This window comes from Microcoleus sp. PH2017_05_CCC_O_A (assembly GCF_020738785.1).
Classification (GTDB): Bacteria; Cyanobacteriota; Cyanobacteriia; order Cyanobacteriales; family Microcoleaceae; genus Microcoleus.
This window is the reverse complement of sequence record NZ_JAEQCB010000050.1, coordinates 1-83,742: the sequence shown is the minus strand read 5'-3', so window position 1 is coordinate 83,742 and position 83,742 is coordinate 1. Positions and strand designations below refer to the sequence as shown.

The 83,742-nt window shown below is 45.1% G+C and carries 72 protein-coding genes and 2 pseudogenes; 35 read left to right on the top strand and 39 right to left on the bottom strand.

Features of this window, described 5'->3' with window-relative positions; all coding sequences use genetic code 11:
* Positions 1 to 308 precede the first annotated feature (308 nt).
* Both cysE and JGK20_RS13535 read right to left on the bottom strand, forming a co-directional pair.
* On the bottom strand, positions 309 to 1,106 hold the full coding sequence (cysE, locus tag JGK20_RS13540; RefSeq protein ID WP_293176439.1) for a serine O-acetyltransferase: 798 nt from the start codon (positions 1,104 to 1,106) through the stop codon (positions 309 to 311).
* Positions 1,107 to 1,296: 190 nt separating this feature from the next.
* A complete protein-coding gene (locus tag JGK20_RS13535) occupies positions 1,297 to 1,779 on the bottom strand; it encodes a hypothetical protein (RefSeq protein ID WP_293230791.1) in 483 nt (160 codons plus the stop codon).
* A 113-nt stretch (positions 1,780 to 1,892) separates the two neighbouring features.
* Between JGK20_RS13535 and JGK20_RS13530 the strand changes: the two genes are divergently transcribed.
* From JGK20_RS13530 to mrdA, 4 genes are all read left to right on the top strand, one after another.
* Positions 1,893 to 2,186 carry a hypothetical protein gene (locus JGK20_RS13530; RefSeq protein WP_293176435.1) on the top strand — a complete coding sequence of 98 codons (294 nt, stop codon included), beginning with the start codon at positions 1,893 to 1,895 and terminating at the stop codon, positions 2,184 to 2,186.
* A gap of 202 nt (positions 2,187 to 2,388) precedes the next feature.
* Complete coding sequence (locus tag JGK20_RS13525) at positions 2,389 to 2,973, top strand: helix-turn-helix domain-containing protein (RefSeq protein WP_293230788.1); 585 nt, start codon at positions 2,389 to 2,391, stop codon at positions 2,971 to 2,973.
* 79 nt (positions 2,974 to 3,052) lie between these two features.
* A complete protein-coding gene (locus JGK20_RS13520) occupies positions 3,053 to 3,868 on the top strand; it encodes a transposase (protein WP_293216880.1) in 816 nt (271 codons plus the stop codon).
* 171 nt (positions 3,869 to 4,039) lie between these two features.
* A complete protein-coding gene (gene mrdA / locus JGK20_RS13515) occupies positions 4,040 to 5,869 on the top strand; it encodes a penicillin-binding protein 2 (RefSeq protein ID WP_293210252.1) in 1,830 nt (609 codons plus the stop codon).
* Between the two features lie 423 nt (positions 5,870 to 6,292).
* Here the strand turns inward: mrdA and JGK20_RS13510 are convergent, their stop codons facing one another.
* From JGK20_RS13510 to JGK20_RS13485, 6 genes are all read right to left on the bottom strand, one after another.
* Positions 6,293 to 8,050, bottom strand: coding sequence for a DUF3352 domain-containing protein (locus JGK20_RS13510; RefSeq protein ID WP_293230785.1), 1,758 nt, complete (start codon positions 8,048 to 8,050; stop codon positions 6,293 to 6,295).
* A 121-nt stretch (positions 8,051 to 8,171) separates the two neighbouring features.
* Positions 8,172 to 9,185 (bottom strand): flagellar assembly protein H, encoded by a 1,014-nt coding sequence (locus JGK20_RS13505; protein ID WP_293230782.1) that lies wholly within the window; start codon positions 9,183 to 9,185, stop codon positions 8,172 to 8,174.
* 475 nt (positions 9,186 to 9,660) lie between these two features.
* The gene (locus tag JGK20_RS13500) at positions 9,661 to 10,941 is read right to left on the bottom strand and encodes a hypothetical protein (RefSeq protein ID WP_293190326.1); all 1,281 of its coding nucleotides are present in this window, start codon (positions 10,939 to 10,941) and stop codon (positions 9,661 to 9,663) included.
* A gap of 8 nt (positions 10,942 to 10,949) precedes the next feature.
* Positions 10,950 to 16,373, bottom strand: coding sequence for a S8 family serine peptidase (locus tag JGK20_RS13495; protein ID WP_293230779.1), 5,424 nt, complete (start codon positions 16,371 to 16,373; stop codon positions 10,950 to 10,952).
* A 23-nt stretch (positions 16,374 to 16,396) separates the two neighbouring features.
* On the bottom strand, positions 16,397 to 16,540 hold the full coding sequence (locus JGK20_RS13490; RefSeq protein ID WP_293230776.1) for a hypothetical protein: 144 nt from the start codon (positions 16,538 to 16,540) through the stop codon (positions 16,397 to 16,399).
* A 613-nt stretch (positions 16,541 to 17,153) separates the two neighbouring features.
* A complete protein-coding gene (locus tag JGK20_RS13485; protein WP_293176417.1) occupies positions 17,154 to 17,753 on the bottom strand; it encodes a pentapeptide repeat-containing protein in 600 nt (199 codons plus the stop codon).
* Positions 17,754 to 18,379: 626 nt separating this feature from the next.
* Here JGK20_RS13485 and purL point away from each other — a divergent pair.
* The 7 genes from purL (at position 18,380) to JGK20_RS13450 (ending at position 27,533) form a co-directional block, all read left to right on the top strand.
* Positions 18,380 to 20,962 carry a phosphoribosylformylglycinamidine synthase subunit PurL gene (gene purL / locus JGK20_RS13480; protein WP_293190316.1) on the top strand — a complete coding sequence of 861 codons (2,583 nt, stop codon included), beginning with the start codon at positions 18,380 to 18,382 and terminating at the stop codon, positions 20,960 to 20,962.
* Between the two features lie 119 nt (positions 20,963 to 21,081).
* Positions 21,082 to 21,903: a formylglycine-generating enzyme family protein gene (locus tag JGK20_RS13475; protein WP_363319617.1), complete on the top strand. Its 822-nt coding sequence runs from the start codon at positions 21,082 to 21,084 to the stop codon at positions 21,901 to 21,903.
* Positions 21,904 to 22,027: 124 nt separating this feature from the next.
* A complete protein-coding gene (locus JGK20_RS13470) occupies positions 22,028 to 22,243 on the top strand; it encodes a hypothetical protein (protein ID WP_293176412.1) in 216 nt (71 codons plus the stop codon).
* Between the two features lie 5 nt (positions 22,244 to 22,248).
* Positions 22,249 to 22,653 (top strand): hypothetical protein, encoded by a 405-nt coding sequence (locus JGK20_RS13465; protein ID WP_293176410.1) that lies wholly within the window; start codon positions 22,249 to 22,251, stop codon positions 22,651 to 22,653.
* A gap of 32 nt (positions 22,654 to 22,685) precedes the next feature.
* A complete protein-coding gene (locus JGK20_RS13460; RefSeq protein ID WP_293210239.1) occupies positions 22,686 to 23,120 on the top strand; it encodes a hypothetical protein in 435 nt (144 codons plus the stop codon).
* A gap of 805 nt (positions 23,121 to 23,925) precedes the next feature.
* Positions 23,926 to 25,392, top strand: coding sequence for an amidophosphoribosyltransferase (gene purF, locus JGK20_RS13455; RefSeq protein ID WP_293176406.1), 1,467 nt, complete (start codon positions 23,926 to 23,928; stop codon positions 25,390 to 25,392).
* 1,064 nt (positions 25,393 to 26,456) lie between these two features.
* Entirely contained in the window at positions 26,457 to 27,533 is a 1,077-nt protein-coding gene (locus JGK20_RS13450) for a DUF3474 domain-containing protein (RefSeq protein WP_293176404.1), read from the top strand.
* A gap of 139 nt (positions 27,534 to 27,672) precedes the next feature.
* On the opposite strand, the gene JGK20_RS13445 is transcribed toward JGK20_RS13450, so the two are convergent.
* Positions 27,673 to 29,037, bottom strand: coding sequence for a calcium-binding protein (locus tag JGK20_RS13445; RefSeq protein ID WP_293176402.1), 1,365 nt, complete (start codon positions 29,035 to 29,037; stop codon positions 27,673 to 27,675).
* A 470-nt stretch (positions 29,038 to 29,507) separates the two neighbouring features.
* On the opposite strand from JGK20_RS13445, the gene JGK20_RS13440 reads away from it, so the two are divergent.
* Entirely contained in the window at positions 29,508 to 33,185 is a 3,678-nt protein-coding gene (locus tag JGK20_RS13440) for an NB-ARC domain-containing protein (RefSeq protein WP_293205870.1), read from the top strand.
* Positions 33,186 to 33,190: 5 nt separating this feature from the next.
* On the opposite strand, the gene JGK20_RS13435 is transcribed toward JGK20_RS13440, so the two are convergent.
* Positions 33,191 to 34,090: a BTAD domain-containing putative transcriptional regulator gene (locus JGK20_RS13435; RefSeq protein WP_293230773.1), complete on the bottom strand. Its 900-nt coding sequence runs from the start codon at positions 34,088 to 34,090 to the stop codon at positions 33,191 to 33,193.
* A gap of 632 nt (positions 34,091 to 34,722) precedes the next feature.
* Here JGK20_RS13435 and JGK20_RS13430 point away from each other — a divergent pair.
* On the top strand, positions 34,723 to 35,370 hold the full coding sequence (locus tag JGK20_RS13430) for a calcium-binding protein (protein WP_293230770.1): 648 nt from the start codon (positions 34,723 to 34,725) through the stop codon (positions 35,368 to 35,370).
* A gap of 180 nt (positions 35,371 to 35,550) precedes the next feature.
* On the opposite strand, the gene JGK20_RS13425 is transcribed toward JGK20_RS13430, so the two are convergent.
* Both JGK20_RS13425 and JGK20_RS13420 read right to left on the bottom strand, forming a co-directional pair.
* Entirely contained in the window at positions 35,551 to 36,135 is a 585-nt protein-coding gene (locus JGK20_RS13425; protein ID WP_293230794.1) for a hypothetical protein, read from the bottom strand.
* A gap of 482 nt (positions 36,136 to 36,617) precedes the next feature.
* Positions 36,618 to 37,007 carry a DUF1830 domain-containing protein gene (locus JGK20_RS13420; RefSeq protein WP_293176394.1) on the bottom strand — a complete coding sequence of 130 codons (390 nt, stop codon included), beginning with the start codon at positions 37,005 to 37,007 and terminating at the stop codon, positions 36,618 to 36,620.
* 375 nt (positions 37,008 to 37,382) lie between these two features.
* Between JGK20_RS13420 and JGK20_RS13415 the strand changes: the two are divergent.
* From JGK20_RS13415 to JGK20_RS34520, 4 genes and pseudogenes are all read left to right on the top strand, one after another.
* Positions 37,383 to 38,736 (top strand): annotated as a pseudogene (locus JGK20_RS13415) (radical SAM protein).
* Between the two features lie 232 nt (positions 38,737 to 38,968).
* A complete protein-coding gene (locus JGK20_RS13410; protein ID WP_293230768.1) occupies positions 38,969 to 39,874 on the top strand; it encodes an Rpn family recombination-promoting nuclease/putative transposase in 906 nt (301 codons plus the stop codon).
* A 71-nt stretch (positions 39,875 to 39,945) separates the two neighbouring features.
* Entirely contained in the window at positions 39,946 to 40,350 is a 405-nt protein-coding gene (locus JGK20_RS13405) for a hypothetical protein (RefSeq protein ID WP_366038889.1), read from the top strand.
* Positions 40,319 to 40,546 (top strand): hypothetical protein, encoded by a 228-nt coding sequence (locus JGK20_RS34520; protein WP_366038887.1) that lies wholly within the window; start codon positions 40,319 to 40,321, stop codon positions 40,544 to 40,546. Before JGK20_RS13405 ends, JGK20_RS34520 begins: the two co-directional genes overlap by 32 nt.
* Positions 40,547 to 40,646: 100 nt before the next feature.
* On the opposite strand, the gene ruvX is transcribed toward JGK20_RS34520, so the two are convergent.
* The 4 genes from ruvX to ntcA form a co-directional block, all read right to left on the bottom strand.
* Entirely contained in the window at positions 40,647 to 41,039 is a 393-nt protein-coding gene (ruvX, locus tag JGK20_RS13400; RefSeq protein WP_293190310.1) for a Holliday junction resolvase RuvX, read from the bottom strand.
* Positions 41,040 to 41,477: 438 nt separating this feature from the next.
* Entirely contained in the window at positions 41,478 to 42,599 is a 1,122-nt protein-coding gene (locus JGK20_RS13395; RefSeq protein ID WP_366038885.1) for a formylglycine-generating enzyme family protein, read from the bottom strand.
* A gap of 334 nt (positions 42,600 to 42,933) precedes the next feature.
* Entirely contained in the window at positions 42,934 to 44,607 is a 1,674-nt protein-coding gene (locus tag JGK20_RS13390; protein WP_293230765.1) for a DUF3084 domain-containing protein, read from the bottom strand.
* Positions 44,608 to 44,684: 77 nt separating this feature from the next.
* Positions 44,685 to 45,350: a global nitrogen regulator NtcA gene (gene ntcA / locus JGK20_RS13385; RefSeq protein ID WP_293145473.1), complete on the bottom strand. Its 666-nt coding sequence runs from the start codon at positions 45,348 to 45,350 to the stop codon at positions 44,685 to 44,687.
* A gap of 317 nt (positions 45,351 to 45,667) precedes the next feature.
* On the opposite strand from ntcA, the gene fabI reads away from it, so the two are divergent.
* Both fabI and hisB read left to right on the top strand, forming a co-directional pair.
* Positions 45,668 to 46,444 (top strand): enoyl-ACP reductase FabI, encoded by a 777-nt coding sequence (fabI, locus tag JGK20_RS13380; protein ID WP_293130545.1) that lies wholly within the window; start codon positions 45,668 to 45,670, stop codon positions 46,442 to 46,444.
* A gap of 147 nt (positions 46,445 to 46,591) precedes the next feature.
* The gene (gene hisB / locus JGK20_RS13375) at positions 46,592 to 47,254 is read left to right on the top strand and encodes an imidazoleglycerol-phosphate dehydratase HisB (RefSeq protein WP_325314964.1); all 663 of its coding nucleotides are present in this window, start codon (positions 46,592 to 46,594) and stop codon (positions 47,252 to 47,254) included.
* A gap of 104 nt (positions 47,255 to 47,358) precedes the next feature.
* Here the strand turns inward: hisB and JGK20_RS13370 are convergent, their stop codons facing one another.
* The gene (locus tag JGK20_RS13370) at positions 47,359 to 50,568 is read right to left on the bottom strand and encodes a glycoside hydrolase family 15 protein (RefSeq protein WP_293176382.1); all 3,210 of its coding nucleotides are present in this window, start codon (positions 50,566 to 50,568) and stop codon (positions 47,359 to 47,361) included.
* Positions 50,569 to 50,679: 111 nt separating this feature from the next.
* On the opposite strand from JGK20_RS13370, the gene JGK20_RS13365 reads away from it, so the two are divergent.
* From JGK20_RS13365 to JGK20_RS13355, 3 genes are read left to right on the top strand one after another with little or no spacing between them, the layout of a single operon-like run.
* Entirely contained in the window at positions 50,680 to 50,817 is a 138-nt protein-coding gene (locus JGK20_RS13365; protein ID WP_293190302.1) for a hypothetical protein, read from the top strand.
* A gap of 15 nt (positions 50,818 to 50,832) precedes the next feature.
* Positions 50,833 to 51,063 carry a hypothetical protein gene (locus JGK20_RS13360; protein WP_293190301.1) on the top strand — a complete coding sequence of 77 codons (231 nt, stop codon included), beginning with the start codon at positions 50,833 to 50,835 and terminating at the stop codon, positions 51,061 to 51,063.
* Between the two features lie 36 nt (positions 51,064 to 51,099).
* Entirely contained in the window at positions 51,100 to 51,831 is a 732-nt protein-coding gene (locus JGK20_RS13355) for a WecB/TagA/CpsF family glycosyltransferase (RefSeq protein ID WP_293216902.1), read from the top strand.
* A gap of 236 nt (positions 51,832 to 52,067) precedes the next feature.
* Here JGK20_RS13355 and JGK20_RS13350 read toward each other — a convergent pair whose 3' ends face one another.
* The 19 genes and pseudogenes from JGK20_RS13350 to JGK20_RS13265 all read right to left on the bottom strand — a co-directional run bounded on the left by JGK20_RS13350 (position 52,068) and on the right by JGK20_RS13265 (position 66,797).
* A complete protein-coding gene (locus tag JGK20_RS13350) occupies positions 52,068 to 52,469 on the bottom strand; it encodes a GNAT family N-acetyltransferase (protein ID WP_293176534.1) in 402 nt (133 codons plus the stop codon).
* Positions 52,470 to 52,657: 188 nt separating this feature from the next.
* Entirely contained in the window at positions 52,658 to 53,740 is a 1,083-nt protein-coding gene (locus JGK20_RS13345; RefSeq protein WP_293176376.1) for a transposase, read from the bottom strand.
* Positions 53,741 to 53,860: 120 nt separating this feature from the next.
* The gene (locus JGK20_RS13340) at positions 53,861 to 54,055 is read right to left on the bottom strand and encodes a hypothetical protein (RefSeq protein WP_293224007.1); all 195 of its coding nucleotides are present in this window, start codon (positions 54,053 to 54,055) and stop codon (positions 53,861 to 53,863) included.
* Positions 54,056 to 54,206: 151 nt separating this feature from the next.
* Complete coding sequence (locus JGK20_RS13335) at positions 54,207 to 55,064, bottom strand: hypothetical protein (RefSeq protein WP_293176372.1); 858 nt, start codon at positions 55,062 to 55,064, stop codon at positions 54,207 to 54,209.
* Between the two features lie 245 nt (positions 55,065 to 55,309).
* Positions 55,310 to 55,732 (bottom strand): hypothetical protein, encoded by a 423-nt coding sequence (locus JGK20_RS13330; RefSeq protein ID WP_293176370.1) that lies wholly within the window; start codon positions 55,730 to 55,732, stop codon positions 55,310 to 55,312.
* A 108-nt stretch (positions 55,733 to 55,840) separates the two neighbouring features.
* Positions 55,841 to 56,950, bottom strand: a complete 1,110-nt coding sequence (locus JGK20_RS13325; protein WP_293176368.1) for a phosphotransferase — start codon at positions 56,948 to 56,950, stop codon at positions 55,841 to 55,843.
* A 1,114-nt stretch (positions 56,951 to 58,064) separates the two neighbouring features.
* Positions 58,065 to 58,598 carry a dihydrofolate reductase family protein gene (locus JGK20_RS13320; RefSeq protein WP_293176366.1) on the bottom strand — a complete coding sequence of 178 codons (534 nt, stop codon included), beginning with the start codon at positions 58,596 to 58,598 and terminating at the stop codon, positions 58,065 to 58,067.
* A gap of 42 nt (positions 58,599 to 58,640) precedes the next feature.
* Entirely contained in the window at positions 58,641 to 59,159 is a 519-nt protein-coding gene (locus JGK20_RS13315; protein ID WP_293230762.1) for a GNAT family N-acetyltransferase, read from the bottom strand.
* Positions 59,160 to 59,200: 41 nt separating this feature from the next.
* Positions 59,201 to 59,587, bottom strand: coding sequence for a VOC family protein (locus JGK20_RS13310; protein ID WP_293205882.1), 387 nt, complete (start codon positions 59,585 to 59,587; stop codon positions 59,201 to 59,203).
* A gap of 95 nt (positions 59,588 to 59,682) precedes the next feature.
* Positions 59,683 to 60,162, bottom strand: a complete 480-nt coding sequence (locus JGK20_RS13305; RefSeq protein WP_293176361.1) for a GNAT family N-acetyltransferase — start codon at positions 60,160 to 60,162, stop codon at positions 59,683 to 59,685.
* Positions 60,163 to 60,246: 84 nt separating this feature from the next.
* The gene (locus JGK20_RS13300) at positions 60,247 to 60,651 is read right to left on the bottom strand and encodes a VOC family protein (protein WP_293216908.1); all 405 of its coding nucleotides are present in this window, start codon (positions 60,649 to 60,651) and stop codon (positions 60,247 to 60,249) included.
* Positions 60,652 to 60,707: 56 nt separating this feature from the next.
* Entirely contained in the window at positions 60,708 to 61,190 is a 483-nt protein-coding gene (locus tag JGK20_RS13295) for a VOC family protein (RefSeq protein ID WP_293176357.1), read from the bottom strand.
* A gap of 61 nt (positions 61,191 to 61,251) precedes the next feature.
* Positions 61,252 to 61,674 carry a VOC family protein gene (locus tag JGK20_RS13290; RefSeq protein ID WP_293176355.1) on the bottom strand — a complete coding sequence of 141 codons (423 nt, stop codon included), beginning with the start codon at positions 61,672 to 61,674 and terminating at the stop codon, positions 61,252 to 61,254.
* A 70-nt stretch (positions 61,675 to 61,744) separates the two neighbouring features.
* Entirely contained in the window at positions 61,745 to 62,170 is a 426-nt protein-coding gene (locus tag JGK20_RS13285) for a YciI family protein (RefSeq protein ID WP_293176353.1), read from the bottom strand.
* Between the two features lie 326 nt (positions 62,171 to 62,496).
* Positions 62,497 to 62,781, bottom strand: a pseudogene (locus tag JGK20_RS34515) (transposase); the annotation flags it as partial.
* Positions 62,782 to 63,395: 614 nt separating this feature from the next.
* Positions 63,396 to 64,145, bottom strand: coding sequence for a CPBP family intramembrane glutamic endopeptidase (locus JGK20_RS13280; protein WP_293190297.1), 750 nt, complete (start codon positions 64,143 to 64,145; stop codon positions 63,396 to 63,398).
* Positions 64,146 to 64,346: 201 nt separating this feature from the next.
* Positions 64,347 to 65,225 carry an ABC transporter six-transmembrane domain-containing protein gene (locus JGK20_RS13275; protein ID WP_293176349.1) on the bottom strand — a complete coding sequence of 293 codons (879 nt, stop codon included), beginning with the start codon at positions 65,223 to 65,225 and terminating at the stop codon, positions 64,347 to 64,349.
* 20 nt (positions 65,226 to 65,245) lie between these two features.
* The gene (locus JGK20_RS13270) at positions 65,246 to 66,127 is read right to left on the bottom strand and encodes a sterol desaturase family protein (protein WP_293176347.1); all 882 of its coding nucleotides are present in this window, start codon (positions 66,125 to 66,127) and stop codon (positions 65,246 to 65,248) included.
* 97 nt (positions 66,128 to 66,224) lie between these two features.
* Positions 66,225 to 66,797: a TetR/AcrR family transcriptional regulator gene (locus JGK20_RS13265; protein WP_293176345.1), complete on the bottom strand. Its 573-nt coding sequence runs from the start codon at positions 66,795 to 66,797 to the stop codon at positions 66,225 to 66,227.
* A 257-nt stretch (positions 66,798 to 67,054) separates the two neighbouring features.
* Between JGK20_RS13265 and JGK20_RS13260 the strand changes: the two genes are divergently transcribed.
* Positions 67,055 to 68,305: an RNA polymerase sigma factor gene (locus JGK20_RS13260; protein ID WP_293190296.1), complete on the top strand. Its 1,251-nt coding sequence runs from the start codon at positions 67,055 to 67,057 to the stop codon at positions 68,303 to 68,305.
* 290 nt (positions 68,306 to 68,595) lie between these two features.
* Here JGK20_RS13260 and JGK20_RS13255 read toward each other — a convergent pair whose 3' ends face one another.
* The gene (locus JGK20_RS13255) at positions 68,596 to 69,033 is read right to left on the bottom strand and encodes a GFA family protein (protein WP_293192501.1); all 438 of its coding nucleotides are present in this window, start codon (positions 69,031 to 69,033) and stop codon (positions 68,596 to 68,598) included.
* Between the two features lie 179 nt (positions 69,034 to 69,212).
* Between JGK20_RS13255 and JGK20_RS13250 the strand changes: the two genes are divergently transcribed.
* A complete protein-coding gene (locus tag JGK20_RS13250; protein ID WP_293192499.1) occupies positions 69,213 to 69,347 on the top strand; it encodes a hypothetical protein in 135 nt (44 codons plus the stop codon).
* Positions 69,348 to 69,365: 18 nt separating this feature from the next.
* Positions 69,366 to 69,737: a helix-turn-helix domain-containing protein gene (locus JGK20_RS13245; RefSeq protein ID WP_293187009.1), complete on the top strand. Its 372-nt coding sequence runs from the start codon at positions 69,366 to 69,368 to the stop codon at positions 69,735 to 69,737.
* Between the two features lie 132 nt (positions 69,738 to 69,869).
* On the opposite strand, the gene JGK20_RS13240 is transcribed toward JGK20_RS13245, so the two are convergent.
* Positions 69,870 to 70,541, bottom strand: coding sequence for a VOC family protein (locus tag JGK20_RS13240; protein WP_293192497.1), 672 nt, complete (start codon positions 70,539 to 70,541; stop codon positions 69,870 to 69,872).
* A gap of 416 nt (positions 70,542 to 70,957) precedes the next feature.
* Positions 70,958 to 71,839, bottom strand: a complete 882-nt coding sequence (locus JGK20_RS13235) for an AraC family transcriptional regulator (RefSeq protein ID WP_293192495.1) — start codon at positions 71,837 to 71,839, stop codon at positions 70,958 to 70,960.
* Between the two features lie 421 nt (positions 71,840 to 72,260).
* On the opposite strand from JGK20_RS13235, the gene JGK20_RS13230 reads away from it, so the two are divergent.
* From JGK20_RS13230 to JGK20_RS13185, 10 genes are all read left to right on the top strand, one after another.
* Complete coding sequence (locus JGK20_RS13230; protein WP_293192493.1) at positions 72,261 to 72,479, top strand: hypothetical protein; 219 nt, start codon at positions 72,261 to 72,263, stop codon at positions 72,477 to 72,479.
* 121 nt (positions 72,480 to 72,600) lie between these two features.
* Complete coding sequence (gene topA, locus JGK20_RS13225; RefSeq protein WP_293230759.1) at positions 72,601 to 75,384, top strand: type I DNA topoisomerase; 2,784 nt, start codon at positions 72,601 to 72,603, stop codon at positions 75,382 to 75,384.
* Between the two features lie 276 nt (positions 75,385 to 75,660).
* Positions 75,661 to 75,909: a DUF4926 domain-containing protein gene (locus JGK20_RS13220; RefSeq protein WP_180274614.1), complete on the top strand. Its 249-nt coding sequence runs from the start codon at positions 75,661 to 75,663 to the stop codon at positions 75,907 to 75,909.
* A 102-nt stretch (positions 75,910 to 76,011) separates the two neighbouring features.
* Positions 76,012 to 76,257 carry a hypothetical protein gene (locus JGK20_RS13215; protein ID WP_293230756.1) on the top strand — a complete coding sequence of 82 codons (246 nt, stop codon included), beginning with the start codon at positions 76,012 to 76,014 and terminating at the stop codon, positions 76,255 to 76,257.
* A gap of 71 nt (positions 76,258 to 76,328) precedes the next feature.
* Complete coding sequence (locus JGK20_RS13210; protein WP_293230753.1) at positions 76,329 to 77,663, top strand: AAA family ATPase; 1,335 nt, start codon at positions 76,329 to 76,331, stop codon at positions 77,661 to 77,663.
* On the top strand, positions 77,660 to 78,340 hold the full coding sequence (locus JGK20_RS13205; RefSeq protein ID WP_293230751.1) for a Rho termination factor N-terminal domain-containing protein: 681 nt from the start codon (positions 77,660 to 77,662) through the stop codon (positions 78,338 to 78,340). The genes JGK20_RS13210 and JGK20_RS13205 overlap by 4 nt, the downstream gene beginning before the upstream one ends.
* A gap of 668 nt (positions 78,341 to 79,008) precedes the next feature.
* Positions 79,009 to 81,486 carry a phosphoketolase family protein gene (locus JGK20_RS13200; protein WP_293230748.1) on the top strand — a complete coding sequence of 826 codons (2,478 nt, stop codon included), beginning with the start codon at positions 79,009 to 79,011 and terminating at the stop codon, positions 81,484 to 81,486.
* Between the two features lie 141 nt (positions 81,487 to 81,627).
* On the top strand, positions 81,628 to 82,632 hold the full coding sequence (locus tag JGK20_RS13195; protein WP_293192477.1) for an AAA family ATPase: 1,005 nt from the start codon (positions 81,628 to 81,630) through the stop codon (positions 82,630 to 82,632).
* Entirely contained in the window at positions 82,625 to 83,314 is a 690-nt protein-coding gene (locus tag JGK20_RS13190; protein ID WP_293208194.1) for a DUF3226 domain-containing protein, read from the top strand. Before JGK20_RS13195 ends, JGK20_RS13190 begins: the two co-directional genes overlap by 8 nt.
* A 224-nt stretch (positions 83,315 to 83,538) precedes the next feature.
* Positions 83,539 to 83,742 (top strand): histidine phosphatase family protein (locus tag JGK20_RS13185; RefSeq protein ID WP_293230745.1); only part of this gene is annotated, 204 nt, incomplete at its 3' end.

The following is an 83,742-nucleotide window of genomic DNA, read 5'->3' as shown; positions in this document are numbered from 1 at the left end:
ACCCAGATAAATCGTCTGCCCAATCTTCACAAATGGTTTGTGGAAATTTTCGCTAAACCCACATAGCTATTGGATCATTCTTTTTGTGGAGGCCTCTTATTGGTTATTGGTTATTGGTTATTGGTTATTGGTTATTGGTTATTGGTTATTGGTTCCAATGCCCTGCGCGGGCATTCTTCCCTGCGCGGGCCTTCTTCCCAATGCCCTGTTTGCCCAATGCCCTGTTTGCCCAATGCCCTGTTTGCCCAATGCCCTGTTTGCCCAATTCCCAATTCCCAATTCCCAATTCCCAATTCCCAATTCAAATTTTAGATGCCGGTGCCGTCGAAAAATTCTTGAATTGCTTTATCTTTTAACTGACAAGCGGTGGCAACAGCTAATTGGTTTTTTTCAGCTACAGCTACATGACTGGTTTGATTTAAAGTTGAGAATGCTGAATGGAAATCGGAAACAGAAGTTAATGAGGCAGATGGTTGGGGAATCAAACTTTTTAGTTGCTGTTCGAGGGATTCGATACGATCGACTAAAGAGCGAATTACCGCAGCTTCGGAATCCGGCAAACTGCCGTGTTCTAGGGGATTGACGCGCACTCCCGATCGATAAACAATGCGGCCGGGAATCCCTACAACGGTACAGTCAGATGGTACGTCTCGCAGGACGACGGAACCGGCGCCGATGCGAACGTTGTTGCCAATTAGCAGGTTGCCGAGTACCTTGGCGCCGGCACCGACAACTACATTTTCACCGACGGTAGGGTGACGTTTGCCACTTTCCTTGCCTGTGCCGCCGAGGGTGACACCTTGGTAAATTAGGGCAAAATCGCCGACGATCGCTGTTTCGCCAATCACAACCCCCATACCGTGGTCGATGAAGACGCTTTTGCCGATCGTTGCCCCTGGGTGAATTTCAATGCCGGTCAAAAAGCGAGCAATGTGGGAAATTAAGCGGGGAATGAAGGGAAGACCCAGTACGTAAAGCCAGTGTGCGAGGCGGTGCAGCACTAGGGCCTGAAGACCTGGGTAACAAAACAAAACTTCCAGCCAGTTGCGAGCGGCTGGGTCGCGATCGAAAATTATACTGAAGTCAGCTCTAAGAGTCTTTAGCACTTTCGGATTTACCAATTTTGGTTAAACACGGCACTTTCGATCTTACATTTTACTTGATGGGGGAAGTTAGTGGCGGAGCGCGAGATTTGGGGAGTCGGAGATTGGGGGAGTGTCCCTGGAGCAGATTGGGGGAGATTGCGATAAAATTTGAAGATATTCGATTGTCCCCACCTCACAGCGCCACTGCACCCTATTCCTGTACTGAGATCGTATAGTTAGACTTGACTCCGGGTTCGAGAGTACCGACCCAAATTTTGTATGAGCCTGCTTGCCAGTCTGAATCTACAATGCCAGCATCTTTATTCTGACCTGTATCGTCTCCGCAGCGCACGGTGTTACCGGGGCCTTGTACGAGTAAGGTTGTGTCCTTGCCTCCGCTGTTGACTTGGATCGCGAGTTTTGAAAAGTTTTGCTGCAAGACTATGATGTGGTCGGGAGTGGGAGTGGCAAAACCCAAACATTTGTTTTTGTGGCGATCGGCGTTGGCAATGGCAGATAGAGAGTACGATCCGCCTGTGGAACCTCTCAAAGCTGCTGTTGGGGCCCCAAAACCTCGCGATAAAATTAATGTGCCGAAATTGGCTGTTTCTGCTAAAACTGGGTGGGTGGCGATCGCACAAGTCGCAGCCAAGATCGCAGCGTTTTTGAAATGAACTCGCGGATTAAACAACATGGCACTACTCCTCTGTCACAACTTAAAATCACAACTCAGAATTTACCCATCGCAGCCCCAAGAATCCGAACTAGGAGAGGAAGAACATTTTTTTTTAATTAGTTCAAAACCTCTTGGTTTCTCTTCCTTATTTTTATCAGAACAACACCTGTGCGATCGCCCTTCCTCGTGCCACTCCCAGTTCTGCCACACGCGCCACGCTCATACCCGCAATTGTACGGTGTCAAGATGATAAATTTGATACTGCTTGCCTCTGTATTGGGAATTGCTTCCCTATTCGCCGAGGTTTTGCTATTGTTACCTATGACTCTATCTGGCTGGCTCCATTTCCCGGTTTGGCTCAGCCTGACTTTGATTTTGCTGGCTATTTCTTGGTGCTTGGGCGATTAGTTTGCAGCGATCGGTGACGAGTTATTAGTTATTCAAAAGCCAATTATCAGAAAATTGGGTTGAAAACCCCGTCATTATAGGACGGCTTTAATTCAAATATAGAGCAAGGCTTCAACTTTTAAACCTTTTCAATACAAAGAAGTATGACAAACCCTTCAATCCAATAGATTTTAGTTTAAGCTTAAATCAGGTACACAACAAACAGGAGGTGACTCAATCTTGTTGACCAACTATGTTTACAAACTTCGTCCAAATCAAACCCAAGATTTAAAAATCTCAAACTGGGTGGATATGTTGAGAAGTCACTATAACTGGTGCCTGAACGACAGAATCATTCAATATAACCAACAGTTTGTTCAAGGAGACTACTCCGATCTCAGAAATCAGGTTGAAGCTTGTCCATTAACCTGCTTCGTCAGTAAAAATGGTGCAACTGGGAATCCCTGGAAAGATGGCAAGGTAGATTTTGAAGGTAAACTCAAAAATCCTCGTCGCACTGCTGGTGACATTCAAATCACATCCTTACCGAAGCTCAAAATAGCTAGACCTTGGTATAGTGGCAGTGACTCAACAGTTTTGCAACAGAACGTTAAACGTTTAGATACTGCCTACAGAAACTTTTTTGAAGGCAGAGGATTTCCTCAATTCAAAAACCGTAGTAACTTTACCTCTTTTACTTTTGTAATGGGAATAAAGATACAAGGTAACAAAATCTACTTGCCCAAAGTAGGTTGGATGCGGTTTTACGAAAGATTCGCGGACGTTGTTGGGAAGAGAGCCCTCTTGGTTTCAGTGGTTATATAACCTGTCAGTCATACCTCACCTTTTTGAGAAAGGCTATATCAAAGCTTGTGCTGTCAGGAAGCGCCAAAATGGTTGGTACGTGTCTCTGAGGATCGAAGACAAGTCTGTTCCCGATTACAAGGCTAAATCTCTCCAGGATGTGGTTAAAGTAATTGGATGCGACTTAGGGATTACCAAGCTGGTGCATCTTTCCGATGGATATCAAATTGAAAATCCCAAATTTTCAACTAATAAAAAAGTTAAACGCACCTTAAAAATTAGACAGAGACGAGTTAGTCGCCAAGTCAAAGGCAGTAAAAATCGGAAAAAAACAGCCAAAAAAGTAGGACTATTACATCAAAAAATCAGCAATCGGCGTCAAGCGTATCAATGGAAAGTCGCTCACAAAATAGTGGAGCGAAATATTGATGCAATTGCTTTAGAAGATTTACATATTTCTGGAATGCTACGTCGTTGTCGTGTAAAAATTGAGGAGAAAACTGGAAGATTTCTCAAAAATGGACAGTCCAGAAAAAAAGGTTTAAATCGCTCTATTTCTGATGCAGGCTGGGGTGAATTGATTTTGAAGATTGAGTATCTAGCTGCAAAGCAAGGAAAGGTCGTCATTAAAGTCAATCCTAAACACTCTAGCCAAGAATGTCGAAATTGTGGTCATATAGATAAGTCCAACAGAGATGGTGAAAAATTCATCTGTGTAGAATGTGGCTATCATGAACACGCTGATATTGGTGCTGCAAAAACGATTAGAGATCGAGCTTTGAAAATGGTACGCGGGGACTCTGCGAAACCTGGTACTATGTACCTAGACGCCCAAAAGGTATCACCACGCTCAAAAAGCAAATGTGGTGAGTTTGGGAACCCTAGCCATAGGGATATTAAGACCGAAATGTCTTAAGAATCCCCGTGCCTTGACTGCCGGGGAGTGTCAACAATCTTTCCGCTTCGCCCAACGGTCAATTCCCGTTAATGCAGCTTGCACCTATAGAACGGCCCCGGGTGTGATGATGTATACTGCAAAATTGACAATCAGGACTCTAAAATCTAGGATTTAACATCTACCTATAGAATGATGCAACGAGAAATTTCTGCGCTCTCTGAATTTCGCTCGAATGACAAAACTCTGCTGGAAACTCCTAAGAAACAGTCGCGTCCGATACACCGGGCGATCGTGTTAATGCTAGTAGCAACCGGTTTGCTGGGCCTGCACGCTAGCCGGCTGGTGGAATTGCAACTGGTACAAGGCAAGCAAAACCGGGAACGAGCCGAAAACAATCGCGTTCGCCTAGTACCGATGCCGGCGAATCGCGGACACATTGTCGATCGCAAAGGCAAGCTGCTAGCGGCTAACAATTTAGCTCGATCGGTCTATTTGTGGCCGAAAGAACAAACGCCCGAAGAGTGGAAAGTGACAGCACAAAAGTTGAGTCCGCTGCTAAAAATCCCGGCTAAAGAAATATTAGAGAAATTAAAAAAAGTCGATCCTCTATCCTACAGACCGGTGCGAATCAAGCAAGCTATGCCACCAGCATTGTTTGTACCGCTAGCAGAACAGGTGGGACAAATGCGGGGAGTGGAAGTGCGGCCAGAAGCAAGCCGCTACTATCCCGAAGGCAGTTTAGCTGCTCACGTTTTGGGATATATTGGCGAAGCTACCGCAGAAGACTTGAAAGCTCACCCGGAATATCCAATGGGGATGATTGTCGGTCAGATGGGCATAGAAGCAAGTTCTAACAAGGAAATTGCGGGTGTGTGGGGCGATCGGCTGATCGAAGTAAATGCCCAAAATCAAGAATTGCGACTGATGGGGGAGACACCGCCCAAACCGGGCGAGGCAGTGCAGCTAACCATAGACTTGTCCATGCAAAAAGCAGCCGAAACAGCCCTGGGGAACCGCCGGGGAGCAGTAGTGGCCCTTGATGTGAAAACCGGCGCGGTATTAGTTTTGGCCAGCCACCCGACTTTTGACCCCAATTTGTTTACGCGAAAAATCACTAAGGATGATTGGGCAACTCTTCAACAGGAAGAAAATCCATTTGTGAATCGAACCATGCAAGGCTATCCCCCCGGCAGCACGTTTAAAATTGTGACTTCCGTCGCGGGGATGGAGTCGGGCAAGTTTTCGCCGGACTCAATTATTGGTACTTCGTCTTACATTACTGTGGGGGGAATTGATTTTAACGAACACAGCGGCGGTTACGGAAACATCGGCTTTCGGGATGCCTTGGCTTTCAGCAGCAATACGTTTTTTTATCAAATCGGGATGAGTGCCGGGCCGGACGAAATTGCTAAGTGGGGACACCGCTTGGGCATTGGCAAGGATACGGATTTGAAGCTTTTGGGCCTAGGCGGTGGCGATCACGGTCAAATGCCGACCCCGGCCCAGAAGGAAAAAATCTATAAAGAACCTTGGTATGCTGGTGATACGGTAACAATGTCGATCGGTCAAGGGTTCGTGTTGGTGACTCCTTTGGAGGCGGCGGTGATGGTAGGTTCGATCGCCAATGGTGGTAATCGGGTCAAACCGCATCTTTTGACTTCTCTGACTGGCAAGCCTGAGACAAAACCAGTACCTACGGGGATGAAACCTTCGACAGTTAATGTGATTAAAGAAGGACTCGTGGCAGTAGTTACCGACGGTACGGGACAGGGGCTCAATGACGGTTCAATTCCACTAACAGCGGGCAAAACTGGGACTTCGGAGGTGATCGGACAGAAGGATCACTCGCTGTATGTGGCCTATGGGCCTGCGGACAAGCCGGAAATTGCGATCGCCGTGGTTGTGGAAAATGGCGGTTTTGGTTCTGTTGCCGCGGCCCCCATCGCCAAAGAGGTGTTTCAAGCTTATTTTGGGAAACCTAAAACACCAGTCAACCCAATAGTAGTCAATCCTGAGTAGTCATTAGTCATTAGTCATGTTTTGCGAGCTTAAGAGCTCGCGAACGTTACTCGCGAACGCTATTAGTCATTAGTCATGTTTTGCGAGCTTAAGAGCTCGCGAACGTTATCAGTCATTAGTTATGAGACAGTAAGCCCAAACACAATGTTTGTGCCAATAATTTTTAAACGTGCTATGACTCATGACTGGACTGGGAGCCTCTCACTTTTGGAAAAAGCAATTTCTTTACAGTGCGAGCGTCCCCGCTCGCGAGTGTTGGATAGATCGCGAGCGGGGACAGCACTATAAAATCAAAACTGAGATGCTCCCACTGCACTGCTGATAGATGGTCGAGGTGCGTTTACGTAAAAAACCGGGTTTTTACCACCCCTACGGATGGCATCAAACTGTCCGAATTATTGACAACTGACAACTGACAACTGACTAATTCAGCCGCATAAATACTGTAGCTTTCCGAATTCCTGCGACTTCTCCCGTACTGGTGACAGTGAGCGATCGCAAGTGGTCAAAAAGTGGTCTTGCAGAAAGTTCAATTAACCTCAACAACGGGATTTGTTTTTCCCAAATTGCTCTGCTAGAGGGCCAGTCTAAATAAAAATAGCCGTCGTTAGCTGGCGGTAGCGGTTCGATGCTGGTTTGAAAATCTTGATTTGCCACCAAAGAGCCTGTTTCGGCTGCTTTGAGTGCTGCGTCCATTGCTTCTACGGAAGTCGTGAAAATTTCGTATTTGCCGACAGTGGCTCGAACTCCTTTTGCCTCGGTTTCGATCGCACTTTTGCTCTTATTTTTTACATCGTAACTCTGGCTCGTTGTCAACTGCGTCCAAGCGGTAATTTTCTGGTTTCTGAGAGTAAAGTTGCCGATACTGTATTCTTTGCTGCGGGCAATTTCATCGAGTTTGTCGATCGCCTTTTGAGCATCAGCAGATTTCTCGGCCGCAAAAATCCAGTCGGGAGTGTTTGACGAACTCGGAACCACGGCTAAAGCGTATTCTCCTTGTACCCAGTTAAATATATCTTGGGGCAAATTGACGCCCGAATTTTGCTGAATATCTGCGATCGCGCGATCGACTAATTTTGAAGCCTCTGCGTTAGTTGACACCGCCGATGACAAATCAGTCCAAAAATTCCTTAAATCGGTGCTGGCGACCGTGAAAGGACTGGCTGAGGGTATGTACTGCAAGGCTTGCACTGGTGCGGAGAGTGTGGGAATTGCTGTTTTGTCTCCCGATGTCACCAAAGCAGTTTGGGCCAGCAATCCCCGTCGGTTGACTCCGATAGCAACTGCGAGGGAATTGGGGGAAACTTGGGGATTTTTCTCGGTTGCTGGCTGCGGGAGATTGACAAATCCTAAAGCTATTCTGCCTTGAGTTAGCTGCTGCAAAGCTTTTTGATAGTTAGGACTGTTGTTGAGATTCCGGTTTGCTGATTCTACGTTATCAATTGCATCTCGCAGCACGTTCGGACTGTTGGCAAATAAAACAAAACTACTGTTACTTCCTGAATCAGAACTACCGCCGATTGCTGCTGTTGCAAAGCTGGGAGGCAAAGTTGAATTTGGTAGAGAAAGCGAGTTGAAAGACCAAATCGAATCTTTTTTAGGGTTAGTTATTGGTGACTCTTTATAATAAATTTTGACACCTTTGTATACTTCCGACTGCACAGTTTTCTCCTTACGAGATTCTTTTTGCCAGTAGGAAGTGAGAAATTCTTGACTGCGATCGGCATTTTGGGAGGAAACGGCTAGCAAAAACCCGGTTTGTTTGCCGTTGTTGAGTTCGCGATCGTCGAAATCTGGCGTGGTGGTGGCGAAAGTAATTTCGTCACCTATCCAAGGTTGGATATCGCGACTGTAATCCAGGCCAGTATTAACGAGGAAGCTTTTTTTTATTTGCTCGAATTCAGCGTGCGATCGGCTTCTTTCTTCAGGAGAGGCAAAGATTTGTCGCAATGCTTCGAGGCGATCGGGATTTACCAGCATTGAAACTAACACAGGTGATTGTTTCGAGACAAACACAGCCGCAGCCGGAGTAGTTGTCGGCCCACCGGCGAGCAGATTGAGGGGAGTTTTGGTTGACAGCCAGTAAAAACCGCCTGCACTCAAGGCTAAGAGAGCCAAAACGCCAGCAATGAGGAAAGAAAAGAACGATCGCAACTTCATAAAACAAGGACTAATGACCACAGTCTACTATTAACTACAGTAGCGCATGACCGTAGCTATTGACACCTGCAAAATATAGAGGCGGTGTCTGTGAGAAACCGCCCCAATATTGACAGGCTATTACCCGTCAGTTTATTTTTTTCTAAGTCAATGATTGTGCCAATCTAGCCATCAGTTCTTCAATCGATAATTGAGGCAAGTCTGCCAACAGCGATGATAAATTGTCTGGGGATAAAGCCAGCAGATCGGGGATGAGATTTACCGGGATTTCTTCTAATTGTCCCGATTGAATGAAGGTTTTTTCCATAACTGTTTGTGCCAACAAAATTTGCACATTTTGGTGTTCATTTTCTCCCGCAGGCAGAGTAGATAATTGCACTAACAGCAAGGTGAACTCGGCAACAGGCAAAGCCGAAATCGGTAGAATTAATGCGACAGTTCGTGGGTCTAACTCCCCATATCTAACTTGCAAAAAACTCTCCAAAATCATCCGCTGTCCTTCTTCCCGGCCTTGTTGGAGGCCTTGTTGGAGGCCTTGTTGGAGGCCTTGTTGTTGTGCAGCTTCTAAATGTTGTTGAAAAAGAGGTGCAATCGCCATAACTAACTCCTGATCTTCATCATCCCCCTGTACCCGCCCGCGGCCCAACATCCGCAACCACATAGTCTCGGGGCTTCTCGGTAGCTGGTGAATCGCGATTAGTCCGACTCTCCAAACCTGAGTTAAAAAATAAACTCCTTTCGCCCAGCCCTCCGACTCTTCGGGAACCCGAAAACCAAAACTGTCCAGTAAAAGTTCCGAAGCAGTGGGAGTTAAAATCCACAACCTCGGCAATTGTCTTTCTTCTAAACGCTGGTCTTCTCGATTAGTCTGCCGCCCCAGTTTCGCCCTACTATTTAATAGTTTTACCACACAACTGAAGATTCCCTCAGTATTAACCGGATTGCGAAACGGCTCAATCACAGCTACAGTAGCAGCCATCTTACCCAATAAACCCAAACTCTGAACATATTCGCCCTCAAAAGAAGTGGGTTGAAACCAGACATCAATTTCTCTGACTTCAGCGGTGACATCTTTGCTGGTTTCTACTTCTCCCAGAGGCGACAATAACTCTTGAAGGTATTCTTTAGCAAACTGATCGTGGGGAAACTTAGTCATAAAGTCAATGTTTTGCACTCCCTGCTATTTTACACAAACAAATAGTCATTAATACAAACCCAACTCAAATATTAACAATATCAACGTCCTCTGAACAAAGAGTTTTACTGCCAAATATCAGTTATAAATTATATGAATATTTGCTCGCGTAACTGGGAAACCAACGTTCGACAAGAATTGCTTATCATCAAGGTCAATTAGAAATTATGGTGCCGCTACCGGAACATGAAAATCGCAACAGACCGATCGATCGCACTCAAACAGCAGGCGCAACCACAGCAGTGCGAGAATTCCGGGAATGGGTGAGGAATAGGTAATTGTCAGTCTACCAACTCTTAACGTGCGATCGCCCTCGTGCACCCAAACGACAATCAGAGAGCTCGCAGAAAATGGGTGTTTGACTGTGCGGGGGCGAGGGCGCGAGGGCGATCGGATTATAAATCAGTCACTTTTCAACATTCACCGACACGTCCAACTACTTAGATTCAGGATTCCAACGCATCCCAATAATTGCCATTCCAGTTGGCCCGCTTGTTGAAATAATTATTGTTCCATCTGAACTATTCGCAGTTACAAAATTAGTAGCAGTCCTCCAGTGATAAGGAAATATATCTTTGCGATAGACATTATCGTCCACTACAAAAGTTTTCTCAACGCGAGATCCCTTGTACCACACAGCGCGATCGAAACCGTAAACCAACGTGCGATCGCCCTCAACTGCAACTACATTTAGTCTCAGCGGAAAGGGAAATGAGTTATGTATGAATGGAATAGAAAATGGTAAATCTGGCTTTTTGTATTTAATAGAAAGCCTTCGATATCTACCATTACTAATGCAAATATCTGCCCATTTGTTATCGACATTAAGAGACACAAAAGCATCGCCTGTTGATGTAAGACCCGCATTCTCTATGGTTAAGTCAGCATTGACATTTCTAGTGCTGTAGTAACCCAATGCACCAGCAATACCCACAGTCAGAACCCGCTCCTTTGAAAAGGATAAAAGTGTTCCTTTTATAGGTTGATGCAACGCAATAGGAACAGCATACTTTTTTCCATCTGGTTCTAGACATTGTATGCGACGCACACTGTTTCCATCTAACGTGCACAGTGCAATTCCCGATCCAACTGAACTATTAAATCCTTTCCACGGGTACGGCCCACGTACCTTACCACTGGCACTTACAAACCAAGCTTCGTCAAGGCTCATCACCCAAACAGCGTCTTTTTCAACACCTACAATCTCTGTACCAGGAATTTTGACGGACTGTTTTAGCACTCCTGTGGTGTCGTAGTGAGATATTATTTGATTACGAATAGACCAAACTCCGTCACTGCGAGCACCGAGACTCCCTGGCGACTCTAGTAGCGGTATCACTTTTGCAGTCTTGCTCACAAAAATAGCAGTCGGCATTGTTTGCTCGTTACCTTTAACGACAGTGCTTGCTAGTCCTCCTGGACTTACAGAGGTTTCTATGTAAGGTCTTACTGGGTAATATTTAGGGCCTGGTATCCCTCTAACTTGCGCCGCTTCAGGAGGAGGGGGTTGCATTTCTACTGCTTCTAGCTTAATTGGATTATTCCACTCCTTTTTTGCAATAGTCCAAATTTTTAGTTGCATACAACTAATTGGTTTTGTTGATTCCTCTGGCTGCCTATGGTTTTTTAACTCCTTTGATTGCCAATATTTTTCTTGAAAAATAACTGCGGTTATAAGCAGTATAATTGCTGATACAAACAGGTAACGCTTTTTCATGATGGTTGCTAAATCTTTCCTGCTTTTATCGCTTCTGCAAGAGGAGGTCCGATCTGTACTTGTCCTGGTAAATCGCCAATATCAATAATCTGTATGCGATTCTTTTTTCCATCACCTAGATCTGGAAATTCCCACAAACTGACAACTAGCGATCCAAATAGTGAGATTGCTACATGACCAGGAAATGGTGTTCTATCTGTAAAATACACTAAATCTCCAGGCTGAGGATATTTTGTTGGGCTGGAAGCATCTTTTTTACGAGTTGGGTAGAATGGTAACTCTGGATCTCTACTGTATCCCATTGTAGTCATCTGTCGGCCTGTTGGGTAAGTTGATTCTAGAAAATTCTTGATCTGTTTACCACTAATTTGACCGCAGAGAAAAGCTGCATATAAAATCATTTCCCAGCAGTTCATTGTCGCATCAAAAGATAAAGCATTCTCCGTATTTCCATACAAAAAATGGGAAATCAAGTCATTGGGAGTGTTACTCCAGCGCTGCTCTCCTGTGAGTAAGGATGCTGCGATTGCAGTTGCTAACTCTGGTTTGCTGCTAAAACTATCTCTGATGAGTCGCATCATTTTTGGGTCTTGAGTTATTGTCCTTCGCTCGGATTGTGAAGACCTAAAAATTAAAGCAAAAATCTTGTTATAATTGGCTATCGCCCCTGCCCCTGTTGTCAATAATCTCCTGATTTTTTCCTTGAAAGAAGGTTCTCCACCACCACCAGGCCCAGCAACCCAATTATCAGGAGCATTATTAATTACCTTCTCAGATTCAAGCTCTTTAAAAGTACGACGCGGTGGTGTCCAAATATCCTGACTCGGCTTAGGAGGCTTATTTAACTCCGGTGGCACATTCTTCCCCTTCGGAGCCTTATTCAACCGCGGTGCCTCCCCAAATTTCGGTACATCATTTACCTGCGGTGTTGTTTTCTTCGGATCGAACCCTCCCCTTTTCGACTCAGATTCACTCGGCAAATACTTGCCATCTTTCCAACTAGACTTCGACCAACTCTCACTCCAATCATTCCTGCCATCATCCCAGACTGTCCCGCTACGAGTCCAACTCCAGTCACTGCGACTACTGCTATAAACAGCTCTTTTAGTCGTCGATTCAGAATCTGAGCCACTGATAGTCTCACTCCAACTGTAACCTCCCTTAAAGTAATTTTTGCTGTAACTCGAAGTCCAGCTAGAATACTTGTAAACGTCACTCACTACCCCCTTACTATCGTAACTGCTATCCCTCAACCATTTTTGGTAACTCGAACTGCCACTCTCTTCTTTTCGACCATCTTTGTAAGTTGTTACTGTCTGTGAATTACTCGTCTTTGAGGTATCGCTATTGCTAGACGAATTGGTATTGTTGCCTTCGGTACTGCTATTACTTTTACTCGCGGTTATTGTCGATTCATCGCTGTTACTTTTGGTCGTGTAAGTATCAGCTTTGTATTCAGTATCCCACTGCTGTTGATTTTCAGAATAGCTTTCACTTTCGTTTTTGGAGCTGGGTTTTCCGGCACTGTTACTGCTGGAAGAGTTTGATTTATTGATTGAATAATGGTCGCGATTGTGGTTTCTAGTATCTCCCCCATTTTTGTAACTTTCCGTGCTGTTGCCCTGAGTTACTGAGTAATTATTATCTCGATTGTTTCTCCAAGAGTTAGTGCCGTTGCTGCTGTTTGTTTCTTGGGACTGATTCTGGGTATATGTGTCTGTGTTGCTCTTATTTTTTGATTTGCCGTCATCGTAACTGCTGTTAGCATTACTGTTCCCTTCTGAGTAAGTATCGCGGGTGCTACTACCGACGGTTTTGCCGTTGGTTGTGGTGTTGTCCCAGGTGTTGTTGGTGATTGAATGGTTGTCGCTGCTGTTGTTTGTTTTGTATGAGTCGCTGCTTGTTTTGCTGTGAGAGTTGGATTGAGTGACTTCGGAATTATCGCCGCTGTAAGTGCTGTTGGAATTGTTGCCTTTGCTGCTCGAAGTCCAGTTAATTTTTCCTTTTCTTTGAGTTGTAGTGTTGTCGCCGGAAGTTCCATTACTGCTGGTGTACTGATTGTTTGTCGTTGATTTTGAACCTGAATCTTCTTGGGTTTTGGAGTTGCTCTCTCCATTGTTACCGTCATGTTTCCCATCGGATTGAGTTTGGCTGTTTAGGTAACTGTCAGAAGCACTTTTTTGAGTTTGTGAAGGACTGGTATAGTTGCGATTTGAACTCCATTTCTGTTTGGATGAGGTTTGGCTGTTTCCTGTGCCTTCGTATTTGAGTCGGTTGCTGCTTGACTGGGATTTATCTGTTCTTTCTATTGAGTAGAGGGAAAGGTTTTTGTCTGTGTAGTCCTTGGTGTTTGTGTTTGTATCTGTTTTTGTTTCATAAAAAGAGTTGCCATTACTGTTGGTATTGGTACGGCTTTTGTTCCAGTTGGAGTTTGTGTGTGAGTAGCTTCTGTTGGTTTGGGTGTTTGTGCTGGTTGTACTGCCGGATTTGCTGGTATTGCTGGTAGTGTTTGGCGCTAGTTCTGTGGTAGTGGAACTGGTGCCGACGTTGTTGTCTCCGGTTGAGGTAGTGGTGGTTTTTGGTTGGTTGGTTGTAGCGTTGGTTAATGCTGCTCTTGATGACGGTTTGGCTGTGGCTTGGTTAATGTTTTCGTCGGGACTGGTTAGGGGTTTGATTAATTGTTTGGTGGCTGCTAATACTGGGATTGCGGGGATTGTTTGGGCGGCGGTGGCTATGGCTAATTCTTGGTTTAAGATGCCGTATCCTGTTCTTTCATCCCATCCGGGTACGTCGATGTCTGTTGCTGTTTCTAGGAGGATGTTTTTGATTTGTTGGGGGTTGAATGATGGGTTGGTTTCCCACATTTGGGAGATGGTTTTTGTGATGATGGCTGCTGCTATTGATGTACCTTGTTTTGGTTGGCTTGTGGTTTCTGTTGTGCTGCCAATTGTGTCCAATGCTAGGATGTCTAAGCCCTCTCCGTAGCTGGAATATGGGCTGCGGTTGTTGTTAGAAGCTGCGCCGACTGTGATGATGTTGGGGAATTCGGTTGAGGCTTGTCCTAGAGCTGAGGATTTCGAGCCTTCATTACCTGCGGCTGCTACAATCAGGATGTTGTTATCAAAGGCGTATTTGAGTGCTGCTGTTTCTGTTTCTGTCAGTTTGTGCCGTGTGGTTTGCGTGCCGTCGGGATTGATTTGGGTTAAGTCGAAGCTGAGGTTAACTACGGCGTTTGGTTGTTTTGATGCTTTTGCTGTGTCTACAAATTCTATCAAGGATTCGTGCCAGTTGCCGGAACCTGTGGCTCTTCCCAACCAAATTGGTGTTTGGTGATTGTTTTTGTTTTTGTCACCGGCAATTATTTCTAATATTGTGTTTCCGTGTTGGTTTCCTTCGTTTGGTTGGAGTAGGGGGTTGTTGTCTTTGTCGATTAAGTCTTTTCCGAGGATGATTTGGCTGTAGTCGATGTTGGGGTTGTCGGCGGCAAAGCCGGTGTCGATGATGCCGATTAATAGTTGAGTTGGTTGGGGGGAATTGAGAGTTGTTTCTAATTCGGTAGTCGTGTCAGCAACTGGGTACTCGTTAATCTTGGTTTCGGAGTCGCTTTGACTGGTGGCGATGATATGAAGAGGATTTTCTGGCTGATTATTTGCGGATGATGCTATTTCTGGAATAACGGTTATTTTTTGGGATTCGGTTTCAAAGTTAGGGTTTGCATACTCGTCAATGGTTGTTTCTGGCTGATTGTCTGTGTTGGGAATGATATTTGCTGAGTCTGACGGCAAATAATTTTGAGTGGTGGCTGTTTGGGGAATATTAGTTAGGTTTTCCGAGTCGGTATCAAAGTTGGCAATTGTGTATTCTGACTCGGATAGTGGATGGTTGTCGGTTGATTCTGCTGTGGCTAATGTGTGGTTGAGAGTTTCAAACAGTGTGGAAATTTCCTCGTCATAAATTAGTGGGAAACTTTCATCGGCTTGGCTGGTAATTTCGGTAGTGTCTGCATTGACAAAGGTATTGGGGAGATTTAATGAGGTATTTTCAATTTCCCCGGTGAGAATGTCTGTTGCTGCTGGTATTCCTGGTAACTCGGCGGTTTCTGTTTCAGTAGAAGCTGAGGGAATGGCAGTTGTTTCTGTTTTTTCACCTGTTATTTCGTCTATTGAATGAATAACTGCGACGGCTAGTTGAGTGTTTTCTGAGATTGTTGGGACTAGATTTGGGGAAATTGTCGCGTTTTGGGTTTCTGTCGTTGAGAAATCTAGTTTTTTCTCGACAGGCTTTCTCGTAACAGTCGGGTTTTGAGTTTCTGTGGCTGGAGAATCTGGTTTTTTCTCGACAGGATTCGCCACAGCAGTAGAAACAGTAGAGTTTTTAGCTTCTATGGCTGGAGAATCTGGTTTCACTTCGGCAGGATTTATCGAAACAATCGGATTTTTAGTTTCTGTTACTGGAGAATCTGCTTTTTTCTCGATAGGATTCGTCGCGTTTTTAGTTTCTGTGGCTGGAGAATCTGGTTTCACCTCAGCAGGATTTGTCGCAGCAGTGGAAACTGTCGTGTTTTTAGTCTCTGTCGTCGCAGAATCTGCTTTTGTCTCAGCAGGCTTTGTCGCAGAATTAGGAGTTTCTGAAACTATTGCGCTTTTACTCTCTATCGCTGAGGAATCTGGTTTTACTTCGACAGGCTTTGTCGTGTTTTTAGTCTCTGTCGCTGGAGAATCTGCTTTTACTTCAGCAGGCTTTGTCGTGGAAGTGGGAATTTCTGAAACTGTCGTATTCTTCGTGTCTGTCGCTGAAACTGTCGTATTCTTCGTGTCTGTCGCGGAGGAATCTGCTTTCACCTCCGCAGGCTTTGTCGTGTTTTTAGTTTCTGTGGCTGGAGAATCTGCTTTCACCTCCGCAGGCTTTGTCGTAGAAGTGGGAATTTCTGAAACTGTCGTATTTTTGGTTTCTGCCACTTCAGTACATTTACACTTTTCAGGAGTTGTGTCTGCTGTTGTTGCGTTGCTGTCGGGAATTTCGGAAGCTGTCGCTGTTGCGTTTTTGGTTTCTACTGTTGGAGAATCTGTTTTTGCCTCGATCAGATTTTTGGTATTAGTTGAATCTTCGGAAACTGTTGCAACTTTAGTCTCGGTAGCGGAGGAATTTGGTTTTATTTCGGCAGGAGTTGTCACAGAATTGGTAATGTCCGAAACAGTCCCATTTTTAGCTTCTGCTGTGAATGTGCTGGAGTCAGTTTTGAGGTTATTGGTAGTTTCTAATTTTGTGCTGTTGCCAGTAATTGGATCTATTGTGGAGGTTGTTGTTGCGTCTTTTTTAGGTAGAGTATCGATTGTCGTTCCGGGCTTTTCAATCAGTAAAGCGTCTATTTCTGTGGTTTTTATCGGTAACTCTGTGTTGCTTTCGACTGATAATTGCCTTTCCTTTAACAATTCTGGACAGATGTTGATCGTGTCTAATTCGCTTGGCTGTATGTTTTTTTCTGGGGGGGGGAATGATAAGTGCTGGCAATGTTTCCTAACTGCGTCTTTTCTGTAATGTCAGGAATTATGGATGTGCTGGTAGTTGTGCTGGGGGTGAGCGAGTTGATTGATAACATTAGTTGCTTCCCTGATTTTTCAAATGTTAATGCGTTTCCTTGGACGTTCAAGGATAGTATTGACTTTTGTTTTTTGGAATTTATCAGCCAATGATTGAGTTTTATGCAGCGCGAATAAAAGTGCTACACTCAGCGTTAAACTGTCAGTTGCGCTCTGATGGTCGGCGCTCTGATGAAAGATGTTGATGAAAGATGTTTGTGCCGATCGCTCTTTTTTTGTTCGGCTGTTTTTGTTGCTTTGTTGAGCTTACTAATAACCGTTATAACGTGTCAATAGCTGTGTGGCATCTTTACGAAACTTTTACATATAGACGCTCTTTACATATATTGATAAAGAGCGCTGAAGCGCAACTACGTACCTATTTGTCTGATGTGAAGCGCAACTACGTACCTATTTGTCTGATGACTATGCTCTTTACATATATTGATAAAGAGCGCTGAAGCGCAACTACGTACCTATTTGTCTGATGACAATGCTTTGATGGGTCGATCGCCTTTACCTACGCTCCTACCTCAATAATTGTCCAAAACTTAGAACTGTCACAAAACTTTAAAATCTTAAAGCTAGTACGATCGCCCTAACAAGCAAAAATAATTCATTCAATTGTGCAGCTTACCACGGCAAGCCTCGCGCATCGGAAAAATCAGCATCGAGAACCGCCCCCGGATCGAATATAGCGCCAGTTAAATCAGCTTTTCTAAACGACGTTACTGACAATTTTTCGATTTCTTCAACCGCGATAAAAAAGCCGATCGCACATAACCCCAAAATAACCCCAGAAACCAAAAATAAACCAATTCCCCTCAGAGTATCCCCGCCCAAAAATGTCACAATACCGTTAGCGCCGATCGCAGCAGCAGCCCCAGCTACAGCCCCCGCCACAATTCCCGCCTCGCCCCGAGTCGCAGCAATCGCCGTCGCAGCAGTCCCAGCCACAGCCACAGCCCCCGCATCCACCCCGCCAATCAGTCCAATCAAAGCCCCAGCAGCCGTCACTATCACCGCTGTCACCCCAGCCCTAGCAATCAATTTTTTTACTCGGCGGCGGCTTTGTCCGGTTCTGACGCCCTGAAAATTTGCCCCTCTCAAAATCGCCCCGGTGAAATTGCAGCCTCGAATGTCGCAACCGCTGAAGTTCGCCCCTGATAAGTCCAGCCCTTTAAATGAACGGTTCCGCAAGTTTTGGTTGGCAAAATTGAGATTTTGAGTCATAAGGAAGAGGGAAGAAGGAAGAAGGAAGAAGGAAGAAGGAAGAGGGAAGAGGGAAGAAGGAAGAGGGTTTGAGGAATTAAGAATATCTTAACTGTCGGGTGCGACTTCTTTAGCAGAAAATAAGATATATGTCAATTATTATCCGATATTTGGTAACTTCTCAGTTTCCCTGTACGATCGATCGCGTCCTAGGAATTCATCGGAGCCGCCAAAAACTGCTACGATCTTTGAGATTAAGTTGACAACAATGCAGCCCCTTCAATTCATGCTAGAAATTAAAATCTGAATGCTGTTATCCACAAACTCTGTCATCCTAGAAATTAGCATTAACAGTCCTGGATGGACGAGTGGTCAGAAACCGGGTTTTTTACCGAAAAGATTTGGGTGCATCTGGCGCAAGACAAATATGTTTGTAGGGGCGAAGCATGACCGCAGTCAATATGGGATTATAACTAATAATTTATATGCGGTCATGCTTCGCCCTCCTCAAAAACCAGATGCACCCAAAGATTTCCTTCCAACCCTCAGATTAAATAAAAAACCCGGTTTCTTTGGTCTTGATACCTAAATCCCGATCGACAAAATCCCAAGTCGGGATGTAAAATCTACAAAACATCGCAATTATTATGCCAAACCTCCCATTTTCCCCCGAACAAATTGCCGCTGAAAGACTCAAACCCGAAGAATATGAAGAAATCGTTCAGCGTCTCGGCCGCCATCCCAATAAGGCTGAATTGGGAATGTTCGGCGTGATGTGGAGCGAACACTGCTGCTACAAAAATTCGCGGCCGCTATTAAAACAGTTTCCCACAGAGGGCGATCGCATTCTCGTCGGCCCAGGAGAAAATGCCGGCGTCGTAGACTTGGGAGATGGCTTGCAACTTGCTTTCAAAATTGAATCCCACAACCACCCGTCAGCAGTGGAACCTTTCCAAGGTGCTGCAACTGGCGTCGGTGGGATTCTCCGCGATATCTTTACAATGGGTGCTCGCCCGATCGCACTTTTGAATTCTCTACGTTTCGGCAATTTAGATGATAGCAAAACTCAGAGATTGTTCAAAGGTGTTGTATCGGGAATCAGTCACTACGGAAACTGCATCGGCGTACCCACGGTTGGCGGCGAAGTTTATTTCGATGCTGCTTATTCTGAAAACCCGCTAGTTAATGTCATGGCTTTGGGTTTAATGGAAACTCAAGAAATTGTTAAATCTGGCGCATCGGGAATCGGAAATCCTGTGCTTTATGTGGGTTCAACTACTGGCAGAGATGGCATGGGAGGCGCAAGTTTTGCTAGTGCAGAATTGACCGACAAATCAATGGATGACCGCCCAGCAGTCCAAGTAGGAGATCCGTTTCTCGAAAAATCCTTAATTGAAGCTTGTTTGGCAGCATTCAAAACTGGTGCTGTCGTCGCCGCCCAAGATATGGGCGCGGCAGGAATCACCTGTTCGACATCGGAAATGGCAGCCAAAGGTGGTGTCGGAATTGAATTTGATTTAGATAAAGTTCCGGTTCGAGAAAGCGGTATGGTTCCCTACGAATACCTGCTTTCGGAATCGCAAGAACGGATGTTGTTTGTCGCACAGAAAGGACGGGAACAGGAATTAATTGATATTTTTCATCGCTGGGGATTGCACGCCGTAGTCGCGGGGACAGTCATCGCAGAGCCGATCGTCCGAATTCTGTTTAAAGGCGAAATCGCTGCTGAAATTACCGCGACTGCTTTGGCAGATAATACGCCAATTTATCACCGCGAATTGTTAACGGAAGCGCCAGAATATGCTAGAAAAGCATGGGAATGGACGGCGGACAAGTTGCCGGAATGCACCGCAGCCGGTATCGAAGTTCAAGGTGATTTCCAAACTTGGAATCAGATTTTGCTGACTCTTTTAGATACTCCCACCATCGCTTCTAAACGCTGGGTTTATCGCCAATACGACCATCAGGTGCAAAATAATACTGTTGTTTTGCCGGGAGGCGCTGATGCTGCTGTGGTCAGATTGCGGCCTCTGGAACCATGTCAAAAAGAACCCCCCCAACCCCCCCTTGCTAAGGGGGGGCTACAAGAGGAAGAACCCGCCCTTACTAAGGCGACGCTACAAGAGGAAGCAGAAGCTATTCCCTTATTTAAGAAAGCACAAGGAAGAGAAACTGCCGAATTTTCTCCCCCCCTTGTAGGGGCGGTGCCCCCGTGCCCGCCCTCGCCAGGGGGGGTTATTCCCGGAGTTGCGGCGACGGTTGATTGCAATTCTCGCTATGTTTATCTCGACCCTTATGAAGGTGCAAAAGCCGTCGTAGCGGAAGCAGCGAGAAACTTAAGTTGTGTCGGTGCTGAACCTATTGCAGTTACGGACAATCTCAATTTTGGCAGTCCCGAAAAACCTGTAGGATATTGGCAGTTAGCATCGGCTTGTCGCGGGATTGCTGATGCTTGTCGCGAGTTGAAAACACCTGTGACTGGGGGTAATGTTTCTCTGTACAATGAAACGGTTGATTCTGATGGCAATCCTCAACCGATTTATCCAACTCCGGTAATCGGAATGGTGGGATTGATTCCAGATTTGACGAAGATTTGCGGTCAAGGTTGGCAAAAGAAGGGCGATTTAATTTATGTGTTGGGAATTGGAGCAAATAGTCAGGATGAACTGACCTTTTTTCAATCTGCTAATTCTGAATTGAAAACTGAAACTCCGAAGAAATCGGCTTTTGCTACTCTCGGAGGTTCGGAATATTTAGCGGCAGTTCACGGGATTGTAGCGGGGAAACCGCCAAGGATTAATTTTGAATTGGAAAGGAAAGTGCAATCAGTTTGTCGCGACGGTATTCGCAGCGGTTGGGTATGTTCGGCCCACGATGCTGCGGAAGGTGGAATTGCGATCGCCCTGGCGGAATCCTGCATCTCTGGTAAACTGGGTGCGGAAATCCATCTGGGCTTGAATTCGGCAAATGTTAGCCGTTGGGATGAAGTTTTGTTTGGTGAAATGGGCAACTGCATTATTGTTTCCATCGCGCCGGAAAATCAAGGAGTTTGGGAAGCTTACTTGCAAGAACATTTGGCTAAAATGTGGCAGAAAATCGGTGTAGTTGGGGGTGCTGACTCGCCTTTGCGGGTGTTGAGTGCGGATAATTTGGGGTTGATTGAGGTCGGGATGGGTGATATGGGCGATCGGTTCTATAATGCGATCGAGCGTCGAATTGGATCTGTTTGATGGCGAGCGATAAGTAGCGGTGGTTGAAAGTGCCTGGTTTCAACCACCGCTACACTGACAAAACCCGCCTGCGCGGGTTAAATTTCTACAATATCTTTTCTTCTTTAAAACCCACAATTATGAGAAATTTACAAACGTTTGATTTTGAAACAGTGACAGTTGATGTCCAGGGTAATATAACTAACCGTAAAGACAATCAAGCACAATTTATTAGCGAAGATTTAGGTGGCGGTGCAAGCTTAGAAATGATAGCAATCCCTGGAGGCAGTTTCCTGATGGGCTCCCCCACTGAGGAAGTAGGGAAAGAAAATATGGAAAATCCGCAACACAAAGTTAACATCAACACAAAGTTAACATCTCTCCTTTTTTTTATGGGCAAGTATGAAGTCACTCAAGAGCAGTGGCAAGCAGTGATGGAAAATAATCCATCTAAATTCAAAGGCGCGAAACGTCCTGTAGAAAAAGTAAGTTGGAATGATGCTGTGGAATTCTGCGAGAAACTTTCCCAAAAAACAGGCAAGACTTATCGCTTACCTTCGGAAGCCGAGTGGGAATATGCTTGTCGCGCGAGAACTAAAACACCTTTTCACTTTGGCGAAACAATTACCGCGGATTTAGTCAATTATAGTGGCTATCCCTATGGTTCTGCACAATGGGAACCTTCCCGCAAAGAAACAACGGATGTCGGGAGTTTTCCTCCGAATGCTTTTGGACTTTACGATATGCACGGGAATGTTAACGAATGGTGCAGCGATAGCGTGAATTTTAACTACAATGGCGCACCAAATGATGGAAGTTCTTGGGAAACTCACTCTGACTTGAGAGTTCTTCGTGGCGGTTCCTGGAAATGTCATGCGGTGAATTGTCGCAGTGCCTATCGCTCCGGGAATAGGGCAGGCGACGACGACAGAGGTTTTCGCGTTGCTCTTGTTTCTGGGTAGTCTCACTTGTAGGTGCGTCGCTATCAACAATCTACAAATCAAATTGACAATCTCACAGCGACGCACCCTACAAACACTGTTCACCTGCTATCATCAAGATAGACGCATCGTAGGAAAACAACCGATGACACTAACAGAATTACTCCCTACCATTAAAAAACTGTCTGCGATCGATAAACGAGAGTTAATCCGTATTCTTATGGCGGAAGAAGATATCAGTCAGAATATTTTTCCTTTGGAACCTTACAAGACTTACTACTTGCCAACTCCCTACAATACTTTTGGTGCTGGTACAGCTTTGATGCAGGCAATGAATCTGGCTAACAGCAACGAAAAGTGAGTATTATGCGATTTCAATACTCTACCAATCACCCCTCTCAAGATGAGTTTGACAGCTTACCGCGCATTCCCTTGATTCTGCACCACAATAACCAGAGAGTCGAAGTTGTTGGGTTAGTAGACAGCGGTGCAACAGTGAGTGTATTGCCTTACAAAATAGGAATTCAGCTTGGCTTAGTGTGGGATGACAGCAAAGCCATTATTCGACTGGCTGGTAACGTTGGTAATCAACCAGCGATGCCAGTATTTTTCATGGCTGAAATAGGGGAGTTTGCTCCGGTAAGATTAGTATTTGCTTGGGCAAAAAGTGATAGCGTATCATTGATTCTGGGACAGACAAATTTTTTCTTAGAATTTGACGTTCACTTTTATCGTTCTCGGCTTGAGTTTGATATTGAGCTGAAGCGTTAATTTCCACCATAATTTATTGGCACGGTAATTCTATGACTGCTACAACCGATCGCCCTTTAAAACATTTTTGCATAGAAGACCTGAAAAGTGCCGACCTCACAGGTATTTCTCTCATCCCTCAACCTTTAACCTTGCGTTTGGACTTTACTTTCGGAACCGGGATCTACGATACTGCGATCGAATTCTATCAACTCGTGCATCAGGTAATCTCTCAACCTGTCAACTCCGACTCAGAAGACTCTTGCTTCTGGGTAGGTAACGCAGAATTAAGACAACTGACAGAAGATAAGAGTCAAATTTTATCTGCTTTGTCCTATCCTTTTCAAAATCAAGAGGGTTTGGTTGAGACAGGTTCTTCAACTCTTTTCTACTTTCGGCTGGAAGGAGATATTTGTATCGAAGTAGTTTGCGGTAGTTACAAAATTTTTCAAGAATTGGAAGCGGCGGTTGAAACCGCGTCTAGATAAACAAAACCCGGAGGATGTGCGGGTTTCTCAAAAAGGTGAGGTATGACTGACAGGTTATATAACCACTGAAACCAAGAGGGCTGAAGCCCAACAACGTACCTCATCTTTCTGAGAACCGCTATAATAGCAAGTGCATGGACTTAATCCGTAGGGTGCGTCGCATCGAAAATCTGCAATTTCGATCGACAATCTCGCAGCGACGCACCACACAATAGTAAGGTGCATCGCCATCTACAATCTGCAAGTTTCATCAAGAATCTCGCAGCGACGCACCCTACCAATTAGACTGAAAAATTTATCTGCTCTGTGCTATTGACATAACTTGTCGTGTCAAAAATGATTTATATGGCCGCACAGATTCCCATGATGATATAGTATGTCAATCTCACACAAAAGTCAAGAGCGATCGCCATTAAATGCTAATATTTCAAACAGCCCGTGAAGCGTAGCTATCCCGTAGGAAATCGCCCTCGATATCTTAATCTTTGAAAAAGACCTATTTGCCCTACAAAATCTATCGATTTGCGAATCCCGAATTACTTATGCGGGTTTTCCCCCCGTTAGCGAAGCCCTCGAAGAGGATCGCCCCCCGTGAATAAACGCTACTATCAGAGATATGGGCGATCGATATTACAATCCCCTTAAACGCCCCACATCCCCAGCCAGAATGCCAAACAACTTGAAATTAATGTTCGATCCGTGGCAATATTAAGGAATTATTAAGTTATGCGACGCGATCGCAAACAAAACTTCCCGCTGAAACTTTCCCGCTAACCCACCGTTCCCATTAGGAGCCCACCCATCTATGATTCCCAACCATTCCTTCGAGGCTGACGAGCATTCTAGCAAACCAGACAAGCCCGAGGAAGCTTGCGGCGTTTTCGGTATCTACGCACCGGGTGAAGATGTCGCCAAGTTGACCTACTTCGGCTTGTATGCTTTGCAGCACCGAGGTCAGGAATCCGCCGGAATTGCTACTTTTGATGGTGAAACAGTCCACCTGCACAAGGAGATGGGACTGGTTTCCCAAGTCTTCAACGAATCGAATTTAGGTCATTTGCCCGGTAACTTAGCCGTAGGGCACACTCGCTACTCTACTACCGGCTCGTCCCGCGTGGTCAACGCTCAGCCTGTGGTTGTCGAAACTCGCTTGGGAAGTCTGGCTCTAGCACATAACGGGAATCTTGTCAATACTAAAGAATTGCGGGAAGAATTGCTGTCTCGGAAGTGCGAGTTTGTCAGCACGACGGATTCAGAGGCGATCGCAGTGGCGATCGGTTGGGAGGTAGACCAGGGCAAAGACTGGCTGGAAGCTGCGATCAGTGCCTTTGCTATGTGCCAAGGAGCCTTTAGTTTGACGATCGCCACCCCCCAAGGCGTCATGGGAGTCCGCGACCCCCACGGCGTCCGCCCGCTGGTAATTGGCACCCTCCCCACAACTCCGCAACGGTACGTTTTAGCATCGGAAACCTGCGGATTAGATATTATCGGTGCTGAATTTTTGCGGGACGTAGAACCGGGAGAATTAGTTTGGATTACAGAGGAAGGTATGGCTTCTTTCCACTGGAGTCAGCAGCAAAAACGCAAACTTTGCGTCTTTGAAATGATCTATTTTGCTCGACCAGACAGCATTATGGAAGGTGAAAATTTATATACCTACCGACTGCGGATCGGGCGGAGGTTGGCAGTCGAATCTCCGATTGATGCTGATATAGTCATCGGTGTTCCCGATTCTGGAATCCCAGCGGCGATCGGCTTTTCTCAAGCTTCCGGCATTCCTTACGCCGAAGGATTGATTAAAAATCGCTACGTCGGACGCACTTTTATTCAACCGACTCAGACAATGCGCGAGTCAGGAATCCGCATGAAACTCAACCCTCTCAAAGATGTGTTGGAAGGAAAGCGGGTCATTATTATCGACGATTCTATCGTCCGCGGCACTACCAGCCGCAAAATTGTCAAAGCCTTGCGGGATGCGGGCGCCACCGAAGTTCACATGAGAATTTCTTCGCCCCCAGTGACTCATCCTTGTTTTTACGGCATCGACACCGACAATCAAGATCAGTTGATTGCTGCTACCAAGTCCGTCGCCGAAATTGGCGTTCAAATTGGGGTGGATTCCTTGGCTTTCTTGAGCCGGGAAGGAATGCTGAGTGCGACTAACGAAGACACGAAAAGTTTTTGTTCGGCGTGTTTCACCGGCGATTATCCGATCGAGATTCCGGAAATGGTCAAACGGGCGAAGCTCTTATTAGAAAAGGCTGCAACCTAGAAAACCAAACAGCGAGAAAGCGATCGCCAGTCAGTAGATTTTAGATTTTAGATTTTAGATTTTAGATTTTAGATTCACACGGCTCGCACAGTGAATCTGATATCTAAAACTTTAGTCTAAAACTCTGCTGTATTCGCGACGATTGTTTAGCGCTTCTATCCGTTTTTGGGTAAGTAGGTGGGTGTAAATAAATCGGTTCATGTAACAGAACGTAAAGCAACCGTAACCCCTGCGTAGCCGCGTGCCTGCCCGTTGGCGAAGCCGCCCTGAAAGGGCTAGGGCTTATGCTTCGCTTCACTTCGTTTCGCTCTCTTCGGACATACTTGTGTATTTTCATACTCATCTACTTAGCTCGCTTTCCGCGATTTGTCGATTGAAAAAAATTTTCTGGTAAGTCATTGCCAGAGTGTGTGTAGAAATGTTAAATTAACTTAGCTCTAGCAACTCTGGCAGAATTTGTGAACTGTAGGGAGCGATCAGTTGGGTAGAACTCAATAGGCTTGGTTTAAGACAGATCCCCCCTAACCCCCGTTAAAAAGGGGGGACAAGAATCTTCTCAAAGTCCCCCTTCTTAAGGGGGATGCGAGGGGGATCTCCGGGCAATAAACAGTGTTAGCCCAAGCGTATTGAGGTAGAGCTTGATGTGAAACCCAAGACTCCGATTTGAGATTTCGGATTTGAGATTTGTCCTTGAATCTAAAATCGCCAATCTAAAATCGATCGGCTCAACCTACACTCTCGTTGACAATACCTGCTGGAAATGTTGTATGCTACCTGCGAACTGGAGATAGTTTCTCCAGAAAGTGCGATCTCAAATTGAAGTCGCATTTCGTACCAACAACGGACACATAGGATTTTTTCAGATAACAGGGTCGATCGCGCTAAATCTCCCCACACAAATATTCTACAAGCCAACTTGCTTGAGAATCGCGGGCGGGCGATTCATGCGGAACTAAAGAACTTTAGAAACCCTTGCAGAGTAAAAAATATGGCTCCTTGCGGGCTGAAAGTGAAAGTTAAAAGGCGGAATGCGGTTTCTCAAGTCAGCTTAAATCGGAAACTTCGTGCAATTAGATACTGTTCTCAATCAGCCGAGCAATACCAGCTCATCCTCTCGTACAAAAGAGTTACCTTTTACTCTTGGTGATGTCAAAGCAGCCATTCCAGCCCATTGTTTTGAACCCTCGGCTTGGAGATCTCTAGCTTATTTCTTTTTGGATCTTGGAATTATCGCAGGTTTATACGCGATCGCCTACAGCCTAGATTCCTGGTTATTTTATCCAATCTTCTGGTTCATGCAGGGAACCATGTTTTGGGCATTGTTTGTAGTCGGCCACGACTGCGGGCACGGTTCATTTTCTAAGAGCAAATGGCTCAACAACCTGATCGGACACCTTTCCCACGCACCCATTCTCGTACCATTCCACGGTTGGCGGATCAGCCACAGAACCCACCACGCGAATACAGGCAGCTTGGACAACGATGAAAGCTGGTATCCAGTGTCGGAGAGCAAATACAATCAAATGCCCTGGTACGAGAAGCTGGGACGCTTTTATTTGATGTTATTTGCTTATCCAATTTATCTGTTTCGGCGATCGCCCGATCGGGTAGGTTCTCACTTCATGCCCGGTAGCCCGATTTTCCGTCCATCCGAAAAAGCGGACGTATTGACGAGTTCCGCATCATTGGTATTGATGGTAGCCTTTTTGGGTGCGTTAACCTATCAATTTGGTTGGCTGTTTTTACTGAAGTTCTACCTAGTTCCCTACGTAATCTTCGTAATGTGGCTGGATTTGGTAACATTCCTGCACCACACAGAAGCCGATATTCCCTGGTATCGCGGAGATGACTGGTATTTCCTCAAAGGTGCGCTATCTACGATCGATCGCGATTACGGAATCATCAATTCCATCCATCACGACATCGGCACCCACGTCGCCCACCACATCTTCTCGACAATGCCGCACTATCACTTGAAGGAAGCCACAGAAGCCATCAAGCCACTGTTGGGCGATTATTATCGCAAATCAACCGATCCCATTTGGAAGAGCTTTATTCGCTCTTACTGGGATTGTCACTTTGTTTCCGATACAGGTTCTGGAGTTTACTACGAATCGCCTAACAGTCGGAAATCGAATTGAGTTAGCAGGTTAATTTAATAGTGGACAATTGACTATTGACAATTGTCCACTGTTTAAAACTCTTCCGACTCAAAAACCCGGTTTTGCAATAAAACCGGGTTTCTTTTATTTACATTTTTTCCAATCCCATACAACTTCCCTACGCCACAATCCGAATATTTGAAGCACTCAGCAGAGGAGCACCACCCGCTACGTTTCCAGGATTGAGATCCGCAATAAAACCGCCCTCTGCATCTCCGCCAACTAGGATAGAACCGTTGCGGTTAAAAGACAAATCGCCACTTACACGATTGTAAGTAATTTTGGCATTGCTTGAAAACTGTTCGATGAAACTATCTACAACTTCAAATTCCGAACTGAGTAACGTTCCACCAGCAGCAGTGATAAGAGTATCGAAAGTCTTTTTGGATAGAACGAATTTGTCGGAACTAACGCTGAAAGAAGTGACAGTATCAAGGCCAACATCGGAAGCAATAAATGCTCGACCAGTTTCGTAAAGGAATCGATCGGCACCAGCACCGCCAGTGAGCAAATCGTTACCAGATCCACCATTGAGAGTGTCATCGCCGCTGCCACCGGTGAGAGTGTCATTGGCACCTTCTCCATCCAAAAAGTCATTGCCACTGCCACCAATGAGGACGTTACTGCCAATTCCACCATCGAGGGTAACAGATCCTAAGGTAAAAGCTGAAGCATCAATGTTGCCGGGAATATTGTTACTTTGGAAGACAAACAGTTCAGCATTCTCAATTCCATTCAGGCTATCAACCCCCTCACCCGTCACGCTGGTGTTAGTCAGCACGATGTTACTTCCAACAGCATTCACCTTGACTCGATCGATTCCAGCACCACCATTGATGACATCATTACCAGCACCACCGTTGAGGATGTCATCGCCATTGTTACCATTGAGAATGTCAATGCCATCACCACCATTGAGAGTATCATTGCCATCAAGACCGTTAATTGTATCATCCCCTGCTAAGCCACTCAAACTGTTATTAGCGGCATTACCGAGAATGCTATTCCCAAGGGCATTGCCAGTGCCGTTGATGTTAGCAGTTCCCACCAAAGTCAATCTTTCGATGTTGTTTGGTAGAGTGAAGCTGATAGGAGAATTAACGATGTCATTGCCTTCATTAGCCTGCTCGATAAAGGTGGCATTAAGTGAGCCGACACTGTAGGTATCGTTTCCGGGGCCGCCAGCGATAGTATCTGCACCTAAGCCTCCGTTAAGTACATCGTCGCCCGCACCACCATTGAGGCTGTCATTGCCCGTGCCTCCAAAAATATCCCCAACGAGAACGTCATTGCCTCCTCCACCGATCAGGGTGTCATTGCCAACTGCACCCAGAAGTTGGTCATTGCCCAATCCACCGAGGAGGGAATCATCGCCACCGTTACCATTGACAGTATCATCGCCTGCGAGGGCATCGATGAAGTTATTCGCTGCATCACCAAGAATTAAGTCGTTACCAGGGGTTGGGTTTCCGATAATCGCCATGATTTTGTTTCTCCTTATTTGTTTAGGTTTGAATGTTTCTCTTTTGTTACAAACTCAAGAAAATCATCCAAATGAATGATTGACAATTGAGCGACTCTTGCTGCGTACAATGCAAGTTTTGTTTCGCTCTAGACCCAAGTTAAGCAATCAGCTTTGATATGACGACAAGAAAAGGCCGTAAAAAGTCAGGAATAAATAGTCTGAAAAAGTCAGTACGATTAAGATTGGCAAGTTCGATGACCATTGTTCGTCCGCTGGCGGGCGATAAATGTTGAGATCGCTATTTTTGTAAAAACATAGAAAAATCTTGTTAAAGTAAGAGGACTCAGATTTTGCATCCACAGACTAGGCAGGCGAGATACTTACCTGCAAGAGGTTAATTTTTCTTGTGAGATGGGCTGGAAAACTTATCTCACGTAAAATAAGAAAAGCAAGATATCAGAAGACTAATTTAGGAGTGCTGTAAAGCCATGACTGTGGAAGAAGCACTGAAAATTTTAGATAGTGCGATCGCGCCAACTTCTCTGAGCAACATCCAAGAGATCGTATTTCGCCAATCTTGGGAAGGGCTATCTTATTTAGATATTGCTGGTAGCGCTGGCTATGATGCTAGTTATATAAAAGATGTGGGTTACAAGTTATGGCAACTACTCAGTCAAGCACTGGGAGAAAAGGTTACTAAAAGCAATCTTCAAGCAGTAATAGGGCGGCGAGCGCGTCAGGTATCCGTAGAATCATCCAGCACAGAGATACAAAAAATACAGCCACTGCAACAGCAAATTCAACAACAAGAATTTTCTACACACCGCCACTGGGGAGAAATCGTTGATGTCTCCGCATTCTACGGCCGAAATCAGGAATTAGCGCGACTGCAACAATGGATTGTGAGCGACTCCTGCCGTTTGGTTGCCTTGATTGGAATGGGTGGAATTGGCAAAACGTCACTGGCTGCAAAACTCGCGATCGCACTTCAAAATAACTTTGACTTCCTGATCTGGCAATCCTTACGCAACGCGCCACCAATTGAAGATGTATTGTTAAATTTGATTCAAATCCTTTCTGGGCAGCAAGAAACTGCACTCCCGACATCGCTGTCGGCTCAAATTTCTCAATTAATGGGATATTTACGTGCCTCACGCTGTCTTTTAATCCTGGATAACCTTGAGGCAATTCTCGGCAGTAATGATGGCGCAAAGTCCCCCGCAAATTTATCCAGCCCAGAAGCACAAAGACAGGCAGGATGCCTGCCAAACCAGAGTTTTCCCACAGGTATAGTAGAACAATATCGAGAAGGTTACGAGGGATATGGGGAACTTCTGACACGAGTGGGAAGCGAAGGGCATTCCAGTTGTCTGCTATTAACAAGTCGGGAAAAACCCACAACTTTGATGCCGTTGGAAGGCGAAAACTCACCTGTGCGAACCTTACCCTTAATAGGCTTAAGTTCCGAGGAAGTGCAAAATATTTTACAAGCCAATGGGTGTTTTTCCACAACAGAAACAGATTGGGTAAATTTAACTCAACATTATTGCGGAAATCCCCTAGCGCTCAAAATTGTCTCCACAACCGTGCGAGATTTATTTGATGGCAATATTACCAACTTTTTGGAGCATGGAGCGATCGCGTTTGGAGATATCAATATTCTGCTCGACGGGCAATTTCGTCGTTTGTCAGACTTGGAAAAGCAGATCGTGTATTGGCTGGCGATCGATCGAGAATGGATAACGCTTGCCGAGTTACGGGCGGATTTTGTTTCCCTCCCTTCACAATCTAAACTGCTGGATGCTTTGTTGTCGCTAAGAGGGCGATCGCTGATCGAAAAAAATGCCGGACAATTCACCTTGCAACCTGTGGTGATGGAGTACGTTACCGAACAGTTGATCGAGCGGTTCGAGCGGGAAATTCAGTCGCAGAATCTAGATTTATTCATAACCCACGCCCTGATTAAAGCCGAGGCTAAAGATTACGTCAGAGAAAGCCAAACTCGCTTAATTTTAGCACCGTTTGCCGAACGACTAATCGGCGAATACCGCTCTAATAAAGAGGTCGAATATCAACTAAATCAGGTTTTGTTTCGGATGCGATCGCAATTTCCTAACTCAGTGGGATATGCGGGTGGCAATTTGATTAACCTGTTACTTCAATTAAAAATAAATTTAAGCGACTATGATTTCTCGTACTTGAGTATCTGGCAAGCTTATCTGATTGGTACCAACTTGCATCGAGTGAACTTTGCCAATTCCGATCTATCTAAATCCGTTTTTACCAGCAATTCAAATGGGGCTGTATCTGTTGCCTTTAGCTCCGATGGTAATTTTTTGGCAGTCGGCAATGCGGATGGTAAGATTCGAGTCTGCCGCACCCAAGATTATCGAGATTTTCTCACCTGTGAAGGACACACCAGTTGGATTGCTCGTGTTGCTTTCAGTCCGAACAATCAAACTTTAGCAAGTGCCTCTTTTGACCATACCGTCAAGTTATGGAATTTGGCTACTGGTGAGTGTATTCAAACATTAAGAGAGCATACCGGATGGGCGGATTCTGTTGTATTTAGTCCAGACGGTCGAACCTTAGCTAGTGGTAGTTGGGACTGCACAATTAAGTTGTGGGATGTGGCAACGGGTGAATGTTTAAAGACGCTTCAGGGACATACCAATTTTGTAACATCGGTGATTTTTAGTCCCGAAGGTAAACTTTTGGCGACTTGTAGTTACGACAAAACTATAAAATTGTGGCTGCTTGAAACAGGGGAAATTATTAACACATTGCAAGGGCATACACACATCATTCGGTCGATTGCTTTTAGTCCAGATAATCAAACTCTGGTCAGTGGCAGTTGGGATGGTACTGTTCGCTTGTGGGAGATTTCTACAGGACAATGTTTAAAGATTTTGCGGGGACATACCGATCCTGTTGCAGGAGTCGCGTTTAGTCCCGATGGTTGCGCGATCGCTAGTGCCAGTTATGATTGCACGGTTCGACTCTGGGATGTTGCGACTGGACTGTGTTTCAAAATTATGCAGAAACACTGCGGTTGGATCTGGTCGATCGCATTTCACCCGCAAGGTCATACTCTAGCAAGTGGTAGCTTAGATTGCACCGTCACGCTCTGGAATCGGGAAACAGGAGAATCATTCAGGACGCTGCACGGCTACAGCGCTGGGATTAAATCGCTTGCTTTTAGTCCAGATGGACAGTTATTAGCCAGCGGTAGCGATGACACAACACTCAAATTATGGGATGTCCAATCTGGTGAGTGCAGCAAAACACTGCAAGGACATACAAATTGGGTTTGGTGGGTTGCCTTCAGTCCAGATGGTCAAATGCTTGCTAGCAGCAGTAATCGTGGCATTATCCGCTTGTGGGATGTCGCTACAGGTCAATTGCTGCGGGTAATGCAGGGGAGTACAAGCATTCCGAATGTCGTGTTTGCCATTAGCTTCAGTCCAGACGGTCGCACATTGGCAAGTAGCGATAATGCTCATACTCTCCGATTGTGGAACGTTCAGACTGGTGAATGCTGCCAAATTCTGTCAGATAATTGTCGTGCTTGGTCAGTTGCTTTCAGTCCAGATGGCACAATTTTAGCCAGTGGCAGCGATGATAGACTGGTGAGATTGTGGGATGTGCGTTCTGGGGAATGTTTCAAAACCCTTTCAGGTCATACCAGTTTGCTGTTTTCGGTTGCTTTTAGCCCAGATGGAAAGATTCTAGCAAGTAGCGGTGACGACAAAACGGTAAAACTGTGGGATGTTGAGTCTGGAGAATGTCTGAAAACCTTGCAAGGTCACGCAGCTTTAGTTTGGTGCGTGCGGTTTAGTTTAGATGGGCGAATTTTGGTCAGCGGCAGTCACGATAAAACAATTAAGTTGTGGAATGTGTGCTCCGGGGAATGTGTTAAAACCATCCAGAACTATACATCTGAAGTTTGGGCGATCGCAATTTCTCCCGATGGTAAGACCATAGCCAGCGGCAGCGCCGATGGAGCTATTAATCTGTGGGAAATGGAGACGGCAGAATCTGTTGGAAATATGCGATCGCCCAGGATTTATGAAGGCATGAATATTGCAGGTGTCACGGGTATAACCGATGCTCAAAAATCAACACTCAAGGCGCTCGGAGCAGTGGAAATTGCGAATAGTTATTAGTTATATCATGTCTGCCGTCCGCACTGTCCCACTACCGCTAAGGATTCTCGAACCGAGTGCTGAGAAACCGCAGAGATGGATAGTAGATTCACCCGATCGAACTCTGCACTCGCCCGGCCAGGAAATGTGCCCGATCGAATCGCTTCCCATAAGGCGATCGTTGCGGGTTCTGGTTCGGTGGCTAATTCTTGTTCTAGAATCTGACAGCAGCGATCGTACTGCTTCAAAGCAGCCGTGCGCCGCCCGCACTGTGCCAAAATCCGTATCAAACATTGATGGGCTGATTCATTCCAGGGTTCTAGTTGAAGCTGCCGTTGAACGTAATGTTGTGCTTTTTGATAGTTATGCTGGTGTTCGTAGTGTGTGACAAGTGCCATACAGGCGTTGACCACAAATTCGTGGAATCGTTGGCGATTCAGCATCACCCATGCTTCAAAAGCTTCGCTATCTGGAAGTTGAATGCGATCGAGAAACGCTCCCCGATACAAAGCAACTGCTTGTTCTAAATCAGACACGCATTCTGGATCGAGTTCACCACCGGCATAGGAATGTTCGCTGTGACCATCAAGCAATTGAGTTAATATAGCGACATCAGACGTATGCTCGCCCGCAGGATTAAACTGAATCGTATTGCGCGTGGTGAGAAATAGCGGTGAGTGAACCGTCGAATCTGCTAGCAGATGGCGGAGCGTGCATAAGGCTTTGCGAAGATTGCTGCGAGCGTTTGACTCGCACCGATCTGACCACAACAGCGCAGCCAGAGAATCGCGGTGATGGGGATAGCTTGATTCGATCGCTAAATAAGCAAACAGCGCCCGCACTTTCTCATAGGGGAAATTCAGGATTGGCTGCCCGTTCACCATTACTTGCATTTGTCCGAGCAATGCTAACGCTAATCGAGTCATAATATTGTGCCTCTTACAAAAACTTAATTGAGTGAATAGTGTGTGATTTGGGTCAATTCCCAGAACTTAAATTGTGCGTTTGAGTCAGTTATCTTTGCTGGAGATACCAATTCTAAAAACTCTTGCTACACTCTGCATCCTTGGCTTGATTTCAGGCAATCAACCTACTCTTTTTACTGTTGCATGAGTTTTAGGGAATAGTATTAGTATCAGCGGGTTTGTTTGACCTGATAAACCCAAGTTAAACCAATGCACTGACAATGCCAGCCATAAAAAGTCATAAAAAGTCGTATGTATTGATTCAGGAGCAGAGAAAGTACCCACAGGGGTACTCAGGATCGCAAATTAAATAATTTACACAATGAAAGTGGGATGGGCGTCCCGCCCGTCCATAAAGAACGGGCGGGACGCCCATCCCACAAGAATAATAAAGCTTGTAAGTTATTTAATTCTCATTCCTCAGCAAAAAAATTACGGTTATGAAATTGCTGAGCTTTTCCATAGTAGCCAAAACAGTAAAGCCAGAAAATTTTACCAATTCACGATCGATTCACGCTGCTGTGGACGATGCGTAGACGATGCCTTGTTAGGGTCTACACATCACTGGATTAACAACAAACAGGAAACCCAACATGGAAATTATAGGTAACAGCGGCAACAACAATCTAATCGGCTCTTTACAAGCTGATACAATCAGGGGACTTGGAGGAAACGATTTCATTCAAGGTCTTGACGGAGACGATCGCATCTTTGGTGATAACGGTGGTGCCGCCCTGCCTAGCGATGGTAACGACACAATCTTTGCTGGAAACGGAAATGATAACGTCCAGGGTAATGGTGGCAATGACGTACTTTTCGGTGGTACTGGCAACGATCAGTTGAGTGGTGGCCAAGGCAACGATGTCTTGAATGGTGAGGCGGGCTCAGATTTCCTCACGGGGGGATTGGGCAATGACACCTTGAATGGCTTCGGCAATCAATCTGGTGCTCAAGTTGACGATCTTTTAGGTGGAGGTGGTGCAGATACCTATGTGCTTGGCAATTTCTCCACTGCCTTCTACACTGCATCCAACCAATTCGCGCTGATCCGAGGTTTTGCACCGGGTGAGGGCGACAAGATTCAGATTAAGGGCAGTCTGTCTCAGTACACGCTAAGGAAGGATCGCGACCTTCAACTGGGGGGCAGCGCATTTGACACGGAGATTCTGTTAAACGGAAACCGGATTGCTGTTATTCAAGACACGATCAATGTGCCTAATTCCTCGTTCTTTAGCGTTTAGGGATCTGCTCGAAATAAAGGATCCATAATCGAGTCATGCAGGGTGCATGACGCCATATAACACACCAACATATAGCGTTTTATAGAGGCAATCCACTCGTGGTTGCCCCTATTTCTTTGATGGTTGCGTCCAGGATTGACCGATTACCAATTGCCGATTACCAATTATTACTTGAATTTCTTAACTTTTTAGGCTAATAGCAGTTGCGATCGTCCACGCATCCACCAACAGCAACAACAGCGTACATAAAAGTAAAATAAGATACATCCAAGGTTGAGACAAAGGGCGAACATCTCTAGTATCAATACCCGTTTTCGCTTGCACCAAACGCACTAATTTAGCAAATCCAGCCACCCGCATCGGCAACAAATAACCTTCACCCGCATGACTCAAAAAATAGTACACTAAACCTCCTTGACCGGTCGATCGAGGTTTAAGAGCCTTCACCTCAGTCCAAGGAAGATCCCAACCCCTGCGAAACACGCGCGGAAACCAGTTCGGATAGGTAACTTCAATCACCTCCTCGGTGAGGATTACCCGTTCGCTGAGCACGCCGTAAAGGCCCGCTGCGCCGATCGCAATTGCCACCCAGAGTGCAGCGGGCGGAACGGGTGCTTTCGTTACCTCCGACAGAAACGGTAACGGAATACTCAGGGCGAAGTACAAACTCAACAGCGTGATTCTAATCAGGGGAGAAAGCCGGAATACTGCCGGCTCAAATACTGGGGGGGAAGATGGCGAAAGTGCGATCGGTTCTGCTGACATGGCTGAAATTATAGCAGTGGACAGTGGACAGTTGACAGTTGACAGTTGCAGAACCCGAATCAAATCATTGATGCAGCACGGGTATCGGCTATATTCATGAAGTTTTGAGCCGTAGGGTGCGTCGCCATTAAAAATCCCCAAATAAAAATCGCTCGTCTAATAGCGACGCACCTATACTTTTGAATAGTCGAGCAAACAAACTCAATAATTATGTACCAATACTTGAAAGAAATGGTATAAGGTGCGTCGCCACTCGAAAAGTCGATTAAATGGGAGGGATTGTTGATGGATCCGCACCCTACAAATACTCAGGCAAATATGCAAAACATGACTATATTTGCACTGTTGACTTTCGAGCTAAAATTCTATTCAGAAACTTTGATTTTTAACTGTTGAGTTTTTACCGATTTGCAGGAGTTGGAATCTTGAGTGCCCAGTTATCAATTAACGGACAATTTATAACTCAAAACTCACAACTTATATTAATCAACGGCTGTTAATGCGGGTACTGTCAAAGGTTCTGAGATTTCTCGGGATTTGGGGCGGCCGGCCATCATGGCGCGATCGCCCTGAGCTTTGCCTCGGGATCTGCTAGGATTGACGCTTGAATAAGGGCCTTCGTTAATCTGCAAGCGATCGCAAGGAATTTTATCCGACAAAATTGCACTGGCCATCATCCCGGTGTGAATTTCCAATGCTGCGGCCCGCATCGCTTCAAAGACTAAACGCTGTCCGGGAAACACCACTCGTTCAAAATACCAATTAGGAATGTTGCAGATCCGAGCAATCTGAATTTGACTGGTGGCGTTGACGTAGCAGCAGAGAATTTTGCTGTCGGCGTCTGAGGGTACTGGGTCAAGAATTTGAGCCATAAATGCTGAGGGGCTTTGCCTAAAAGTTTTAGTTATCTTCTCAGGCTAACATCTTGCGATCCCGGCCTACTGTAAAGCCGACTACCAACTGAATAACAGATGAGAGACCGATCGCACCTCATACTTGTCTTTACCCAAAAAAATACCAAATTTTTGACTTTTTCCGGCGATTTTCGGTCAATATACGCTGTATTTGCTTAAAATTTAACTTTTTTCTGCTGCGATCGCCCATCGACACCCACCAGCTCACCCTTAAGCCTCTTAGCAAAATTTAAGAATATTTAATATTAAATTGCGAAAATTAGATTGAATGTAAAGTTATATTAAAAGAATATAAACATAGTTAAAAAAGTTCCACATTAGGATATGGCAATCATGGAAAGCCGAGAAAACCGAGTTTTGTACGTTCGCCTCCCTTGCAATCCCATTTTCCCGATCGGAGTTGTGTACCTTTCGGATCACGTGCACAAGCTGTTTCCCGATGTCCAACAGCGGATTTTCGACTTAGGCGCAGTGCCGCCCCTCGACTACGCTAAAGGTTTGGATGCGATCGTAGATGAGTTTAGGCCAACGCTGTTAGTTTTCTCTTGGCGGGACATTCAAATTTACGCGCCCGTGGGCGGTAGAGGCGGAAATCCGCTGCAAAATGCCTTCGAGTTTTACTACGCCAAAAATCCCCTAACCAAGTTCCGGGGAGCTCTCGGAGGATTGCGTTTGGCCACGTCCTACTACACCGAACTCTGGCGCAATCTGGGACTGGCAGTCGTCGGTGGCGGTGCTGTGAGCGTGTTTTACGAGCAGTTGGGCCGCAGCTTGCCGGCCGGGACTGTGGTTTCGGTGGGCGAAGGCGAGGCTTTGCTGGAGAAGTTGATTAAAGGCGAAGATTTGGCACAGGAAAGGTGTTATGTAGTAGGAGAAACTGTACCGCGCGATCGACTAATTCACGAAAAGCCAGCCAACATCGAGAAAACTGCTTGCAACTATAACTACATCGAGAGCATTTGGCCAGAATTTTCCTATTATCTACAGGATATGGACTTCTACCTCGGAGTCCAAACCAAGCGCGGCTGTCCTCACAATTGCTGTTACTGCATCTATACGGTGATTGAAGGCAAGCAAGTGCGGATCAATCCGGCGGATGAGGTGGTGGCAGAGATGCGCCAATTGTACGATCGAGGTATCCGCAATTTCTGGTTTACCGACGCGCAATTTATCCCGGCGCGCAAATTCATCGATGATGCGATCGAATTATTGCAAAAAATCATCGCCGACGGCATGAGTGACATCCACTGGGCTGCTTACATCCGTGCGGACAATCTCACACCCGAATTGTGCGATTTGATGGTAAAAACGGGAATGAATTACTTTGAAATCGGCATCACCAGCGGTTCCCATTTTCGGAGTCGATAAAGTAGAACCAGCGATTTTCTTTATCGGGTTGCAGCCGCACACAATTTTAGAAGAATACGCCTTCAAAAAAGATATTCTGCAACCCGGTTACGATCCGATGAGTTTGATGCCTTGGACAGCGCGCAAACTGCTGTGGAATCCCGAACCTTTGGGCTCGTTTTTCGGACAAATTTGTTTAGAAGCTTGGCAGCGAAATTCCAATGATTTCGGCCGCGAAGTGATGGCGATTTTGGAGGAAAAACTCGGCTGTGCGGATTTGGAAGCAGCTTTGACTGCACCTGTTGAAATCAAAGACAAACAGTTAACTGCTGTTCGTTGATTTCCTGGTTTGTAGTGAGGACTTCAGTCCTTCCAAATTAAGATAAGCCGGACTAAAGTCTTTACGACAAAAAGGTTCGTAGTGAGGACTTTAGTCCTTCAAGAAGGTTCGTAGTGAGGACTTCAGTCCTTCCGAAATTAAAACAAACCGGACTAAAGTCCTTACTACGAACCTAATTTTTTTCACATTGTCAACACTTGGAAAACAGAATCATAAATAGGAGATAAACATCATGACTTTTATCGACCCCAGAACGGATTTTGCATTTAAAAGAATATTTGCTTCCGCAGAAAGTAAACCTATTCTGATTAGCTTTCTCAACGGTCTGATTTATCAAGGCAATCCCACAATTCAAGATTTACAAATGATCGATCCGTATCAAGCCGGAGAAGTTGTGGGATTGAAAGACTCGTATTTAGATGTCAAAGCAACCCTAGATAACGGGACGATCGTGATTATCGAAATGCAAGTTTTGAATGTTAAAGCCTTTGAAAAACGGATTGCCTACAATGCAGCGAAAGCTTACGGAAATCAACTCACGCGGGGCAAGGGCTACTTCAGTTTAGACCCAGTAATTGCCATCACAATTACGGATTTTATTTTGTTTGAAAACACCAATAAAATTATTTCGCGTTTTTCTTTTAAAGAAGAAGAGGAACATTTTGATTATATCTGTCCGACAATGACGCTAATTTTTGTGGAGTTACCAAAATTTAATAAGTCTGTTGATGAGTTAGAATCTCTATCTGACAAGTGGATTTATTTTATCAGAGAAGCACCAAATTTGGAAATGGTTCCAGAATCGCTGGAAACAACTGCACCGATTCAGCAAGCTTTTGGTATTGCTAATACCGTGAACCTCAGCCGCAAAGAATTAGATCAATTGGAATCACAGGTGTTTTATCTCCAAGATCAGCAAAGGTCTATAGAAGAAGCCTTAGAAACCGGAGCTCAGCGGGGTCAAATTAATACTGTGATTCGTTTGCTGGAACGAAAGCTGGGAACGTTGGATGAGTCAATTAAATCTAGAATTGCACAGTTATCTAGCGATCGAATCGATAGTTTGACAGAAGCTGTGCTTGATTTTAATAGCGCGGAAGATTTGGTGAGTTGGTTGCAGGAAATGGGCGATCGATAGTAAAAAGTCAGAGTGCGCCTTGCGTATCTTGTCTATAGCATTTTCAATTTCATAAAGAGCGATCGCACATTATGCCTTACAGTCAATTCACAATTACTAAAGCTAAAAAAGACTTTCAGTTAACTATCGTGGAGGGAACTCGGTTTTTTCCTGAGGTGGAATCAATTAATCCCAGTCCGAGATTGACTAGCGAATTAGAAGATTTGCCTTGGACGATCGCAGTTGGTTCCGAAAAAGCGAGATCGGAAGCCCTTGTCTACCCAGTTTTGCAAGAAGTCCGGCGCTTGATGAACCGCCAAATCAGTTTATTTTCGGGACGGGAATTCAATGTTGACCCCAGTTGCGATCTCACCGGATACGTCGATTTTTTAATTAGCCGATCGCCCGAACAGCTTACCGTTGAAGCGCCCGCGATCGTAGTTGTGGAAGCAAAAAAAAGCCGATTTGAACGAAGGGATCGGTCAATGTATTGCTGAAATGGTAGCAGCACAGCGCTTTAACGAAGCAGCAGAACACCCGATCGCAACTATCTACGGTTGTATCAGCAGCGGCACTCAATGGCGTTTTCTCAAGCTTTCAGGAACCACAGTGGCGATCGATCTTACCGATTATCCGCTGCTTCCCGTGGAAACCATTTTAGGATTCTTGGTGTGGATGGTTCAACAGACTTAGCTAGATTTCACTTATTCAGTAAAAAATAGGATTTCGCACTAAACCCAAAGTTTTTAGAACTTGCTTAAAAACCTCGCTGTCAACTGTCAACTGTCAACTGTCAACTGTTTAAATATCTTTCAATTAGGACGATCGCCACAATATCATCTACAGGCCGCGGCGGAGTCCGCATTCCCTGGGGAATCAAGCGAGAAATTCCCGTCGCAGGGTACATTTCCCAGTAACGATCCTTCGCTTCTAGACTGCTGAACCTCTCGTCAATCTGCACAATTTTTATAAAGGGCGACAAACTCTGCGTCAGTTTTTGTTTCCAACTTTTGGAAGTTGTTTGGTCTCCCATGACTAATAACTCAATGGGAAACTGTTTGCACAGTGATTGAATGGTAGATATTGCTTCGTCGGACAGCACTACTTGATGGTAGCAGATGTTCTTATCTCTACCCATCACGGCGATGCCGCACTTGTCTTTCCCCGGATCGAAACCTAAAATCATATTTATGAGTCCTGTGTTATTAAGTTTGTAGTTGCGCTGTTGTAGTCGAGGAAACCCATCGCCAACCTATATCTAATCTGATACTTGCATTTCTGAATGTCTCTAAATCTTTGCGGGCGATCGCACTTATTTTGCCGGCCATATAATGCCTAAAATCAGAAACCGGGTTTTTGTCACAATCTTTGCTTTCCCGTTTTAATTTATCGAAAAAACTCGGTTTCTTTGACTCCCCGCGCAAAAACCGGGTTTCTTTCACCCTTGTGCAGGCGGTGCGTCGCTGTGAGATTGTCGATTTGATTTGCAAATTGCAGATGGCGACGCACCCTACTATTTTGAATCGCGTGCAAAGATGAGTGCAAAAAAAAATTAAAGCGCGCGCAAGAGGGTAAAGAGGAAACAGGGAAAAAAGCTAAAGGGCTAAAGAGTAGAAAAGAGTCCTCACACACAAGACAGGGAGGAAGGGACAGCCAAAGCTACCGCTACCCGAAAACCCCCGTCCCCGTGCCCGCGGCCCGAGATGTAGCAGCGGTAGGCAGCACGGCAATAGAGCGCATGGTAGTTCCACGAACCTCCACGCACCACACGGTAATCATTTGTTCCAGTTTTCCAAAAACTTCCGTCAGTCGGTGCGCCGTCATAGTTATCGTGTTCCTTATCGCTGCACCATTCGCCAACCTGACCGTGCATATCATAAAGTCCAAAGGCATTGGGAGGAAAACTCCCCACATCAATTGTTTGTTCGCGGTAAGGTCCCCTCGGTGCACCACCAAAGGAATAACGCCCGTCATAATTAACTAAATTCGTGGTAATTGTCTCGCCAAAATAGAAAGGTGTTGCAGTCCCTCCGCGACAGGCGTATTCCCATTCTGCTTCAGAAAGCAAGCGATAATTCTTGCCTGTTTTTTCATAAAGTTTCCAGCATAATTCTACAGCCTTATTCCAGCTTACTTGTTCTACAGGACGTTTTTCACCTTTAAAGTACGATGGATTATTTCCCATCACTGCTTCGTACTGTGCTTGGGTGATGGGGTATTTTCCTGCATAAAAAGCCGGTACTGTTACTTGATGCTGCGGACCTTCTCTTTCATTCCTAGGTGACTCTGTTGCTGGCGAACCCATCATAAATGTGCCGCCAGGAATGTAAACCATGTCGAGTACAACTCCATCACCTAAGTCTTCAGGGAAGTAGTGAGCAAAGGACTTTCTGCGACTGTTTTCTGTTCCTTCAGCATCGACTGTGATGACATCAAATTCAAATGTAGGGAGATAGTCTTGAAACGGAGGTTTAATCTTTAAGTCATCTCTATATTTCAGGAGTGAATAGGCAGCCAATTTCACCTGCATCGATTCATCGTGCAATGCTTGAATTATCACATCTAAACCAGCTTCTCCATATTTGAGTGCTTCGGAGAGGGCGGCGATTCTCACTTCGATAATGGGTGAGGCTAAGCGGCTTTTAACGCCGGGAATGCCTCCGAGTACGGCAGCATTGACAGGAATTGAATTTTGACCGCCACGGACAGCATCGTATTCTCTGGGTTCATTTTTATTCTCTGACATTACACCGCACGCTCCTGCATTTTAATTGAGCAAAATTTTGTTTTGTGATGCCAATATCTCAGGGTTCGATTCTTATTTTCTCTCTTTGCCCTCTTAGCGGTGCGGTGCGTTGCTGTTAGATTATTGGTGGTGCTTCCAGATTTTTGGTGGTGGCGCACCTTACTAATTGGGTATGGTGCGTCGCTGTGAGATTGTTGGTGGTGCTTCCAGATTTTTGGTGGCGACACACCCTACGATTGCTATATATGGCCGCACGGATTCCCATTATTTAATGATATGTCAAGCCTGCGAAAAAGTCAAGCAAAATTGTGGTTCGATCGCCCAAAATATTTCATCAAATTCGATAGATCTCTTGTTGTCCGGTGCGGAAAACCACGACTCCGTTTGACAGAGCAACTAAATCTATTTTCAGCGGCCCGGCGATGTAAGTGACATCCGCGGCGATCGCCCGAACCTCCAATGGTTTATCGTACTGCTGTAGTCGATCGACAAAACCGCCCAAAGTTTCAATCCGATTGTCCGCAACTTGGACTCTACCGCCGACAACACCAATTAACCGAGCGCGAAATTGACAAGCTTCAATCAATTGCTGCAACTGTTGTCGCACCTGTTCGTCAGGTAAAGCTACGGGATCGACAGCAACCCCTGCAATCACATCTCCAGCGCGGAACACCACTCGATTGATTTCGGCTTCTGCAAATACCTTAATTACCTTTTCTTGTCGCAGGTAATTAGCGCCGGCTACAATCCGCACCACGTAGTCTTTACCGTCTTTGATCTGACTGATTAATTGATCGATTTCCGCTTTAGTAATTTGAATAACCTGCTCTCTAACCTTATTATTTTCCGGCTGCATCAGTTCGACGGTGGTTTTATTTGCTTCTTGCAACAGTCGATCGATCGCGCGCCTTTCCGTACCCGCTTCCTGGATGCGAACCACGCCAGCAGCTAAAATTTGACCGCGCCTGATCGCAACTGTACCCTCGCGGATGGCTTGAAAATCGCGTTCCAAAACTTGCATTTGCTGCTGCAATAAAGTTTGTTGCTGTTCGAGTTGAGCTTGTTGCTGTCCCAGGGTTTCTAAAAGTGCTTCCCTCTCGGCAATTACCTTGTCCCTCTCGACAATTATGCGATCGCGCTGGGCGAGATTTTCCGCACGCTGGGCAATTTCCTTGTCTCGCTCAGCAATTAGCTTGTTGCGATCGACAATTGCCACATTTCGTTTTGTAATTTCTGCCTCTCGCTGGGCAATTTCCTTGTCCCGCTGAGCAATTTGAGTTTTAACCTGCTCTCGCTGCTCGATTAACTGTTGGCGTTCCGCTTGCAGTTGGGCGATTTCCGAGCTCAAAGTCGTTTTTTGCCCTGAAACAGTCTTCAATTGATTCTCAGTGCGATCGAGCTGAACTCTGGTAGTCGATCGCGCCGTTTCCACCAATTTCAATTGTTCTTCTGTCTGAGATTTAGCCGCTTCCACAGTAGCAAGCTGTTCTTCCGTTTGCGATTTAGCCGCTTCTACCTGACTTAACTGCTGTTCAGTTTTAGACTTGGCTGCTTGCACGCTGTTAAGTTGGGCCCGCAGCGAATTTAATTTTGTTTGCGTCTTAGCTTGCTCGGCATTAGCTGCTTGGAGCGATTGATTAATTTGCTCTAAATTGGCTTTAGCTTGGGATTGAGCCGCCAAAGCTTGAGCTAATTCAGTTTCAACTCGATTTTTCTCTTGAGTGGCTTGTTTGATTTCTCTGCGGGCGTTGTTGAGTCTTTTTTGAATCTCGTCTATGCTAAAAACTCCGGTTCGCAGCGGCTTGCTGGTAGCAAATAAAATGCCCAGAGTAATGGCTGACAGGATGCTGCCGGCCATCACTGTCACTACAACAGCGGTATCGCGGGGGCGCAGTTTGAACAAACTCAATCTGGCCTTGCCGACTTTCGTCCCAAGGCGATCGCTAACAGTAGCGATCACGCCGCCCAACACTAACATTACAAATATTAAGATGTATCCAGCAGTCATTCCGATTTCTTATTTTAGATTGTGGATTTTGGATTGAAGAAAGAATCCAAAATCCAAAATCGTATAATTTCTCGGCATCAAGTGAATTGCTGGCTTAAGGCCACCGGATTGTGAACTGTGATCTTTTTCTTGTGGATCGAGATCATTGTTTCTTGTCTGAGATCCCCCAGCAAACGAGTCACAGTTACCCGCGTCGAGCCGATCGCCTCGGCGATCGCCTGATGGGACAGCTTCAAATCAATCGTAATCCCATCCGTACTCGGCACCCCAAAATCCCGGCATAGAATCAGCAAAAAGCTGACGAGTCTCGAACCCATATCTCGGTGTGCCAGCGTTTCGATCATCATCTCGGTTTGCAAAATCCGAGATGACAGTCCCCGAAGCATCACCATCGACAATTCCGGGTCTTCCTTGAGCGCTTTCTCCACTTGTTCGATCGGCAGCGAGATCAATTCCACCGGTGTAAAGGCTACCGCGTGGTAAAACCTATCCGATCTGTGTCCCGTAATCAGAGACAGCACCCCAAATACGCTGTTTTCGCGCAGGAGGGCGACTGTAATTTCTTCCCCTGCTTCGTACACCCTGGAGAGCTTCACAGCGCCTTTAATGAGAACGTAGACGCGCTCAGCCGGATCTCCAGGGAAAAAAATTGTCTTGCCCCGTTCAAAGTTTTCGACAATGGGCGGAAACGCCCCGCCACTGATTTGGCGGAACACGGCTGCTAGCGGTCTATCATGTGTCACGACGAGATCCTTTGTACTAATCAATACTTTGTAACTTGTCGATTAACCTTATTGAGTAAATATACTGCCCAACCTCCAATCTCTAGGGATTCTGTTACTGTCATCTAATGTTAAGGTAAGCACACGCTGTATGATTAAATCTAGCCCTTCTCTTAACTTTTTCAATTCCGCCCCATCTAGCTCCACAGCAAAATTAATATCAATTGTGTCTCAATTGTGTCTGAATCAGTTAAATCTGAATCGGTTGTGTCTAAACTGGCGGGGTTGTCGCATACAGCCAATGAGAACGGTGCTAGTTGCTTCTTAAAAAAATACAGATGATAGATTTGACCGGAAAAAATGCTCTTGTTACGGGCATTGCCAACAATCGCTCGATCGCCTGGGGCATCGCCCAGCAGCTCCACAAAGCTGGGGCTAATCTCGGCATAACTTATTTGAAGGACGAAAAAGGCAAGCACGAGCGCAAAGTCGCTGAACTCGTGGAACCGCTCAATCCCAGTCTGTATCTGCCCTGCAATGTCCAAGACGAAAGCGAAATCGAGTCTACTTTTAAAACGATCGCCGACAAATGGGGCAAGTTAGATGTCCTAGTTCACTGTCTGGCTTTTGCCGGCAAAGACGAACTTTCCGGAGATTTCAGCAACACCTCGCGTCAAGGCTTCTCCAATGCTTTGGATATTAGCGCTTACTCGCTGGTGCGGCTTTGTGCTGCTGCTAAACCGCTGATGGCCGAAGGCGGCAGTATTATCACGCTAACTTATTTGGGCGGTGTGCGGGTAGTTCCTAATTATAATGTCATGGGAATTGCTAAGGCTGCTTTGGAAATGAATGTTCGGTATCTGGCGGCGGAACTCGGCCCGTTAAATATTCGGGTAAATGCCATTTCTTCAGGCCCGATTCGGACTCTGGCTTCGTCAGCAGTTGGCGGCATTCTGGACATGATCCACCACGTTGAGGAAGTGGCACCGCTGCGGCGGACGGTAACTCAGCAGGAAGTGGGAAATGCTGCGGCTTTTCTGTGCAGCAATCTATCTAGCGGGATTACGGGTCAAGTTTTGTATGTCGATGCTGGTTACGAAATCATGGGAATGTAACAGCTTTTAAACAGTTGACAGTTGACAGTTGACAGTTGACAGCGAAGTTTTTAGACAGTTGACAGCAAGATTTGCAAACAGTCAACTGTCAATAACTGTCTTTTGTTCGCTACAAAAGTGTTAATCCCAAATTACTAATTAATTCTAATGAATGACCAATTGCGAATTATGGAAATAATCGATCGCCCGCCTGTACCTCCTCCAATTTCTAGTAACACGATCGCCAGGGCCGCCTTGGTGAAGCGCACAACACTCGAAACGGATGTCACTGTCAGCCTCAATCTCGACGGTTCGGGAACTTGCAAGGCGTCTACAGGAATTCCGTTTTTAGACCATATGTTGCAGCAGATTTCTTCTCACGGATTGATTGATTTGGACGTGCAGGCGATCGGCGATTTGGCGATCGACGACCATCACACGAACGAAGATGTGGGCATTACCTTAGGTCAAACCCTAGCAAAAGCTGTCGGAGATCGATCGGGCATTTCTCGTTTCGGACACTTCATCGCCCCGCTGGATGAAGCATTAATTGAAGTAGTGCTAGATTTTTCGGGAAGGCCTCATTTAAGTTACAACTTGGAAATTCCCACCCAGCGCATCGGTAGTTACGACACCGAGTTAGTGAGAGAGTTTTTTGCTGCGGTGGTGAACCACACTCAAATGACACTGCACGTCAGACAGTTGCAGGGCGGGAATTCTCATCACATTGTCGAAGCCGCGTTTAAGGCATTTGCGCGGGCTCTGCGGATGGCGGTGGCGATCGATCCTCGGCGCGCCAGTCGGATTCCGAGCTCTAAAGGAGTTTTGTAGTTTAGGGGTAGTAACTGCGTCCCAAAAAACAATCAAACAATTAGTGGGGTGGGCTTCGCAGCACCACCCCGAATATGCAATTTAAATTCACAACACCCTACTACCTATCCAAACGTCGTCAAGAATCGGAAAGCATCGAGGACGTGACTCGCACAAACGTAGGGCGAAGTATTGTAAAAACCTTGCCACGCCGCCGCCTTATCTTCATCATACCTGTCCGCTCTTTCCGGGTGTTTTCCTTGCCAATTCAGCCGCACCGCGTGACCGACTAATACATCTAAAACAATGTATTCTTCTACTTTCAATTCTGGATTCCGCTGGGCGATCGCAGCCAACTCCATCAGCGCCTCAATATTTACTTGTCGATATTCCGGTGCCACAATCTTGTTCAGCAAATGCTCGATTTGCAGCGCAAAATTCTTTTCGCCCGGGGTCATTTCCGATAAAATAACATCGCTGTCCAAGCGATTTCGGCGCTCTAATTTGTCGCCAATAATCAAGCCTTTACAGTGCCGCAGTAATCCCCAAACACTCGGATAAAAATCCTTGGGCACGCGATTGACTGCACCTTCCATTTGCCGCTTCCGGCGCCATCCTCCCGCAGGCATTTGTGGTTCTTCAAAAACAGGCGCGACTACCCATTCAATATCTTTTTCCGGCTGTTTGACGCGCAGAGATTCTTGCTCTTTGAGGATTTGATTCATTTCCTCGTATTCTGTCAACACTTGGCGCAGGCGATTTTTGATTTCAAAGGGACTTAGCTGCATTAAATGTTCGTAAGCTTCGTTTTGCGTAACTCCCAATTCGCGGGCTAATTCGCTGGTCAACAACAAAATAAAGTAGCTAACTCTCAGTGTCAGCAGACCTTTAAATAACTGCGGTTCGGCTTTAATTAGGACGCTGAGATAGATAATAACTTCTTGGGTGAGAACTCGATCGCGAACATCTTCTCCGCAGAATTGGCGGATTTTGTCCATCACTTCCATGTAAGAACCAGGCCGCGAAATCACCGAATCTTCGCTGTAGGCTTTCCCCACAGCAATTTGTTTTTGCCTGACCAAAATGTCTGTCACCGCATCCGACAAGCTGATATCAACCTTGTCCAGCAATCCAGCAGCATGGCGGATGACTGCCCATTGGATTTTTGACTGCGAACTTTCTCCAGCTTTTGTATAAACTTCGTTGAGCAAATCCACAACTTTTACTGTTGCTTCGGCGCCTCCAAATCCTGTATCGAAATTTAGTCCTTTTAGTCGAATCAATGTGTGCAGCAGCTCTATTTGTTCGTACAAGTTCTCTGAACCGCGCAGGCTAGCGAGCAGCAATTTAGTATTAGTTTCGCACTCTAGTTTGAATTCTTGCGTGTGACCCAAAGGCCAAGTTTTTTCGGGATTGTAACCGAGATAGCTGCGGGTTTCTATTGCACCTGTTACCGGAGATTCGGTGAATTCAAAATCGTGCATGAAATCAATTCTTTCCGTACCCGCAGTCAGCATTAACTGGTTGAGATTCCCGAGTTTAACTGGCGTGTTTTTGCAGTGTCCGTCCCGGAGTTCTTTCATCAAGTCTAACAATGCTTCCCGGCCGGTTTCCAGCATCGCATGAGTTAACATCAGCGTTACTGTGGGGCGTCCTAACTGATACCAGTGGCGGTGAATGTGAGCGATTTCACTTTGGATTTTAGATACTAGAAAATGGTAGTCTAGGGTTAGGTAAAATTCTTCTCTGTCCAAAAATGAGGGGAGAAATACGATCGCCTCTCCGCGAATTTTGAACACCCGGGAAGTCGTCAAACTCCGCAAACGGCGCACGGGGCGGCCGGTTAAGCCTAGCGGATCGTTGCGTCCAATCTCCGCGTAAATAGCGGATAATTCCTTAGTCTGGCGGACTTGAATGGGTGCTACTTGCTTGGGCGTTTGGGCTGCAATGCCGTTAGCGGCTAGTTCTGCTTGCAAATCTTCGTCTTCAGCTAACAGGGCAATTTGCACTAAAGGTTCTCTTTGCTGGCCGACTGACAGATGCCTTCCTAGCGGGTCGATATCGCCCACTGCAATTAATTTCTCGTTCAGCAATTGACCGAGAAAATATAAACTTTGCGCCCAAACTAGGGGAACATTTTCGTTGGGTAAGCGCTGCTGGCTGCGGGGATTTAATTTTTCGGCTTCTATATTTACGGCAGGGACATAGTACAATTCTGGTAGTAAAGGTAAACCAGCGCGATCGACTGCCAGAGATGCCAAACGCTCCTGGTACTCTTCGACTTGGGCTTGGTTTCCCTCAAATATGCCGTCCAAGAGCAGATAAGTGAAAAATAGCGGCCACTCGCATTCTATACTATCGAACTGCTTTAATTCTGTCGGTTCGTAATGCAGGCGATCGGCATCTTCTAAAACTGTTTGGTGTCCGTCCCGCAGAAACCGCTTGCAGCCGTAATTTCCCTGTAATTTGTCAATAATTTTATTGCGAGTCCGTGCTACTAATTCTTTGTCTTCCACAGCAAAAGCAGGAAAACTAATCACGCTCAATAAAGCAGCATCTACTTCTTTTGAACTAGATTCGCGAGGCAAAAGCGATTCTAAAGTGATGCGGCTTCTGGCAATTTCATCCGGCAAAACGTGAATTACCGATGCTTGAGAACCGTTAACTCCAAACAAATCCAATCCATTGATTGCTTCCAGCGCTGCTTTTGCCATGCCAACAGAACTGGCATTTAATTCGGCATTGCCGCGATTAATTTTATGACCTCTTTCCCAAATTCCGTAATCGGGAGTGCGGTAAGCTCTGCCAATGTAGTAAACTAAATTTTGGACGAAATTGACTTCATCGATTGTAAAAACTATATGCAATCCCGAAGCCGTCATTTGAGCAAGAATTAACAAAAAGATAGAGGTAGCATCTAACTGCAAATGTCCCCACTCGTCATCGCCGACAACAATGTTTCCGGTTTGAGTATTGTATTTGGCGTGCAGGGCATCTAGGGGCAATTGAGTATTTTTAAAACGTTCGACTTTGTTTGCTTGCTGCATCATCGCAAACATCAAGCCGCGCATTAGTTTGACTGTGCTGTGTTCGAGTTCAAATGTTCTGCCGCGATCGCCATCAATTTTGCGGTAAGCTAAACCCAAACCCCACACTGCCAAAATGCTGTACACGTTATCGCGCACCCAGGCATCGGTGTAGTCGCCGTGGGCGTTAACAGCCGTACTCGCCGGCAGCAAACCGGTTATTGGGTTCTGGCGTTTGAGGATGACGTTTTTGATTTGCTGGTAGTAATAATCTAACCGGGTTTGCCGCTGGGTTGTTGCGATCGCCATTTCGTTTTCCTTAGTTTTCCTGATGCGAGCTCATTTGCGATGAATAGACTTTTAAATATATCAGAGTTTCTATCATTTCTCAAGTTTTGCAAACATAACAAGGTAATTGCCATGTCTAGCCGCAACAACAATAACAACAGCGTTGCTTTCGTAAAGATTGTCTACTCTACAGTGAAAATTAATGGTAAAATTGAACTCGTGCCGATGGAATGGTACGCTGACGGCTCTGTCAAGAAAATGGAACGCTAAGAGGCGATCGCACAGGTGGAAATTTTAGATTTTAGATTTTATATTTTAGATTGGGCATTTGGGGCATTGGTAATTAACTGGCGGGTACCTCACAGCAAGCGAGAGAACCGCTATACCAGCAAGCAAAAGTGCGATCGCACTCAGAGAAAAGCTCTCACCCTTAATTTTCCCCTATTTTCGGCACCAACCGGATTTTTGGCGTCCAGAAGTGGCAAGTGCGGCGATCGCCAAACTAAGCTAATTTAAACAACTAGGTATGTAGGAATCTCAAAGTAAAGAAATATGGATCGATCGCGCCTGCAATTCTCAGTCCTGGGACTACCAGTTCACATATTAGACGATTATGCAGGTTGGCTGATAGAGCGCCTGCATCAAGGGTTAGGGACTCACGTCGTGACGCTGAATGCTGAAATGGCAATGCAAGCCGAACAAAACCCGGCTTTAGCCGATGTAATTCGCTCTGCCGAGCTCGTGATACCCGACGGTTCTGGAGTAGTGCTGTATTTGCGAATGCGCGGCAAATCGGCACAGCGGTTTCCGGGGATTGAACTAGCAGAATCGCTGCTGCAACAGGCCGGAAAATTGCCGAATTCCGAACCAATATTTTTCTTTGGAGGTGCGCCCGGAGTCACGGCGAAGGCGGCGGAAAGTTGGCAGCAAAAAGTTAATCGATTGTCTATTTCTGCTCAACACGGCTATCTTTCTGCTGAGGAAGAAACAGAATTCTGTGAAAGCCTCAAACAAATACAGCCAAAAATTATTTTTGTCGGCTTAGGAGTGCCGCGCCAAGAGTTTTGGATTGCCGAACACCGCCACCTTTGTCCGCAGTCAATTTGGGTGGGAGTTGGCGGCAGTTTTGATATTTGGGCTGGAACAAAAGACCGCGCACCGGCGTGGTTTTGCGACAATCATTTAGAATGGTTGTACCGGCTTTATCAAGAACCTTGGCGCTGGCGCAGGATGTTGGCTTTGCCACAATTTGCCTTGAAAGCTTTAGGCGATTTGCGAGCTTAGAAAGTTCCCAATCAAATCCGGTTTGCGGGTGTTATTGCTGATATTTGCGATCGCCCGCGAACCCGTCTCTACAATAATTGTGGTTAATTTATTTGACAGATTCAGCATATTCTACATGATGATGAAGCACAGGTGATGTAGCGAGTGTTAAAGCGGATGCTCGAAACAACTGGCGAGTCATTGCGGGCGATCGATCGCACCTGTTGACCTTGCTACAAAAATCCTCATCAATTCCATCAACGATTGGCAGAATCTCGATCGATCTGCCAGAGCCAGATTGTACCTAATTGAGAATGAACAACATCGGACACAAACCGCATCCCCACCTTCTGTAGTACCCGATTGGAAGCATTAGCTTCACCCAGAGTATGAGCGTTGACTGCTCGCACTTCCTCGCGATCGAAAGCATAGTCAATTAGCCCCTGTACTGCCTCAGTTGCCAATCCGCGATTCCAGTATTCGGCAGCTATTTCATAACCAATTTCTACAATGCCCGACTCATTTGGTTCACCTTTGAAACCTCCATTACCCACAAGCACTGCCTGTTGCGGGTGAATAAACAAATATCCATTCCAACCATTAGAAAGCGGTAAGGATTCATCCTCAGGGAGGGAAAATGCTTGATACTCCCCACTGATGAATCAGGGGGATTCTTGACTAAGACCACAAAGGGACTTTCAAAGGCGTTATCAAAGCACCTCTACTGACTCCCTTGAGACTTATCCCCAAGGTTGCCGCTACTTTTCGACCAATATTCGCTGCCCCATTGCAGTCTGCATTAATCAACAAACCTTCAAGAGTACGATACAATCCGCGCTTAACTCGTTTACCACAAGGTTGCCACCCACGAAAGTTTTTCGCAGAATTTAGGTAGCAAATCAAGGTCAATAAATGAAGCCTTGGAAGTATACGACTCTTCCGTTTCTACAAACTTAATCCCGTATTCTTCACACAGTTTAGCAATTCTATTCTTGAGTCTACCCGTCGGAATTTGCACAAAATTCTGATTGGTTTGAGAGCCAAGATTAATAGCATTCTTCATGCCAGCATTCCAACCAAATATAACAGTACCAAGATTGTTGCTTAAGCAATGATTTATCACTTTTCGAGCTGCTTTATTAATAGCATCTCGCATCGTCCGATTGCGATTTTCTGTCAAACGCGCCAGTCGTTTTGACCAATAACCATTTGCCTTCCCTGACATCAAAAAAGCAACACGCTTATTGTATCCTTGATTGAGCGACTTCAAATGTAACCCATCAACGATCAAGCTAGTTCCTATATTACTAACACAAGTTAGCCAGTTGTTCATTCCGTGGTCGATCATCAAAGCTTTAGATGGGTCTACATCTGCTTGGATATCTGCCGTTTTGTAGACTAATTCCAAATAGAAGCAGCCGTTTCTAGGTAGGATTCGATATTCTCTGATTGCTTTGTCGTCTAAGTTTGTAGGCCAAGGTAGATAAAAAGCATCCAATCCGAACCAGGCTTTAACTTTAGTACCCAGCGGAAATCTCAAAAGTCCGTCTTTAAGTCGAACGGAGCGACCTGTATAAGTCACCAAAGCTAGACCACCTTGTCGATAATTAGGTAATCTAGGTCTTTGAGTTACCGTCCCTTTTTTGATGCCTTCTAGAAGTCCAATATAGGATTTAAAAGACTCGGCGACAGTAGTTAAAATCTGCTGTGCCGTGTCCGAATAGAATGCCTTGTAATGCAGATTTTGATTCTCCGTGCCTAACACTTTGTGTAACTCTGCCCTCGTCGGTATTTTACCAGTCTTGAAGTACATCTGTCGAGCATAATAAATTCCGCAATTCGTCAATTTTGATGACTCACTGCACAGGAATTCTAGAATTGCTTTGAGATTATTATCGGGACTAATGAGATTTTGTTGACATCCAAACATTTCTATTTCCTCCTGATTATTAGATTAGCATAGCAATCTTATTTAAGGTGGGATTTTGCCAATAAAAAACATTTTGTAGGCGACTATGAAAAGATTTATTCTCAAAAAAGATGTAGGCGACTAAATAAGTCGCAGCCGCGTTCCTCCCCATGTCGGTAGCCCGGGGCTTCCCGCTCGTTTTCGGTGAGGGAACTGCGGCCAGTTATTAGGTACTGTGACTTGCAAAAGTTCTGCCAGCTCGCTTTTACTGCTCAAAAAAGCCTTGATGTGTATCCGTTCGACGGGGAGTAGTTGCAGATTAGTCGTCTCAATCATGGTTCTGCCTTCTCGATCGATATTTGATTGGAAATTTAATTCAAATATGACTTACGCAACAAAAACACTTTTATTTTTATTGTATTTTAAAATCGTCATATAGCAAGGCCTCCAGAATCTTTTTAGGAGAGGTTTATTAAAGTGATTTTCGTTATTTAGCTGCGACTCTAAGTTGGAGAGCGGTTTTATTTCCTTTTTTTGCTGGGTACCGAAGAGCATGGCGGATGAGCCATTTGACTTCATTAGAGGCACCGTTTAGCCAACGATCGCAAATTGCAAATACCTGTTCGGGGTGGTCTTTGGCAATATCGCCCAGATTGTTGGCGACACTGCGACGCACGTAAAGGCTGCGATCGTCCTTCAGGGCATCAAGGATTGGGAATACGGGGGCTGGGTTGGCGATGAAAGCGGGGATTCGCGTTCCCCAAGGAAGTCTGGATCGCGTACCTTCAGAACAAAGACGACGGACATGGGGGTCTGGATCCGATGTCCAATCAAGCAGTTGCGAAAGGGTGCGATATTGTTGTTGAATTAGAAACGGTCGTATGGAAAACTCCGCACTAAACCGTTTGGTAAGTTCGTATTGGGCAAGCATGGATATTTCAAACGGATCTTGTCCATCATTATCTTTTAGTTCTATACCATACTTAGCAATGAAACAAATATGAGGAAGATAAAAAAATACTGCTAGTTTGAGTCCATCTGTTTGAGTTAGTGGCGGTGTCAAAGAAGCCACAAGTATCTCAATAGCTGTCGCATATTTATCAGGCAAACATTGACGGAGTGCTAATGCCAGATGTCGGCCGCGTTCCATAAGTTCAAGCGAATCCAATCCATCTAACGCAACCTGACGAAACGATTTTTCATCAAATTGCGGGTACGCGAGCAAGATATTGTGTGCCAAACAATCAACTGCTTCTGACCCAAGCAGATGCTTCAGAGGAACTCCCTTCTGAATTGAACTCGGCGCGGTGGGAATGCGCGGCATATCAATTGCGGTATGTTTCATTCAACGATCGGCAAAAAGGTGGAATTTATATCTAACTATCCCGCTTACTAAACGCAGGCAATTTCCCTGAATGTCATGACTAAAGCGTAGATTTTATCGAGCCATTTGCTCGATCGCTCTTACAAATCGCGCTGTTTTCATATTGTGCAAAGCCTCGTTCAACAAGACTTTTCCAACCAGTAGTTTTGCTTCAGAATCATCCAGCTAGAACTTTTTCTGCACTATTAATCTAATCTATTTTCTGGTTAATAAAACATGGTGCGAACCTGCCATAGATACCAGGCCGCCCACAGTGAGAACATCGCAAACGGCGAAAATAGCAGGGTGCCAAAACGAATAGACTTAGCATTCAGTTCGCGGATCAGAATGAACGTAAAAGAGTACCAATAAAGCACGTTTGCCATTTGTGCCGCTAGCCAACCAATTTCCCTGCCATTGTAAAGCCAAAAACAACCCACAATCAACAGAGGTACAGACCATAAAAGATCCGCAACTCCCAACCCGTAAGTCACGATTAGGTCAACACGTTCTGCTTCTGTCTCGACAACCGATGGACGGGGCAGCCGCAGGAAAGCAAATATCCAGAAACCCAAGTGCAGTAAGGCTGCAATCCCATTCACCGTTGCAATCAGTTTGATTCCAAAATCTGTGATTTCTTGATTTTGCATTGCTGTGGAAATCAATGTGCTACCCCTTAATCGCGATCTATGGAACTGTTTTGCTCTCAAGAGATGGAATCTGAATTCACAGAGTTAGGTTGCGAACATCATATCTTATTATGCCATTTGCTCGATCGCTCTTACAAATCGCGCTGTTTTCATATTGTGCAAAGCCTCGTTCAACAAGACTTTTCCAAACAATAGTTTTCCTTCATAGGAATTAAGCGAAACTTCACCAGCCCCAAGTTGCCAGCAAAATTGTCTGTAACCAGGCGTATCCATGCTGCTGTCATGGACGAAATTGGGGGGACGCAACGCCGCAGCAAACTTCATAAACGGTAGCGCGTAGAAAATGTGACAAACTTGCTGCATCAGGAACAAGCGATCGCGCTTGCAGTCATCCAGTGCGTCACCGAAGTATGCCTTTAGATAGATGTTTTCCTGCTTTTCGGTGGTGACAAAGCTATTGGCAAGGATCGCCAAATCCACATAGCGATCGCTCCCAAAGGCTCCCTCCCAATCAATAACCCAGAATTTATTGCCATCAAAAAGAATATTGTGTGGGTTCAAATCGTTGTGACTTGAGACTAAATCGCGATCGTGACGCGGATAAACCATCTGGATTTCTGAGTAATATTTGAAAACTTCTGCTGTTGCAGTTTCTGGCAATACTTTTGAAGCCTTAAACTCCTGAATAAAACCGTCAATGCCATCCATGAAATTCACGAATTTTGGAAAAAGCGAGGTAGCATGAATCGATTCAATCATTTTTGCGAATTCTGCCAGCAAATCATCTCGCGAGCCAACATATTTCGACAAAGGTACAGCTTCGATAAAGTCGGTAATTGCTAAAGCATCTTCCGTGCTGAAATAATAAACCTGTGGTGAAATGCCAGCTTCTGCGGCCAAATTCATGCAAGCATATTGCCGAACGGGATCGCTGAGCGGATCGATCTGCATAATCAGCCTTAATACATAAGCTTTACCATTCACGGTAATTTTATAAACCAGCGCTGAGGAGAACCCTCCAGTTAGAAGCTGGATACTTTCGACATTTCTGGTATTAAAAGCAGTTTGAATTGCTGTTTCAACTGCTTCGAGTTTTGCTTCTGGGATCGATGATTTCAAAGTAGAGTTTGGCATAAAATCCTCAACGAATTTACATTCCTGGAAAACAACTTTGACAACCGTACCCTTCACCCCTGAAAATGCGATTGAGTTGACCATTCTGTATTCCTAGAACTCAAAGCTAGTGCCTTCATACTCAGAGCACGTTTGACAATAACTTTGTCGGCGCCATTACCATTGATCTCAATTGTTCCAAGCAAGCTGTAGGGCAGCGCCCAAGGAAACTCATAACAGCCTGAGTGTTTTCAAGCCGTTAACCATACCGCTGCAAATCCGATTCGATTGCGAGATTTTGATGCGGTTGCATCACTGACATTTTCCTGTCTGACCTCACCAAATATTCCTGGTAATCAGTCTCAATTGAGACGATCGCCTGAATAGATATAATCACCGTCCTCACGGGGTACTAATTTTCCGTTAACAATACATGGGGATTTTACCAAATGTCAACAGTCCCTATCGATATTAGGCAAACTCTGCTTTTGAAGCAGCAGGAGATTGGGATAGAGAGCAGGGCTGATTCCTTCTAAAATTTTCCAATCTCTCTAACCCTTATGTTATGAGGCGTTGGGTAGATCTTTCTGTAGCAGGCTTAGCAAATTATTAAAAACTCCTGTTTTCCTTGCTACTAAAAGCTTTGTCCAGATTTAAATCGTAAATTGATATTAGAATAAATCAGCCCTGGGATAGAGAGGGGCTTGACTGATAGCAATCGCGGGAGTTCGTCGGCTTTCATCAAACTTCTGGTTGTGGACAGAGGCTTTGAGCCCACCCGATTGCTGCTGTGGAGTTTGCTCAAAGATATTCTACAATAAAGAATGAATTTTGACCTTGAAAATTCCCTTGACCTGTACTAATTCAAGAACAGGAAAACTGACTGACGATAAGACTGTATTCTGAGGAGATTCCTATCTGGTACATCTGAGATTGTTTGTTGCTGAAACGGATTGCCAACAATTACATTCATTATTAGGACTGTCGCCATCGTCTGCTTAATACAATTTTTCGCCAGCATGGGTTTCACAAAACTTTCCTCAGACTCAAATTGAGTTGGCATTCAAAGTTGTTGTTAACCGTCGCTATCCCGATGCAATTGGTACGCCTCTAATCATTTTAAAGCTAGACATCACTCGATAAATAAAACCTGTACTGATTCCTCAGCAGAATTAAATGCGAACTTTGCTCATGTGAAAGCTTCCTTTGTCTGTATTTTTTATTTACTTTTATATTTGGTGTATCTTACTTGAACTAACTCGGTCGGATACTTCTGTACTTCTATTAACTTTAATTTCATCTCCATGGGAGATGGCAAGAATAAGGGAATTCCTTCGCCTAACATGATAGGTGCGATCGACAGAATATATTCATCAATCAGTTGACATTGGAGGAATGAGGCGATTAATTCTGCACCTCCAACTAGCCAAATTCGTTTGAGTCCTTGCAACTCCATTTCGTGCAGAAATCGATCGGGCGTTGCGGAGGTAAATAACACATCATCGCGATCGGGCGATCGGCTTTGCTGGGTAAAAACGTAGGATGGCTTGCCGGGATGGGGCCACTCGCCAAAGCTCAACACCTGTTCGTAGGTTTTGCGTCCCATCGCCAATCCATCGATCGATCGATAAAACTCACCATACCCGTGGTCAGTTTCGTCCGTCTCAAAAGCTGTAAGCCAATCAATACTGCCGTCTTTACGAGCAATATAACCGTCCAGACTGGTTGCAATATAAAGTACGATTTTTGTCATTCACTAACCTCCTTTCCAGGGCGATGCTTGTGCAAGAATAAGTCATTGAGCGTTATTCTCATTACTGGGGTGCCAATCTGCCCGGTTCAGGCGATAAACAAAACAGTCATCGTCACCAAACTGTCGCGGTTCAACAAATTGAAAGCCAAGACGTTCGTAGAAGCGGTGGGCACGGGTATTGTTAGCAAGTGGATCGATGAGTACAGCCGTCACAGCAGAGTCGGCGAAACATCGAGTCAGTGCAAGCTGCATCATTTGTGTGCCATAGCCTTTGCCCAAATCTGTCTCTTCTCCAATCCAGATATCGATCGCACGTAGATTCGCTGGAACATCGCCCCAGTAGTGACTATCCTCAAGTGCTGGATCGATAATCTGAATAAATCCGATCGCACGGCCATCAATTTCAGCAATTAATTGCTCCCTCCAGTCGGGAGTGCGATCGAGTTCTATTTCCCAACCCCAATCATCGTTAGGATCTGCATTAACCACATGAGGTTGCTCATCCCAATGTCGCAGTAGAGCTAAATCAGCGGAGGTGGCGGAGCGGAGGTTTATCATCATTCATTACTTTTGAAATTTTATTTTCACTGCCTTGATTAATGTTAAACAGGAAAATGACATACTGCTTCCATATTATGTCCATCTGGATCTAAAACAAAAGCACCATAATAATCAGGATGATAGTGAGTTCGCAAACCCGGAGTACCATTGTCTCGCCCCCCTGCTGCTAGCGCTGCTGTGTAAAAAGCCTGAACCATCTCATGAGTTTCTGCGCGGAAAGCAATATGAATTCTAGGGGTATTTACCTCTCCCTGTGTAATCCAGAAATCGGGCTTTCCGTCTATTCCAAAACCTGCCAGAGATATAGAACCAGTCACAGAAGCATCAAACTCTTTCAGTAATTGATAACCAAGCGGGGCTAAGGCTTTGGTGTAAAAATCTTTGCTTTTCTCGAAATTACTAATGTTAATGCCAGTATGGTCAATCATCAATTTTTCCTACTATATTATCGCTTATTTATCTTGTGAAGAAGTAACCAGATCGACGAGTTCAATGACAATAACGTTCCACCCGATCGACAAATCTACAGCTTTTTGAAGTATCTGGCGATCGGTAACAGCCCGAAACCCGCCTTTTCATAGGTGCGACGTGCTGCGGCATGACCTGGATCGCCTCCGGTTTCGACCATTGCAACAGACATCCCCGCATCTTTCATCCAATTTACAGCGAATTCTGTCAGAGCGGAGCCAATGCCACGACCTTGAAAGTCTGGATCGACAGCGATCATGTAAATTTCACCCATGCTGCTTTCCGAATCGAGTTTCACGGCGACAAAGCCCACGGTGGAACCTGCATCAATAGCAACCCAGACATTTGTATCCTCCGCAGCGCAGACACCTTCGACAGCCTCTTGCTGGCTGACGCGCCAACCATCGGGATAGAAACTCTGGTAGACATCCAGATCCATCGCTTTCTGAATCGAATCAAATACCGGAGTCCATGCCCGAAGAGAAAGGCGAATGATTGCATCCAGTTGTTGAGCGTCGTAAGGTTCAATCCGCATTTGCATCATCATCTCAAAGGTTGTAACCAGTGTATTACATTTGTAATGGCGATCGCAATCTTTCTTCCATTGTGAACGCAGTGACTATTGGTTTACTGCGCTTGGTTCCATGTAGACAAGTTCCCAAATGTGACAATCTAAGTCTTGAAATCCATGGGAATACATAAACCCGTGGTCTTGTGGTTCATTATAGGTTGTTCCACCAGCGGCGATCGCCCGCTCAACCATTTCATCAACTTCTTTTCGACTCTCAGTAGATAAACACACCAGCACTTCTGTGCTTTTGGTGGCATCACAAATTGCTTTGGGCGTAAAAGTCTTGAACTTTTCGTAAGTCAAAAGCATGACGAATATGTCGTCGCTGACAATCATGCAAGTGGCTGTCTCGTCAGTAAACTGAGGATTGAAGGTGAAGCCGAGTTTAGTAAAAAAGTCAATAGATCGATCGAGCTTTTTTACGGGCAGATTGACGAAAATTTTAGTAGCCACGGTCTTCTCCTTTTGTTGTTTTATGGGAAAGTAAATGGTAGTTGTTGCGTTGTTGGCTATTGCTGGTTGTAGGCTTGCTGCAAGCGAGCAACATCAATCTTGCTCATTGCGAACAGGGCTTGCATCACGCGCGTCGCCTTGTCGGCATCCTTGTCCTTCAGCATTTCTGTGAGCGATCGCGGTACGATTTGCCAAGATAGCCCGAACTTGTCTTTGAGCCAGCCGCACTGACTTTCACTTCCACCTGCGGACAACTGGCTCCACAGCGTGTCAACTTCTTCTTGTGTCTCGCAGTCCACACTGAGGGAAATGGCTTCAGTGAATGGGAATTGCGGCCCACCGTTGAGTGCCTGAAACTGCTGCCCTTCAATTTCAAACAGCAGGGTAAGCAGTTTGCCTTTGTGTTCGGGTATGGCATCGCCGTAGTGCGAAACTTCCAAAATCTTGCTGTTATTGAAAATGCTCAGGTAGTAATTGACAGCCTCTTCGGCATTAAAGTTAAACCAGAGGCATGGTGTGATTTTTTGACTGTTTTGCATGGTGTTTCTACTAATCGTTCTAGTGGCGGAAGTGACGGAAACAGTTAAGCCTCTCTTTGATTTAGGCAGCTTTCTCGCAGTTAACCATCCACGGTATACCGAACTGATCGACCAGCATTCCAAACCGAAAAGCCCAAAAAGTTTGCCCGAATGGCATCTTCACTGTGCCATTTTCAGCGAGGGCGTGAAAGATACGTTCCGCCTCTGTTGGATCGTCGATCGCGATTTGTACAGAAAAGCCTTTGGTTTCTTCAAAAAACTTAGGCGGACAATCAGAACCCATCAAGCGATACGTTCCGAATTCCATACACGCGTGCATAATTTTGTCAAGCCAATCAGTAGATAATTCACAGGGTTTTGGTTCCGCAGTTGGCGCATCCGCGTTAGTGAGCATTGTGACGATTTTGCCCCCAAAACATTGCTCGTAAAACTTGAAAGCTGCCTCGCAGTTACCGTTGAAAAAGAGATAAGGATTGAGTTGCATGGCTTGCTCCTGTTTGTTGAGTTTTAGGCGTTATCTTTTGCACTCAAATTGTCTTTAAGAAGTGCAAAAACTAATTCTTAGGTAATCCCGCGACCTCAATTACTGGTCTGATTTCGATCGTGCCGGCGCGCGCCCCTGGAATGCGGGCGGCGATCGCGATCGCCTCGTCGAGATCCTGGGCATCAACCAGGAAGAACCCGCCGAGTTGTTCGCGAGTTTCTGCAAACGGGCCATCGGTAACAAACTGTTTGCCGTCGCGCACCCGGACGCTAGTCGCCGTCGCTACAGGGTGCAGCGGGGCTGCCGACAAAAACTGCCCTTTTGCATGGAGTTCTTGTGCAAGCTGTGTGGATTCTCCATAACAATGTTCGCGATCGGTCTGGTTCATGGCGTTTTCTTCCATGTAAATCAGCAGCAAATATTTCATTGGTTTGTCTCGGTTGTTTCCCTGTATCAGTAAGTCGAAGGACGATCGCTCAAATCGACACCTCGCCAAAAAATTTTGCTCGTCAGGTTACGATCTTGAAGAGACATCTGTTTGATAAATGTAGGGCGTACGCCGAGGGCGACAATTTATGCCTAAAACCCTTGATTTTATGTCCAAATGCTTCACCCGGATCCGAGCAAGTGCGATCGCTCGCTCCTCGCCTAATTTCTTTTTACCAGATGTCTATTTGCCTCCGTTGTTGCCCTGTGTAATACCAATTCACTATGAACCTGCACTTAATATAGCTTCAAGGATATAGTCCCAACTACAGAGAGATAAGACTTCTTCATTCGTGAGAGATTTGATAATTATATCTACCTGTTCTTTGAGTTTCTCTAAACTCGAATAATTTGCCAACTTGAGGTCTTTTTTTGTTCCCACAATCTTTCAATCGGATTCAATTCAGGACTATAGGCAGGTAAATATATTGGCATCACATGGTCATGCCAGTCTAACAAGAGAGCTTTATGAAAGCTACCATTATCCATGATAATTAGATTGAAACTCTCTGAATATTTTTCAGCAAATCCATTTAAAAACTCTTGAAAGCAGTTGTGATTGAGCTGAGAAAATTCTTGATAATATTGTTCACCTGTTGATGGTTCTACAACTCCATAAAGATAGAAGTTTTCTCGCTAAAGATTGCTTTTTGCCGATGGGTTTTATCCCCTTCAATGTAATCATCTTGCCCTGCATAGTAATCAATCCAAATCTACTCTCGTCCTGACACCATATCCTTACAGGCTGTCCTGTTCCGAAATATTTAATCATTACTTTGATAATCTCCCACAGTTTTTTTTGAAGTTTGTCTGTGCAACTTCGTTCACCTTATTACTTTGGGGTCTTGGAACTTTGAGGTAAGATTTTAATTTATAATGAGGAATAGAAATCATAGTATCGGCAATCTCACGAACGCTTGCCACACTTTGGAGCGATGGCGCATCTGCAAGAGATAGGGGGCGCAAAATCAATCTGGTTGTTTCTAGGATGGATTGAGCAAGCATAAAACGATTCTACCTCGACCGACTTTCCCAGCAAATTTTAACACTAAAATTCTCCTTATGCTTCCAGCACCAAGAGCTTGCTGTACGATGGCGTTCCTAATCACCAGTTGCCGATTGCCTCGAATCCTCAACTAAGAACTTTGTGTCAATCTGGTGCATTGGGATTATTGTACTACCGAATGGGGCTAACATTTACAGTGAGTTGTCAATGAAAACATTCCATTCTTGTATCATCGGGCTAAACGGGTAAATGTAACCATAACAACATGAACCAACATATGAGAAATCATTGCCGCTTCAAGACCTTTACGCCAGTACAGATAGCCTGCAATGATGCCAAAAAATGAATTACCCACAATCACATAGGTAATGACTGAAGGAGTGACTTGTGTTCCTAGTACGAAGGCAAGGGGTAAATGACCCAGCCCAAAGAGAAATGCTGAAAGGGCGATCGCCGATACAAAGCAGAATATGGAAGGCACACCCTGCCCTTTTGAAAAAATACGCCAACCTATCCATACTAAAAGCGTCATTATTCCCCATCTGAGCAATAATTCTTCGGTAATACCTCCATACAGAATACGAGTCAAAAATGGGGTGTTGCTTGATAGAGTTTCAGCCTTCGTAATAAAATCAGAAGGTAGAAAAACTTTAGCACAAAACTGAATAAAAGTTAATCCAATAACTCCGATCAAGCCTCCAATAATTCCTGGAAGCACTTGGGGCTGAATAGCCAAACTAATTGAAGTTCGATTAGACACTGCCTCAGCCAGAGGTGCGGATAATCCAACTTTATGAGCTAGTACAACACCAATCAAGACAGTAATAGACAAAAGAAAGGTTGGTTGAATCAAAGAAATCAATTTGATTCCCCAGAGCGGCATCTGAAGTTCTTCATCCTCAGGAATAGGTAATTTCATCCACCAAAGAGAAACGATGCCTACCATGCCTGTTAGCCACAAAATTGTAAATAATCTCATTGACATCATAGTTCCTCCAATTACAGCTAAATTCAATACTGAGAGCCAACACTCTAATCTTTAATCACGATCCTATCAAAGGTTCTCTGTATAACTGATGTACCTATCAGATGCAGCCAAACTTTGCACCCCAACTGATCAATTAGTATTGATACGTTCTAGTTCAGAACAGTTATTGGGCTGCTGCCATCACTTCAAGATTCACAGCTTGCTCAATGCCTCAGAACTTAGTTGCATTCTCTGCCCAATATCCTGTAACCGGCTAAACTGCTGTACCAGTGCTGGAATATTCTCTAAGCTCTTTAAAAAGTTCCACAGGTAGGAAATAATGGCATAAATCTCACCTGTTTGAATGCCTGGAATCCAGACTGTACGAATCAGAACCGTGGCAGCAAGTAAAATCGTAAACAGTTCTATAAATCCATAATTCAGGGCTTCTGCATTAGAAAGATGGACTCTCCATTTTGCTATTAACAAGTAGTGCGATCTCACTACTTCAGCCTCAGATTGGCTTAAAACTGTTACTTCCTGTTCTAGCTGATTATTCAAGTTTTGATTCAACCGTTGTGATTTCTGAGCATAGCTGCGATTGATCAAAATCAACGGAATAAGCAAAGCCAAACAATATGCGCCAATCTGTATGTCATAGATGAATAGCATTACCAATGCGCCAACAAAGCTAAACAACCCTGCAATAATTTGGGGAATATTTCGCTCAAAGAAATCGACAAATTCTCTGGAAAGCACGGAACGCGCAGCAATTTGAGCCGTTGAAGCGCCCTGCTTACTCTGCTCTACAACCATCGCTGTTGCTAAGTTGCTATAGATACTGGTAAAGGTTCGAGTATCGTATACATGACGAGAAATAGCTGTAATCGCATGTGCCAGCCAAATGCATAGAAAGGGGATGATGTTGCTATAGTTTCCCTTTAGAAGCTGATCGATAGCAAATCCGATCGCTAGCGGATATAGCAATTCAAACGTATTTTCCAGCAACGTCAGCCCATAGGTAAACAGGATAGACCTGTAATTTGATCGAAACAGGCGTTCCAAAATTTGCGAGACAGAATGAAGTTTCATAGAGATAGATTCAAGTAGGTTTAATCTTTGCTAGGCAGTTGTTTGAATGCTTGTGGTTTCCATTCAGGCGGACCGAATAGACTCAAGAACCATTCTTTGAGAGTCTGCGATCGTCGTAAATCGCTAATGATTCTGGAATATTCCATAATATTGATCTGAATAGGATTGTGGGTTTGAATATTTTCAGTCAGCCCGTAGATCACCTTTTCCGTCTCGGCTTGGTAAGTTCCAAACAACCTATCCCAAACAATCAGAATGCCACCATAATTTTTATCAATGTATGGCAGATTTGAGCCATGATGTACACGGTGATTGGAAGCTGTATTCATCATGGATTCGAGAATTCCCAATCGCCCAATTTTCTGATTGTGAATCCAGACTTGATATAGCCCCACAACTTCGAGCGCAATCAAGACTTGTAGGGGATGAAATCCCAGCAGTGCCATCGGAATGTAGAAAATCCAAAGGATAAAGTCTTCAACCCATGCCAGCCGCAGCGCTACAGTCAAATTAAAATCAGTGGAACTATGATGAACGCTGTGATATGCCCAAAAAAAACGAATCCGATGTTCTGCACGATGGTTCCAGTAATAGAGAAAATCTGCGATGAATACTGCTAATAGCATTGTCCAGCCATTTACAGGAACCTTTAGAGGACTGACTGCCGCAATTAGGGATAGCCCAACTACAGCTACAACATTTGCTAATTGATCGCTGAGAAAATCATGAACGATACCAACACCGATATTTGCAGCCGTTTCTCGGTAATTCCGTTGTTTACGAAAGAAAAAGTCAACGCCGATTTCAGCGAAGATAATACAAAACAAGATAAGCGATAGGGAGAACAGCGAAGTTTCTAGATGCTGCAAGTTTTCTAGAATCGGTTGGGCAGAAATGTTCATAGTCAACATCCTATGGTGTTTTGAGTGTTTTAATTCGAGCGCTCGAATTATTTAAATTAATGTCGATAGAGCTTTTACAGTTGTCTGCCTGTTAAGGCTAGATACAGTATTTTTCGCAGTAGGCAATTAACATCTTGGTAAATAAGTGAATCTGCTGGGCAAAGGAAAAGCTATTTTCACGTTCTATCTGCTCGATCAAGATACCATTGATCAAAGTCCAGACAAATCGAGCGAGCTTCGGATCTGAGAGATTAAGCAGTTCCTCCATCATTTGTTGATAGCGCCGATCTATTTGCTGAAAAATGGGATTACTGTTAATCTCTGTCACGGCGGTATGCTGGTAGAAATCTGTCCAAATTACTGCCTGTTTGACAAAGTGTTCTTCATGCTGAACCAGCATACATCCAAGTCTTTCAATGCGTTCGGTCAGCGTTCCTCCTTCAGCAATCGACTTAAATAGATAAACATCCTGCCAACTGATCTCCTCAACCAATTGCTCAAACAACACCTGTTTACTAGCAAAGTAGTGATACATTGCTCCAGTGGAGATACCCAATGCCTTAGAGATTTGTCGTGTTGTAACACTAGCATATCCGCTTTCGGCAAATAGGTTAAAGCATCTATGGAGAAGCTCTTTACGATACTCCTCAGAGTCAACGATTTTGGGCATGGACGATTTTGGGCATAAAGTTTATATCGAGCGCTCATTATAATATAGCAGTGCGATTATACTGTGTCAAGTCTATCGGCTATTTTGGTTTCAACGAGAAGTTAGGCTATTGGCGATTTTGATACGACGACAAGACGTTGTAATTATCTCGTTTCCCTAGTTGGCAAAAGTCTGTCATAAATTTAAAAAAATGGTATAAGTCGAAGGGCGATCGCTCAAATCGACACCTCGCCAAAAATTTTTCTCATCAGGTTGTGATGCCAAACGCAAAACCAGACGTAACCCAAGCCATTGACTCCGTTTATCGATCGGACTGGGGTCGGATCGTCGCCACATTGATCGGACTGGTTGGAGATTTCGACGTAGCCGAAGAGGCGGCGCAGGAAGCCTTTACGGCTGCACTGAAGCAGTGGCAGACTGCCGGAATCCCCGATCTCCCGCGCGCGTGGCTGATTAAAACAGCTCGATTTAAGGCGATCGATCGCCTCAGACGGCGGACGCGACTTGCCGAAAAACTTGAAGTGTATGCTGCCTCTGAGTCGATCGAAACTATCGAAGAAATCGATGACGATATCGGCGAAATCCCCGACGAGCGATTGCGGTTGATTTTCACCTGCTGTCACCCCGCGCTGGCGATCGAGGCTCAGGTTGCTTTGACGCTGCGCCTGCTGGGTGGCCTGGAGACGGATGAAATCGCACGGGCCTTTCTCGTACCAACGGCGACGATGGCGCAGCGGCTGGTACGGGCAAAGCGCAAGATTCGTGACGCGGGCATTCCCTACACAGTGCCGGATACGAAGGATTTGCCCGATCGCGTGGAAGCGGTGCTGACGGCGATCTATTTGATCTTTAACGAAGGTTATGCGGCGACGCATGGCGAGACAATAGTGAGAGCGGATCTCTGCGCCGAAGCGATCCGGCTGGGGCGACTGGTGAGGATGTTGATGGCACCGCAACCGCCAGCGGAAGTGACTGCTCTTCTGGCTCTGATGTTGCTGCACGACTCGCGGCGCGATGCGCGTCTGGATGAGTCTGGCGACCTGATCCTGCTGGAAGAGCAAGATCGCAGTCGCTGGAACAGGGCACAGATTGTCGAGGCGCTGCCGCTGGTTGAGGAAGCATTCCGTGGCGGGATCGGGCCGTTTGCTTTGCAAGCTGCGATCGCAGCCGTGCATTGTCGGGCGGTGCGGGCCCAAGAGACAAACTGGCAGCAGATTGTTCAGCTTTATAATCTGCTCGAACGCTTACAGCCATCGCCAATTGTGTCGCTGAATCGGGCGGTGGCGATCGCGATGGTAGATGGGCCGCAAACTGCGATCGCGCTTCTGGATGCGATCGGCCCCGAACTCGATGGCTATCACCTGTTTCACGCTGCGCGGGCCGATTTGTTGCGCCGTATGGGAGCATCAGCAGAAGCGGCACAGAGCTATGAGAGAGCACTGGCGCTAGTTACGAATGATAGCGAACGCCGTTTTCTCGATCGGCGGCTGCGGGAAGTTCAGCCTTAAAATGATGTCCAGTCGATTAGCATCACAAAAATGGCTTGTAGTGTGGACTTTACTCCGCTCCTTTTTGCGGACTAAAGTCCACACTACGACTTTAGACTTTCGATGATCTCAAACAAAAATGGCTTGTAGTGTGGACTTTACTCCGCTCCTTTTTGCGGACTAAAGTCCACACTACGAACGAATCTTATTGCGGTCTTTAGATTTTCGATGATATCAAACCTAAAATGTACGGGCTATCGATGACATTGGTCGATCGATCGCGCGTTACCATATCGGACTCCAGCCTGTTGTTAAGTTGCATTCTTAACTCGTTCGTAAACTTCCCGAATTCCTCCTGGCGGGACGGTTTCATATTGCAATGCGTCATCATTGATGCAAAACCAACTTGCTTTTGACCTAGTATAAAAATGCGCTACAGGTTGCTGTTCAACTGGTGTGTCCATAACGCTTGCCGGGACAGCAATATGATTTAGCTCGTGACTGACTATTGGCATATTAGAGCCACATTTGCTACAAAATACTCTTCTCAAATATGATGAAGAATTGAAATAACTGAGGAATTCTTCGCCTTGCAACCATTTAAACGTTTTTGATTCTGCATGAAGAATTGGTGCGAATGCTGAACCATGTAATTTTTGGCAGATTTGGCAATGGCAGAATGTGAGAAAGTACGGCCCCTCGAACTCAAAGGCGATCGCACCGCATTGACATGAACCTTTGTTGTACATTTGTCAACCCTCTTTTGAAACTTAACAATAAAAACAATTGCAAACTCTGATTTTTGGTATTGACGCGATCGACTCTCAACACACTTCTACGAGCATTTAACCGGATAAGATTTACGACCAAAGTCTAGGGTAATGGCTGAGTTTAGCTGGGTGGCGAGACTAGGGCTGCCCGGTCTGACATGAATCCAGATCGCCTGGAATTGCTGCCGGAATTTCGGATGCGCGATCGACAAATTGAGTCACTCGGCATTATGCTACTTTCGGAACTACAGCAGCAAAATTTAAGCCCAAATCTCTACATCAAGTCAGTGTAAAATATTATAGCAGTGCATTTGCTCAGACAATACTTTACTACCAAACCTCGCCTGACAATTTACGAGGGCGGTTTACCTCAGCGTCAATTGTTGCAAGTCTTGGAATACATAAACGAACATCTAAGTCAAGACATTAAGCTCGCTGATTTGGCTGCGTTCCTGGGGATGAGTCAGTTTCATTTTAGCCATATGTTTAAAGTGGCGATGGGAATAGCTCCCTATCAGTATCTGCTTCAACAACGGATCGAACGGGCGAAGGAGTTGTTACAGCAAAAAGAGCGATCGATCGCGGAAATTGCCTTAGAATGTGGGTTCAACAGCCACAGCCATTTGAGCAAACAGTTTCGGCAGTTGACGGGGATGACTCCTACAGCTTATAGAGATCGTTAAACAAGATTGCATAAATATTTGATTAATAAATGAACCGCAGATTAAAGGCAGATAAACACAAATAAATGTAGATAATTTCTAGATTAGTTGGGAATGAATGGAAGATGTCCACTGTTAGCTTGCAACTTGACATTACCAACTGATAATCAGCGGCAATCCCGGTCGAAAATCTACTTGTTTCCCATGCACTTCTCCATCAAAGCCTAGCTCTAGAAAATACTCGGTTCCTTTCCTTAACTTGACCTGATTTGTATCAATTACTGCTTGCAGTTCTGGTGACGGATTATTCGCAGCAGGACTTACTAATTCTACACGAGTAATTTCGCGGAAACCAACACCGTGACTCAGGGGCTGTAATTTCTCAGTAGAGGATGAATCTGGACGTTTTCCCCAGGGAGTTTGAAACAGCATCGGCTCAGTTAAATTATCACTATTTGTGGCTACCGCGATGCTGATTGTTTCAGGTAAATAGGGCGGACGATATGCCCAACTAGAAAATGCTACTGTGTCCTCAGAACCTGTGGTTGAACGCAAACAGATGCCGAAGGGACAGGCGCCATTATTGCGATTTGTCGATCGCTCCCACAGACGAGTCCGATAAATAGGCTCAGATTGCGCCTCCTCTGGATCGCGCACCCACAACAGTTCCAACATCGCGTTATGGAAAAAGAAACAGCGATTTGTGGTACCTTGTCCAACGTGAATGCGAGACGAACCCTCGACTAAACCGAGGGATGAAAGGCGATCGGCGATCGGGGCACCAATATCAGTTAAGATGAAGATATGGTCGAATTCAAATGCCATAATTTTTTAGCTATAAAACGATGAAATTAGAAGATATCATCTGTAGGGAAACGGCATTGCCGTGTCCGGCGGGGAGTTATGCACATAACAGATAATTTCTCTATAATTAATGACTGTAGCAAAATTTTTTCAAATTGGCATTATCCCAAATCGGGGTTAGTTATCCCCTTTACTATCTGGCGTGGTGCGTCGCTACTTAAATCGTTGTCAATAGCTAGAATTGTCGATGGCGACGCACCCTACGAATAATATTGACATCAAGGGGATGTTTACCCAGATTTGGCATTAATTGCACTCAACTACAGTCCTGGATGCACCACCATCAAAGAAACCGGGTTTTTTAGTCAATCTGTGGACTACAGCGAAGGATTTTCGTAAAAAACCCGGTTTCTGACCACCAGTGCGTAAGTGCTGAACTACTCCAGAGGCAGAAACACGTCAGTAATCGCCTCAGATTCTGGTACATCTGGAAAAAGACTGACTCTCTCAAAATATAGGGGAAAATCTCGCAGATCTTCACCACTTTGTGGCAACCATTCGGAGTAAAGGTATCTTACTGCTTCACCAAGATTGTCGTTAGAACCAGTATAGCGCAGTAAGGCACAACGACCTCCAGGGATAATTTTTCCCATCACTCCGAATGAGTTATTTATAACATTACGATCCGTGGCTGCACAAATATCCAGGCGATAGTCTTCCGGCGCGGTTTCGGCTGGATTGTCGTAGACAATGTTAAAAGTTTTGCTCACCTTGGGAGGCAGATTATTTTGCTGGCGCCACTCGATGAATCTACGGACAGAATTGCCGATTAGCTGCGGATCTCCCCGATGTTCGAGGGCTGCAACTTTTGTTTCTGGGAAGATGACGATTTTGACTTGTTCAGCGGATGTATCGGATTTCATGTGTTGGTTCCTCAGTTCGCTTAATTGTTGGTAAGTGGCGTGCCAATTTTCCCATTGCGGCTGCTTTCTGAATTCAGAAGGAGTTTGTGCTATGCTCTTTTTGAATGCACGAGCAAAGGCTTCAGGGCTTTCGTAGCCACTCGTGAGGGCGATATCGACGATCGGGCGATCGCGAAATGCGAGCTGATAAGAGGCGCGCTTCAAGCGATTTAACTGGACGTATTTGTATACGCCGATTCCTAAAAACTCAGAAAATTGTCGGTGAAAATGATATTTTGAGAACGCAGCAACAATACTGAGTTTATCTACACTGAGATTTTCTTCTAGATTGGCATCAATGTACTCAAGTAATTTCAAAAATCTACAGCGATAGGCGTCAAAAGCTTTTACATTCACAAAATATCCTCCTTGGCTATCTCAAGGTTATCTCTCGATCCTGACTCAAGCCTGACAGAAATTGCTGAATTTGCGGTGCAGATGAAATTCGATCCGCAGTAAACAAAAATACTTAAGCAGGGGTTTGTACCGATTGATATGGCTGGATCAAAATTTCAGCCGGCACCCCGAGTTCTTGATGCAACTTCCGAATTATGTCCAATGTTAGGAACGAAAATTTAATAACTTACACTCTTGAAAGTGGGATGGGCCAGAAGAGCCCCTTCTTTCTGGACGGGCGGGACGCCCATCCCACAAGAATAATAAAAATTGTCAGTTATATCTGCGTTAATCTGTGTCTATCTGCCTGACATCTGCGGTTGTTCTATCAATCAAAGATTTACGTCATTTTGCCTAGTGTTTATAATAACGCGATCGCAAAATGGTATCAAGAATTAGTCCACAATATCTGATGTTAGCTGGTGAGTGCGATCGACTATTCGACCAATTCTCGATCGCATTTCAAGTCTTGTTTGCGGGGAAACCATCAAATCTTGCCCAATCTCAAATCTCAAATCTCAAATCTACAACAGAGGAACCATCCGCCCGCATCCAGCAGTCTCAGCATCCAGTTACCGCCAATTCTGCTAGAGTCAGGTGAGAGACATTCCGTGCATCTTGCAGAGACAAGGGTTCCTGGTCTTTGCCCCAAAAGCAGTAAAATCCCATCAGCTTGTGACCTGCAACCCGATCGGCAGTCCATCCATATATAAAAAGATGCCATGTCAACTTTAGTTATCGTCGAATCTCCCACCAAAGCCCGTACCATTCGTAACTTCCTGCCCTCTACGTACCGGGTAGAGGCATCTATGGGCCACGTCCGAGACCTCCCATCCTCCGCCGAAGAAATACCAGAAGCCGTTAAAGGTGAAAAATGGGCGCAACTCGGCGTCAACGTGGAGGCAGATTTTGAACCGCTTTACGTCATCCCCAAAGATAAAAAGAAAATTGTTAAAGAACTCAAAGATGCGCTAAAAGACGCCACAGAACTGATTCTAGCCACTGACGAAGACCGGGAAGGCGAAAGCATTTCCTGGCATTTGCTGCAAATCCTCAAACCCAAAGTTCCCATCAAGCGGATGGTGTTTCACGAAATCACCCGCGAAGCTATCCGCGACGCCCTAACTCACTGCCGCGATATCGACAATCGAGTGGTACAGGCCCAGGAAACTCGCCGAATTCTCGATCGACTCGTCGGATACACCCTCTCTCCGCTACTGTGGAAGAAAATCGCCTGGGGTTTGTCCGCAGGGCGAGTCCAGTCAGTCGCAGTAAGGCTGTTGGTACGCCGGGAACGGGAACGCCGCGCTTTCCGCCAAGGTAGCTACTGGGATTTGAAAGCAACTTTGACCCCCCCCAAACCTCCCGCCAAAGGACAGGCGGGTGCATTTGAGGCAAAACTGGTGACAGTCGGGAATGTAAAAGTTGCCAACGGTAGCGATTTCGATGAAAATACCGGACAGATTACCGCAGGCCGCCGCGTACTTTTGCTGAACGAAGAACAGGCGCGGGCTTTACTCGCACGCATTCAAAACAAACCCTGGACTGTCGGTAATATCGAAGAACGGCCAGTCACCCGCAAACCGTCGCCACCGTTTACGACCTCGACTTTACAGCAGGAGGCTAACCGCAAGCTGAGACTGGGTGCGCGGGAAACCATGCGAATTGCCCAAAGTTTGTACGAACGCGGTTTTATCACCTATATGCGGACGGATTCGGTACATTTGTCCGAACAGGCGATTACTGCCGCCCGCAGTTGCGTGCAAGAACTTTACGGTAGCGAATACCTCAGCCCCCAACCGCGCAAATATACAACCAAAAGCAAAGGCGCCCAGGAAGCCCACGAAGCTATTCGCCCCGCCGGCAGCACTTTTCGGACTCCGCAGCAAACGGGATTGGATGGGATTGATTTCCGCCTCTACGATTTGATTTGGAAGCGGACAGTGGCTTCTCAAATGGCAGATTCGCGCCAAACTCACGTCACGGTATTAACTCAGGTAGAAGATGCCGGTTTCCGTTCCAGCGGGAAACGCATTGATTTTCCGGGCTTTTTGCGCGCCTACGTGGAAGGTTCCGATGACCCGAATGCGGCGCTGGAAGACCAGGAGGTGATTTTGCCGGCGCTGAAGGTGGGGGATAAGCCTAATTGTAAGGATGTAGAGGCTGTGGGACACGAAACTCAACCTCCCGCCCGCTACACCGAGGCTTCTCTGGTGAAGATGCTGGAAAGTGAGGGTGTGGGCCGTCCGAGTACCTATGCGAGTATTATCGGTACAATTGTCGATCGAGGATACGCGAAATTAATAGCTAACGCGCTAATTCCGACCTTCACCGCTTTCGCCGTCACGACTTTATTAGAAACACATTTCCCCGACTTAGTAGACACGGGTTTTACTTCCCGCATGGAACAAACCCTGGATGAAATTGCCACGGGCGAGGCGAAATGGTTGCCGTATTTGCAAAAGTTTTATACAGGGGAAATGGGACTTGCAACGCAAGTTAAAGAACAGGAAAGTCAGATTGACGCGAAAGTTGCCCGAACTGTGATATTGGAGAATATCACAGCCAAAGTTTGCATCGGTAAATACGGCGCTTACCTCGAATCTGAAAACGAAGAAGGCCAGGTGAAAGCATCGATTCCCCAGGATTTGACTCCGGCAGATTTAGACCCGGAAAAAGTGGAGTTTCTGTTAAAGCAAAAGACTGAAGGGCCAGAAAAATTAGGTTTGCACCCGGACACTGGGGAACCGATTTATGTGCTGATTGGCAATTACGGCCCCTATGTTCAGTTGGGGGATGTTTCGGAAACGAACAAGAAACCGAAGCGTTCTTCTTTACCGAAGGGGACGGATAAGGATAGTGTGACGGTTGATATGGCGGTGAGTTTGTTGACTCTACCTCGCCTGTTGGGCACTCACCCGGATACGGGGGCGAAGGTGCAGGCTAATTTGGGGATGTATGGCCCTTATGTGGTGCACGACCAGGGTAAGGTTGGTAAGGATTATCGATCGATCAAGCCGCCTGATGATGTTTTGACTATAACGCTCGATCGGGCATTGGAACTATTAGCGCAACCAAAAGCCGTTCGGGGAAGCAGCAAAACAGCCACACCGTTGAAGGAATTGGGCGCGCATCCAGAATCGGGAGAACTCCTCAATGTTTACGATGGCCGTTATGGGCCCTACGTCAAACACGGGGATATCAATGCTTCCTTGTCTAAGGATGAATCTGTGGAGAATTTCACCTTACAAAAAGCACTGGATTTGTTAGCCGCGAAGGAAGCAGCGGGCGGCGGAAAATCTAGCAAGTCGAAGAAGTCTACTAAGACTACTGCGGCGAAGTCGGAAACGGCGGCGAAGAAAACAACTACTGCGAAGAAAACCACTGCGGCGAAGTCGGAAACTGCGGCGAAGAAAACCACTGCGGCGAAATCGGAAACCGCTGCGAAGAAAACCACTGCTAAGAAGGCGACGACTGCTACGGCGAGTAAGAAGAAAACAGAGTGAAATTAGTAAGGAGACGTTGAAATTAGTAAGGACACAGCACTGCTCATAGGTGTCAACTTAAGGTAAAACCGATAGTCCGACAGGGGTTGAAACCCCTGTCTCATAGCGAAAGTCCTCTCAAAGAGGACTGAAGAATTAGTTGATATGTATTGGTTTCAGGCAAATCTTCAGTCGGTTTCAACCGACTTTAGCTATTAGACAGGGGTTTGAACCCCTGTCGGACTCGTGGGATGACTAATGGACTTGGCCGGCTGACAGCTTAAAAGGAGAATTAAGATGATTCTAAAGCTATATCAGGAAGTTGCTTTAACTCGTGACTTACCAGAATATCAACTCAGAGCTGGAGATATTGCCACATTGGTTGATTTTGTTCCTCATCCTAGTGGTGGTGAAGAAGGCTGTCTGTTGGAAGTATTTAATGCTGTTGGTGAGTCTCTTACAGTTATAGCCGTCCCTATTTCTACTGTAGAAGTTCTCCGCCCTGATGAAATCTTAACTGTTCGTTCTTTGGCAACAGCAGGTTAATATTGATTCACATCCAGGTTGTAGAAACCGTGGGATCGGAACATTTTTTTTTAATGATATAATCAAGACTATCCATGTAGTAATTGGAGTAATTGAATCACCATGATATCTGAACTTATGGTACAACCTTCCTACTGGATCGATAGCGAGATTTCGATGCAGAAAGTCAGAAATCTTTACTTATTCAAATTTACGGAAAATCTGCAAGCCAGATTAGAAGAACTAGCCGAGAGAAAAAAGGATAATATTTTAACTTCAGAAGAGGTTGTAGAATTAGCAAGCTTACTAGAACTAGATCGGATTTTCACCTTGATTAACGCTAAAGTTATAGCAGCCTCATGTCCGTAAACCGCGCCACTAGAAATAATGTAGTTATTTCTGGTATACTCAGATAAAAGTATTACTAAATTATCCTCCTCATGAATGCCCCAGCCACTACACTTCAAACTGCATTACAAGGTCTTCCTCAAGGCGCTTCAGAAGCTATTGTCAGTGCTCACTTTTCACCTCAGTTTTTGCAAGCATTGGGGTTTGACTCTAATGAAGTTGTTCCAGAATATAACACTAATGGTGGTGGAATAGTTGATAAAGCAGCAAGAAAAAATATTGGAGGTGATATCTTCTTACACACACAATCTAATCCATATCTTCTTTTAGAGCTAAAAGGGAAAGACATCAATCTTACTGAAGGTACACCAGGGTACTTAAAAACTGTTAAGCAACTTAAGGAACAGTTACTGGGTTCTAATTGCAAGTCAGCAAAATGGGGAATTATTACTAACTCATCCCATGTTCAACTGTTTAGAAAGCATGGCAAAGTAATCTTCCCAGCTACTCAATGCTTGGCTCTGGAAGTGAATAATGTTGATAAAGTTGTTGCTGAGATAAGGAAGAAGATTGAAGAAACCAGTAGAGCCTTGACAGTAACAATCTATAATAACAAGGGAGGTGTTGGCAAAACAACTACAACAGTTAACCTGGCAGGTATTTTAACTTTTTTGGGTAAGAAAGTTTTAGTAATAGATTTTGATTTCAATCAACAAGATTTAACAAGTGCTTTGGGTATTCCTGTCAGTGATGGGCTTGTTAAAAAAGCTCTTATAGAAAAGAACGTAGACCTAAAATCTGCCGTGGTTCCATATAAATTTTCTAATAAAAAATTACAACTCAGTTTTGATATTATTCCTGCTGACAATGAACTGGCTAACGAGTCTGAGGCTGAACTTCGTACGTTAATGCAACGGCGTACACTGGACAAGAAGCTCGACTTTGCAAGGCAGGACTATGATTATATTTTGATTGATTCATCCCCGAATTGGCGTTTCATTAGTCAAGTTGCGGTATATGCGGCTGATGTTATTCTTATTCCTACAAAGCACAACAACCTCTTTTCCCTAGAGAATGCGGCAAAGGCAATTCAGAAATTTATCCCTGAAATACAAGCTGCGAAAGAAGATGGAAATCCTATTGCCTTACCAATCTTTCTTAATGGAGAAAAAATTACACAACCACAGCTAGAAGTTGCTCAACAAGCAATCAACAATATTATTGTAAATGCTAAAAAAGAAGGATTTAACCTACGACCCTACTTTTACCCTAAGTACACCACTGCGAAAAAAGACTTACATATTCATCAAGTACCAAGTTACGCTAATATAGCTAATGCTGCCTTCTCACGCATTCCTGCTGTTTATCGAGATCGTTCTGCCCATGACTACTACAAAGATTTAGCAAAGGAGTATTTTTTACAATGAAAATTTCTAACATTCTTGGCAGTTTGATGCATCTCTACATAGATGAAATCGACCCAGGGGATGCTACTGATGCCCCTGAGTTTTTGATCAAAGCTACTGCAAAGATACTTAAACAAGAGGGTGGACGAAACTGGATTCCAGTTATCGTGAAAGAAACTGGTGAAGATAGGTATCAAGTTATTAGTAATTCCTTTGTTTATGCTGTAGCAGAGGAAGCAGGGCTAGAAAGAGTCTGGTGCATTATTGCTGACGATAATGATGATACTACGACACTCACTAAAATCCTTGCAGGCGAGGAAAAGCCTAAAATCAATCTTTCCACAGCATCCAGAGATGAAATTATAGCAGCGTTGCAATATTTAATTGAACAGCCGAATAGCGAGCTAAAATCCGTTAAACTTGCTATAGCTACAAATCGAATTGATGAGGCTCCTCGTAAGTATTGGAAAAATTTTGAGCCAATCACCAGTCTGAAATGCGGTATTACCAAAGGCAAAAAACTTGACGCAATTAAGAGTGTATTTTATCTGACTCCCCAATCAATGCCAGATACAATAAACGACGTGACTATTCTCAGAACAATGACTACTGTTGAATTAAAAGCAATAGCTAAAAAAAGAGGAATTGCTGGAATAACTAAGATGAAGAAAGATGCTCTAATTGAGGCGCTAAGCTAATGGGGAAGGAAAAAACTGCGGTAATCCACAAGTAGCTAGCATACCATACCGTAAATTGCCCACACTGGAAAAATTTCATACTTTTCCTGATTAAAACTTGACCCATATCTAAATCGTGAACTATATTAGAGACATGGATGCAGCAGACATGATCTAATCATGACATCCCGTTACCCACGAGGGTCGAGGAATTCCGGTAAAGACGTTCTGAATACCAAGATTTATATTTTGGCGAAGGCTCCTTAAGGAGTCTTTGTTATTTTATGGCTTTGGTAATTCCTGATTATTGAATTCAATTCTGAATTGAGTTTTCCCAATTTAATTTCACACATAAATCATTCTTACCTCTACCTAGAGAAGTATCTTTTTTATTGCTAGCTTTCACCTCACAACATCCAGCTTTCCTGCCACGACAATAGCTGACTTATCGATCAAAAATTAACGTTGATTTAAACTTGGATTTAGATAAAACTGGTATACAATTCAATTGTTTGCTTGTGAAATATGGAGTAAACATAAATTATGCACTCCGACAAAGAAACCGGGTTTTCCCCGAATCTGCGGGTTGTAACCAAGTATTTTTGTAAAAAACCCGGTTTCTAGGCCTCCATCAAATTTCAAAACAGAGTTTACCAAACACATCACTCAAACTCAGGATTGAATCGCTTATGATGTTAACAACGACCGAAATCCCCCAATTAAAACCGCTTTCCGACTCAGAACTAGGCAAAATTAACGCTTACTGGCGATCGGCAAATTACCTTTCCGTCGGACAAATCTATCTCCTCGACAATCCCCTACTCAAAGAACCCCTCAAACTCGAACACGTCAAACCCAGACTCCTTGGACATTGGGGCACCACTCCAGGCCTCAACTTCATCTACGTTCACCTCAACCGAGTCATCAAAGCCCAAGACTTAAACGCCATATACATCGCAGGCCCAGGACACGGCGGGCCGGGCTTGGTGGCTAACACCTATCTCGAAGGCACTTATACCGAATATTACTCGAACATTTCCCAAGATGAAGAGGGGATACAACGACTTTTCAAACAGTTTTCGTTTCCCGGCGGTATTCCCAGCCACGTCGCGCCGGAAACTCCGGGTTCGATTCACGAAGGCGGCGAACTTGGCTACGCCCTTGTCCACGCTTACGGGGCGGCCTTCGATAACCCCGATTTAATCGTGGCGGCGGTTGTCGGCGATGGGGAAGCAGAAACTGGCCCGCTGGCTGCTAGCTGGCATTCTAACAAGTTTCTCAACCCGGTTCGGGATGGGGCTGTGTTGCCGATTTTGCACTTGAATGGCTACAAAATTGCGAATCCGACGGTGTTGGCGCGCATTCCCCGCGAGGAATTGGAGAGTTTGATGGTCGGTTACGGCTACAAACCTTATTGGGTCGAGGGTTCAGACCCGGAAACGATGCACCAGTTGATGGCTGCAACGATGGATACGGCGATCGGCGAAATTAAGTCGATTCAGGAGGAAGCGCGCACGAAGGGCTATTCCGATCGCCCTCAGTGGCCGATGATTGTACTTAAAAGTCCCAAGGGTTGGACTGGGCCGAAGGAGGTTGACGGTAAGCAAACTGAGGGATCGTGGCGATCGCACCAAGTTCCATTAGCAGAAATGGCTTCTAAGCCTGGCCACGTCCAACTCCTGGAAGATTGGATGAAAAGCTACAAGCCCGAAGAACTGTTTGACGATAAGGGTAAACTGATTGCGGAATTGGCGGAACTTGCACCGAAGGGCGATCGACGGATGGGGGCAAATCCGCACGCTAATGGCGGTCTGCTGCTGCGAGACTTGAAAATGCCAGAATTTGCAGACTACGCCGTAGACGTGCAAAAACCGGGGACTGTGATGGCAGAAGCAACCCGCGTTTCCGGCCGCTTTCTGCGGGATGTGATGAAACTCAATCAGGAAAACCAAAATTTCCGCATTGTCGGGCCGGATGAAACTGCTTCAAACCGCCTCGATCCGGTGTTTGAAGCGACTGGCCGCGCGTGGACTGGTAGTATTTTACCGGAGGATGACGAGCACCTGTCTGCCGACGGCCGCGTGATGGAAGTCCTCAGCGAACATCTCTGTCAGGGTTGGCTGGAAGGCTATTTGCTAACAGGAAGACACGGATTTTTCTCCTGTTACGAAGCGTTTATTCACATCATTGACTCGATGTTCAACCAACACGCTAAATGGTTGAAAACTACTCGCGAGATTCCTTGGCGGAGACCGATCGCATCTCTCAACTACCTGCTAACTTCTCACGTTTGGCGGCAAGACCACAACGGTTTTTCGCACCAAGATCCGGGTTTTATCGACCACGTAATTAACAAGAAATCGGAGGTGGTGCGGATTTATTTGCCGCCCGATGCGAACACTTTGCTGTCTGTAACTGACCACTGTCTCCGCAGTCGCAATTATGTGAATGTGATTATTGCTGGAAAGCAGCCGGCTTTGCAATATTTGGATATGGATGCTGCGATTAAACACTGTACGGCGGGCCTCGGGATTTGGGAGTGGGCTAGCAATGATAAAGGTGGCGAACCGGATGTGGTAATGGCTTGTGCGGGTGATGTTCCAACCCTGGAAACTTTGGCGGCTGTTGACATTCTGCGCCGAGATTATCCTGAGTTAAAAGTGCGGGTGGTGAATGTGGTGGATTTGATGACGCTTCAGCCTTCGACAGAACATCCTCACGGTTTGTCTGACAAGGATTTTGATGCTTTGTTTACGAAGGATAAGCCTGTAATTTTTGCTTTTCACGGCTATCCTTGGCTGATTCACAGATTGACTTATCGCCGCAAAAATCACCCGAATATTCATGTTCGCGGTTACAAGGAAGAGGGAACAACTACCACGCCGTTTGATATGGTGGTGATGAACGATCTCGATCGCTTCCATTTAGTTGGTGATGTAATTGACCGCGTTCCGAAACTGAGTTATGCTGCGGCTTATGGGAAACAGGCGCTGCGGGACAAGCTGATCGAACACAGGCAATATATCACTAAACACGGCGACGATATGCCGGAAATCCGCGATTGGAAGTGGCCGCATGGTGGTGCTGTTGCGTCTGAAATGCCGAAGGAAACTAAGGATCCGACGGTGACGGGAGATCAGGGTGTGCGATCGGGTGCACCGGGTTAGGCGCGGCTTCTCTTTATCTGCGTGAATCCGCGTTAATCTATTGTCATCTGCGGTTGCAAAATTCTCTTTTTTTAACCGCAGATACAGGCAGATGAACACAGATTAACGCAGATGAGTTAGATTAATTCAAAAGGATAAGTAATGCTGAAAGAAATAGAAATCCAAAATTTTAGGTGTTTTGAGCAAATCAAAATTTCTGGGTTTGAAAGAGTCAATTTAATCGGCGGCAAAAACAATGCTGGCAAAACAGCTTTGCTAGAAGCATTTTTTCTCAATATTGCTCCACACGCTAGCAGTCTAGCAATCCTAAAAGAGTTAAGAAGAGAGTCATCAAAAGCTGTACAAGCTATGCCAGATAGAGCCTGGGATAACTTATTTTACGCACTAAAAAAAGATACATCTATAGTAATTATTGGAAAAGACTACAACAACACGGATCGAGTAGAAATTAAATTAGAAATTAATTCAGTTAAATCTAGTATAGTTATTGAGTTTATGAGGAACGAAAATCGATCTGCCTTGTCATCAAAAAAGGTTCCTGCGACACATTTAATGAGTTATGATACTTCTACTACTGGCAAAGTACCAATCATTCCATCGTTTACCAGGATTTCAGGGAGAGAACTCACAGTAGCATACGATAACGCGCGTTTGAATGAAAAAGATAGCGAAGTTTTAAAAGCTTTTCAAATTATCGACCCTGCAATCGAATCAGTAGAGAGTTTTTATATTGGGGAACCAACGCTATACTTGAGAAGAAAAGGCGAAAAGCGTTTGCCTCTATCATTGTTTGGAGATGCCATGAACCGAGTTGCAGACATTATTCTTAAACTGGTAAACAGCGAACATAAAATATTGCTCATTGATGAAATAGAGAATGGCATACACTATACAAACCAGCGAGAGTTTTGGAGAATGTTGTTTCGATTAGCGGTTGAACTGGATACCCAGATTTTTGCGACAACTCACAGTTTAGAGATGCTTCAAGCATTTGCTGATGTTGGCTTGGAACCTAATCAAGAATGCAGCAGCGCCTATTTTGAACTAGCAAGGAAACTCAAAACAAATCAAATAATCGGAAGTCGGCTCGATTTGGAAACTTTGAATTACGCACTAGAGCATAAAGAAGGAGTGAGAGGTGAGTAATATTGTCATAGTAGAAAGTAAAAATGATAAAATTTTCATGCAGGCAATGGTTGAAAAACTAAACTGCGATATCCAGGTAGAAAAGCCTATTTATATAGATGATTATCAAAGTTTGGAAGGCTTGAGCGAAACAGAGTTAATCAAAGCTTTAAAAAATTTAATCAGAAAGATTGACCGAAAAGATATCGAAAAGATTGGAATTATTATCGATATTGATAATGATTCAGAGCAAGAACGGCTAAAATTCGTAGATAGATGTATACAACAAGTGTTTGAAGCTGAAAGCTTGTCAAGCACTAAACAATTTATCGATATTTGTACAACAGATCATGGAACAAATGCAAAATTGGCTTGTTACTTTACAAATGTTGGAGGTAAAGGTGAACTGGAAACTCTGTTAAAGGCAATCAAGGCTAAAGATTCTCCCTATGCTGATTGTTTGGATAGCTGGAAAACTTGCCTAGAAAACCAGGGAAAGAAAATTAATCAGAAAGATTTTGATAAATTCTGGATTAGCAACTATATTAGATATGATACTTGCTCAAATCAGGAACAAAAACAAGCTGGAAAGAAATGTAGTATGTCTGGGTTTGATTATGTTATGGAACACAAAAAAGATATTTGGGATTGGGATAATCCTGCTCTTGATGATTTGAAAGATTTTTTTAGGCTTTTTTGTTAAAATGTGCAAACATATCCGCAAGGGCGAAGCATTCGCGCCTGTATCCTATCGACTATATGAGAGATTTTTAGCGCGAATGCTTCGCCCCTACAAAAACGGGATGATCTCATATCAAATCCGTAGGTATCGGAATTACTCATCTCTCTCTTCTCTGACTCTGCGCCCTCTGCGCCCTCTGTGGTTAATAAAAAAAATCCTGTTCAGCAATCAAATAAGATATTGATATGAGCTTAAAAATCTACTTTCTGCGCCACGGTGAAACAGTTTACAGCAAAAGTGGCGGTTTCTGCGGCGACCTCGATCCAGAATTGACAGCCGAAGGTTCTATGATGGCCGAACAATTTGGCGCAACTTACGCAAAATTGCCTTGGGATGCTGTTTATGTCAGTCCGATGAAGCGCACGATCGCAACTGCAACACCTTTGTGC

Coding starts and splice junctions, on each gene's coding strand:
- JGK20_RS13535 (WP_293230791.1), bottom strand. CDS start 1,779: ATGTTGTTTAATCCGCGAGTTCATTTCAAAAACGCTGCGATCTTGGCT.
- mrdA (WP_293210252.1), top strand. CDS start 4,040: ATGATGCAACGAGAAATTTCTGCGCTCTCTGAATTTCGCTCGAATGAC.
- JGK20_RS13505 (WP_293230782.1), bottom strand. CDS start 9,185: ATGACTAAGTTTCCCCACGATCAGTTTGCTAAAGAATACCTTCAAGAG.
- JGK20_RS13500 (WP_293190326.1), bottom strand. CDS start 10,941: ATGAAAAAGCGTTACCTGTTTGTATCAGCAATTATACTGCTTATAACC.
- JGK20_RS13490 (WP_293230776.1), bottom strand. CDS start 16,540: ATGTTATCAATCAACTCGCTCACCCCCAGCACAACTACCAGCACATCC.
- JGK20_RS13485 (WP_293176417.1), bottom strand. CDS start 17,753: ATGACTCAAAATCTCAATTTTGCCAACCAAAACTTGCGGAACCGTTCA.
- purL (WP_293190316.1), top strand. CDS start 18,380: ATGCCAAACCTCCCATTTTCCCCCGAACAAATTGCCGCTGAAAGACTC.
- JGK20_RS13475 (WP_363319617.1), top strand. CDS start 21,082: ATGAGAAATTTACAAACGTTTGATTTTGAAACAGTGACAGTTGATGTC.
- JGK20_RS13470 (WP_293176412.1), top strand. CDS start 22,028: ATGACACTAACAGAATTACTCCCTACCATTAAAAAACTGTCTGCGATC.
- JGK20_RS13465 (WP_293176410.1), top strand. CDS start 22,249: ATGCGATTTCAATACTCTACCAATCACCCCTCTCAAGATGAGTTTGAC.
- JGK20_RS13460 (WP_293210239.1), top strand. CDS start 22,686: ATGACTGCTACAACCGATCGCCCTTTAAAACATTTTTGCATAGAAGAC.
- purF (WP_293176406.1), top strand. CDS start 23,926: ATGATTCCCAACCATTCCTTCGAGGCTGACGAGCATTCTAGCAAACCA.
- JGK20_RS13445 (WP_293176402.1), bottom strand. CDS start 29,037: ATGGCGATTATCGGAAACCCAACCCCTGGTAACGACTTAATTCTTGGT.
- JGK20_RS13440 (WP_293205870.1), top strand. CDS start 29,508: ATGACTGTGGAAGAAGCACTGAAAATTTTAGATAGTGCGATCGCGCCA.
- JGK20_RS13435 (WP_293230773.1), bottom strand. CDS start 34,090: ATGACTCGATTAGCGTTAGCATTGCTCGGACAAATGCAAGTAATGGTG.
- JGK20_RS13430 (WP_293230770.1), top strand. CDS start 34,723: ATGGAAATTATAGGTAACAGCGGCAACAACAATCTAATCGGCTCTTTA.
- JGK20_RS13425 (WP_293230794.1), bottom strand. CDS start 36,135: ATGTCAGCAGAACCGATCGCACTTTCGCCATCTTCCCCCCCAGTATTT.
- JGK20_RS13420 (WP_293176394.1), bottom strand. CDS start 37,007: ATGGCTCAAATTCTTGACCCAGTACCCTCAGACGCCGACAGCAAAATT.
- JGK20_RS13410 (WP_293230768.1), top strand. CDS start 38,969: ATGACTTTTATCGACCCCAGAACGGATTTTGCATTTAAAAGAATATTT.
- JGK20_RS13405 (WP_366038889.1), top strand. CDS start 39,946: ATGCCTTACAGTCAATTCACAATTACTAAAGCTAAAAAAGACTTTCAG.
- ruvX (WP_293190310.1), bottom strand. CDS start 41,039: ATGATTTTAGGTTTCGATCCGGGGAAAGACAAGTGCGGCATCGCCGTG.
- JGK20_RS13395 (WP_366038885.1), bottom strand. CDS start 42,599: ATGTCAGAGAATAAAAATGAACCCAGAGAATACGATGCTGTCCGTGGC.
- JGK20_RS13390 (WP_293230765.1), bottom strand. CDS start 44,607: ATGACTGCTGGATACATCTTAATATTTGTAATGTTAGTGTTGGGCGGC.
- fabI (WP_293130545.1), top strand. CDS start 45,668: ATGATAGATTTGACCGGAAAAAATGCTCTTGTTACGGGCATTGCCAAC.
- hisB (WP_325314964.1), top strand. CDS start 46,592: ATGAATGACCAATTGCGAATTATGGAAATAATCGATCGCCCGCCTGTA.
- JGK20_RS13370 (WP_293176382.1), bottom strand. CDS start 50,568: ATGGCGATCGCAACAACCCAGCGGCAAACCCGGTTAGATTATTACTAC.
- JGK20_RS13365 (WP_293190302.1), top strand. CDS start 50,680: ATGTCTAGCCGCAACAACAATAACAACAGCGTTGCTTTCGTAAAGATT.
- JGK20_RS13355 (WP_293216902.1), top strand. CDS start 51,100: ATGGATCGATCGCGCCTGCAATTCTCAGTCCTGGGACTACCAGTTCAC.
- JGK20_RS13345 (WP_293176376.1), bottom strand. CDS start 53,740: ATGTTTGGATGTCAACAAAATCTCATTAGTCCCGATAATAATCTCAAA.
- JGK20_RS13340 (WP_293224007.1), bottom strand. CDS start 54,055: ATGATTGAGACGACTAATCTGCAACTACTCCCCGTCGAACGGATACAC.
- JGK20_RS13335 (WP_293176372.1), bottom strand. CDS start 55,064: ATGAAACATACCGCAATTGATATGCCGCGCATTCCCACCGCGCCGAGT.
- JGK20_RS13330 (WP_293176370.1), bottom strand. CDS start 55,732: ATGCAAAATCAAGAAATCACAGATTTTGGAATCAAACTGATTGCAACG.
- JGK20_RS13325 (WP_293176368.1), bottom strand. CDS start 56,950: ATGGTCAACTCAATCGCATTTTCAGGGGTGAAGGGTACGGTTGTCAAA.
- JGK20_RS13320 (WP_293176366.1), bottom strand. CDS start 58,598: ATGACAAAAATCGTACTTTATATTGCAACCAGTCTGGACGGTTATATT.
- JGK20_RS13315 (WP_293230762.1), bottom strand. CDS start 59,159: ATGATGATAAACCTCCGCTCCGCCACCTCCGCTGATTTAGCTCTACTG.
- JGK20_RS13310 (WP_293205882.1), bottom strand. CDS start 59,587: ATGATTGACCATACTGGCATTAACATTAGTAATTTCGAGAAAAGCAAA.
- JGK20_RS13305 (WP_293176361.1), bottom strand. CDS start 60,162: ATGCGGATTGAACCTTACGACGCTCAACAACTGGATGCAATCATTCGC.
- JGK20_RS13295 (WP_293176357.1), bottom strand. CDS start 61,190: ATGCAAAACAGTCAAAAAATCACACCATGCCTCTGGTTTAACTTTAAT.
- JGK20_RS13290 (WP_293176355.1), bottom strand. CDS start 61,674: ATGCAACTCAATCCTTATCTCTTTTTCAACGGTAACTGCGAGGCAGCT.
- JGK20_RS13280 (WP_293190297.1), bottom strand. CDS start 64,145: ATGAGATTATTTACAATTTTGTGGCTAACAGGCATGGTAGGCATCGTT.
- JGK20_RS13275 (WP_293176349.1), bottom strand. CDS start 65,225: ATGAAACTTCATTCTGTCTCGCAAATTTTGGAACGCCTGTTTCGATCA.
- JGK20_RS13270 (WP_293176347.1), bottom strand. CDS start 66,127: ATGAACATTTCTGCCCAACCGATTCTAGAAAACTTGCAGCATCTAGAA.
- JGK20_RS13265 (WP_293176345.1), bottom strand. CDS start 66,797: ATGCCCAAAATCGTTGACTCTGAGGAGTATCGTAAAGAGCTTCTCCAT.
- JGK20_RS13260 (WP_293190296.1), top strand. CDS start 67,055: ATGCCAAACGCAAAACCAGACGTAACCCAAGCCATTGACTCCGTTTAT.
- JGK20_RS13255 (WP_293192501.1), bottom strand. CDS start 69,033: ATGTACAACAAAGGTTCATGTCAATGCGGTGCGATCGCCTTTGAGTTC.
- JGK20_RS13250 (WP_293192499.1), top strand. CDS start 69,213: ATGAATCCAGATCGCCTGGAATTGCTGCCGGAATTTCGGATGCGCGAT.
- JGK20_RS13240 (WP_293192497.1), bottom strand. CDS start 70,541: ATGGCATTTGAATTCGACCATATCTTCATCTTAACTGATATTGGTGCC.
- JGK20_RS13230 (WP_293192493.1), top strand. CDS start 72,261: ATGGTATCAAGAATTAGTCCACAATATCTGATGTTAGCTGGTGAGTGC.
- topA (WP_293230759.1), top strand. CDS start 72,601: ATGTCAACTTTAGTTATCGTCGAATCTCCCACCAAAGCCCGTACCATT.
- JGK20_RS13220 (WP_180274614.1), top strand. CDS start 75,661: ATGATTCTAAAGCTATATCAGGAAGTTGCTTTAACTCGTGACTTACCA.
- JGK20_RS13215 (WP_293230756.1), top strand. CDS start 76,012: ATGATATCTGAACTTATGGTACAACCTTCCTACTGGATCGATAGCGAG.
- JGK20_RS13210 (WP_293230753.1), top strand. CDS start 76,329: ATGAATGCCCCAGCCACTACACTTCAAACTGCATTACAAGGTCTTCCT.
- JGK20_RS13205 (WP_293230751.1), top strand. CDS start 77,660: ATGAAAATTTCTAACATTCTTGGCAGTTTGATGCATCTCTACATAGAT.
- JGK20_RS13200 (WP_293230748.1), top strand. CDS start 79,009: ATGATGTTAACAACGACCGAAATCCCCCAATTAAAACCGCTTTCCGAC.
- JGK20_RS13195 (WP_293192477.1), top strand. CDS start 81,628: ATGCTGAAAGAAATAGAAATCCAAAATTTTAGGTGTTTTGAGCAAATC.